The sequence below is a fragment of the Desulfoluna spongiiphila genome (genome assembly GCF_900101345.1).
GTDB lineage: Bacteria > Desulfobacterota > Desulfobacteria > Desulfobacterales > Desulfolunaceae > Desulfoluna > Desulfoluna spongiiphila.
Window position 1 is genome coordinate 57,672 of sequence record NZ_FMUX01000005.1, and the last position, 115,343, is coordinate 173,014.

92 protein-coding genes and 2 pseudogenes (1 of these 94 only partly in view) are annotated in these 115,343 nt (G+C 57.2%); 57 read left to right on the forward strand and 37 right to left on the reverse strand.

Going from position 1 to position 115,343, the window contains the following annotated elements; translation table 11 throughout:
* From phnE to phnL, 7 genes are all read left to right on the forward strand, one after another.
* On the forward strand, nt 1-218 hold the 3' end of the coding sequence (phnE, locus tag BLQ12_RS08545; protein WP_092210227.1) for a phosphonate ABC transporter, permease protein PhnE. It extends 895 nt beyond the left edge of the window; 218 of the gene's 1,113 nt are visible here — the last part of the coding sequence; its start codon lies beyond the left edge, outside the window; its stop codon occupies nt 216-218.
* Between the two features lies 1 nt (nt 219).
* Entirely contained in the window at nt 220-672 is a 453-nt protein-coding gene (phnG, locus tag BLQ12_RS08550) for a phosphonate C-P lyase system protein PhnG (protein ID WP_092210228.1), read from the forward strand.
* Nucleotides 673-1,284, forward strand: a complete 612-nt coding sequence (gene phnH / locus BLQ12_RS08555) for a phosphonate C-P lyase system protein PhnH (protein ID WP_092210229.1) — start codon at nt 673-675, stop codon at nt 1,282-1,284.
* Nucleotides 1,275-2,393, forward strand: coding sequence for a carbon-phosphorus lyase complex subunit (locus BLQ12_RS08560; RefSeq protein ID WP_092210230.1), 1,119 nt, complete (start codon nt 1,275-1,277; stop codon nt 2,391-2,393). Before phnH ends, BLQ12_RS08560 begins: the two co-directional genes overlap by 10 nt.
* The gene (locus BLQ12_RS08565) at nt 2,377-3,270 is read left to right on the forward strand and encodes an alpha-D-ribose 1-methylphosphonate 5-phosphate C-P-lyase PhnJ (protein WP_092210231.1); all 894 of its coding nucleotides are present in this window, start codon (nt 2,377-2,379) and stop codon (nt 3,268-3,270) included. The genes BLQ12_RS08560 and BLQ12_RS08565 overlap by 17 nt, the downstream gene beginning before the upstream one ends.
* Nucleotides 3,260-4,033: a phosphonate C-P lyase system protein PhnK gene (gene phnK / locus BLQ12_RS08570; protein ID WP_092210232.1), complete on the forward strand. Its 774-nt coding sequence runs from the start codon at nt 3,260-3,262 to the stop codon at nt 4,031-4,033. The genes BLQ12_RS08565 and phnK overlap by 11 nt, the downstream gene beginning before the upstream one ends.
* A gap of 353 nt (nt 4,034-4,386) precedes the next feature.
* Nucleotides 4,387-5,118 (forward strand): phosphonate C-P lyase system protein PhnL, encoded by a 732-nt coding sequence (gene phnL / locus BLQ12_RS08575; protein WP_092210233.1) that lies wholly within the window; start codon nt 4,387-4,389, stop codon nt 5,116-5,118.
* 161 nt (nt 5,119-5,279) lie between these two features.
* Here the strand turns inward: phnL and BLQ12_RS08580 are convergent, their stop codons facing one another.
* Nucleotides 5,280-6,383, reverse strand: coding sequence for an NADH:flavin oxidoreductase (locus BLQ12_RS08580; protein ID WP_092210234.1), 1,104 nt, complete (start codon nt 6,381-6,383; stop codon nt 5,280-5,282).
* A 226-nt stretch (nt 6,384-6,609) separates the two neighbouring features.
* On the opposite strand from BLQ12_RS08580, the gene BLQ12_RS08585 reads away from it, so the two are divergent.
* The 6 genes from BLQ12_RS08585 (at nt 6,610) to BLQ12_RS08610 (ending at nt 16,162) form a co-directional block, all read left to right on the forward strand.
* Nucleotides 6,610-7,848, forward strand: coding sequence for a methyltransferase domain-containing protein (locus BLQ12_RS08585; RefSeq protein ID WP_092210235.1), 1,239 nt, complete (start codon nt 6,610-6,612; stop codon nt 7,846-7,848).
* A gap of 611 nt (nt 7,849-8,459) precedes the next feature.
* Nucleotides 8,460-11,009, forward strand: coding sequence for a sigma-54-dependent Fis family transcriptional regulator (locus BLQ12_RS08590; protein ID WP_092210236.1), 2,550 nt, complete (start codon nt 8,460-8,462; stop codon nt 11,007-11,009).
* 536 nt (nt 11,010-11,545) lie between these two features.
* Nucleotides 11,546-13,483, forward strand: coding sequence for a M28 family peptidase (locus tag BLQ12_RS08595; RefSeq protein WP_092210237.1), 1,938 nt, complete (start codon nt 11,546-11,548; stop codon nt 13,481-13,483).
* Nucleotides 13,484-13,653: 170 nt separating this feature from the next.
* Nucleotides 13,654-14,385, forward strand: a complete 732-nt coding sequence (locus BLQ12_RS08600; RefSeq protein WP_092210238.1) for a transglutaminase-like domain-containing protein — start codon at nt 13,654-13,656, stop codon at nt 14,383-14,385.
* A 92-nt stretch (nt 14,386-14,477) separates the two neighbouring features.
* A complete protein-coding gene (locus tag BLQ12_RS08605) occupies nt 14,478-15,743 on the forward strand; it encodes an aconitase X (RefSeq protein ID WP_092210239.1) in 1,266 nt (421 codons plus the stop codon).
* Entirely contained in the window at nt 15,740-16,162 is a 423-nt protein-coding gene (locus tag BLQ12_RS08610) for an aconitase X swivel domain-containing protein (RefSeq protein ID WP_175469593.1), read from the forward strand. Before BLQ12_RS08605 ends, BLQ12_RS08610 begins: the two co-directional genes overlap by 4 nt.
* Before the next feature lie 430 nt (nt 16,163-16,592).
* Here BLQ12_RS08610 and BLQ12_RS08615 read toward each other — a convergent pair whose 3' ends face one another.
* Complete coding sequence (locus BLQ12_RS08615; protein WP_092210241.1) at nt 16,593-17,354, reverse strand: hypothetical protein; 762 nt, start codon at nt 17,352-17,354, stop codon at nt 16,593-16,595.
* 469 nt (nt 17,355-17,823) lie between these two features.
* Here BLQ12_RS08615 and BLQ12_RS08620 point away from each other — a divergent pair, with 469 nt between their 5' ends.
* From BLQ12_RS08620 to BLQ12_RS08630, 3 genes are all read left to right on the forward strand, one after another.
* A complete protein-coding gene (locus BLQ12_RS08620) occupies nt 17,824-18,669 on the forward strand; it encodes a 3-hydroxyacyl-CoA dehydrogenase family protein (protein WP_092210429.1) in 846 nt (281 codons plus the stop codon).
* A gap of 525 nt (nt 18,670-19,194) precedes the next feature.
* Complete coding sequence (locus BLQ12_RS08625) at nt 19,195-20,358, forward strand: MFS transporter (RefSeq protein ID WP_175469594.1); 1,164 nt, start codon at nt 19,195-19,197, stop codon at nt 20,356-20,358.
* A gap of 65 nt (nt 20,359-20,423) precedes the next feature.
* Nucleotides 20,424-20,819, forward strand: a complete 396-nt coding sequence (locus BLQ12_RS08630) for a VOC family protein (protein WP_092210243.1) — start codon at nt 20,424-20,426, stop codon at nt 20,817-20,819.
* Between the two features lie 498 nt (nt 20,820-21,317).
* Here BLQ12_RS08630 and BLQ12_RS08635 read toward each other — a convergent pair whose 3' ends face one another.
* Nucleotides 21,318-21,722 carry a rhodanese-like domain-containing protein gene (locus tag BLQ12_RS08635; protein WP_092210244.1) on the reverse strand — a complete coding sequence of 135 codons (405 nt, stop codon included), beginning with the start codon at nt 21,720-21,722 and terminating at the stop codon, nt 21,318-21,320.
* Between the two features lie 45 nt (nt 21,723-21,767).
* Nucleotides 21,768-22,475, reverse strand: coding sequence for an MgtC/SapB family protein (locus BLQ12_RS08640; RefSeq protein WP_175469595.1), 708 nt, complete (start codon nt 22,473-22,475; stop codon nt 21,768-21,770).
* 498 nt (nt 22,476-22,973) lie between these two features.
* Between BLQ12_RS08640 and BLQ12_RS08645 the strand changes: the two genes are divergently transcribed.
* The 4 genes from BLQ12_RS08645 to BLQ12_RS08660 all read left to right on the forward strand — a co-directional run bounded on the left by BLQ12_RS08645 (nt 22,974) and on the right by BLQ12_RS08660 (nt 26,753).
* Nucleotides 22,974-24,407 carry an alanine/glycine:cation symporter family protein gene (locus BLQ12_RS08645; protein WP_092210246.1) on the forward strand — a complete coding sequence of 478 codons (1,434 nt, stop codon included), beginning with the start codon at nt 22,974-22,976 and terminating at the stop codon, nt 24,405-24,407.
* A 255-nt stretch (nt 24,408-24,662) separates the two neighbouring features.
* On the forward strand, nt 24,663-24,821 hold the full coding sequence (locus BLQ12_RS28315) for a GntR family transcriptional regulator (RefSeq protein WP_139163925.1): 159 nt from the start codon (nt 24,663-24,665) through the stop codon (nt 24,819-24,821).
* Nucleotides 24,822-24,898: 77 nt separating this feature from the next.
* A complete protein-coding gene (locus BLQ12_RS08655) occupies nt 24,899-25,282 on the forward strand; it encodes an FCD domain-containing protein (protein WP_302846765.1) in 384 nt (127 codons plus the stop codon).
* 184 nt (nt 25,283-25,466) lie between these two features.
* Entirely contained in the window at nt 25,467-26,753 is a 1,287-nt protein-coding gene (locus tag BLQ12_RS08660) for a GMC family oxidoreductase N-terminal domain-containing protein (RefSeq protein ID WP_254782024.1), read from the forward strand.
* Nucleotides 26,754-26,885: 132 nt separating this feature from the next.
* On the opposite strand, the gene BLQ12_RS08665 is transcribed toward BLQ12_RS08660, so the two are convergent.
* Nucleotides 26,886-27,950: a branched-chain amino acid aminotransferase gene (locus BLQ12_RS08665; RefSeq protein ID WP_092210249.1), complete on the reverse strand. Its 1,065-nt coding sequence runs from the start codon at nt 27,948-27,950 to the stop codon at nt 26,886-26,888.
* Between the two features lie 764 nt (nt 27,951-28,714).
* Here BLQ12_RS08665 and BLQ12_RS08670 point away from each other — a divergent pair.
* Genes BLQ12_RS08670 through BLQ12_RS08685 form a run of 4 tightly spaced genes read left to right on the forward strand, consistent with a single transcriptional unit; the run spans nt 28,715 to nt 31,638 of the window.
* Nucleotides 28,715-29,224, forward strand: a complete 510-nt coding sequence (locus BLQ12_RS08670; protein ID WP_302846766.1) for a 2-oxoacid:acceptor oxidoreductase family protein — start codon at nt 28,715-28,717, stop codon at nt 29,222-29,224.
* The gene (locus tag BLQ12_RS08675) at nt 29,224-29,529 is read left to right on the forward strand and encodes a 4Fe-4S binding protein (protein WP_217640273.1); all 306 of its coding nucleotides are present in this window, start codon (nt 29,224-29,226) and stop codon (nt 29,527-29,529) included. Before BLQ12_RS08670 ends, BLQ12_RS08675 begins: the two co-directional genes overlap by 1 nt.
* Nucleotides 29,530-29,532: 3 nt before the next feature.
* Nucleotides 29,533-30,726, forward strand: coding sequence for a pyruvate ferredoxin oxidoreductase (locus BLQ12_RS08680; RefSeq protein ID WP_092210250.1), 1,194 nt, complete (start codon nt 29,533-29,535; stop codon nt 30,724-30,726).
* Between the two features lie 12 nt (nt 30,727-30,738).
* Entirely contained in the window at nt 30,739-31,638 is a 900-nt protein-coding gene (locus BLQ12_RS08685; RefSeq protein WP_217640274.1) for a thiamine pyrophosphate-dependent enzyme, read from the forward strand.
* Nucleotides 31,639-31,984: 346 nt separating this feature from the next.
* On the opposite strand, the gene BLQ12_RS08690 is transcribed toward BLQ12_RS08685, so the two are convergent.
* Together BLQ12_RS08690 and BLQ12_RS08695 are read right to left on the reverse strand one after the other, a co-directional pair.
* Entirely contained in the window at nt 31,985-33,358 is a 1,374-nt protein-coding gene (locus tag BLQ12_RS08690) for a PFL family protein (protein ID WP_092210251.1), read from the reverse strand.
* 57 nt (nt 33,359-33,415) lie between these two features.
* Nucleotides 33,416-33,967, reverse strand: coding sequence for a glycine cleavage system transcriptional repressor (locus BLQ12_RS08695; RefSeq protein WP_092210252.1), 552 nt, complete (start codon nt 33,965-33,967; stop codon nt 33,416-33,418).
* A gap of 778 nt (nt 33,968-34,745) precedes the next feature.
* Here BLQ12_RS08695 and BLQ12_RS08700 point away from each other — a divergent pair.
* Nucleotides 34,746-36,047, forward strand: coding sequence for a CBS domain-containing protein (locus BLQ12_RS08700; RefSeq protein ID WP_092210253.1), 1,302 nt, complete (start codon nt 34,746-34,748; stop codon nt 36,045-36,047).
* Nucleotides 36,048-36,937: 890 nt separating this feature from the next.
* Here the strand turns inward: BLQ12_RS08700 and BLQ12_RS08705 are convergent.
* The 8 genes from BLQ12_RS08705 to BLQ12_RS08745 all read right to left on the reverse strand — a co-directional run bounded on the left by BLQ12_RS08705 (nt 36,938) and on the right by BLQ12_RS08745 (nt 45,464).
* Nucleotides 36,938-37,495 carry a cob(I)yrinic acid a,c-diamide adenosyltransferase gene (locus tag BLQ12_RS08705; protein ID WP_092210254.1) on the reverse strand — a complete coding sequence of 186 codons (558 nt, stop codon included), beginning with the start codon at nt 37,493-37,495 and terminating at the stop codon, nt 36,938-36,940.
* 432 nt (nt 37,496-37,927) lie between these two features.
* Nucleotides 37,928-38,317 (reverse strand): response regulator transcription factor, encoded by a 390-nt coding sequence (locus BLQ12_RS08710; protein ID WP_092210255.1) that lies wholly within the window; start codon nt 38,315-38,317, stop codon nt 37,928-37,930.
* Nucleotides 38,318-38,541: 224 nt separating this feature from the next.
* Nucleotides 38,542-39,522, reverse strand: coding sequence for a methylenetetrahydrofolate reductase (locus tag BLQ12_RS08715; RefSeq protein WP_092210256.1), 981 nt, complete (start codon nt 39,520-39,522; stop codon nt 38,542-38,544).
* A complete protein-coding gene (locus BLQ12_RS08720; protein ID WP_092210257.1) occupies nt 39,519-40,187 on the reverse strand; it encodes a methylenetetrahydrofolate reductase C-terminal domain-containing protein in 669 nt (222 codons plus the stop codon). Before BLQ12_RS08720 ends, BLQ12_RS08715 begins: the two co-directional genes overlap by 4 nt.
* Nucleotides 40,184-40,708 carry a hydrogenase iron-sulfur subunit gene (locus BLQ12_RS27970; RefSeq protein WP_404825973.1) on the reverse strand — a complete coding sequence of 175 codons (525 nt, stop codon included), beginning with the start codon at nt 40,706-40,708 and terminating at the stop codon, nt 40,184-40,186. The genes BLQ12_RS08720 and BLQ12_RS27970 overlap by 4 nt, the downstream gene beginning before the upstream one ends.
* A gap of 17 nt (nt 40,709-40,725) precedes the next feature.
* Nucleotides 40,726-43,752 (reverse strand): FAD-dependent oxidoreductase, encoded by a 3,027-nt coding sequence (locus BLQ12_RS08735; protein ID WP_092210259.1) that lies wholly within the window; start codon nt 43,750-43,752, stop codon nt 40,726-40,728.
* Between the two features lie 136 nt (nt 43,753-43,888).
* The gene (locus BLQ12_RS08740) at nt 43,889-44,779 is read right to left on the reverse strand and encodes a CoB--CoM heterodisulfide reductase iron-sulfur subunit B family protein (protein ID WP_092210260.1); all 891 of its coding nucleotides are present in this window, start codon (nt 44,777-44,779) and stop codon (nt 43,889-43,891) included.
* A gap of 55 nt (nt 44,780-44,834) precedes the next feature.
* On the reverse strand, nt 44,835-45,464 hold the full coding sequence (locus BLQ12_RS08745) for a 4Fe-4S dicluster domain-containing protein (RefSeq protein WP_092210261.1): 630 nt from the start codon (nt 45,462-45,464) through the stop codon (nt 44,835-44,837).
* 414 nt (nt 45,465-45,878) lie between these two features.
* Here BLQ12_RS08745 and BLQ12_RS08750 point away from each other — a divergent pair, with 414 nt between their 5' ends.
* From BLQ12_RS08750 to BLQ12_RS08765, 4 genes are all read left to right on the forward strand, one after another.
* Nucleotides 45,879-46,082: a hypothetical protein gene (locus tag BLQ12_RS08750; RefSeq protein ID WP_092210262.1), complete on the forward strand. Its 204-nt coding sequence runs from the start codon at nt 45,879-45,881 to the stop codon at nt 46,080-46,082.
* A 95-nt stretch (nt 46,083-46,177) separates the two neighbouring features.
* A complete protein-coding gene (locus BLQ12_RS08755; RefSeq protein ID WP_092210263.1) occupies nt 46,178-46,372 on the forward strand; it encodes a CooT family nickel-binding protein in 195 nt (64 codons plus the stop codon).
* Entirely contained in the window at nt 46,362-46,985 is a 624-nt protein-coding gene (locus BLQ12_RS08760; protein WP_092210264.1) for a peptidoglycan DD-metalloendopeptidase family protein, read from the forward strand. Before BLQ12_RS08755 ends, BLQ12_RS08760 begins: the two co-directional genes overlap by 11 nt.
* Nucleotides 46,986-47,109: 124 nt before the next feature.
* Nucleotides 47,110-48,648 carry an ASKHA domain-containing protein gene (locus BLQ12_RS08765; protein ID WP_092210265.1) on the forward strand — a complete coding sequence of 513 codons (1,539 nt, stop codon included), beginning with the start codon at nt 47,110-47,112 and terminating at the stop codon, nt 48,646-48,648.
* A gap of 321 nt (nt 48,649-48,969) precedes the next feature.
* Here the strand turns inward: BLQ12_RS08765 and BLQ12_RS08770 are convergent, their stop codons facing one another.
* Nucleotides 48,970-49,770 (reverse strand): enoyl-CoA hydratase/isomerase family protein, encoded by an 801-nt coding sequence (locus BLQ12_RS08770; protein ID WP_175469596.1) that lies wholly within the window; start codon nt 49,768-49,770, stop codon nt 48,970-48,972.
* 62 nt (nt 49,771-49,832) lie between these two features.
* Entirely contained in the window at nt 49,833-50,273 is a 441-nt protein-coding gene (locus BLQ12_RS08775) for a hypothetical protein (RefSeq protein ID WP_139163914.1), read from the reverse strand.
* Nucleotides 50,274-50,639: 366 nt separating this feature from the next.
* Between BLQ12_RS08775 and BLQ12_RS08780 the strand changes: the two genes are divergently transcribed.
* The 24 genes from BLQ12_RS08780 to BLQ12_RS08895 all read left to right on the forward strand — a co-directional run bounded on the left by BLQ12_RS08780 (nt 50,640) and on the right by BLQ12_RS08895 (nt 82,580).
* Nucleotides 50,640-52,121 (forward strand): amidase, encoded by a 1,482-nt coding sequence (locus tag BLQ12_RS08780; protein WP_092210268.1) that lies wholly within the window; start codon nt 50,640-50,642, stop codon nt 52,119-52,121.
* 184 nt (nt 52,122-52,305) lie between these two features.
* On the forward strand, nt 52,306-52,596 hold the full coding sequence (locus tag BLQ12_RS08785; RefSeq protein WP_092210269.1) for a TIGR03905 family TSCPD domain-containing protein: 291 nt from the start codon (nt 52,306-52,308) through the stop codon (nt 52,594-52,596).
* A 1,544-nt stretch (nt 52,597-54,140) separates the two neighbouring features.
* Nucleotides 54,141-54,680, forward strand: coding sequence for a type VI secretion system lipoprotein TssJ (gene tssJ / locus BLQ12_RS08790; RefSeq protein WP_175469597.1), 540 nt, complete (start codon nt 54,141-54,143; stop codon nt 54,678-54,680).
* Between the two features lie 2 nt (nt 54,681-54,682).
* Nucleotides 54,683-56,068, forward strand: coding sequence for a type VI secretion system baseplate subunit TssK (gene tssK, locus BLQ12_RS08795; protein WP_092210271.1), 1,386 nt, complete (start codon nt 54,683-54,685; stop codon nt 56,066-56,068).
* A gap of 1 nt (nt 56,069) precedes the next feature.
* Nucleotides 56,070-56,741, forward strand: coding sequence for a DotU family type IV/VI secretion system protein (locus BLQ12_RS08800; RefSeq protein WP_092210272.1), 672 nt, complete (start codon nt 56,070-56,072; stop codon nt 56,739-56,741).
* Complete coding sequence (locus tag BLQ12_RS08805; RefSeq protein ID WP_092210273.1) at nt 56,742-60,206, forward strand: type VI secretion protein IcmF/TssM N-terminal domain-containing protein; 3,465 nt, start codon at nt 56,742-56,744, stop codon at nt 60,204-60,206.
* The gene (locus tag BLQ12_RS08810; protein WP_092210274.1) at nt 60,194-60,964 is read left to right on the forward strand and encodes a TagF domain-containing protein; all 771 of its coding nucleotides are present in this window, start codon (nt 60,194-60,196) and stop codon (nt 60,962-60,964) included. The genes BLQ12_RS08805 and BLQ12_RS08810 overlap by 13 nt, the downstream gene beginning before the upstream one ends.
* A complete protein-coding gene (locus tag BLQ12_RS08815) occupies nt 60,964-61,890 on the forward strand; it encodes a TssA family type VI secretion system protein (RefSeq protein WP_092210275.1) in 927 nt (308 codons plus the stop codon). Before BLQ12_RS08810 ends, BLQ12_RS08815 begins: the two co-directional genes overlap by 1 nt.
* On the forward strand, nt 61,793-62,521 hold the full coding sequence (locus tag BLQ12_RS08820; RefSeq protein ID WP_092210276.1) for a type VI secretion system domain-containing protein: 729 nt from the start codon (nt 61,793-61,795) through the stop codon (nt 62,519-62,521). The genes BLQ12_RS08815 and BLQ12_RS08820 overlap by 98 nt, the downstream gene beginning before the upstream one ends.
* Before the next feature lie 40 nt (nt 62,522-62,561).
* Nucleotides 62,562-63,050, forward strand: a complete 489-nt coding sequence (tssB, locus tag BLQ12_RS08825) for a type VI secretion system contractile sheath small subunit (RefSeq protein ID WP_092210277.1) — start codon at nt 62,562-62,564, stop codon at nt 63,048-63,050.
* 131 nt (nt 63,051-63,181) lie between these two features.
* Nucleotides 63,182-64,669, forward strand: coding sequence for a type VI secretion system contractile sheath large subunit (tssC, locus tag BLQ12_RS08830; protein ID WP_092210278.1), 1,488 nt, complete (start codon nt 63,182-63,184; stop codon nt 64,667-64,669).
* A 24-nt stretch (nt 64,670-64,693) separates the two neighbouring features.
* Nucleotides 64,694-65,179, forward strand: a complete 486-nt coding sequence (locus BLQ12_RS08835; protein WP_092210279.1) for an Hcp family type VI secretion system effector — start codon at nt 64,694-64,696, stop codon at nt 65,177-65,179.
* Between the two features lie 14 nt (nt 65,180-65,193).
* Nucleotides 65,194-65,607, forward strand: a complete 414-nt coding sequence (gene tssE, locus BLQ12_RS08840; RefSeq protein ID WP_092210280.1) for a type VI secretion system baseplate subunit TssE — start codon at nt 65,194-65,196, stop codon at nt 65,605-65,607.
* Nucleotides 65,608-65,940: 333 nt separating this feature from the next.
* The gene (gene tssF / locus BLQ12_RS08845; protein WP_254782025.1) at nt 65,941-67,614 is read left to right on the forward strand and encodes a type VI secretion system baseplate subunit TssF; all 1,674 of its coding nucleotides are present in this window, start codon (nt 65,941-65,943) and stop codon (nt 67,612-67,614) included.
* Nucleotides 67,578-68,582, forward strand: coding sequence for a type VI secretion system baseplate subunit TssG (tssG, locus tag BLQ12_RS08850; protein ID WP_092210282.1), 1,005 nt, complete (start codon nt 67,578-67,580; stop codon nt 68,580-68,582). The genes tssF and tssG overlap by 37 nt, the downstream gene beginning before the upstream one ends.
* Before the next feature lie 60 nt (nt 68,583-68,642).
* Nucleotides 68,643-71,378, forward strand: coding sequence for a type VI secretion system ATPase TssH (tssH, locus tag BLQ12_RS08855; protein WP_092210283.1), 2,736 nt, complete (start codon nt 68,643-68,645; stop codon nt 71,376-71,378).
* Between the two features lie 329 nt (nt 71,379-71,707).
* Entirely contained in the window at nt 71,708-73,807 is a 2,100-nt protein-coding gene (locus BLQ12_RS08860) for a type VI secretion system Vgr family protein (protein ID WP_175469598.1), read from the forward strand.
* A gap of 3 nt (nt 73,808-73,810) precedes the next feature.
* Complete coding sequence (locus tag BLQ12_RS08865) at nt 73,811-75,148, forward strand: hypothetical protein (RefSeq protein WP_092210285.1); 1,338 nt, start codon at nt 73,811-73,813, stop codon at nt 75,146-75,148.
* A 72-nt stretch (nt 75,149-75,220) separates the two neighbouring features.
* Nucleotides 75,221-75,724: a DUF6484 domain-containing protein gene (locus BLQ12_RS08870; RefSeq protein WP_092210286.1), complete on the forward strand. Its 504-nt coding sequence runs from the start codon at nt 75,221-75,223 to the stop codon at nt 75,722-75,724.
* Between the two features lie 22 nt (nt 75,725-75,746).
* Nucleotides 75,747-76,766, forward strand: coding sequence for a DUF2169 family type VI secretion system accessory protein (locus BLQ12_RS08875; protein WP_092210287.1), 1,020 nt, complete (start codon nt 75,747-75,749; stop codon nt 76,764-76,766).
* Complete coding sequence (locus tag BLQ12_RS08880; RefSeq protein WP_092210288.1) at nt 76,756-77,847, forward strand: beta-ketoacyl synthase N-terminal-like domain-containing protein; 1,092 nt, start codon at nt 76,756-76,758, stop codon at nt 77,845-77,847. Before BLQ12_RS08875 ends, BLQ12_RS08880 begins: the two co-directional genes overlap by 11 nt.
* Before the next feature lie 2 nt (nt 77,848-77,849).
* Nucleotides 77,850-78,482: a DUF4150 domain-containing protein gene (locus tag BLQ12_RS08885; protein ID WP_092210289.1), complete on the forward strand. Its 633-nt coding sequence runs from the start codon at nt 77,850-77,852 to the stop codon at nt 78,480-78,482.
* Between the two features lie 71 nt (nt 78,483-78,553).
* The gene (locus tag BLQ12_RS08890) at nt 78,554-81,538 is read left to right on the forward strand and encodes a metallophosphoesterase (RefSeq protein WP_092210290.1); all 2,985 of its coding nucleotides are present in this window, start codon (nt 78,554-78,556) and stop codon (nt 81,536-81,538) included.
* On the forward strand, nt 81,522-82,580 hold the full coding sequence (locus BLQ12_RS08895; RefSeq protein ID WP_175469599.1) for a pentapeptide repeat-containing protein: 1,059 nt from the start codon (nt 81,522-81,524) through the stop codon (nt 82,578-82,580). The genes BLQ12_RS08890 and BLQ12_RS08895 overlap by 17 nt, the downstream gene beginning before the upstream one ends.
* Nucleotides 82,581-82,940: 360 nt before the next feature.
* On the opposite strand, the gene BLQ12_RS08900 is transcribed toward BLQ12_RS08895, so the two are convergent.
* The 13 genes from BLQ12_RS08900 to BLQ12_RS08960 form a co-directional block, all read right to left on the reverse strand.
* Nucleotides 82,941-83,762: a 5'-methylthioadenosine/S-adenosylhomocysteine nucleosidase gene (locus BLQ12_RS08900; RefSeq protein ID WP_092210292.1), complete on the reverse strand. Its 822-nt coding sequence runs from the start codon at nt 83,760-83,762 to the stop codon at nt 82,941-82,943.
* Between the two features lie 296 nt (nt 83,763-84,058).
* Nucleotides 84,059-85,321 carry a hypothetical protein gene (locus tag BLQ12_RS08905; RefSeq protein WP_217640276.1) on the reverse strand — a complete coding sequence of 421 codons (1,263 nt, stop codon included), beginning with the start codon at nt 85,319-85,321 and terminating at the stop codon, nt 84,059-84,061.
* Nucleotides 85,322-85,896: 575 nt separating this feature from the next.
* A complete protein-coding gene (cobC, locus tag BLQ12_RS08910; RefSeq protein ID WP_139163916.1) occupies nt 85,897-86,484 on the reverse strand; it encodes an alpha-ribazole phosphatase in 588 nt (195 codons plus the stop codon).
* Entirely contained in the window at nt 86,453-87,580 is a 1,128-nt protein-coding gene (locus BLQ12_RS08915) for a DVU_1551 family NTP transferase (RefSeq protein WP_092210295.1), read from the reverse strand. Before BLQ12_RS08915 ends, cobC begins: the two co-directional genes overlap by 32 nt.
* Before the next feature lies 1 nt (nt 87,581).
* Nucleotides 87,582-88,631, reverse strand: coding sequence for an XdhC family aldehyde oxidoreductase maturation factor (locus BLQ12_RS08920; RefSeq protein ID WP_092210296.1), 1,050 nt, complete (start codon nt 88,629-88,631; stop codon nt 87,582-87,584).
* Complete coding sequence (locus BLQ12_RS08925; protein ID WP_092210297.1) at nt 88,619-89,992, reverse strand: DVU_1553 family AMP-dependent CoA ligase; 1,374 nt, start codon at nt 89,990-89,992, stop codon at nt 88,619-88,621. The genes BLQ12_RS08920 and BLQ12_RS08925 overlap by 13 nt, the downstream gene beginning before the upstream one ends.
* Before the next feature lie 216 nt (nt 89,993-90,208).
* The gene (trsS, locus tag BLQ12_RS08930) at nt 90,209-91,573 is read right to left on the reverse strand and encodes a radical SAM (seleno)protein TrsS (protein WP_092210298.1); all 1,365 of its coding nucleotides are present in this window, start codon (nt 91,571-91,573) and stop codon (nt 90,209-90,211) included.
* Entirely contained in the window at nt 91,566-92,012 is a 447-nt protein-coding gene (locus tag BLQ12_RS08935; RefSeq protein WP_092210299.1) for a DVU_1555 family C-GCAxxG-C-C protein, read from the reverse strand. Before BLQ12_RS08935 ends, trsS begins: the two co-directional genes overlap by 8 nt.
* Nucleotides 92,009-92,749: a DVU_1556 family methyltransferase gene (trsM, locus tag BLQ12_RS08940; protein WP_092210300.1), complete on the reverse strand. Its 741-nt coding sequence runs from the start codon at nt 92,747-92,749 to the stop codon at nt 92,009-92,011. The genes BLQ12_RS08935 and trsM overlap by 4 nt, the downstream gene beginning before the upstream one ends.
* Before the next feature lie 252 nt (nt 92,750-93,001).
* On the reverse strand, nt 93,002-93,214 hold the full coding sequence (locus tag BLQ12_RS08945) for a DVU_1557 family redox protein (protein ID WP_092210301.1): 213 nt from the start codon (nt 93,212-93,214) through the stop codon (nt 93,002-93,004).
* Nucleotides 93,211-95,496, reverse strand: a complete 2,286-nt coding sequence (locus tag BLQ12_RS08950; RefSeq protein WP_092210302.1) for a pyridine nucleotide-disulfide oxidoreductase/dicluster-binding protein — start codon at nt 95,494-95,496, stop codon at nt 93,211-93,213. Before BLQ12_RS08950 ends, BLQ12_RS08945 begins: the two co-directional genes overlap by 4 nt.
* A 250-nt stretch (nt 95,497-95,746) precedes the next feature.
* Complete coding sequence (locus BLQ12_RS08955; RefSeq protein WP_092210303.1) at nt 95,747-98,470, reverse strand: molybdopterin-dependent aldehyde oxidoreductase; 2,724 nt, start codon at nt 98,468-98,470, stop codon at nt 95,747-95,749.
* Between the two features lie 121 nt (nt 98,471-98,591).
* Nucleotides 98,592-99,617, reverse strand: coding sequence for a molybdopterin-binding protein (locus BLQ12_RS08960; RefSeq protein ID WP_092210304.1), 1,026 nt, complete (start codon nt 99,615-99,617; stop codon nt 98,592-98,594).
* A gap of 1,277 nt (nt 99,618-100,894) precedes the next feature.
* On the opposite strand from BLQ12_RS08960, the gene BLQ12_RS08965 reads away from it, so the two are divergent.
* From BLQ12_RS08965 to BLQ12_RS08980, 4 genes are all read left to right on the forward strand, one after another.
* A complete protein-coding gene (locus BLQ12_RS08965) occupies nt 100,895-101,773 on the forward strand; it encodes an alpha/beta fold hydrolase (protein ID WP_092210305.1) in 879 nt (292 codons plus the stop codon).
* A gap of 24 nt (nt 101,774-101,797) precedes the next feature.
* Nucleotides 101,798-102,583 carry a hypothetical protein gene (locus BLQ12_RS08970; protein WP_092210306.1) on the forward strand — a complete coding sequence of 262 codons (786 nt, stop codon included), beginning with the start codon at nt 101,798-101,800 and terminating at the stop codon, nt 102,581-102,583.
* A gap of 41 nt (nt 102,584-102,624) precedes the next feature.
* Nucleotides 102,625-103,779 (forward strand): MGDG synthase family glycosyltransferase, encoded by a 1,155-nt coding sequence (locus BLQ12_RS08975; protein WP_092210307.1) that lies wholly within the window; start codon nt 102,625-102,627, stop codon nt 103,777-103,779.
* A 72-nt stretch (nt 103,780-103,851) separates the two neighbouring features.
* The gene (locus tag BLQ12_RS08980; RefSeq protein ID WP_092210308.1) at nt 103,852-104,382 is read left to right on the forward strand and encodes a hypothetical protein; all 531 of its coding nucleotides are present in this window, start codon (nt 103,852-103,854) and stop codon (nt 104,380-104,382) included.
* 20 nt (nt 104,383-104,402) lie between these two features.
* Here the strand turns inward: BLQ12_RS08980 and BLQ12_RS08985 are convergent, their stop codons facing one another.
* From BLQ12_RS08985 to BLQ12_RS26955, 7 genes and pseudogenes are all read right to left on the reverse strand, one after another.
* Nucleotides 104,403-104,852, reverse strand: coding sequence for a hypothetical protein (locus BLQ12_RS08985; protein ID WP_092210309.1), 450 nt, complete (start codon nt 104,850-104,852; stop codon nt 104,403-104,405).
* A 136-nt stretch (nt 104,853-104,988) separates the two neighbouring features.
* Nucleotides 104,989-105,918 carry a DUF4340 domain-containing protein gene (locus BLQ12_RS08990; protein WP_092210310.1) on the reverse strand — a complete coding sequence of 310 codons (930 nt, stop codon included), beginning with the start codon at nt 105,916-105,918 and terminating at the stop codon, nt 104,989-104,991.
* Nucleotides 105,919-105,945: 27 nt separating this feature from the next.
* A complete protein-coding gene (locus tag BLQ12_RS08995) occupies nt 105,946-108,096 on the reverse strand; it encodes a Gldg family protein (RefSeq protein ID WP_175469600.1) in 2,151 nt (716 codons plus the stop codon).
* Between the two features lie 279 nt (nt 108,097-108,375).
* Nucleotides 108,376-109,077 carry an ABC transporter permease subunit gene (locus BLQ12_RS09000; RefSeq protein ID WP_092210312.1) on the reverse strand — a complete coding sequence of 234 codons (702 nt, stop codon included), beginning with the start codon at nt 109,075-109,077 and terminating at the stop codon, nt 108,376-108,378.
* Between the two features lie 4 nt (nt 109,078-109,081).
* A complete protein-coding gene (locus BLQ12_RS09005; protein WP_092210313.1) occupies nt 109,082-110,020 on the reverse strand; it encodes an ABC transporter ATP-binding protein in 939 nt (312 codons plus the stop codon).
* A 594-nt stretch (nt 110,021-110,614) separates the two neighbouring features.
* A pseudogene (gene fdhF, locus BLQ12_RS26950) lies at nt 110,615-113,035 on the reverse strand (formate dehydrogenase subunit alpha); the annotation flags it as partial.
* Between the two features lie 258 nt (nt 113,036-113,293).
* A pseudogene (locus BLQ12_RS26955) lies at nt 113,294-114,742 on the reverse strand (FAD-dependent oxidoreductase); the annotation flags it as partial.
* Between the last annotated feature and the right edge of the window lie 601 nt (nt 114,743-115,343).

Below are 115,343 nucleotides of genomic sequence, written 5' to 3' on the forward strand. Positions count from 1 at the left end.
TGCCCCTGGTGGTGAGCTACAGCCTGCTGCGGTTCGAGTCCAACGTGCGCAGCGCAACCATTTTGGGGTTCTGCGGGGCCGGGGGCATCGGGTTTCTCATGTTCGACAAGATCAACGGCTTTGAGTACCGGGAGGTGGCCACCATGATGATCATGATCATCGTCAGCGTCAGCCTTCTGGACTATGCCTGCGGCAAGCTGAGGAGCAAATTTATCTGATATGCAAAACGATAGTGAACAAAAAGAGCGGCAGCGGTGGATGGGGATCCTTGCCCGGGCCCCCCTGGAGGCACTGGAATCGGTCTGGCAGACGGTGGCCGGCAAGCCGGGGTACACCTTTTTAAGGCGCCCGGAGACGGCAACGGTTATGGTCCGGGCCCGCACCGGGGGACAGGGGCGCCCGTTCAACTTCGGGGAGGTGCCTGTGACCCGCTGTGCGGTGCAGACGGACACCGGCTTCAGCGGGTGTGCTTATGTAAAGGGCACCCGGCGGCGCCATGCCGAGCTCGCCGCGGTCTTTGATGCGCTGCTTCAGGACAGGGCGGCCAGGAGCGAGGTGATGGCGCAGGTCATCGAGCCCCTGGCCGGGCAGCTGGCAGAGGAGAGGCGGCGTTCCTCTGAGAAGACGGACGCCACCCGAGTCGATTTTTTCACCATGGTAAGGGGAGAATAAATGCAGACAGCCATGAATTTAAACGAGATCGCCGAAGGGTTTGGCAACCCGTCCCTCGGGACCCAGAAGGTCTTCCGGCAGGTTCTGGAGGCCATGGCCCATCCGGGCCGCATCATCGAACTGGACGAGTGGGTTCCCGTGGAGGGGCTGGACGAGGCCACCACGGCCGTGGCCCTGACCCTTTTGGACTATGAAACCTCGTTGTGGACGGATCTTCCCAAGGGGGCATCGGCCCTTCAGTGGTTGACCTTTCATTGCGGCTCACCCATGGGAACCTCGGCTTCCGAGGCAGATTTTGCCCTCATCACCCGCCCGGAGGCCATGCCCAGACTGGAGGGCTTTTGCCTGGGCAGCGAAGGGACCCCCCACGACTCCACCACCCTGATCCTGCAGGTGGAGCAGCTGGAGGCGTGCAGGGGAAGACGGCTTACCGGTCCCGGCATCAAGGGCTCCTGCGACCTGGATGTGCAGGGGGTGCCCGGCCATTTCTGGAGCAGCCGGAAAGACGCCCGGGCCCTGTTCCCCATGGGAGTGGATATCCTCTTTGCCTGTAACAACAGAATCGCGGCCATGCCGCGGACAACCGATTGGGAAGAACTGGTATGTATGTAGCGGTAAAAGGGGGCGAGAAGGCCATCGAGAATGCCCACGGCCTTCTCGCCGAAGAGCGCAGGGGCGATGTGTCGGTGCCGGAGCTGACCGTTGACCAGATTGAGCAGCAGATGGGGCTTGCCGTGGACCGGGTGATGAACGAAGGGGCGCTTTACGACAGGCGTCTTGCCGCCATCGCTGTCAAGCAGGCCCAGGGGGACCTCCCGGAGGCGGTGTTTCTCCTGAGGGCATACCGGACCACGCTTCCGCGTATCGGATTTTCCCTTCCCATGGAGACCTCCGCCATGCACCTGAGGCGGCGGATCTCCGCCACCTTCAAAGACCTGCCCGGCGGCCAGATGCTCGGGCCCACCTACGATTACACCCATCGCCTTCTGGATTTTTCCTTGGAGCGGCCCCGGGCACAGGAACCCGGTGGGGGGGACAAAGGCCCCAAGCCTCCAGGGGAGGAGACCCCGTGCCCTCGGGTGTCGGATCTCCTGGCAGCCGAAGGGATCATGGCCGCTGAAGAGACGGGCGTCGGAGATGAGGTCCCCGGGGACCTCACGCGCCAGCCCCTGAAGGTCCCGGCGGAGCGGCCCGTGCGGTTGCAGAACCTGGCGCGGGGGGACGAAGGATTTCTCCTCTCCATGGCCTATTCGGCCCAGCGGGGGTTCGGCACCTCGGATCACCCCTTTGCAGGGGAGATCCGCATGGGCGAGGTGAGTTTGGAGATGGTCCCCGAAGAACTCGGGTTCCCCGTGGTGATCGGCGAGATCACCGTCACCGAGTGCGTTATGATCACCCCGCCGGGTCCCTCGAAGCAGGGGGAGGCCCCCGTCCTGACCCAGGGATACGGCCTTGCCTTCGGGCGTTCGGAGCGCAAGGCCATGGCCATGGCCATCGTGGACCGCACCCTCTGCAGCCGGGAGCTGGGGGAGAAGGTTGCGTATCCCGCCCAGGACGAGGAGTTTGTCCTCTGCCACAGTGACAGCCTCGAAGCCTCGGGGTTTGTGCAGCACCTTAAACTACCCCATTACGTAGATTTTCAATCCGAGCTGGTGCTCTTGAGAGACCTCAGGAACGACCACAGAGAAGGACACAGGACCTGCGATGCAATCCCAAACTGAGACGACGTCAACGAAGCCGGGAGAGAATGCCCCTTTGGAGGGGTACAACTACGCGTTTCTCGATGAGCAGACCAAGCGGATGATCCGCCGCAGCCTGCTGAAAGCGGTGGCGATACCGGGATTCCAGGTGCCCTTCGGCAGCCGGGAGATCCCCCTGCCTTACGGGTGGGGCACCGGTGGCATTCAGATCACCGCGTCCATCATCGGCCCCGACGACACCCTGAAGGTTATCGATCAGGGGGCCGACGACACCACCAACGCAGTGAGCATCCGCCGGTTTTTTTCCAGGACCGCCGGGGTGACCACCACCACCCGCACGGACGAGGCCACGGTGATCCAGACCCGCCATCGCATCCCGGAGACACCCCTTGCCGAAGGGCAGGTCATGGTCTACCAGGTGCCCCTGCCCGAGCCCCTGGTGTTCATCGAGCCGAGTCTTTCAGAAACCGAAAAGATGCATGCCCTCATGGAGTACGGGGTGATGCAGGTGAAGCTCTACGAGGACATCGCCAAGCACGACCGCATCATGACAGGGTTTGATTACCCCGTGCAGGTGGCCGGCCGGTACGTCATGAGCCCGTCCCCCATCCCCAAGTTCGACAATCCCAAGATGGACGGCATGCCGGCCCTTCAGCTCTTCGGTGCCGGGCGGGAGAAGAGGATCTACGCCGTGCCCCCGTACACGGAGGTCAAGAGCCTGGATTTTGAGGATTACCCCTTTGAGGTGGAGTCCTGGGAGATGCGCTGCGCCCTGTGTGGGGCCGCTGAGAGCTACCTGGATGAGATCATCACAGACGATAAGGGGGGGAAGATGTATGTCTGTTCCGACACCGATTATTGCCGTCGGCGCAGGGAAGGGGGACACGATGGCAACTGATGCGCTCTTGACGGTTACAAACCTGTGTAAGACCTACGGACCCCAGCTGGGATGCGAGGGCATCAGCTTTACCATGCACCCCGGAGAGGTGCTGGGCATCGTGGGGGAGTCGGGCTCGGGCAAGTCAACCCTGCTGGGCTGCGTGTCGGGGCAGCTCCCGGCCACCTCAGGGGAGGTGGTCTACCGCGCCGCCTGCGGAGAGGTGGACATGAACCGGTCCCCGGAGCAGCTTGTGCGCCGGGTGATCCGCACGGAAATGGGCATCGTGCACCAGAATCCGAGGGACGGCCTGCGCATGCACGTCAGCGCCGGGGGAAACATCGGCGAACGCCTCATGGCCAACGGCGAGAGACACTACGGCGGAATCCGCCGCAAGGCCATGGACTGGCTGGAACGGGTGGAGATCGATGCAGACCGCGTGGACGACACCCCCGCCCACTTTTCTGGCGGCATGCAGCAGCGCCTCCAGATCGCCCGGAACCTCATCACCAACCCGCGCCTCATTTTCATGGACGAGCCCACCAGTGGCCTGGACGTCTCGGTGCAGGCCAGGGTCCTCGATATCATGCGAAACCTTGTCACACAGCTCTCCCTGTCCATGGTCATCGTTACCCACGACCTGGCCGTGGCACGGCTCCTGGCCCACCGCCTCCTGGTGATGCGGGCCGGACGCGTGGTGGAAGAGGGGCTCACGGACCAGATCCTCGACGACCCCCAGCACCCCTACACCCAGCTGCTGGTCTCCTCGATTTTGTCCCATTGATCTGCCACGTTGGTTGAACCACCGAGGGCTCAGAGAAAAAAAGCAAAAGCATGCCTCCGGCGGAAAGGTGTGCCACCTTGAAAGCAGGTCGCGAATGCGCTTTCCCCTTCGTTCCTCAGGGAAAATCACATTCGCCTTTGAGTCAGATTAAACCGAATCTGTTTTTAAAATCTGTTTATTAAATCCGTCGTTTTAAAATCAGGCGAAAGTTTAGCCCCCGGCAGCGCCGCCGGAGGCAGCTTTAATCGCACTGCCGCCGGAGACTTTTTTTTGAAAGGCATCTTTGGCCGGGCTGTGCCCGCCACCCAGGGTGCGCAGGCATACGCTGCGGGAAAAATACAGGGAGTTTATCTATGGAATGGGTTGTTAATATTGAAAAAATCAGGAAAAATTTTTGCCTTCATACCCAGGGAAACGTGACGATCCCCGTACTCGATGAGGTGAATCTGACCCTTGCGCCGGGGGAGGCCGTGGTCCTTGTGGGACCTTCCGGGGCGGGTAAAAGCACCCTGTTGAAACTCATCTACGGGAACTACCGGATGGAGACGGGGCGGGTGTGGGTTCGCCACGGGGAGCGATCCGTGGAGATGGGAGGGCTCTCGCCCATGGAGGTGATTGACGTGCGGAACAAGACCATAGGGTATGTCAGCCAGTTTTTGCGGGTGATCCCCAGGGTGTCGGCATTGGACGTGGTGATGGAGCCCATGCTGGGGCGGGGCGTCCCCGCAGACCTTGCCGGGCAGCGGGCGAAAACCCTCCTTGAGCGGTTGCGGATCCCCGAGCGTCTCTGGGATCTGTCCCCCACCACCTTTTCCGGGGGCGAGCAGCAGCGCATCAACATCGCCCGGGGCTTTGCCGTGCCCTACCCGGTGATGCTCCTGGACGAGCCCACCGCCTCCCTGGACCCGGACAACACGCAAACCGTCTGTGACCTCATGGAAGAGGCCAGGCAGAGCGGCACCGCTTTTCTGGGGATTTTTCACGACGAGGGCGTTCGGCAGCAGGTGGCCACGCGCAGCCTTCCCATGGCCCCAGGTTCGCAAATGCTCCGTCCCTTCGTGCCTCAGGAACGTCACATTTGCTGACGGGCTGCGCCCGTGATCAGTAGACGTTATGGTAAGGTCTTATGTGCTGGGCGAAGCCCGAGGCGAAGGCCCTTGCGCTTTTTCCTGAGGAACGAAGGGGAAAGCGCAAGGGCAATCAGCTTTCGAGGTGGCTCACCTCGCCGCCGGAGGCTTTTTGGGTTTTAAGCCGCTTTTTCCCGGTTCTGGATGCAGGAGTTGCCGTCCAGGGTGAAGCACTGGCCGCAGGAGGTGCAGCGGGGTTTGACGGTCTTGTCGGCCTGCCATTTGTTGATGAGGTCGGGCTCGCAGAGCAGGGGCCGGGAGAAAGAGAAGCAGGCGATGTCGGTGTCGGCCAGGAGCTGCTCCATGGTGTCCACCGAGCGGTTGCCGCCCACGAGGATGACCGGGGCGCTGACGGCCTCGGCAATGACCCTGGCGTATTCGCTGAAATAGGAGTCCTGTGCGGGAAGAGTCACCTCGTAGGTGGTCTCTTTTTCTGTTTTGGGGGCTCGGAATACGGGCCCGCCGCTGATTTCGATGCCGGCAATGCCCATGGCGTCGAGTTTTTTGCACAGGGCCAGGCACTCTTCAAAGGTGAATCCCTTGGTCCCCATGAAGTCCGAGCAGTTGAGCTTGATGAGGATGGGGAAATCCGGGGTGGTTTTTTTGCGGATGTTCTCGAAGATGTCGAAAAGGATGCGGGCCCTTTTTTCACTGGTCCCGCCGAAGACGTCCTCCCGCTGGTTGAAGAAGGGGGAGAGGAACTGGTTGAGAAGGTAGCCGTGACCGGCGTGCATCTCCACACCGTCGAAACCGCTCTCCATGGCACGCCTGGCGGCATCGCCGAAGGCTTCGATGAGGGTCTGGATGTCCAGGGGGGTCATCTCCTTGGGGGTGACCCCGGAGATTTTGTTGGTCACCGCAGACGGACCCCAGATTTCCCTGCTTTCGGTGTCGAACCAGGTGAAAGAGCCCCCGTAGACAAGCTGGAGGAAGATCTTGCTGCCGTTGTCGTGCACCATGTCGGTGAGGGGCTTGTAGGAGTCCACGAAGGAGTCGTCGTAGGCGCCGAACATCTTGGGATTGGGCTGTTCATCCTTCAGGACAAAGGCGTAACCGGTGATGATGGCAGAGGCACCTCCCCTGGCGAGGTCTCTGTACAGGGCCATGACCTCATCGTTGATGTGGCCGGACGCGTCTGCGATGCCTTCCCAGGTGGCGGCCCTTAGGCACCGGTTCTTCAGTTCAAGGTTGCCAAGGCGAATGGTGTCGAAAAGTTCCTTCATTGTACCTCCTGACATGTCGTGAGCACCTCGCCGGATTTCCCTGGTGTGCGAGGTGCGTGGGGTGACCTTGCTTTTTATTATGGTATCGATATGTTCCGGGTGTTTTCTCCCGGCGATTGGCTATATACTGAAACCCATGGTGGCTATAGCCCCTTGGCGTAATTATTTCAAGGTTTACTGAATTTTTCCTCATGTGAAAACGGTCTCGACCGTGGGGAGGACCGATATGCAAGAGCTGCCCCTTGCAGGGGATGCAGACGTCGAGGTTATCCTGAAGTGGGTCAGTGAGGATGCCTGCCACATTGAGCGGATGTTCATTCCCATGATGAATTTCTGGCGGGACATCATTCCGGATGCCCTCTGCCGGCAGATGGAAGGCTGGAAAGCAGGGGAGACCCTTCGTCACGCCTTTGAACCCGGTGAGTTGCTCCCGGTGAGATCCGAGGCGCTGGTGAAGACCCTTCCCCGGTACCAGGTGTCTCCACCCCCTGCAAGCCATCCCTTTGGTCTTGCCCCGGGGTTTTTCCTGCCCCGGGGGCTTGCCTCAAGGGCCCTTGGGGTCTTTCCCCAGGATATACGGCCCATGCAGGTCCTTGGGGTCACCGAGACCCAGGTGACCCTGGACCTGAACCACCCGTTGGCCGGACTGGCCCTGGACCTTGGCATGCGGCATTATGGCGTCGAGGAGTCGAACCGTTCCATGGCGGGGCGTTGCCGGGAGGTTGCGGAAGCCGTCACCGGGGACGGGCCCGGTATGCAGGCGCTTTTTCAAGCCCCCGACGCCTGTGTTGACGGGACCCCGCTTCAGCGGCCTGTCGGTGTGGATGATTCCTTGTTTTATGCCTCGCCCCGCCTGGTGCAGCATCTGGACGCCGAAGCAGAGCGACAGGTCCGGGCCCTTTACGGTCGGCTGCTGTGCGATAACTCGGATGTCCTGGATCTCATGGCGTCCTGGGATTCCCACCTGCCGGACTCCTTGAGTGCCTGTCGGGTTACGGGGTTGGGAATGAACGGAGAGGAGCTTGAGCGAAACCCCTTGCTTACGAGCCGAACCCTCCATGATCTCAACGCACAGCCGGTGCTCCCCTACGACGACAAGGCCTTTCACGCCGTGGTGTGCACCGCTTCGGTGGAGTATGCCATCCATCCCGTGGCACTTTTCAATGAGGTGGCCCGGATTCTCAAGCCCGGGGGCCTGTTTGTGCTGACCTTTGCCGATCGCTGGTTCCCGCCCAAGGTTACCCAGCCCTGGTCTGACATGCACCCCTTTGAGCGCATGGGGCTTGTCCTTGAGTACTTTCGGGCTTCGGGCGAATTCACCGAGTATCACACCGAAAGCCGGAGAGGGTGGCCAAGGCCTCCGGCAGATGCCTACTTTCCTCGGAAAAGGGAGGCGGATCCCCTGCAGGCCGTGTGGGCAAGGCGACGGCCCGCACCAGGGGACAGGACCGAACTCGGTCGGTGATGCCATGGGGGCATAACAGCACTCCTTTCGAGGGAGGCTGAATAAGGATTGAAAAAAGTAGTATTGTTGATGTCGTTTTCATGCAAGGGATTTGAATCACTATATCGTGTGTGACGTCATTGCTGTTTATGCTTTTCAGGGTTCCGGTGTGAGGAATTTTATCAATCCCCTTGCGGAAAGTAATTTTGCTGGTGTATAGTAGCAAATCAATAACTTCAGAGGCCCCTTGCCCGGATCGTTCACGACGCCCGCAGGGGTAGAAAAGCGGGCATAAAACCGTGTACTACATGTTGTATTTTAGACATCCCTACATGTTTCATGGCAACGGGCCGTAATAACAATTTTACTGCTCTGGCCCGGTCTTTTTCATGAAATATCCCGGTTAGGCAGGTCTTCGGGCCATCCCCCTGCACATCGATATACAAAAAAAATAGTACAGTCGTATAATTTTAATGATGCCGGCCTGCTGCTGGTCCCGGCCCGTCGGTGATGCCGCCGGGGACACCCCTTACCCACCATGACGCAGGCAGGCGTGGACAACTCGTCGAGGCGTATTCGCGATTTCCGGAATCGAGCTGAATCACTCTGAACACCTTGTGCGAAAGGAAGCCATGAAGGAGTCCACTTTATTTAAGTCTGTATTCAATGCCACCCCGATCATCATCGGAATTCTCTCCTGTGACGGTACCTTCATCCATTACAACGAGTCGTTTAAAAAAGTCTCCGGCTATGGGGATGACGAGCTGAAAAATATGTCCATCCGGGACATCATCGCACCGGATGATTATGAGGAAGTGACGAAGAACTTCACCTCCCTGGTTCGCGGCGAACTGGATTCCTTCCGCGTGACCCGCAAATTTATCTGCAAGCATGGCGCCGTGTTCTGGGCCGATGTCTCCTCATCGACCATCTGCGGGCACGACGGTCAGGTGGCGGCGGTGACGTGCACTGCCTTTGACATGACCAGCCAAAACAACATGGAGGTGGCTTTAAGGGACCGCAACGAGAACATGGAAAAGCTCTTTGAGAAAAAGGGCGATGCGGTGGTGGTGCTGGATGAGGAGATGAGGATCATCCGAGTCAACCGGATCTTTGAGGAGATCTCCGGGTATTCCGGCGCGGAGGTGGGGCGTACCCGTTGCCTGTCGGAGTTGATCCACAAGGAGGATGTGGGCAAACTGATGCGGTACCACCGGCAGCGCCGGGAACACCCGGGCGGGGTGCCCGAAGCATACGGCTGCAGGATGATTGACAGCACCGGAGCGGTGCATGAGCATCGCGTGAAGGTCTCCATGATACCGGGCACGGGCCGGAGCCTTGTGGCCATCAAGGACTGCATGCCCAAGGAGTCCGCAGGTCGGGGAGGGGGGAAAAAGGACGAGACCTTTCGCTTGATCGCTGAGAACTCGACGGATGTCGTCTTTATCACCGACCTTGACCTTGCCGTGACCTATGTGAGCCCTTCGGTGAGGCGGGTCACCGGGTACAGCCAGGAGGAGTTCAAGCTCCTGAAGCTGCAAGAGTTTTTTTCTGAGGATTCCTATGGCCGGGCCAAGCAGATGTTAAAGGAAGGGCTCCTCGGCGGGTACAACGCCCAGGTGCCCCTGACCACCGAGTACAAGTGCCTGCACAAGGACGGTACCAGTCGGTGGATCGAAACCATTACCAAGCTTATTCTCAGCGAGTACGGTCACCCTGTGGGAATTACCGGGGCTTCCCGGGATATCACGGAGAGAAAACGGGCCGAAGAGGCCCTCAGGCGGAGTGAAATCAAATACCGCATGCTCACCGAGGAGATCAAGGATGTGGTCTTCGGTCTGACGCCTGATCTGTGCATCGATTACATCAGCCCTGTGGTTGCAGAGTTCAGCGGCTATTTGCCGGAGGAGATGAACCATACCCACATTTCAACCTATCTGATGAACCCCCAGGAGCTGGACACGGCGACGGTGCTCCTGGAACAGGCCTTCTCCGGAAACGCCACCTCCACCACCTATGACTTCCGGTTTCGCGCCAAGGATCGCCCTGACTTTTACGTGGAGGTCTCCTGCAATCCCATTTACGAGGGAGGCAAGGTCATCCTTCTGCAGTGCGTTGCCCGGGATGTCACCCAGCGCAAGCAGGCCGAAGTCGCCCTCAAAGAGAGGGAGCAGCAGCTTAGTGTCGAGAACATTTACCTGAAACGCTCCATTCAGAAAAGCGAGCGTTTCGGCAATATTATCGGCAAAAGCGAGGCCATGCAGCGGGTCTACGAACTCATCATTCAGGCGGCGTCATCCCCTGCCAATGTGGTGATTTCAGGGGAGTCGGGCACGGGAAAAGAGCTTGCGGCGCGGGCCATTCACGACATGAGCCCCAGGGCCGACAAGCCCTTTGTCCCCGTAAACTGCGGGGCCATTCCGGACACCATCATCGAAAGCGAGTTCTTCGGGTACAAGAAGGGGGCCTTCACCGGGGCCGTGTGCGACAAGGCGGGATTTCTCGACCTTGCCGACGGGGGGACGCTTTTTCTTGATGAGGTGGGAGAGATCGGGCTCAACATGCAGGTCAAGCTCCTGCGGGCCCTTGAGGGGGGAGGGTACACCCCCATCGGCAGCAATCAGGTGAAGCATTCGGTGTTTTCCATCGTGGCAGCCACGAACCGGGACCTCACCGACCTGGTGCGAACCCGGAACATGCGCGAGGATTTTTTCTTTCGCATCCATGTCATTCCCATCCGGCTGCCCCCGTTGCGTCAACGGGCCGAAGACATCCCCCTTTTGATCGATCATTTTTTCATGAAGGCGGGAACCGACAAGCCCCTGCCCCGGATCTCCTCCAAAATCCGGCGGGCGTTCATGGGGTACAGCTGGCCGGGCAACGTGCGGGAGCTTCAGAATGTCCTCAATCGATTTCTTGCCCTGAACAAGGTGGACTTTACCGGGCTCCCCGGCGGAGAGGCTTCCATGCCCCCCGGCAGGGCCCTGGGGAATGTTTCGGCAGGCGGCGATTCCTGCACGTTGGCGTCCCAGGTGGAGCGGTTTGAAAAAGAGATCATTCAGAGTCATTTGAACAGGTACCAGTGGAACCGGAGCCGGGTGGCCCAGGTCTTGAAAATTGATCGAAAAACCCTGGCATCAAAGATCAAGAAGTTCAAGATAGCTCCCGTGGATGAGGAATAATTCCCCAATTTAAGGAATATCTCCTCGTGTAGTACAAAACGATATAAAAAGAGCTGGTTATACTGACTTTTGAAAAGGGTGGGGAACAATTCCCCGCCCTTTTTCTGTTTTGTCCCGGAGGTGCCGTTTCCGTTTACGCCTTGTCTCATGAGCGATGCCTCATAACTGGCGTGTACTGGCACGCTATGTGCAGTAATCTGAGCAATTATCCGGGCCCCCGAACCCGTCCACCGGCAGGTACCGATTCCATGCTTTTCTTAAATGTCTTGATACACCCTTCGTTTTGGCTTTGCGAGCCGCCGTTAAGAAACGTCTCTTTTTGATCCGGTCATACCCGGGGGCCACCCCGGCAACAGACGTTAGGTCGTACGGTTTCATTGTGAGTAAACCCGGTCATCCCACGGGATTAACATAACGTGTTGCGTCGATGGCACCCGGGCAGGATTGCCGTGGGGTGCCCGGGTGTTTCTGCCCTGCGTCGTCGACCAAGCCTTTAGAAAGACAACCCATACAACGTGAATCCGAAGGAGGAGTGCATGAAAAAGAATGTCCTGTGGCACCTGGTGCTGGCCCTGTTCGTTTTTTTTGTTTCGCCGGTTTTCGCAGATGGTGCCGGAACGGAGGCCGTGCCCGAGTGGCTGGAGTCGGCAAGCAAGGTGGCGTCTCCGGCCAATGTGGTGGCCAGCCCCGGACGCTTTGAAAACCTGGTGAGGATCCAGTGGGACCCCGTGGCGAAAGCCACCGGGTACAGTGTGTTCAGGGCCCGCAACGTGGCAGGACCCTATTATCCCATCAGCCCTGTCCTTAAAGAGCCGACCTTTGACGACACCAAGGCCGATGTGGGGAAATACTACTGGTACAAAATCATCGCCTGGAAATACATCTTTTTCAGCGCGGCCAGTGAGCCCGCCAACGGGTGGGCGGCCCTTTTCATGCCGAGCGGTGAAGAGACAACCGTGGAGCTTTTGACCCGGGTGATTATGGATATTCCCCATTTCATGCGGATCAAGGAGGCCGCCTCCAGGGTGGAGGAGACCCTGCCCGAGCCCATGGACACCGATGCGTACCTTCCCACGGGGGAGGAGATTTTCTCCTATGTGGAGCAGGTGTGCGCAACCGAGCATCGCAGGATCGGTTCGCCGGAAGCCAGGATCGCAGAAGAGTATATTATAGGAGAAATGTCGGCGATCCTGGGGGCGGCCAATGTGGGGGTCGAAGAGGTGGAGTGTGATGTCTACAAGGCCGACTCCTGGGCGCTTCAAGTGGAAGAGGACGGTGTGACGACGGAGTTCCCTGCCTTTTACACGGTGAACACCGGCATTGTTTACGGGGAGAAACCCAACGGAGGCTCCGTTACAGGTCCCATGGTCTGGGCCGGTGAGGGCACCCCGGAAGAGTTCGACAAGCTCGGGAACATCCAGGGCAAGATTGTCGTGGCCCAGTGCCCCTTCCCCTCATTTCCCGTGGGGCTTATTCAGATGCTTTACGACGACGGGTATTACACCTCGGACCCCACCGGATCCTTTAACCTGCTGACCACCCAGGCCCTGACCTTTGTGCGCAGCAACTTCCCGGCGGAATACACCGAGGAGAAACGACCCAACTCGGTGTACTGGCTCGCCAGCGATCGAGGAGCAGCAGGCCTTGTGCTGGTGCTCAAGGACCACCCCTTTGACATCAACACCCATTGGGGGCCCTACGCCGGAAAGATGAAGTCCATGCCCTGCATGTATGTCTCACATTACATGAACGATAGCATCCAGGCCGTGGCCCAGGCCGGGGGAGACGCCTCCCTGACCATCACCGGCACCCTGGAACCGGGCTACGGGCGCAATATTTTCGGGATTTTACCGGGTAAATCCGAGGAGACCATCATCATCAGCACCCATCACGACTCCGCTTTTAAAGGGGCCACAGAGGACGGCACCGGGGTGGGCATGGTCCTTGCCATGGCCGAGACCTGGGCCCAGGTTCCCCTGGAGGACCGTGAGAAGACCCTTCTGTTTATCACCACAACGGGGCATTTCTACGGCGGCAAGGGTTCTCGTTTTTTTGCCCATACCCATGCGGAAGACCTGTTGAAAAACGCCATTCTGGATATCAACCTCGAACACCTGGCAGCCAGAAATTACGTGGATGACGGGCAGGGCAACGGGGTGTTTGACGGTGAGCAGGCCCTCTCCATTGTCTTTGTCAACGAAGACTACCACGCCATTGCCACGGCCGCCCGGATGATGAAACGAACCCAGCCGGAGCGGACCCTGTTGATCCCCTCCACCCTTCTGGGCCCGGTACCCCCGGGAGAGGCGGGCCACTACCACATGTATACAGGGGTCGATTTTATTCACTGGATCGGCCAGCCCTACTACCTTCTGACCTCCGACGACACGCTGGACAAGGTCGATGTGTCCCAGCTTTACCCCCTTGCCAGGGGGATTTCAGGGATGATCGGCACGTATATGAAGATGGATTGATGGGGGCAGGGGCTGCCGGAGTGCCTTGACGGGCTTCGGCAGCCCCTTTGCCCGGTGATTTGCGCTGCGGGTGCACGCTGCGCATCGACACAAGACTCCCTGCGGCACCTTTGCGGCCGGACTCAAGGGGTGCTGCGACGCCTTCATTCAAACCACAGGAGAGCCATACCATGACAGAATCCGAAGAGTTCGCACTTTACTTGAAATCCACCTTTTTTATTGATTGCGATTGCATTGAAATCGCGGACTACGCCCGGGAGGCATGCCGGGGGGCCTACACCGACCGGGAGAAAGCCATCCGCCTCTTTTACGCTGTCCGTGACGATATCAAGTACGACCTGTTTGGCTATGAGATCAACCCCCTGTACATGAAGGCGAGCAATATTTTGAAGAAGGCAAGCGGCTACTGCGTGTCCAAGGGGCTGGTCCTGTGCGCCACGGCAAGGGCCGTCGGTATTCCTGCCCGCATGGGGTTTGCCGACCTCGTCAACCACCAGAATCCCGGAAAAATCGATGAGTTGCTCCAGACCAACGTGTTTGCCTTCCACGGCTTTACCGAGCTTTATCTGGAAGGGCTCTGGGTCAGGGCCACCCCCTCCTTTGACCGGGCGCTGTGTGAAAAATTGGGGTACTACATTCCTGAATTTGACGGCATCCGTGACACCACCTACCCGGCCTATACCCTGAATGGCGAAAAGCACATGGAGTATGTGCATTATTACGGAAGCTTTCCCGATCTTCCCGTGTACGCCCTCCTTGACTCCGTGAAGAAGCATTACCCCCATTTTTTCACCGACGGCATGGACGTGACGGTGGACAGCCTGGTGGAAGGCATCGGGCTTGATATCCAGGAGGTGGCTCCCGAAAAGAATTTACTCTGTATTCCTCCGAGGGCGGCGTAAAAAGTCCCGGAGGGCACACCGGTTTCCGCAGGTGCCAACGCGTTTCGGAGACCAACGACTGACAACCGCACCAACTTTTATCCGAGGCCCTTATGCTTTTAACGGAACAGGAAAGAAGAATGCTTGGGGGAGAGTTCGGCCCCGGAGTTCAGAAGGCCCTGTCGTTTCTCGTGGAATATGGGGAGGCCTTTGACGCCCAGCGGCTGGTCCGTGTGGACAGCGCCCATATCCTGCCGGATCCCGTGTACATGCTCCAGGAGTTGATCGAAGGGGTCGACGCCGTGGGGACCCTGTCCACCATCCATTCCCTTTCCCCCCTTGCCGCGCGGTGGGTAAAGGAGCTCGGGCTCCGGGAGGACTCCGCAGGGCCCGTGATCCAGGACACGGTGAAGGCCGTGGAACTCTACAAGGGGCTCGGTTGCTTCATGACCTTGAGCTGTGCGCCCTATGTGATGGGGAACTTGATGAAAAAGGACAACGTCTTTTCCTGGGCGGGGTCTTCCGGCATCATCATCAACAACTCGTTGTTCGGGGCCCGGGGAAACCGGGATTCGGGCATAGCCATGACCTGCTCTGCCATCACGGGGCGCACACCGGAGATCGGCCGTATCCGAAAGGAAGAGCGGTATGCCGAGGTGGTGGTGAGGTTCCAGAAGATGGATACGGCGGGGCTCTCCGAGGCCGAGCTGGGGGCCATCGGCTACCACATCGGGGAATTGGCCGAGACGCGGAATGTGGTTGTGGACGGACTCCCCCCTTCCATCCCCTTTGAGAAACTGAAGTACCTGCTCTCCCCCATGCCTGTGTCCGGGGCGGTGAGTCTCTGCCACTTGGCAGGGATCACGCCGGAAGCCCCGACCCTTGAGGCGACCCTGGGCAATCGGAAACCCGAGATGGAATTGACCCTTTCGCCCTTTGAGTTGAGGGATGCCGCATCCAAACTCTGTCATTACACCAGCCCGGAGGTGGAGGTGGTGGTTCTGGGGTGCCCCCATCTGACCATGCGGGAGGTCAGGGAGATCTCCATGCTTCTGGACGGCAAACGGGTGGCCGACGGGGTGCGGCTGGTCCTGGCGACCAACGAGGGGGTTCTCCAACTGTGCCGTCGCATGGGCTATGCTGACACCATCGAGAAGGCCGGTGGCCTTATCATCACCGATTCATGCATCGCTGTGTTTCCCTTTGCCCACATGAAGGAGCCTGTGTCCCGGGTGGCGACCAACTCGGCCCGCTGCGCCCATTACCTGCTTCGCGGGGGGGTAGGCGAGGTGGCGGGGGGCAAGGTGATGGATACGTATTACGGCAGCACCGGTCAGTGTATCGATGCGGCCTTGACCGGAACATGGGAGGAACGATGAACATCAAAGGCCATACCATCAAAGATGGATGTGTGGAAGGGGAGGCGCTGGTCCTGACCATGCCGTTCTCCTTTCTGGGGGATTTTGACCTTACCACCGGCAGGATCAATGATCTGCACGACCAGGCCGGAGCCAGTATTTCCGGTAAGATTCTTGTCTTTCCCTCGGGGCGGGGCTCCACCACCGGGGCTCTCATCGGGTTTTACGCCTGCCTTTTCAAGACAGGCCCTTTGGGGATGATCGTACGGGAGGCAGAGCCCGTCATCGCCATTACAGCCGTCATGAACAATATCCCCATGATGGATCGCCTGGATATCGACCCCCTGGCCGTGATCCGTACCGGAGACTGGGTCCGGCTGGATGCCAGCAACCGGGTGGTGGCGGTGGAGAAAAAGATGGCGTTGAGGGAGGCGGGGTAAGGGCAGGGAAAACAGGGGAATAGGAAATAGTGAATAGTGAATAGGGGAACGGGGTGCCTTAGTTATCGTTTCGGCCATCAGGGTGTTCTTGATGACACCGTCCCAAGGGCCGATAGCGCCGTAGGGTGCACTCCGTGCACCGTGTTCGGGTCACCCGGGGTTTTGGTTTTACCGAGGCGTTCGGACCATGACGGGCTTTGATTTTTCGTGCACGGAATGCTCCATGGGAATCGGCTCTTTGCAGGTCGCGGCCCAAACGATGATCAAGGCCGAATCGTGAATAGGGGGGATCGTCAGTTTGGGTTGGTGGAAATACAGAATGCTACAGTGGTTTGCCGGAATGCCGCTGTGATTTACCCCGAGAAACGAGGGGTAAAGCGCAGCGGCAAGCAGTTTTCAAGGTGGCTTACCTTGCTGTCGGGTCAGTTTTTCATGGCTTCAGCAGGCGCCAGGCGATGCCCTGGGCCAGCACGGCCACGGCCAGGGAGAGGAGAAAGGCCTCTGCCATGGGAAGCCCTGGGAGCATCCGGCTCAGGGCGATGCAGAAGGCGGCAAAGGAGTATAGCCCGAAGACCATGCCGCGCAGGAGCCTTACCACGTAGCCTGTTCCCTGTTTGCGGTGGGAGAAGACGGCGAGGATGGATCCCATCACCGGAAAGGTGGCGGCGATGCCGCTTGCCCGGGGGCCGATGGTGGATGAGGCCCAGGTAACGGCCAGCACCAGAACCACGGCTGCCACCATTCGGTACACAAGTTCATGGGGGTGAGAGACAACCGCCGACGCCTTTGGGGAGGTCGTTGGAAACATCCCCGGGGAGAACCAGAGCACGGCCAGGATGAGGGGAAGCCCGATGCCGAGGGGGGGGAACCAGGCCAGGAGGAGAAGGGCCGAAAGGGTATAGGCCAGAAGGGCCAGACCAAGGGATACCGGCCAGGCAAAGCGCGTGGCGCTCCAGGCATAGGCCAGGTAAAAGGTGACAAAGGCCAGGACCCCCGACAGGGTTCCCAGTGCGGCGTTGCCTGCAAAGGCGGGACCGTGCTCCAGGGCAAGGAACAGCAAGATGGGGCCGGAGATCACCGGGAAGGCGGAGAGCCAGCCGGCAACCAGGGCACCCCAGCGTTTTCCGGCATAGGTGACGGCTGCGATAATACCCGGGGTGAGGATGAGTTTGAGGCCGAGGGAGGATGGCATAGCGATACCTGCATGGTGGCCGGTTTAACGGCCGGAAAAGGGGGAATACCGGCCCGTGGGCCTTTGCCTAGGGGGTTGGGCCTTCGGCAGGTATGGCTTCAAGGGGGACGGGAGGCACGCTTCGCCTGGGTGAGGGAACCGTCAGCCGGAGATGGCCTCCTTATCTCATCCTTTACGGGCTTTCATGATGTGGACTTACGACACTTTGACCCGCGGATCAAGGGCAGAGTGACAGGATAAAAAAAGAACTGTTCGCTATCGGATGCGGGGGGGAACATGGGCGTTCCGGGGGGGTAGAGGGCTGCCGTGCTTTCGGGTCGATCTCTTTTGTCTGGTAACAATGTTTCGTGGTGAGTACATAATACCTTGACGTGGCCGCTGCTATGCATTTACGTTAACGTGAGGTTTAGCTTTGAGGCCAACAGATGCGTTTCATGTGAACATATGGATTTCCGAAAGGATGAACATCATGAACAAGGTCACGCGAGTCGGTATTGTGGGAGCGGGGATGATGGGGGCTGAAATCGCCCTGTGCTGTGCGCGGAGCGGGATGGACGTCATCTTGAAAGAGGTGAGCCAGGAGCTTGCGGACAAGGGCAAGGTGGCGGTGAACTCGATTCTGTCACGGGCGGTGGGAAAAGGCAGGATGGATGAGGCGGAAAAAGAGAATATCCTTGCCCGCATCGAAGCCACGGACATGTACGACGGGTTTGACGAGGTGGACCTCGTCATCGAGGCGATCCTTGAGGTCTCCGGTACCAAACAGAAGCTTTTTGAAGAGCTGGATGTCCTGTGCAAGCCCGAGTGTGTTTTTGCCTCCAACACCTCGTCCATTTCCATTACCAAGCTTGCCGCTGCGGCACGCCCCGATCGGTTCGTGGGGCTCCACTTTTTCTCCCCGGCCTCGGTGATGAAATTGGTGGAGGTGATCCCCGGGCTTCTCACCTCCCCGGGTACCGCAGCGTTTGCCATGGAATTCTGCAGGGCCATCGGCAAAGAACCGGTGAAGGTGAAAAACGTCGAGGGCTTTGTGGTGAACCGGATCCTCCTGGCCCTGATGAACGAAGCCTACCGGCTCCTGGACGAAGGGGTCGCCACCAAAGAGGACATCGACACGGCATGCCGCTTAGGGCTCGGCCACCCCGTGGGCCCCTTTCGCCTGAGCGACAACGTCAGCCTGGATCTTCTCGACAAGGTCCATACCATCCTCACCGACGCCTACGGCGACCGTTTCAAGACCCCCGGGATTTTCCGCGAACACATAGACGCGGGGCGCGTGGGCCGCAAGGCCGGTAAGGGGTGGTACGACTATTGATCAGGCAGGCCGCTTAAAGATGCCTCCGGCGGCCCTGCCGGGGGCCAAACTTTTGAAAAGTTGGACAAACAGCTATGTGACAGGATGCCCTCACAAGGCATTGAATGAAAGGCGAATGAGATTTGCCCTGAGGCACGAAGGGGAAAGCGCATTTGCAACCTGCTTTCAAGGTGGCACACCTTGCCGCCGGAGGCTTTTTTCCATGCACTTTAACCATAGCAGACGAACCGAATCCGTACTGCGGTATTGACACCCTCTCCACAATCAAGAAGAATACCTTCTGAAATCGAAACCCCTTGTAGGAGACACATGCATTTATACGCCATACGACTTCTTGCCCCGCCTCCTCCACAGACATCCTGAAGATTCATTATGTCTGTAGAGTGAGTGGCGATGGCTCCTGATCGGCCCGGTATCCGGGTGTGATTAAGAGAACGGGAGCCGTGCGTGGAATCGGTGCCCCGGCCATCTGTCCACTCTGAGTGTGGACTTTCCGCTGATATGTCGGCGGATAAGGAGGATGGTATGGCTCGATTTCAATCGGCTGTTTCGTTGAATGTCTCTGTGTTTTTTCTTATGGTGGGCGTTGGCCTCACCGTTTCATTGCTTCCCGCCAGAATGGCTGCCCTGTCCGGATCGTTTTCCGACGTGGGGTGCCTTGCCTCATGTTTTGCCCTGCCCTTTGTCTTGCTTCAGGTTCCCATGGGATCCCTTGCCGACCGCTACGGTTACAAGGCGTTTCTTGCGGCCGGGTATATCGTCTGCGGTCTTTCGGCGTTGGCTTACTGCCTGGCCGAAACCCCTGACATTCTTTATATGGGAAGGGTCCTTCAGGGGGTGGGCGAGGTGCCCATCTGGGCCCTGGCTCCGGCGCTGCTCTCCGTGGACTGGCCCGAAGGCAGAGGGAAGGTTCTGGGCATGTACAACGCGTCCATGCACCTGGGGCTCACGGCCGGTGGGCTTCTGGGGCTCATTTTCTGTGACTGCTGGGACGGCAGCGGGGCCTTTTGGGTTCTTGCTGCAACCGGTCTTGCGGGCGGGGTCCTTGTGATGACGTGTGCCGGGGAAAAGGCGGGGGGCAAGGAGTCCGGGGTCGAGGGCTGGGACCTGAAAACGGCAGGTGTCCTCATGGTCAGGCGGGAGACCCGGGCTGTGTTTTCCGGCATTGTTCTTTACGGGTGCGGTTACGGCGTCTTTCTGACGGTCATTCCCATGTCCCTTATTGCGGGCCGGGGGGCAGGGGAGCAGGCTGTTTCGCTTTTTTTTGTTTTGTTTTATGTTGCCGTCAGCCTGTCTCAGCTTATGGGCGGTGCCCTGTCCGACAAGGCCGGGCGAGTGGCGACCATGACCCTGGGGCTTACCATGGCCGGGATCTGTCTTCCCGTTGCCGTTTGGGCAAGGGGGCTTGCCCTTTTAAGTGGTCTGGCCATGGCGGGGTTCGGGCTTGGGATTTTCTGCGTATCGGCCATGGCCGCCTTGAGCGAATCCGTGCCGGTATCACGGCGGGGAACCATTTCCGGTGCGTTTTATCTGGCCTGGGGGGCGGGGTACTTTGTGGGCCCGATACTTCTGGGAACGGTCTCGGACCACGGCGGGTTCGGACCCGGGCTGCTCGTTTTTTCCGTGCTGCTCCTGGGCAATGCCGGTGTGCTGGCAGCCTTTTCCGGGCGCATCAGGGCCGTGGCCTGATCGCTTTTTTGTGTGCAACCGGCCCCCATGGGGCATCAATTTTCTATATCGTAAAGGAGTACCCAATGAATCCACAGGCATTATCTACCTGTTTCTGCACGCCGGACGTTGACGCATGCCGCATGTTCTACCGAAAACATTTTGCAGCTTCCATTGCCTTTGATTGCGGCTGGTACCTGAGTCTCCGGTTTGGAAAAGAGGGCCCCACCGTTCAGTTTATGGAGCCCCGGGAAGACATGCCGGTGTTCGGCGGTGCCGGGGTGGTCCTGAACTTCAAGGTGGAGGATGTGGATGCCGAGCATGCGCGATTGACGGGGGAAGGGCTTGCCACCGTGAGGCCCCTTGAAGATCATCCCTGGGGAGATCGCGGGTTTTCCGTGGTCGATCCCATCGGAAACGCCCTTTACATCTATTCGGACATCGAACCCACGGAGGAGTACAAGGCGTATTACAGGGAGTAGGCTTAGCCCGGATATTTCATGAGAAAACAACCATTCCAAAGGAAAATAATATGATTTTTGATAGCTACAATAAAAATGTCAGCTATTTTGAAAATGCAAAATGTAAATCAGCGTTTACTGTTTGATTTTCTCACCCTTCGGGCGAGCCGAGTGCACCCATCTTCTGCGTTATCAGAGCTTTGAGGTAAACCACTACATCTGCAGCTCTGATGCCTTGAATATGGGTGCACTCGACTCGTGAAATATCCGGGTTAGGGACGGGACAACAAAAAAACATACAAACGCGATGCCTCCGGCGGCAAGGTGAGCCACCTGGAAAGCTGTTTGCCGCTGGGCTTTAACCCTCGTCTCTCGGGTTAAAGCCCAGCGGCATTCATGAGTGGTTTGTATCTTTATTTCGTGTCTGAGCCCTTACCCCCTGTTGTGGTGTTTCCGATGCCCTGTCAGAGCTTTGAGATAAACCACTACACGTGAAGTATTCGGGTAAGCATTGGTTCCTTATGGCCCCAGGCGGTAGAACCGTCCTGGGGTCATGGCACCGGCCAGCTCGTCAAGGCGCCCTTTGAGGGCCTTGATTTCGTCGAAGTCCTGGGTGCGAAGGAAGGCGTAGGCCATGGCGGCCCGGAAGCCGGACACGCAGAAGGTGATGATGAACTTGTCCCGGGGGAGCTCATCCACCCGGTCGGGGAGTTCATGCAAGGGGATGTGACGGGCAAAGGAGAAGGCCAGGTGGTCTTTCTCCTCGCGGGTGCGTACATCCAGAAAGAGGAAGTGGTCGTTGCTGATGAAGTTCGCGGCGTCGTCCACGGTGATGCCGTACTCCCCTGCTACGAGAAATTCAATGTCCATTTCCCGAAGCACATCGGCAAGGCTGGGGGCGGCGAACAGATCGTCTGGGGTCATGGGCTCCTCATGTTATAAGCGTGGCTGTTTGGTGGGTACGTCGGTCTATATTTTGTACCATTTTATGGAGTTCAGGGAAATGGGGCTGGCCTCCAGGGCGTCGATGATCGCAAAGGATCGCTTGTCCACGTTTCCACGGGATGAGAGCTGAAGTCCCAGGGTGAGCCGGGTGACTCCGGTGTCGTAATCTTTCATGAGCTCTGTGGAGATGACCCTGAGCCCGTTTGCTTTCATCACCTCCACGGCCCGCTCGGGTTTTTCGCCTTCGGGCAGGGAGAGGGTCAGGTTGCGGTACACATCCTTTTTGTAGAATTTTTCAACGTAGTTGAGCACCGACAGGGAGAAGAGGGCAATGGCCGTTGTGGCCAGGGAGAGGATGTAAAGCCCGGCCCCTGCCGCCATGCCGATGGCGCAGGTGATCCACAGGCAGGCTGCCGTGGTGAGCCCCCTGACGGACAGGCCGTCCTTGATGATGGCCCCGGCCCCTAAAAAGCCGATGCCCGTGACGATCTGTGCGGCGATGCGCCCGGGGTCGGTGACCCCTTGAAAGGCCTCGGGTTTGAGGACGCCGAAGGTGGAGACCGCCGTGGAAAGCGTCATGAACACAGCGGACCCGGCACAGACCAGCAGGTGGGTCCGAAGCCCTGCCTCCCGCCCGTGGATGTCCCGTTCCAGCCCGAGCAGCCCGCCCAGGGCGGCGGCTGTCAGGATTCGTATGATATAAGGCAATGACTCGTTCCACATGTCCAGCATCGGTATTCCTTTTTTTGTCTGCATCGATTTTAAGCGGGAAAACTTTTATTATATTCCAATTTCGTAAACGAGGGTACTTCTTTTTCGCATATTTCAGTCAAAGCGGCTGCGGCCGCCTGGAGGGTGCGTGCGTGTGGGGAAGGGGCATCGCGTTGATTGCCCTTGTGTTCGGAACATGGCTGGAGGACTCTCGGATATCCCGGTGAATTAGGGGGTTGCCTGTTTCTGTGATGGCGGCAAGGCCCATGGCCCTTGCCAGGGGAGAACCGGTTGGCGGGGGCTTTTTCGTCTGTTTTTGCGCGATTGCAATTCAGGGTGATTCGTACTATATTCCGCACCGAAAATGGAACGTATGAATGAGCGGGAACGGCAACACCCAAGCACATACACGCACGAACGGGACGGCATGGTCGCCACGCCCCGGGGTCGTGCGTTTTTTTTGTTTTTTTGATACCACCGACGGGAAGCCGGTCCCTGAAAACTCACAAGGAGTGACGCGTGCTAAACACTATTATCAATCAGCTGAACGGCTTGATCTGGGGCTCTGTCCTCATTTATCTTTTGATCGGCGTGGGGATCTATTTTACCCTTCGCCTCGGATTTATCCAGTTTCGCCATTTCGGACACATGTTCTCCGTGCTTAAAAAGAGCCGTCAGGCGGACAGTGCCGGGATTTCATCTTTTCAGGCCCTGTGTACCAGCCTGGCCGCCCGGGTTGGAACCGGCAATCTTGCCGGCGTAGCCGTGGCCCTGACCCTGGGAGGACCCGGTGCCATCTTCTGGATGTGGCTGGTGGCCCTGGTGGGGATGTCCAGCGCCTTTGCCGAGAGTACCCTGGCCCAGCTTTACAAGACCCGTGACGACGCCGGCAATTACCGCGGCGGACCCGCCTATTATATGGAGAAAGGCCTTGGGATGCGCTGGATGGGGGTTCTCTTCTCCATCTTTCTCATCATCTCCTTCGGCCTGGTGTTCAACGCGGTGCAGGCAAACTCCATCGCCCAGGCCATGGATGTCGCCTTCGGTGTGTCGCCCGTGGTGATGGGTGGGATCCTCGTGGTCCTTTCGGGGATCGTGATTTTCGGAGGCCTGCGCACCATCGCACGGGTGGCAGAACTTATTGTTCCCTTCATGGCCGTTGCTTACCTGATTCTGGCCCTCTTTGTGGTGGGCTCCCAGATCGAAAAGCTCCCGGCGGTGATCTCATTGATCATCAACAGCGCCTTCGGATGGGACAAAGCGGTTTCCGGTGCCCTGGGATACACCGTGGCCCAGGCCATGATGAACGGCATCAAAAGGGGACTCTTCTCAAACGAGGCGGGCCTTGGCTCGGCCCCCAATGCCGCGGCCTCCGCCACTCCTTATCCTCCCCACCCCGCCTCCCAGGGGTATGTCCAGATGCTTGGCGTCTTTGCCGACACCCTGGTGATCTGTACGGCCACGGCTGCCGTGATCCTCGTCTCCGGCGCTCTGGAGTCAAACTCCGGCATGAGCGGCATTGAGTTGACCCAAAAGGCCCTGTCGTCAAGCGTGGGCAACTGGGGCAACGCCTTTGTGGCCGTGGCGATTTTCTTTTTCGCCTTTACCTCGGTCATCGCCAACTACTCCTACGCCGAGACCAACCTGATCTTCCTTGAGCGAAACCATCCCGGCGGGCTGACGGTGTTCCGTTTTCTCGTTTTGGGCATGGTGATGTTCGGCGCCGTGGCCGAGTTGCCCATCGTCTGGTCCATGGCGGATCTCTCCATGGGGTTCATGGCCCTGACAAACCTCGTTGCCATTGTGCTCCTGTCCGGGGTGGTGGTGAAGCTGGCAAAAGATTACAACGACCAGCTCAAAGACGGCAAGCTCCCCACCTTTGACGCCAACGCGTACCCTGAGCTTCGGGACCAGCTGGAACCGGGCATCTGGGACGGACGCAGCGACAAGTGATTGACCCGCCGGCCCTTTCCCCGTGTTGGTGGAACGGGCCGTTCCTGACGCACCCTGCGATGCTCTGGCTCCCTTTTGACAAGGGATCTGTGGCTTCGCGGGGTGTGAGATTTTCCTCATTTTCTCTCGCCTTCTTTTCTTCTTCTCTGTAAAATCCGTTTCAAGGAATTGGCTTTTTTTGCATAGCATGGGCCTTTCCGGAACCCGTGGGCTGCTTACTTTTTTTGGGGGGTATTGTTGTCGGGTCTTGCCTGGATGAATATTGCCCGGCTGAAGCTGGCGCCCGGTGAGCGGATTCGTGAACAGACGATCGCCGACGGGCTGGGGGTGAGTCGCTCTTCCATTCGCGAGGCCATCCGTATTCTCGAAAAAAAGGGCTGGTGGAGATCGTGCCTCGGTGCGGGGCGCGGGTGAGCCCGATTACCAAGGCAGTGATCGAGGGGTACGCCGATGTCCTCCAGGTCCTCTACGGCCTGGTGGTGCGCCGCTGAATCGAACGGTGCGGTGAGTCTCACCGCATGCAGCTGATCTATGTCTACGAGCGGATGGTGGGTGCGGCGGAACAGGGCGATGTAAAGGGCGTTTATGACGCGATCTTCGCTTTTGCCGCCATCGGGCTGGAGACCGCTGAAAATCCGGTTCTTGAAAAGGCCCTCCTGGACCTGCTTCCCACTATGCAGCGCTTGCAGTACATCTCCCTGGTTACGGGACGAAACACCCTCCTTGGAACGTTACCCTGCTATAAAACCATTATCGACTGCCTTGAGGCCCGTGATGTCGAGGGCGGCGCTCGGGCCATGAAGGCCTATGTGGCGGCAGAAAAGCCCTATGCTTTAGCGTCCCCTGGGTCGCCGGTTTCTTTGAGGCTTGCTTGAAGAGGAAAGGGGGGGGCGGTTCTTGGTTTATTTCAAAAATTTAGAAGGTTGGCGTCCTGGGCGGTCTTCTTTGTCGTTTCATTTCAGGATAATTGTGAACATAGTTGATGTATGTTGACATGCGTCATCTCTCTATGTATCAATGATGATTATGAATTGTCGACAATTCTAACAGGGAGACGTTATGGAAACCATGAAGACACAGGCCGATGTGATAGTCGTGGGCTCCGGTCCGGGTGGGGCCACCGTCGCCAGGGAACTGACGACACAGGGCAAGGATGTGTTGATTCTCGAGTGGGGAGACAATAAACCGGTGAGAGGCTCCCTGTCTCAACTGGTGAAAAATGCAGGTATCCCGGGCAGAAACCTTCTGTTCAGCAACAAGGCCCTCCTTGGAATGGTGCGGGGGATCTGCACCGGCGGCAGTTCCATTTTTTACTGCGCCACCGCCTTTGATCCGCCCTTTGAGATGCTTGACTCCTACGGCATCGATATTCGGGACGAGGTGGAGGCGTTGAAACGGGAGCTTCCCATTGCTCCCTTAAAAGACGAGCTCATGGGGCCGGGCTCCCTGCGTCTGCTGGAGAGTGCGCGGAACCTTGGCTATGAGTGGCATAAATTCAACAAATTCATCGATCAGGAGCTCTGTCGTCCCGACTGCCTGAAATGCACCTACGGCTGCCCCTACGGTGCCAAATGGACCGCCCGTGATTACGTGGAGGAGGCCGTTGAGAAGGGGGCCACCCTGGTCAACGGTGCCAAAGTGGAAAAGATCATCTTTGAAGGCAGCACGGCCATCGGTGTGGCCTATAAAAAGGGCTTTCAGTCCCATTCGGCCTATGCCGACACAGTGGTCCTTGCAGCCGGAGGTCTTGGCTCCCCGCATATCCTGCGCCACAGCGGGCTTTACAGCGCCGGGTATGATTTTTTCTTTGATCCCCTCCTGATGGTTTTCGGTTCGGTGGACGGCTTGGGGAGCAGGGGTGAGACCCAGATGGCAGCAGGTATTCATATGGAAGCCGAAGGGTATCTTATGGTGGACCTTCATTTTCCAACCCCGGTTTTTGCCGCCCAGATCGCCCCGAAACTCAAATTTCATCGCATGCTCTCACGCCCCGACACCCTCATGGTGATGATCAAGATCAAAGACGATCTGGGGGGGCGGATTACCTGGAAAGGCGGGCTTCGAAAAAATCTGGGGGATGGGGACCGATTGAAAATGAAGGCCGGGGTGTCCCGGGCAAAGGCCGTTTTGCGACATGCCGGGGCCAAGGGCGTCTACACCGGCTGGAAAGTGGCCGCCCACCCCGGAGGAACCGTCAAGATCAATCACATGGTAGACTCCGATTTGAAAACAGAAAGGGAGAACCTCTATGTGTGTGACTGCTCCGTGGTCCCGGAGGCCTGGGGGCTTCCTCCCACCCTCACCCTCCTTGGCCTGGGCAGGCGCCTTGCCGCCCATCTGGCCTGAGAGCATCCTTGGCTGAGGTGCTGCATGTGAACAAAAAAGGCGGTATCCGATGATCGGATACCGCCTTTTTAAATTTGAAACCCTTGCCGGTTTGAACATCGCAGTTTCAAGCCGACATGTCAGGGAGCCTGTCTATTTTACGGGAACGATCCAGTTCAGGGGATCTTCGGAGCGGCCGAACTGGATGTCCATGAGGTCGTTGAAGATGCCAGAGGAGATGGGGCCTGCGCCACCGTCTCCCACGGTGATCTCGCGGTCGCCGAATTTGATCTTGTTGACCGGGGAGATGACAGCTGCGGTACCGGAGCCGAAGCACTCCTGGAGGCGGCCCTCTTCGTGGGCCTTGAACACCTCGTCAATGGAGATGCGTTTTTCAGCGACTTTTTTACCCTGGTGCTTTGCCAGCTTGAGCACGGAGTCCCGGGTGATACCGGCCAGGATGCTGCCGTTGAGCTCAGGGGTGACGATTTCGTCGTCGATGACGAAGAAGATGTTCATGGAGCCCACCTCTTCAACATACTTGCGCTCCACCCCGTCGAGCCAGAGGACCTGGGTGTAGCCTTCGGCCTGGGCGATCTCGGTGGCGTAGAGGCTGGCTGCGTAGTTGGCGGCGGTCTTGGCGGCGCCAAGGCCTCCGCGGACGGCGCGGACGTGCTCCGGGGAGACCCAGATCTTCACCGGGTTGAACCCTTCGGGGTAGTAGGCACCCACCGGGGAGAGGATGATCATGAACCGGTGCGTGGGGGAAGACTTGAGACCGATGTAGGGGTCCATGGCGATGATGAAGGGCCGGACGTACAAGGTTGTCCCGGGGGCTGAAGGGATCCATCCCTTTTCCATCTCAAGAAGGGTATGAAGGGCTTCCATGCAATCGTCCACGTTGATCTCGGGGATGCAGAGGGCATGGGCGGAGCGGTTGAGTCGCTCGAAGTTGTCTTTGGGGCGGAAGAGCTGGGCGGAGCCGTCCTCTTTCTTATAGACCTTCAGGCCTTCGAAGATGGTCTGGCCGTAGTGGAGCACCATGGTGGCGGGGCTCACTTCAAAGGGGCCGTAAGGGGTGATGCGGGCGTCGTGCCAGCCGATGCCTTCGGTGTAGTCCATGACGAACATGTGGTCGGTGAAGATGGTTCCGAATCCCAGGTTGGCTTCATCGGGGTGTGCTTTGGGCGTGTCGATTTTGTTGATGGTGATATCCATGGAAGACCTCAAAAATCATGGCAATGGCTGTGACGTGCGCGGCCATTGGGGGTTGATATATTCAGATGGCGAAACGCCATTCAGAGTGAACCGTGTGTCGGGGGCCGTTTGCAAAACAGCGGGGACGATAAATGCGTCTTCGTTTCCTTGATATACAAGAGAACCCATCGCCGTGCCTTTGCAGGGTGCCTCGGTACGTTTTGGATGCGCAGAATGGAGAAGGCTCTGGCCATGGGCCGGGGTAGAGGACCAAACGGCTGGGTGTCGAATCGGTCTCGGCATGGTGACGCCTTGAGCGGCAAGTGCGCACAACTTTTAAAATTAGATAGCCGTATCCGAAGGGTAAATCAAGAAGAATGTGGCCAATGTCCTTGAAAAACGCATATTAACAAAGTTTTCTTTCCTTGATGTGCCAACTTGTGCAAAGGGGCTTGACAAGGGAAATTGGTTTGCGATATTGCTTCTTGATTGATCTTGACGTTAACGTCAAGTGAAAGGCAGCCCACACGAAGCGAAAGGGATGCGAGACCCTTCTTAGTTGGCGCGGTTTTCCGAGGGTAGACGGAGAGATGGCGCAGGTGGTATCGTATCCCCCTGGCCCGGAATGATTCCGGGTCGGATATCTTTGGATATTCTGCACCTTTCCGGGGTATTTCCCCGGGCAGGTGCCAGGCATGATCAAGGCACATCAGTGCTGAAAGTGGTGAAACATGAGACAGGACATCATTGAAATCCGTTGGCACGGCCGGGGAGGTTAGGGTGCCATCACAGCCGCCAAGGTTGTGGCCAACGCCGTATTCAAGGCGGGCTACAAAGGCGTGGTCATGGCCCCCACCTTCGGAACGGAGCGAAGGGGAGCCCCCGTCTTCACGTCCCTTAAAATCTCCCGGGAGAAGATCTACGACCTTTCTCCCATAGAAACCCCCGACATGGTGGTGGTCCTGGACCACACCCTTCTGGATGAGGTGGATGTTACCCACGGCCTGAAGGACGGGGGGAAGATTATTCTCAACACCCCGAAACCCGTCGACACCTATGACTTCGGCAACCACACGCTCTCCGTGGCCGACGTGACCGCCTATGCCCTTGAGGCTGGCCTTGCCCCCGGTATCGTGAACACCGGGATCATCGGCGCCTTTGCCAAGGCCACCGGCCTGGTGAGCAGGGAGCTGCTGAGGGAAGCCATCAGCAATGAGTTCCCCACCATGAAGCCCGAGGAGAACGCACGGGCGGCCGCCATTACTTATGATCGCACAGTCATCGGAGGTGCCTGATGTCCAAAGACGCATTTTGCAACATGATTTCAGTCAGCGAACCGGGCCCCGGAGACGGGGGCAACACCGGCTCCTGGCGGGTGGTTCGCCCCGTCATCGACACGGAAAAGTGCATCCCGGCCAAGACCGGGAAGCCCTCGTGCTTCAACTGCTGGCTCTACTGCCCCGATGCGGTGGTCACCAAGACCATTCCGCCCACCATCGATTACACGTACTGCAAGGGGTGCGGCATCTGCGCCGAGGAGTGTCCCGCCGGCGCCATCACCATGGTGGCTGAAGCGAGCTTTACCAAGGAGGAGAAATAGACCATGCATGTGATTGAATCAGGCAACGTGGCTGCCGCAACAGGGGTCAAACTGGCGAGAACCCAGGTGATCGCCGCCTACCCCATCACGCCGCAGACCCCTCTGACGGAAAAACTGTCCGAATTCGTCGAGTCCGGTGAGCTCCCTGCAGAATACATCCCCGTGGAGAGCGAGCACAGCGCCATGGCCGTGTGCATCGCCTCGTCCACCGCAGGCGCCCGATCCTTTACCGCCACCAGCGCCAACGGCCTGCTCTACATGAACGAGCAGCTCCACTGGGCAGCCGGTGCCCGTCTTCCCATCGTCATGTGCGTTGCCAACCGCGGCGTGGGCGCGCCCTGGACCGTCTGGAACGACCATCAGGACACGGTGAGCCAAAGGGACCTGGGCTGGATCCAGCTCTACTGCGCCGACCACCAGCAGATCCACGACACGGTGCTCAAGGCCTTTAAACTGGCTGAAACCGTGAGCATCCCCGTCATGGTCTGCTACGACGGCTACCTTCTGTCCCACACCTACATGCCCTTTGACGTGCCCGAGCAGGAGCAGGTGGACGGCTTTTTGCCACCCTTTGAGCCCACCCACTTCCTTAACCCGGACAAACCCCGGAACTTCAACACCGTGACCCTGCCGGACGTGCGACCCGACCTCCACGGCAACACGGCCCCCGGCTACATGGAGATCCGCAAGACCCTTCACACGGATCTGCGTGCCGCCTTGGGCGAGATCGAAAAGATCGACGGTGAATTCGGCGAGGCCTTCGGTCGCGGCGGCGAGCCCTTCCTGGAGCCGTACCGCTGTGAGGATGCTGATTATGTTGCCTTTTGCATGGGCTCTCTCTCCTACCAGCTTCGCGACGTGGTGGATGCCATGCGGGAAGAGGGGACCAAAATCGGCGTCATGGGCCTGAAGGTCTACCGCCCCTTCCCCGACGCCGCCGTGCGTGAGGCCCTGACCGGCCACAAGGGTGTGATCGTGCTTGAAAAGGCGCTCTCCTACGGCAACCAGGGGGCTCTCTATGCAGACGTCAAGTCCGCGCTCTACAGCGCCGAGACCCGGCCGTTCGTGCACAACTACATCGTGGGCTTAGGGGGCCGGGAGATCAAGACCCAACACCTGTATGACGCCCTGACCGAATCCATCAACAAAGAAGCCGCCATCGGGGATGAACCCCAGTGGATCGGCTTGAAGCTGTAGAGGGTGCCTGCCATGGATAAAGACAAGAAAACAACGATTTTGAGCCTGACGGATGAAGAGATCATGAATCCGGGCAACCGTGCCTGCTCGGGCTGCGGTCTGGGCATTGTGTACCGCACCGCCCTGAAAGCCCTGGGCAAGGAGACGGTCCTGGCCGTTCCCCCCAGCTGCCTCACCGTACTCCAGGGGCTCTACCCCGTGGCCTCCACCAAGCTCCCTTGCGTGAACGTCACCTTTGCCTCCACGGCCGCGGCAGCCACCGGCGTGCGGGCCGCCCTGCGCGCCACCGGGCGTGATCACCTGAACGTCGTGGCCTTTGCCGGCGACGGCGGCACCGGGGACATTGGCATCCAGGCCCTCTCCGGCGCCTGCGAACGCGGTGAAGACATCATCTATATCTGCTACGACAACGAAGCCTACATGAACACCGGGGTGCAGCGTTCCGGCACCACCCCCAAGGGCGTCATGACCACCACCACCCCCATCAAGGGTAAGCTCCAGCACAAAAAAGACGTGCCGAGCATCATCGCCGCCCATGGGATCGACTACGTGGCCACGGCCTCGGCAGCTTACCCCCTGGATCTTTACGACAAGGTGAAGAAGGCTGCCTCCATGAAGGGCGGAACCCGCTACATCCACGTCCATACCCCGTGTCCCTCGGGCTGGGGCTTTCCCACACGCAACACCGTAAAAATCGGCAAGCTGGGGGTCACCACCGGCCTCTTCGACCTCTACGAGATCGTCAAGGGCGAGTTCTCCCTCACCGGGGAGTCCGCCAAGCGCGTGGGCAAAGAGCGCACCCCCGTCACCGAGTACTTTGAGACCCAGCGACGCTTCGGCTCCCTCTCCCAGGAGGTGATCGAAGAGATGCAGGGCATGATCGACGCGAAGTGGGCCAACTATACGGCATAGAAACGCTCGAACGATTGTGAAACAAAAAAACGGGTACCCGTCGGGGTGCCCGTTTTTTTATTGGGGGAGAGGATGCCGGGGATTTACGCGGCGAAGGCGGTGCGGGAGCCCGGCTTGCTGTGGGGGCGCCGTGCGCATCGATTGAGGAAAAAGCAGCCTCCGGCGGCAAGGTGTGCCACCTTGAAAGCAGATTGCGAATGCGCTTTCCCCTCGTTCCTCAGGGAAAATCACATCCACCTTTGATTCAAGGTATGGTGAGGAAATTTTAATAGATAGCTGTTTGTTGAACTTTTCAAAAGTTTAGCCCCCGGCAGGGTCGCCGGAGGCCAAATTTTTATACCATCCCTTAGTTTTTCAGGCTGTGGATGGGCGCCGGGATGCGGCCGCCGTGGCGGACAAAGCCGTTTTGCCCCTGGCAGTTTTTCACGTCGATGATGGTGGCGTGGCCCAGGAGGCCACCGTAATGGGCATTCTCCCCGGCCACTTTTCCGGGGACCGGGATGAGGCGGCAGGCGGTGGTTTTGTTGTTGATCATGCCGATGGCCATTTCATCGGCGATGATGCCGGCCAGGGTCTCTTCCGAGGTGGCGCCCGGGATGGCCACCATATCCAGGCCCACGGAGCAGACGCAGGTCATGGCCTCAAGCTTTTCAATGTTGAGAAAGCCCTTCTGGCAGGCCTCTTCGATGTTCAGGTCCTCGCTCACCGGGATAAAAGCCCCGGAGAGTCCGCCCACATGGGAGCTGGCAAAGGCGCCGCCTTTTTTCACGGCGTCGTTGAGCATGGCAAGGGCGGCGGTGCTGCCCGGGGCGCCGATGCTGATGAGGCCAAGGCTCTGGAAGATCTCTCCCACGCTGTCGCCCACGGTGGGGGTGGGGGCCAGGGAGAGGTCCACCACGCCGAAGGGGATGTCGAGGGTCTGGGCCACTTCCCGCCCGATGAGTTCGCCCACCCGGGTGACCTTGCAGGCCGTGCGTTTGATGATTTCGGCGATGTCGCCAAGGCCCAGGTCAGGTTTGGCTTCGACGGCGCGGTCGATGGCACGCTTTACCACGCCGGGGCCGCTGACCCCCACGTTGATGACGGCATCGGCCTCTCCGGTGCCGAGGTAGGCACCGGCCATGAAGGGGACATCCTGGGGGATGTTGCAGAAGACGCAGAGCTTGGCCACGGCAAGGCCGTCTTTGTCGGCAGTGAGCTCGGCCCCGCGCTTGATGGCCTGGGCCATGAGGAGGACGGCGTCCATGTTGATGCCTGCCCGGGTGGAGCCCACGTTTACCGAGGCACAGATGCGCTCGGTCTGGGTGAGGGCTTCGGGGATGGCTTCGATGAGGGCCCGGTCTCCGTTGGCCATGCCTTTTTCCACCAGTGCGGAGAAGCCGCCGATGAAATCCACGCCCACTTCCACGGCGATGTCGTTCAAGGTTTTGGCGATTTCCACCATCTGGTCGGCGTTGAAGGGGGCTGCCACCACGGCGATGGGGCTGATGGAGATGCGCTTGTTCACCACCTCGATGCCGTATTTATCGCCGATGGCGTTGCAGGTGGCCACAAGGGGGCCTGCAAGGCGGGTGATTTTTTTGCGCAGGTTGGCCTTGAAGACCTCCAGGTCATGGCTGGCGCAGTCAAAGAGATTGATCCCCAAGGTGACGGTTCGTACATCGAGGTGCTCGTATTTGAGCATCTCAACGGTTGATATCAGTTCGTTATCGCTAAGCATGGTCTGTTCCTGACATGTTTTTTTGCTTCATGGTAAGGGACGCCGATGGCCGCAAACTCAAATGCGGTTCACCGTGTCAAAGATGTTTTTGTGCTGAAAGGTGAGGGCCAGATTGAGGCTTGTGGCCTTTTCCTTGAGGGTCGAGGAGAGGATATGCCGGTCCACGGTATCGGGGACCAGGATCTCGTAGACCATGATGTTTCTCTCCGGGTTGTCTCCTCCTTCAAAGACGGCCGTCAGGTTGATGATGTTGACGCCCGCCTCGGCGATGACGTTGGAGATGTCGTAGACCAGGCCCTTGCTGTCCGGGCCGATGGTGGTGATGATGAAATGTTCGCCGTTGGATTCGACGTGGGGCTCATTGGCATCGAGGGGGTTGATGTGAACCTGGAGTCCTTCCGCCTCGAAGGCGCCGTTGAACTTTTCGGTGAAGGTTTCGAGATCGGTGCCCGCCGGGATGGAGACGATGTAGAGGCCCGCAAATTCAGACTGGAGGATGGTCTGGCTGACGTTTTCGATGTTGCAGTCCAGCTGCAAAAGAACCCGCGCCACCGAAGAGATGATGCCGGGCCGGTCTTTCCCGATTGCCGTTATGATGATCTTGCTCATGTGCACAACCTGACTCTGAGATGTTGGTGTGGCCTCGCCTGTGTGGCCGGCCACCATGTGAGAAGGGACTGTCCGGATAGGCCCATCCAGTGCCTTTGGGCAGCAGGTGGACGTGTGATTGCGTAAATACGAAGTCCGATCCATGGTTTCAGCCCTAAAATATCAATCGTGTCGTTCCCTCAGGACAGGCACGATTTTTAATATGTACCATGAACTCATCGGCATGAACACCCTTATTGTAAACGGATAGCGCCTTTCAGGGGTGCGAAAGCAAGGGGGAAGGATACCCTCTTTTTTGAAGATTGAGGAAAAACGCAATGGGGTGTGATGAAACCGGGGGAACCGATTGTCGTATGGGGTGTGAATGGTGCTTTAAGCCATTCTGCAGCGTGTGAAAATAATGGTGTTGCGTATTTGATCAGTGTCCTGAAGGCCTGCGGCCAGCCATGGGAGGCGTTTGCCGTGGATCATAAAAAAAGTACCGGGTTCAACCGGGGGACATCAACGATCCTTTGGGGGGAGCGTTTTCAGGGGCCCCGCCTTTTTATACGCAAAATATGGGGACAGGGGTTGAAAAATTCATGATCCCTCCTACAATATGCTTGATACAGTTGGTCAATCTTTCGTGGATCCGTGGGGGAGGCCGGATGGTCCGCCAGGCCTTGTGGGAGATTCATAAAGGGTTCTGCTGTCGGTACGATATGGACAATCAGGATATGCCAGACAACCATTCAATCCGACCTCTTCAAGACGGGAGTGTTGTGCAACAGGAGACACCATGCAGATCGTGACGACCCACAAGGGAACCGACTTTGACGGGTTGGCCTCCCTTATTGCCGCCACCATGATTTACCCGGACGCCGTTCCGGTTCTTCCCAAAAGCGTCAACGCCAATGTCCGTGCTTTCATGGCCATTCACAAAGACCTGTTCGAGATTCTTCACCCAAGAGAGATCGACCTGGATGAGGTCACCCAGCTTATTGTGGTGGACACCAACAGCTGGAAACGGCTGGATGGGTTTGCCCCTTTAAAGGACCGGGATGACCTGACCATCCATGTGTGGGACCACCACCATGGCGGCGATATCAAGGCCGATATGGTCCGCAACGAAGGCTACGGCTCTGCCGTGACCCACCTGATCCTGGAGCTCGAAGCCCGGCGTATGGTCCTTACCCCCATCCTGGCCACTCTTTTTCTCATCGGGATTTATGAGGACACGGGCAGCCTGACCTACCCCTCCACCACACCTGAAGATGCCCGGGCCGTTGCCTGGCTTCTGGATCGCAAGGCCGACCTTACCGTGTTGAGCGGCTTTTTGAAGCAGGCCTACGGCGAGAAGCAGAAATCGGTTCTCTTTGAAATGATGAAGAAACCCGACAGGCGCAAGGTCAACGGGTACACCCTCTCCTTTGCCTCGGTGCCCATTGAAGGCCATGTGGCCAACCTTTCGGTGGTGGTCAACATGTTCCTGGACCTTGAAAACAGCGATGCCGCCTTTGGCGTCTTCTACGACGGGGAGGGCAGCAAGTGCATGATCATCGGCCGCAGCAAGGCCGAACACCTGGACATGGGCAAACTCATGCGCAATTTGGGCGGAGGAGGGCATCCCGGGGCCGGGGCCGCCCAGTTCAAATCCGATTTTCACAACCCCGATGCCGTGTTTACCATGCTCTGCAACCTCGTGGAGAACGATCAGGTCGCCTCGGTTCAGCTCGGGGATATCATGAGTTTTCCCGTGGTCTCCGTGGAGACCACCACCCCCATGGAAGCCCTGGGCGAGCTGTTGCGTGAAAGGGGCTGCACCGGGGTGCCGGTCACCGACAACGGCAAGGTCGTGGGGGTGATCTCCCGCCGTGACTTTAAAAAGCTCCGCAAGGAGAAGCAGCTGAAGTCCCCCGTAAAAGCCTACATGACCCCATCCGTGGTTGAGATCGAAGCCGAAAAAAGCCCCCTTGAGGCGGCAAGGCTCATGATCAAGCACGATATCGGCCGGGTGCCGGTGGTGGAAAACGGGGAGATGATCGGTATTGTCACACGTACCGACGTCATGAGGTACTACTACGACCTCATCCCCGACTAAAATTTTCATAAAAAAAGCAGGCCAAACATTAGGGGGAAAAACCCAAAAAGCTTTTGGCCTGCTTTTTTTACCCTCCGGGCGCCGGGAGCGTGCCGTGGCCTGCGTTATCCTCCCCTCGGAGCAGGGAACCTGCGCCTTCAGGTCGGAATGCCTTGACCACGACCCGCTCCCAGCGTGAAAATCCGTCGCGGGATTGGTGGGGAGTTTTTTTAGGGACTGTAATGATGTTGGGGAAACCCAAAAGCTTTTGGCCTGCTTTTTTTATCCTCCGGGCGCCGGGAGCGGGCCGTGGCCTGCGTTATCCTCCCCTCGGAGCAGGGAACCTGCGCCTTCAGGTCGGAATGCCTTGGCCACGACCCGCTCCCAGCGTGAAAATTCGTCGCGGGGTTGGGTGCTTTTTTAGGGCCTGTAAGATGTTGGGGAAATCCAGAAAAACCTTGGTGCCCGGTTTTTTTAAAAAAAATTGTCGGTTATTTCAATATATTCATTCTGATTCCTGTCCCATTGATTTGTCGCAATTGTGATTTTGCGGCATATCGTCCAATATCCTAAATTCTTCGGAAAAATCGAGGCCGTAGCTGTCCCGTCCATGGTGCATAAAATGCACCCTACGGGCTGACGCAGGCCGCAGGTTTTCATTCCCCCCACGGTGTTGCTGATCCTTGGGGGGGGCAGGGCAACCAACCTAATCCGTGGGGCCGAAGGCTTTCATGACCGCCATGATGTTGCTGGCCCTTGAGAGGCGCAGGGTATCCAAGCGAACCCGCCGGATTGCCGGGATGCGTCGGGTGCATTCCATGCGCCGGGACGAAGGTGTTCAATGTTTCGAAAGTATGGGGGAAATCGATGCCGACGTGGCTCCGGGCGTGGTGTTTAAGTCGAACTCTTTTTCAGAAGTCGATTCCCGGTTGGGGCTCGATGCCTTTTCTGTAGGCGTGTTTGAGCTCGCGGACTTCGCTTGCGGTGTCGGATCTGTCGATGATTTCCGGGTGGGCGTCCCTGCCGGTGAGGACAAGGTGGAGAAGGGGAGGGCGGGTGTTGAGGAGGCCATGGACCTGCTCGAGGTCCACGAGGTTGAGGTGAAGGGCGTTGTTGATTTCGTCTAAAATAAGGAGATCAAACTGGCCGGAGTCCATTTTGTGATGGGCGAGGTTAATGGCTTCCTGGGCGTTTTTTCGGTGTTCGGCGTGGGAGTAGGGGTTGCCTTCGATGCCGCAGAATCCCTTGCCCGTGGCGGTCAGTTCCACCATGCCGTGGAGCTTTTTGACCCCGTCCCATTCACCGGAGTACAGGTCCCCTTTCATAAACTGGATGATGCAGACCTTCAGGCCATGGCCCACGGCCCTTAGCGCCATGCCCATGGCGCTGGTGGTCTTTCCTTTGCCGTATCCGGTGATGACGACGACGAGGCCGCGCTTCTCTTTGGGAACGAATGTTTTGATTTCCATGGGTAGCGTCCTGATGGCATGACAAAAAAGGAAAGCAACTGTTCAGCTTATGCCTGCGGCGGCTAAGCGTTAAAAAAAAGTTTAATTAACGGGCCTTGATGGTTCTTCTTGAATGAGGTTTGAGACGCGACCTTCAAAAAAACGAGAAAGATCGGCCGAAACGGAGCGCCGCACTCCGGTGCGGCTTTTTAGTCTGTCGTTACCTGTGCCGCAGAGGAGTGCGGCGCTCCAGGGGACAAGGGTTTTAGGAGGGTGATGCAAATACGCCGATAGCCCAAACGATGATCAAAGCGCATCTGCAACCTGCTTTCAAGGTGGCACACCTTGCCGCCGGAGGCTGCTTTTCAGGCAATACATTCTTTGAACATTCCACGGGCAAAGCCCCTTTAAAAATGGGGCCTGCCCGAGGAACCCGTTTTGGTCAAAGACATGTTACAGCAGCAGCCGTTTGACACCTGCAACGATCTCTTCCGTGGAGTCGGGGCCTTTGGGGATATAGTCATCGGCCTCCATGGACCTGCCGTCGTAGTGGGAGTAGCGGGTGGAGCCCACGTGGTCGGCCACGGCGGTGAGCATGAGGATGGGGATGCCCTCATACTTTTCGCTGTTTTTCAGTTGGTCGCAGACAGCGTAGCCATCCATCTCCGGCATCATGACGTCAAGGACAATGGCGTCCGGGGGGTTGGCCTCCACCTTGGCAATGGCTTCGCTGCCGTTGTAGGCTACCTCGGTGAGGAACCCTTCTTTTTCGAGACGTTTTTTGATGACGAGGGTCATGTCGGGCTCATCATCCACCACAAGGACACGTTTCTTTTCAGTCATGGCAACCTCCTTCTTCGGCATGGGTTGATGGCTCAGGCACGGTCCGTGATCCGTCGGGGCGACCGAGTCCGGCAGTGCCTTCCCGGGCGGGTTTCCGCCCGGGGCAGGGTGTGGGGTATGGGGTGCAAGGGCTTTCCTTGCTGTCATTCCGGCGTTGTCGGGCATGGGCCGAGGTGGGCGTGTTCCTTCACTTCGGCTGTTGGGCGCATGGCTTGAGTTCAGGGTCAGCGTGCTGCCGCTGCAGCAGGCGTCGGGGCCGGTTCCTCAAGTTCTGGTCTGGGGTAGAGGCCCGCCCGCTCAACGATTTCCGGAACCTTCTCCTCCCACTCAATGGCCATGATGTGGAACCCGGAGACCCCTTCCACCTCTTTGAGGCGCTCAATGGTCTCCAGGCAGATGGCGATGCCTTCGTCGGCCTGCTTCTCTTTGGGGGTATCGCTCATGCGTTTTACCAGCTCTTCGGGAACGTCGATGCCAGGGACGCGGCTTCGCATGTATTTTGCCATGCCCGCGGTCTTGAAGGGTGTGACCCCTGCAAGGATGTAGGTTTGTTCGTGGAGGCCGCGATCCCGGACCCCTTTCATCCATGTCTCGAATTTATCCATGTTGTAGATGCACTGGGTCTGGATAAATTCGGCCCCGGCGGCAATTTTCTTGGCCAGGCGGGGGACCCGGATTTCAAAGGGGTCGGCAAAGGGGTTGGCCGCCGCCCCGATGAACATTGCCGGAGGCTGGCTGATGGCATCTCCTCCGATGAAGGTGCCTTCGTCACGCATTTGCCTGACCACCTGGAGAAGCTGCATGGAGTCCAGGTCGTGGACATTCTGGCCGGTTTTGCAATCTCCGAAGCTCTGGTGGTCCCCGGTGAGGCAGAGGATGTTGTTGATATCAAAGGAGGCGGCACCCAGAATATCGCTCTGCAGGGCGATGCGGTTCTTGTCCCGGGTGACCATCTGGAGCACCGGTTCCAGGCCCGCCTGTTTCAGGCGGATGGAGGCGGCCAGGCTGCAGAGCCGGGTCATGGAGGTCTGGTTGTCCGTGACGTTCACCACATCGACGTAGCCTTTGAGAAGGGCACCTTTTTTTTCCAGTACGTTGCCGTCGGTGCCGCGGGGAGGCCCGCATTCGGAGGTGACGGCCAGGTGCCCCTCGGCCAGGATCTGTTCAAGGCGGCTTGCGGTGCGCGGGGTTCGTTTTGGTCTCATTGTTTCAAATCCTCCTGTTCCAGGGTTCTCGGACCGCCGGCCCGGTCTTTGGACCAGTCCTGGATGGGGGAGAGCTCTTCATAGCGGTCCATCTGGTTCAGCTCCTTGAGGCGGTCAACGATGAGCTGCCAGGCGCATGGGGTGTCCTTGTTGATTTCGCAGCGCCCGTCCACCGAGCCGCCGCAGGGGCCGTTGAGCACCCGCTTGGCGCATCGGGACATGGGGCAGATGCCGCCGGTGCGGCCCAGCACGCAGCTTCCGCAGGCCTGGCACCTTTCCGAGAAGATCCCTTCAGTTTCCACTCCCCCGAGGAAGGTGGTGTTCAGGGCGGGAAAGACCGGCTTGTCCTTCCAGAAGGCGGCGATGAACTGCACGCCGATGCCGCAGGCCGTGGAGAGCACGGCGTCGGACTCGGCAATGGCTCCGTGCACCGGGGCAAAAAACTCCTCTTCGCACTGTCGCTCGATGCCCCCTTCGGTGATGTCCATGGTCATCCCTTCTTGTGTTGCCTTCATGCGGAGCAGTGAAGCGATGATCCCCGCCTCTTTGCTCCCGCCCTCATGACAGACCGCCACACAGGTGTTGCAGCCCAGAACGAGAAGGCGTTTTCGGTCCTTGACCATCTCCCAGATCTCTTCCAACGGTTTTTGCTGTCCGACGATCATCGTTTGTCTCCTTGATGGGGTTCTCCGAAGGGCGACGGCCCGAGCTCGCGAATGGTTTCCGTGAAGTCACGGCAGATCTCCGCCCACCGGGGTCCCATGGCGGCAGAGAGGTTGAACATTTCAACGCGTTCCGGCTCCAGCCCCACCTGGGCGATGAGGTGCTTGAGTCGGACGACGCGTTTGGCTGCATTTGTATTTCCCTCCAGGAAATGGCATTGGCCCTCGAGTCAACCCGCCACGAAGATACCGTCAAAGCCCCTTTCAAAGGCCCGGAGCACGTAGCCGTGGTCCAGCTTTCCCGTGCAGGGCAACCGGATGGTTTTCACGCTGGTGGGGTAGGAGAGACGCATCACCCCGGCCAGGTCGGCCGCTGCAAAGGCACAGTAATGGCAGGCAAAGGCAAGGATCTTCGGCTGCCATGCCGGGGCCGCGCCATGCTCTTCGGTCTCCATTTGTTTCACCAAATCTGCCATGGGTCCTCCATATGAGGGAAAAAAGAAAATCGCCTCCACCGGAGGCATGCTTTTGTCTGTTTTATTTACTGCTCACCATTCACCATTTTTCCCGGTGCAGCCGCATCAATCATGGCGGCAATCTGGTCATCTTTAAAGCTGTTGACCTGGAAGGCCTTGGCCGGGCAGACCCCGGCGCAGATGCCGCAGCCCACGCATTTGACCTCGTTGTGGCTCACCTTGCCGTCGGTGTCGATGAAGGGAGCGCCGTAGGGGCAGTTGCGGACACAGGCGAGGCAGCTCATGCAGAGCTCCCGGTTGTGTTTGGCCACGGCCCCGGAGACGGCCAGCTCTTTCTTGGAGAGGAGAACGCCCGCCCGGCCTGCGGCGGAGAGGGCCTGACTGATGGTCTCATCGAGGTTTTTCGGGGCGTGGGCCAGGCCCGCCACGTAGTAGCCCTCGCTGGGGAAGTCCACGGGCTTGAGCTTGACATGGGCCTCTAAGAGAAACCCGTCGCTGTTGGTGGTGAGTTTATACTTTTTGGCCATCTCCCCGGTGGCAGGGTGGGGGTTCAACCCGGCGGCGAGGATGAGGCGCTGAACGACAAAGCGAATGGGAAAGCCTGCCATCTCGTCGTTGAGGCGGACCTCGATGCCGGCCGGTAACGGGGTGAGCTCTGGCATGTTCTCAAGGCTGTAGTGCACAAAAAGGACCCCTAAGTCCCGGGCCTCGGCGTAAAGCATCTCCCGCATGCCGTAGGTGCGCATTTCCCGGTAGAGGATGGTGACATGGGCCTTTGGGTTGGCTTTTTTGATGGCCACGGCATGTTTGACGGACTCCTGGCAGCAGATGCGGGAGCAGTAGTTGCGGGGTTCACAACGGGACTCTGCGCACTGGATGAAGAGAAACTGTTCGTGATCTTCCGGGGGGTGCTCGGCAAGGGAGGTTTCGATGTCCCTTAAGATTATGGCCCGTGGGTCTTCTCCGTACAAAAAGGAGGTGGGCTCGTGCCAGGTGCCGCCGGTGGCCATGACCACGGCACCGTGCTCGACGGTGGAGCCGTCGGTGAGGGTGGTGGTGAAATTGCCCACGTAGCCTTCGCTGGTCTCCACTTCGGTGGCGGCGTGCACGGTGATCCGTTCGTGGATCGCCACCTGTTCCAGGCGTTCCCTTAGAAAATCGGCCACATCACCGCCGTCCCAGCTTGTCGATACCCCGGCCAGGAGCCCGCCGGGCTGCGTCTCTTTTTCCACCAGGTCCACCCCATATCCCTGGTCGGCAAGGGAGATGGCGCAGGTGAGGCCGGCTACGCCGCCACCCACCACAAGGGCCCGGGGGGTGACGGGAACGGAGGCGGTGGCAACGGGCATGAGGCGAAGGGATTTTTCGATGCTCATGGAGACGAGCTCTTTGGCCTTCCGGGTGGCCTCTTCTCCCTGGCCCATATGGCACCAGGAGCACTGCTCCCGGATGTCGGCCAGCTCAAAGAGGTAGGGGTTGAGCCCTGCGGCCCTTATGGTTTCCCGGAAGAGGGGCTCGTGGGTGCGGGGGGTGCAGGAGGCCACCACCACCCGGTTCAGGCCCTTTTCGGCGATGCGTTGCCGGATGATCTCCTGGCTGTCCTGGGCGCAGGCGTAGACCAGGTCCTCGGCGTGGGCCACCCCTTCGATGTCCGAGGCGATCTCCGCCACGGATTTTACATCCACGGTCTGGGCGATGTTGACGCCGCAGTGGCAGACAAAGACCCCGGCTCTGGGTTCGTCATCGGCAGAGACGGTCTCCGGGGGAAGGCTGCGGGTGGTGATCTCCGTGCCCCGGGCTTCGCTGAGAAGGGCCATGGCGGCGCCTGCCACGGCACTGCCCTGGGCCACGGTTTCCGGGATGTCCTTGGGGGACTGATAGCTTCCGGTGACGTACACTCCGGGGCGCGAGGAGGCAACAGGGCAAAAGCTGCTGGTTTTCGGAAAGAGCATGGTGTCTGTGTCGATGCCGAAGGTTTGGGCAAAGGCCGCGGCGTCTTTTCTGGGCTGAAGGCCTACGGAGAGGACCACCATGTCAAAGGATTCGGAGACCAGGGTGCCGTCGGGCCGTTCATAGCGCAGGGTGAGGTTGCCGTCTTCGGCGGTCTCCCGGACATCGGAGATCATGGCCCGGATGTAGCGTACCCCGTAGTCGGTTTTGGCCCGCTCAATGTACCGGTCGAAGTCTTTGCCGAAGGCCCGCATGTCCATGTAAAAGATGGTGGGTTCCACGCTGCTGTCGTGTTCTTTGGCGATGACCGCCTGTTTGGTGGTGTACATGCAGCAGACCGAAGAGCACCAGGGGTTGCCGTTGTGGGGATCGCGTGATCCCACGCAATGGAGCCATGCGATTTTTTTCGGGTGGCTGCCGTCTGCGGGGCGGGTGATCTGGCCCTGGAAGGGACCGGAGGCCGAGAGGATCCGTTCAAACTGAAGGGAGGAGACCACATTGGGCCACCTGCCGTAGCCCAGCTCCTGATGGGCGGTGGGGTCGTGGCGGTCCAGGCCCGGTGCCAGGATTACGGCGCCGGCGTTTAAGGTGAACTCCTTGTCCGTGTCGTCAAAGAGGATGGCCCCTGCGGTGCAGACCTTTTCACAGGCCCGGCACTTGCCCTTGGTGAGGTAGATGCACTGGGTGGGGTCGATGACCCGGGTGGAGGGGACGGCCTGGGAGAAGAGGGCATGGATGGCCTTGCGGTGGGTAAGGCCCTGCTCGAATTCCGACGGGACCTTTTTGGGACATTTCTCTTCGCAGCTGCCGCATCCCGTGCATTTGGCCGGGTCCACATACAGGGCCTTCTGGTGGATGACGGCAGTGAAGTTTCCGGGGCTGCCGTCGAGCCGGGTCACTTCGGAAAGGGGGTGGATTTCGATGTTGGGGTGACGGCCTACCTCCACCATTTTGGGGGAGATCATGCACATGGAGCAGTCCCCGGTGGGAAAGGTTTTGTCCAGCATGACCATGGTGCCGCCGATGGAGGATTCCCGCTGGATCATATGGACCTTAAAACCGCTGTCGGCGAGGTCAAGGGCCGCCTGCATGCCGCCGATGCCCCCTCCCACCACCAGTACGGAGCCGCTTGTGTTCGTCATGGATGCCTCCCTGTCATGGATGACCCGGTGCGTGTGAGGCCAGGGCCGGGTCGGTGCGATGTCTGAGGTGTTGTTGTCGAAGTCGGTTGAGTGACCGTGTCCCGCAGTGTCTATGGCTCGGGCGAAGTTTCGGGTGTCAGCTCGTTCGGGTCTCTTCCAGGATACCGGTATCGTTGATCAGGCCGGTGACGTCGATGAAGTGCTGTTTCATGTTGAGGGAGTCCATGGGCAGCCCCAGGGCCAGGCCCGCAAGCTCGGTGATGAAGTAAACGGGCAGGCGCTCGTAAATGCCGTGGGCGTTGCAGAAACGCTCCTGGTAGGCATCCAGGTTGAGCTGGCACATGGGGCAGGTGGTGACGATGCAGTTGGCCTTGCGGGCCAGGGCGTCCCGCATGATCTTGGCCATGAGGGCCAGGGCCGTGTCCGGGTCGTTGATGGCCGCCGAAGCGCCGCAGCATGCGGTTTTGTAGCTCCAGTCCATGGTGTCTCCCCCGAAGAACTCCACCAGGGTTTCCATTCCTCTGGGGTTCTCCACGTCATCGGGGACGGGCACGTCGTAGGCAAAGCGGGTCATGCAGCCGTAGTAACAGGCGGCCTTGATGCCGTGCAAGGGGTGCACCACCTTCTCTTTGACCCCGGGATCTGCCGTGGCCTTCAGCAGGACATCCAGGATGGTGAGCAGCTTAAGGGAGTTGTCGACTTTGCGGGTGAGGTCTCGGTTGATTTCAGACAGAAGGGCGGGGTCCTGCTTTAACCGGACCTGGCTCATGAGCAGGCTGGAGTAACAGCCCGAACAGGGAACCACCATCTCATCAAAGCCGGAGGTCTCGGCAATGCCCAGGTTCCGGGCGGGAAGGGCCACGGCGAGGAAATCGTCGAATTTTCCTGCGGAGGTAGCCCCGCAGCAGCTCCAGTCGGAGATTTCGGTGAGCTTGATGCCCAGGGTGGAGAAGACGAGACGGGTCTGGTGGTCGTAGAATTGCGATGACTGGTGCAGGGAACATCCGGGGTAGTATGCCAGCTCCATGGGTTCCTCCGGTTGAAGGTTGTGGGGTGTCCGTGTCGAGTCGGCGTGCAGATCCTTACCGGGGCAGCGTTGGGGGGCGGCCCTTTTTTTTCTTTTCCATGGCGAGCTTGTAAAAGGAGCGGACTTCGTTGCGTCCTTTTGCCGTCTGGAGCTTGAGGTGGAGACGGCGCTGTTTCAGCATGGCGCCCATGAGGAGGGTCTGCTGGCGGACCTCTTTCCAGACGGCCTTGAAGTTGAGGCTGACGAGGTTTTTGGCCATGTGCTTCATTTCGTAGGCACCCATGAACTGAATTTCGTTGACCCGGCCCCATCGGGTGCAGCCGGTGACAAAGGAGTCATGGAAATAGGCGATGGTGGGGCTCATGGGGACGAGGTTGTCTTCACGGCTCATTTTCTTAAGGGTCTCGGTGACCCGTCCTGCCTGGATATCGTTGGGGCAGCGGGTGCCGCAGGTGTAGCAGGAGACGCATTGCCAGACCAGGGCGTTTTCAAGGGCGGCCTTTCTGTTGCCGGTGATGACCATGCGGATAAGCCGGTCCGGGGTAAAGCCGATCTCTTCCCCTACGGTGCACCCGGATGCGCAGCGCCGGCATTGATAGCAGGCGAAAATATTCTGGTTGGAACGTTCCATCACCTCAACGGCAAACTGCCGTGCCTCTTTCGGATCGTAAGTCCAGACATCCATGAACGCCTCCTTGGATGGGCGGTCAGCGTGTTTTTATTTTCCTGAAATCAGGTGAGAAAGCCACCTGGGGTCATGAGCCATGTGCGTCAGCGTGGTGTGATGTATTTCGAATTACGTCAAGGCGTCGCGTGGCAGCTGAAGAGGAGGTGCGTCAAACTCTGCTCAGGAGGTGTGCGAGGTTGCATGTGTGTGATATATCAGAAAAGGGTGAATCATGTTCTTTGCTACAAACAGTAATGTAATAGCCGGAGGAAGTCAAATATTTTTTGAATGATTATTCCTTGAGAGGTAAAATCAAACCGGCGGGTGCCGTCCTGTCTGGCGGCGTCGATTCACGGGCCGCCGGGCAGCGGCAACGCGTGGCCATGGGTTCATTCCCTTGAATTCACACAACCCTTGGGTTAGAGTGGCGTTATGAGTGCAACCACAGATCATGACGAGAGACGATGTGCCCGCCATCCGGAGCGGGAGGGGCGCTATTACTGCAGCAAGTACGGTCGTTATCTTTGCGATGAATGTGTGTCCTGCGCGGATCCGAAGCTCTACTGCAAGTATCGAAGCCAGTGCATTATCTGGGAGCTGGAGCGTTACGGAGACTCGGGGACCCGTGCCCGGTGATTCGGGCCGGCGCCGTATCGCCGCCTTTGTCACGACGCGACACGGAGCGTTATCCCTGCCTTTTACCCCTGAACATACCTGAAAGGAGCAATACCATGTGCGAATCCAATGTGTACCTAAAGCACGGCGATAAGGAAGAACTGGTCATGGAGAATGTGGCCGCCATCACGCCGGCCGACAACGGGGTGTATGTGCTCCGCGGTCTTCTGGGAGAGGTAAAGGAGGTCAAAGGGATCCTTGCCGATATCAACCTCATGGCCCATCGCATCGTCTTTACGCATGCTTCCTGAAGCGGTTGCGTGCCTGCCTCCGTGTGACTTTCTCAAGGGTATTGCCGAGGCCAACGGGTTGGGGAACGTTCGGTTTGCCGCCCACGAGGCGATGCTCTTCGGTACGCGGAAGAGCTGGTGGGGAAGCGGCAGGCCTCGGCCGTTGCCCCATGAAGGAGTGGACCTTTGCCGCTACTATACCGATGGGGGAGAGCCCCGGACCTTAGAACCCGGGAGCCGTATCCCCGCAGCCTTTGACGGTCAGGTCTGGGAGGTCTCCGGGGACGATTTTATCGGGACCTCCCTTTTTGTTCGCCATGAGGGGCCCCGGGGCGCTTTTTTTACAGCCTATGCCCATGTGACCCCAAGAAAGGGCCTGGCCCGTGGGGATCGCCTTGGCAGGGGAGAGGTCCTGGCCGTCCTGGCGGACCCTGTACAGCGGGGCCTTCGCATTGCCTGTCACCTCCATTTGTCCCTTATGACTTTTTCCGACGGGTTTTCCCGGAAGGCCCTGCGCTGGGCCACCATGGGGGCGGAGGATGCGGTATGTTTCCATGACCCGGCCCCTCTCCTGGGCGAAGAACTCATCCTCTGTCGGGAGGCAGCCGATGCTTCCTGCTGGAAGCGTGGGTAAGACTTTCGCAACCTGGGTTCAGGGGGTCATCCCCGGGCCGTCGGAGGCGCGTTTGACCATCAGACGTCTTTTTCTTATGCACGTTCCCTTACGGACGCAAACCATATGAATTGAGGTTGACCAGATGACACGACACGACCATGGGCTGGGGTGGGTGAGGCCGGTTCGGCTGTCCATGCCCTCCCTTTCTGACAACAGCGCGGATATGGATCGGTTGCTGCGGGCGCTTTCCGGGACGGGATCCCGTCCCTCGGTGGATTTTTCTCAATTTAAACAGGTGAGCCGGCTGCTGAGGCAGTGGGATTTTTCTGCCCGGTGTGTCCTGTTTCAAAACGGCGGCCAGCTGGAGCTGCTGGATATCCTTGACCCCCAGGGAGAGACCAGGGCCCTTGGGGTGGCCGTGGACCTGGGCACCACCCGCATCGTCATGCGCCTTGTGGACCTTGAGAGCCGGGAGACTCTTTCCGAAACGGTGATGGACAACCCCCAGATCAACGTGGGCAGCGATATCCTGACCCGTATTCATCATGCCGCAACCGATGCGGGGGCTGAAGAACTCAAGGCGACGGTGGGGCTGGCCGTGGATGACGGCATGGAGACCCTGTGCCTTCAGGCCGGTGTCTCCGCCCGGGAGATCTACATCGTGGCTGTTTCCGGCAATACCGCCATGACCCACCTGTTCATGGGGCTTCCGGCAGGACACATTATCCGGGAACCCTATATTCCGGTGACCAACACCCCGGGAACCCACAGGGCATCGCTGTTTCTGGAAAACACCCATCCGGAGGGGCGTGTCTTCTTTTTCCCGAATATCGGCAGTTATTTCGGGGGAGACCTGATCTCCGGAATTCTCTTTTCCGGCATTCACCGGCAAGGGGAGACCTCTCTACTTGTTGACGTGGGCACCAACGCCGAGGTGGTACTGGGGAACCGGGACTGGCTCGTGGGTTGTGCCGGGGCCGCAGGCCCTGCCCTGGAAGGGGGCGTCTCCTCCATGGGCATGACCGCCGGAGACGGGGTCATTGATCGGGTGAGCATGGCAGGCGGGGATTTTACCGTGGGTACCATCGGTGACCTGCCGCCGCTGGGAGTATGTGGGTCGGGATTCATCGACCTGGCCGCGGTCCTTTTCTTAACGGGCATGATCGATGCCAAGGGCAAGCTCGTGGAATCCGCCTGCAAGGAGCGTTACACCGTTGAGCACGGACTGCCCGCATTGATCGTGGTGCCCGAGCAGGAGTCGGGAACCGGCAGCGCAATCACCGTCTCCCAGGCAAGCCTGGACAGCCTGATCCGCTCCAAGGCGGCCATGTACACCATCCTTGAAACCATTGTTATGAAAGTGGGGGTGGGGTTTGGGGACCTGGAAAAAATCTATGTGGCAGGGACCTTCGGGGCCTACATCGACCCCGAATCGGCCATCTCCATCGGCATGATTCCCGACCTTGACCGCAGCCGCTACGAAAAGATCGGCAACAGCTCCCTTGAAGGGGCGACCCTCATGCTCTACGGAGACCGGTACATGGATGAAGCCGATGCCATCAGGAACCGGATCACCTACGTGGAACTCAACGTCGACCAGGATTTCATGATCCGGTTCAGCGGGGCCAAGTTCATCCCCCACACCGACCCGGATCTTTTTCCCACGGTGACGAAGAAATAAGCAAAAAAGCCTCCGGAGGCGAGGTGTGCCACCTTGAAAGCAGCTTGCGAATGTGTTTTTCCCCCCGTTCCTCGGGGAAAATCACATTCGCCTTTTACTCAGGGTCTATTGAGAAAATCTTGTCAGATAGCTGTTTGTCAAACCCAGCCCATAAAAAATTGGAAACCGTTTGGCCCCTGGCAGGGCCGCCAGAGGCATCTTTTTCCTGGCTGCCGCAGCGCATCAAATCAGCACAGCATGTTTGTGACATGATGTATTTTATTTGAGCAGGGCCTGAAAACCTTGCAAAGATTTAATGTGCTGGTACGCACCTATAGTCCCTCAATATCTCACCCCGAAACGTTCCACGGCACCGGTGACCTCCTGCCTGAACTCCTCGGAGCGGACAATGCGCCTCAGTTCGATGCTCTCCACCTCAAGGACCCGGTGCAGGTCGTCCTGGGAGAGGTTGAGGAGTTTTTTGACACCGAAAAGCGTCTCGGCGGGGACCTCGGCAATGGATCGTGCCATTTTGACCGTTTCCTCCTCCAGGCGATCGGGGGGGACGATGCGGTCCACGATTTTGATGCCCAGGGCCTCCTTGGCGGTGATGTCGTCCTTCCGGAGGAGAAATTTCGAGGCGGCTGCAGAGCCGATCATACGGGGGAGGAAGTAGGCCAGGCCCCCTTTGGGGACCAGGCCGATGTTGTGATAGGGGTTCTGGTAGACGCTCCCGGTGGCAAGGACGCGGTAATCGCATGCCAGGGCCATGCTGAGAAAGATGGTGTCGATCTGGCCCCGGTCGGCATGGATGACATACTTGTTGACGGTGGCGAGCTTGAGGATGAATTGGTTGAGGGCGTGGTAGAGGCGCTCCAGCTTGTCGAAGCTCAGGCTGCCGCAGGCCACCTTGCGGTAGAAATCAATGTACTCATTTCTTCCTTTTTTCCCCTCGGCACCCATGAGAATAATGACCTTTACTGACGGGTCGGATGTGAACCGTTTGAAGTAGTCAAACATCAGCTCCTTGATATCGATGTCGCTGATGGCATTTACAAGGTTGTTTTTGAGCTTCAACAGGACAACGGATCCTGATCTGTAACATGAAAAAATTGGCGTGTCGCCGCTGCGATTTTCGAACATAGCCCCCTCCGATGGTTGACCAGGGTTATTAAGGACAGGAATCATGGTGGTGTCTCTCTCCGTCAATCATTGCAGAAGGTATCTATATATTCCCGGGCTTCTCGAATGGCCTCTTCTGTGGCCTCTCCCCTCATTTTTTCCATTTTTCCCGTCTCCGGGTTGTAGGTCATGACCCCCTGGCTCAGGTAATCATTGATCATTTTTTTGTATCGGGCGCATGTGGGGTTGTCATCGGACAGGTTCGATGTGGGACCGGATGCACCGGAAGACTCACCGCCGTTTTTTTTGAAGGCGTTTATCTTCTCCAGCAGGGTGACAGGGTCTGCCTGAAGGGCGCTTTGGGAGACACACACACCTTCAAGGAGTACATAGGCACCTTCACAGGCACCGTCCACAGGCATTTTCATGGTGGCTGAATCAGAGGCCATGGCCGGTCCGGAGACAGACGCAATGGCCATCAGAAGGAAGCATACGAGTCTGGATACGTTGAGAGATGATGTCATGGGGGGTCTCTTCTGTTTTGTCACCTGAATTAAAAAAACGGGGACATGGTTGGGGTGTACTGGGCGGTCAAGCATTTGATTGATAATATCAGCGTGTTACCAGGGGCTGGTGGGACGCTGAACTATCGTTTCTTACGGGGCCGATACCCACTTGGATAATGAGTATTGCTTGATAAGATCATAGTTTATGTAGTAAATCAAGCCTATTCGATGGCTTGTCTCGTTTTTGGCGGGGCCGACATCGGACCGGAGGTGTGTGGGTCCATGTCGGCAAATCATCCCGGACAGCATGGCCGAAGCTTTTTCGGTAAGATTCGGCGTGTCGGGATTACGAGTCCATCCTAACCCCGAGACTGGAGTTGCCCCATGCTTAACGAGTACACCCGATTCGATGCCCTGGGCCTTGCGGAACTTGTAAGAAAAGGTGACGTTCATCCCCGAGAGCTTCTGGAAAGCGCCATTTCAAGGACGGAACAGATGAATCCGGACCTGAATGCCATTATTTATACCTTTTTTGACCGCGCGCGATCCATGGCCTCGGGTCCCTTGCCCGAAGGTCCTTTTACCGGCGTGCCCTTTCTCCTCAAAGACCTCATGGACAGCTATGCCGGAGAACCCCTGTGCAAGGGAAGTCGGGGGATTCGAGCGGTTCCGGAGGAGAACAGCGAACTGGTCAATCGGTTCGTTTCCGCCGGCGTGGTGCCCTTCGGGAAGACCAACACACCGGAGTTCGGCCTCACCATCACCACGGAGCCCAAGTCTTCGGGACCTGCCCACAACCCATGGGGTCGGGGGATCAGTACCGGGGGATCTTCCGGCGGGTCGGCTGCCGCCGTTGCCGCCGGTATTGTGCCCATGGCCTCGGCAAACGACGGCGGGGGGTCCATTCGGTTTCCCTCTGCCTGCTGCGGTGTGTTCGGCCTGAAGCCATCCAGGGGATTGAACCCCATGGGGCCGGAGTCGGGTGAAGGCTGGGACGGTGCCGTGGCAGGCCATGTGATAACCCGAAGCGTTCGGGACAGTGCCGCCATGCTTGATATCACGGCAGGGCCGGAAGTGGGTGCCCCCTACCGCGTGTCTCGGGGGCACGGAACGTACCTGGATGCCTGCGGGACCGACCCGGCCCCCTTGCGCATCGCCTTTTCATCGCGACCCTTTACAGATGCCACCCTGAATCCCGAGGCGGTACGGGGCCTTGAGGCCACCGTGAAGAAGCTTCAGGAGCTCGGGCACCAGGTGGAAGAGGCGGACCCGGAGATCGATACCGACGCCTTGTGGCGTGATTTTTTTGTGGTGGTGTGTGCCCATGTGGCTGCTGAAGCCTCGCTGACCAAAAAAGACTTCGGAAAGGATGCCTTTGCCGCCCTGGAGCCCTCCACCTTGAACATGGCCATGATCGGGCGTTCTTTGACGGCCTGTGACCTGGTGATGGCGAAAAAGGGGTGGCATGCGGTGCAGCTATCCATGGGTCGGTTTCTTACGCGTTACGATCTGCTCCTTACCCCCACCCTCATTGCTCCCCCCGATCCCCATGGGGTGCTCCCCCCGACCCGGTTTGAAGATATCCTTCTTAAGATGGGCAGCCCAGTGGCAACCGGTCGCCTTCTCATGAAGATGGGGCTCGTGAAGCATTTTGCCGGTCCCACCCTGAGCCGTATGGCGTTTACCGTCCTGGGGAACATTTCGGGGCTTCCCAGTGTTTCCATGCCCCTGCATTGGACCGACGCAGGCCTGCCCCTGGGCATGCTCTTCACCGGTCGCATGTGTGATGAAAGGACCCTGTTCAAGCTTGCCGGCCAAATCGAGCGGGCATTTCCCTGGGCCGATCGGTATCGTAAGTTGGATTGAGGGGACAAGGGCGCCGCCGACTAAAAGTCCGGGGAAATGTTTAATGCACTTTCCCTGCAGTGCTTCCCGGTGTATATGGTTCCTGTTTGTTGGTCTGTGCCTTTTTAAGGAACGCAAAGGGCCCGGGCGCTGCCTGTGGCGGCTTCCGGGCCTTGCATGTAAAACATACGGAGATGGATACACCATGTACACGTACGAGCCCGAGGGCGTCTGCGCCAAAAAGATAGCGTTTGAGATTGAGAACAATGCCGTGAAACACCTTGTGTTTACCGGTGGCTGCCCGGGCAACCTTCTGGGCATAGGGCGCCTTGTGGAGGGGATGCCGGTGGATGAGGTGATTTCCCGGTTGAAGGGGGTCACCTGCGGAAGAAAAGCGACCTCGTGTCCGGATCAGCTCGTGGCGGCCCTTGAGGCCTTCAGGGTCGGAAAGCTCGAAGAGGAGATTCCCGTTGTTTTTCCTTCGATGGCCGGGTGACGCGCGCCACAGGGGCATGACCTCGTTTTTGGCCGTCGGCCTGGCTTCCTGTGACACAGAGCCCCGGGGCCTTCGACGAAGCCGAGTCGCCCATGGCCAAGGCACCAGAGCTGCAGATGGGTCCACTTGGCTCCCCCGAAGGGTGGGAAGAGCGAACAGAAAACCGAAAATAACATGTAACTATTCAGCTTGCCTCCGGCGGGGCGCTTTTTTGAAAAAAAAGCGCCGCAAAAACCGTTTCTAATGTGAAAAAGTGGAAATTATTTCGGCGGAGCCTGGAAAGGCTTGCTTAAGACCTGTTTGTCAAACTTTTTAAAAAGGTTGGCCGCCGGAGGCTTGTTTGAGCTGAATAGTTACAATAACATGTTGTTTTTTTCCTCTCGCACCCTCCTTATAATATAGTTATACCTTTATTTGTGTTGCGGGTTTTTACGAAATATCCGGGACAGCACCACGGACAGCCCGTATCCGGGTGATGGTCCACCACGCGTCCAGTTGCTTTCCTGGCCCGGGCTGTACCCTTCAACAGGCCATGATTCGGTAGAATCATGGCCTGTTTTTGTTTATGACGACTATTGTTTGATATTATCGAACCTCTTTCGGCTTTTACGATCAATGTTCTACATTTTCTCCTCGTGGACGTGTAGCGTACCGGGGGCGCCTGGCTTTGTTTTTCTATGGTGTGCACATGCATGGCAGGATTTGGAATACTTTTTATGTCCCGTATGTCGGAGGCGCGACAAAACGAAGAGGAAAACCGTATATGTTGATCCTGCGGCGGTAATTCTCTGGATTTACGTACTTAAAAAGCGTGGGTTGCCGGGCGCTGAGACCGGGATACCTCTCGGTGAGTTTTATATTATTCTTTCTGAGAGTAATTATGTGTTGAATAATCGGGCAAAGTGTCATATGAAAATTGATCAAATGCGATGTATAGTTATTTGCAATGCGATATTTTGTGAGAATATAGTTAAATGGCTTTTCTTTTTTACTAAAATTAATCCTGTAGTAAGTTGTTTGCGGGCGGATTGAAAAAGGCTTCAGCGTTAACGCCCCACTATCTCCCTTGAATGGGCTGATGCCTTTTATGTCGTTATCTTCCTCCCCGTTTCAGCCGACACCGGTCGCAAGAAAAGCGGGGCCCACGGCGATGGGTCGCGAGACGTGGCGATGGGTCGGTCGCGACGGTCCACAAGCATTTACACCCTCCAACGATGCGTTTTAAGGCGCCGCAACCCATGCGCCTTATCAATACCTTGTCGTGTCACGGTTAAACGGCTCGGAAAAAATAAATCACACAGTCGCACGTTTTGATCGTTCTGCCTGGTATCGGGTGGCACCGGTTTGGTGGTTTCGTGCGGGAAAAGGCCGCAGATTCGGTTTGCTGCCCAATGATTTAATTCCATGTCCCTGAGACGAAAATCAACATGGTGTCTACCTGAGATGAGTCACGATGGCCCGTTATGTTACGACGCCATGGGATCCCCCTGCCTGTGTTTTATGAGCGATGCGATGTGCGAACCCTCTGGTTAAGGAGTCTGGATGTGAAAAAGACCATTTTTGTCGTGCTGTTCCTCTGTGTTTCGTCTGTCTGCGGGTGTGGTTTCGCGCCTGTGTCTCCTCCGGAATGGAAGCTTGAAAAGGAAGGCATCGTCCTTCATTTCGAAGCAGACAACCAGCTCAATCAACGGCACGGGAAAGCCTACACCCTGTACGTTGTCCTCTATCAGCTGAACGACCCCAACTCCTTCAACCAGCTCTGCCTGGATGAAGACGGGCTCGCCAAGTTGTTGGAATGCAAGGTCTACGATGAGAGCGTTACCTCCGTAAAAAGTATCTATATCTACCCGGGGAGCGACGTGACCCATCGGATGGAACGGGCCGAAGGGACGAGGTACCTGGGGATAGTGGCGGGGTACGGCATGTTGACCCAGGAGCGCATGGTGCGCCTCCTTGAGATACCCGTGTACATTGAGCGGGAGAGTTCCTTCAGCTTTAATAAGAAGTTGGTTCCCGGCCTGTTAGAAGCCGACTTTAAGCTGGGCCCCGATCAGATAGTCGATGTCGACGCAGAGGAAAACTAGGCATGGAGAAACCACTTTTCTGGCATCAGGGGCTTTTCCTTCAGCCGCAGCACCTTCAATTGAACCACAGCTACCACGAATCCGCGTTGACGCCCTACAACCGGTACATCCAACCCCACCTTACAGGGGTGGGCAACGTTTCCATCCGAAGTTCGGCCGTGTCCGGTTCGTCCATCCACATCGACGCCGGATCGTTCTGGTTCCCGGACGGTACCTACGCCGTCATCGGGGAAAATGCCCTGATGGAGCCGCGACGGTTCCAGGAGTCCTGGGTGGACGGGGGCAAACCCCTGACGGTGTATGTCGGCGTCCGCAAGATGAACCGGTACCAGGGCAACGTCACAACCCTGGGGCCCGGCGTCATTCCGGGGGAGGTCACCACCCGGTATCTGGCCCGGGAAGAACCTGAAAATGTGAGGGATCTGCACCAGGACGGGCCACCGGCTCAGCTCAAAACCCTGACCCTGCTGCTCAAGGTTTTTTTTCACTCCGAGCTGGACCAGCTGGGGGGGTATGAGCTGATTCCCATTGCCCTGCTGGAGCGAAACGGCGACGACATTGCCTTGTCCACGCGGTTTATTCCCCCCGTCTTTTCCTTGAGCGGGTCCACTGTGCTCTGGGGCCTGGTCCAGGATGTCTACGATCAGTTGTCCTACAAAGGGCACGAACTGGAGAGCTACAAGAAGAAGCGGGGCGTTCACAATGCGGAGTTCGGCTCCCGGGACATGGTGTTCCTCCTGGCCCTGAGGACCCTCAATCGCTATATCCCCAAAATCGCCCACCTCATCGAACACAAAGAGGCCCACCCATGGGACCTCTACGTGGTGTTGCGACAGGCCATCGGAGAGCTCTCCTCCTTTTCGGAGCGTGTCAATGTCCTGGGGCAGAACGAAGAAGGGGGGGCCGGACTTCCCCCGTACGACCACGACAACCTGTGGCACTGCTACTCGCAGGCGGGGATGATCCTTGCCTCCCTGTTGGATGAGATCACCTCCGGGCCCGAGTACATCATCGAGTTCCAGCGGGAGGATCCCTACCTCAACGCCGTACTCCTGCCTCCCCATCTGGAGGCCAACAGCCAGTACTACCTCGTGGTGACGGGGCCTGAAGAGATGGACCACATCCTCGAAGCCGTCAAGATCGGGGTCAAGCTGGGTTCCAAGGCCTCGGTGCCCGCCTTTGTGGAGAGGTCCCTTCCGGGGATCGCTCTGGAACACCTGGCCGCCCCTCCACAGGAACTCCCGCGACGCGGGAATTCGTCTTACTTTCGCATCGACAGCCAGGACGATCGCTGGCATCGCGTGGAACGAGAAAAGCATATCTCCCTGTACTGGGAAGGGCTTGCTTCGGATATGAAGGTGGAGATCATGATTGTCAGGAGGAAATAACATGCATTTGAGCGACTGTTTTATCCCGTTAATGGCCTGTGTGGCCTACGCCCTGCCCGAGGCTGAGCGTAACCAGGCGTCCTACGAGGAGCTTCGGGCATCCATTATGGCCCATGTGGATGCGTGTGGGCGTCACCCGGCCCGCAGCGAGTTTTCCGAAGAGGATTTCGAAGGGGCCCGGTTCGCCGTGTTCTGCTGGGTCGATGACCGGGTCATGCAGTCGGGTTGGAACGGGAAGGCCCAGTGGCAGAAGGAGTCCCTGCAGCGGGTCCACTTCAAAACCGCCCAGGGTGGTGCCGAGTTTTTCACCCGGCTCAAGGAGACGGATCCGTCCCGGCGGGAGGTGTTTGAGGTGTTTTATCTCTGCCTCATGGCGGGGTTTCGCGGGAGGTACGGCATGGAGGGGGACGAGCAGATCCTGGAGGATTTAAAAGCGGGGCTCTGCAGGCGGCTGGTGAATGATGACGAGCGGTTGACCTCCGATGGACGGGAAAAATGGTTTCCGGCGCCGTACAAGGGGGAGATGCCCTCGGGGATGGAACCCCGGGCAAAGAGCGGCTCGTCGATGATGAGCTTCCTGCTTGTGCTGTCGCCTGCGGTGCTGTGCGGCATACTGTTTGTTATCTATGGGTTTATTTTAAACAGCGAAGTTCTGACAGGACTGGTGCGATAAATGCGAACATTTCTGAAAGCGGTTCTGATTCTCTGCCTGTTGACGACACTCATCCTTGTGCCCCCCGTGGTGGCCATATTGCTGGGGTACTCCGTCTGGACGGGAGCAGCGGTGTCTGCAGGGGCCCTGGGGCTGATCCTGGTCTTTTTTCTGGTGCGATTCATCTGGAGTCGGTACCGGGAGCGCAAATTTGTCAACGGGCTGGTGGCCGAGGATGCGTCCGCGGAAGACAAGGCCATTGCAAGCGAGCAGCGTAAGCAGTGGAAGATGTCCGTTGCCGAACTGAAAAAATCCCACCTCCGTGTGAAAGGGGACCCCTTGTATGTGCTCCCCTGGTACATGGTCATGGGGGAGACAGGCACGGGGAAATCCACGGCCATCGAAAATTCGGGCCTTATCACCAACCTTGCCCAGCCTCCCCGTGCTTCCGGGGTCTCCGGGACGCGCAACTGCGAATGGTGGTTTTTCAATGAGGCCATCGTGCTCGATACGGCAGGACGATACGCCACCCATCAGGATGAGCCCCAGGACAAACGGGAGTGGCACTCCTTTCTCAAGCAGCTGGCAAAATACCGGAAAAAAGAGCCCTTGAACGGGCTCGTGGTGACGGTCTCGGCCAAAACGCTCCTGACGGGAACCCGTGAAGAGGTCGACCTGGAAGGGCGCAAGATCCGGGATCGCATCGATGAGCTGATGAAGGTGATCGGGGCGCGGTTTCCCATTTACCTGCTGGTGACAAAGTGTGATCTGATCCAGGGGATGACCGAGTTTTGCGAGCAACTGCCCGATGCCGTGTACGAGCAGGTGTTCGGGTCCATCAACGGGGACATGCAGTGTGATGCTTCGTTTTACCTTTCCTCTTCTTTTTCCCAGGTAACGGAAAAGCTCCGAAACTACCGCCTTCAAGTGGCGCGCTCCCTCGGTCCCGACAGCACCCGGACCCGGATTCTTTTCTTTCCCGAGGAGTTCCAGGGCATCGAAAGCCGACTCAAGGTCTTTGCAGAGGCCGCTTTCAGCAGCAACGTCTACCAGGAAGCCCCGTTTTTACGGGGGCTCTTTTTCTCCAGCGCACGCCAGTCCGGCCGCCCGTTTTCCCAGTTTCCCGAGGCGGCCCCCATGTTGGAGAAGAGAGCCTCAGGCCAAGAGCAGGATGCAACGGACACCAGCTATTTTCTTCACGATCTCTTCTCGAAAATCCTTCCGGTCGATCGAAACATCCATGTGCCCACACGGCGCCTCATGGAGGGCAAAAGGCGCATGAAGGTCATGGCCTTTTCCTGCCTGGCCCTGGCCAGCCTGACCCTGGGGGTTCTTTTGAGCTACTCTTTTTCCCTGAACCTTTCCATGGTCCGGGATGCGCAGCGAGAGTACGCCATGGTTCCTTCCCTGCGGGGTGAGTTGTCCGAGGATGTCGATACCCTGGAGCGGCTCCGGCTGCTTATTCGCAGCGTGGAAGAGAAAAACGAGAGCCGCCTGCTCCCCGATTTCGGGCTGGACCATTGCTCCGCCCTGGAGCGGGACCTCAAGGTTCGGTATTGCGACCGGTTCCAGGGGGTGTTCCTTGCCTTTTACGATACCAAAATGGGCGACGCCGTGGTGAATTTTTCACCGGAGACCTCCAAGGAAGAGCTGGCAGGGGTGTTTCCCCATTATATCCGCCGTATCAACCTCATTGCCGCAAGGTCCGGCGGGGCGGAACCGGCCGCCTTGTCCGCCTTGCCCCAGCCTGATTTCAGGAGCCTCTTGATCCCGGAGGGGAGCTGGGACAACCCGTCCGTCTTAGATGCCGTTTCAGCCCAGTATCTGGACTACCTCACCTGGGCAAGCCCGAAGATGCTGGCGGGGGAAAAGGAAATGCTGGCCTCCTGGCTCTCCTACGGGGTGAAAAACGAGGATCTCTCCCTGGCGTGGGTCGTGACGTGGTGCAACGGCTTAGGGGGAATCCCCCCCTTGACCCTGGCGGAGTTCTGGGAGGGGAGCCGCCGTCTGGCGAATGAGCCCTTTGTGGGGCCGGCCTTTACCCTCAAGGGGCGGGAGCAGGTGTTCGGGATGCTCACGGAGCTGGAGCAGGCCCTGGATATCCCCCTGGAGATCGCCCAGAAAAAAACGACGTTTCTGGCATGGTATCACGAGGTCTATGCCCAGTCCTGGCACAGCTTTGCCACCTTTTTCCCTAAGGGGCAGGAGACGGTGACCGGAAAGGAGGAGAGCATCTCCACCCTGGTAAGGATGGGCACCCAGGACAACCCCTATTTTTCCCTGCTGAGTGAAATGGCCCTGGAGCTCTCGTTTTTTCAGTCCGAGGTCGAAGAGCCCCCCTTGTGGATGGAGCCTGTCTTTGAATTCGAGGCCATTCGGCAGCATGCCCTTGTGTCCACCCAGAATAAAAAGGGCGGGCCCAACGTGAGGGTCCCCGGCAAGGGGGCGAGGCTGCTCTACAGGATAAAAAAGGTCGCCGGTCCGGTGAACAAGGACGCACAGGTGCCCGAAGCCGTGGTCGCCGGCGCCGAAGCCTTCAATCGTTATGCCGAGGGACTCTCCGGCATGTCAACCGCCGCCTTGTCTCCGGCCGGTGCGTTTGCCCTGGCGGGGACAGCCTTTACCGAAGACCCGGTCACGGGTGGCTCACCGGTCCGCACGGCCATCCACGGTGAAGACTCCCTTAAGATCGTCATGGAGACCCACCGCACGCCCAGGGCCCTGTTCCGGACCCTGCTCAGCGGTCCCTTTGATTACCTCTGGGCCGACACCTGCAACACCGCCGGGCGATACCTTCAGGACGTGTGGGATGAGACGGTGCTCTCGGAGATCCAGGGGGTCTACAACAAGAAGAACATCAGCGGGTTGCTCTTCGGAAAAGGCGGGGCCGTCAAGCGCTTTGTCGCAGGTCCTGCCAAGCCGTTCATCGGGAAAAAGAGCAAAAAGGGGTACTACGCCAAGGAGGTGGCGGGCCAGAGCATTCCCTTCACCGATTCCCTGTTTACCTACGTGACCCGGGGCACCTACTCGGTGAAGTCGGATAAGGCCGTGTTCAAGGTCACCATTGAGGGGCTTCCCACGGACATCAACCCGGAAGCCACCATTCAACCCCACATCACCACCTTGGAGCTTGAGAGCGTTGAGAAAACCCAGGTGCTCACGAACCGAAACTATCGGGTCCAGGAGACGTTTGACTGGTCCTCCAAAGACGGTGGGGAGGTGACCCTGACCATCGGGGTCGGGGATTTGGTCCTTGAGAAAAAATACACCGGCAGCTGGGCCTTTGCAAAGTTCATCAAGGATTTTTCAAACGGCCGGCATGAGTTTCGGGTCCGGGATTTTCCCGAGGCCAGCGGCTCCCTGAAACGAAAGGGCGTCCGCTACATCCGGGTCAAGTACAAGATGACCGGCACGAAGCCCATTCTCCGGATGATGAACAATGTGGCGGGAAAGCCCCCTGAGGTGATTGTCGCGTGGTTGGACTGATCTGGAGACAGAAATGGAGCTGGTATCTTGCCGGCAAGCATCCCATTGCTGGGGATTATCTGTACCTGGGAAAACCGACGCCCCTTTTAAAGGGATTCTCCGGCTGGATGGAGAAGGGCTACGAAGGGGTGGGCCGCAAGGCCGACCCCCAGGCCCACATGGCATGGCGGTTCTGGGCCCGGGGCCCCAACGGGGAGCTCGTCTGCGGCATGATTAAAGAGAGCCGCGACAACCATGGCAGGCGCTATCCGCTGATGATCGTGGGGGCCGGGCCGGTGGCCGAGAGAAACCGGCACTGGGACCTGTTGCCCTATGCCTGTCGCGACACATGGGCTGCCCTTGAATCCCTGGGAGGACGCACCATCACCCGGATTCAGGAGCTCAAGCGCAGGGTGGTGGGGATCAGGTTTGCAGAGCCCCGCTGGAACAGGTTCTACCGGGAACGGGAAACGGAAAAAGATACGGTGATATTATCAGGCGGGAAGCACAGGGCATCGGGATTCATGGATAAGATGAACAACATCGAGGGGCTGGCGCGTCTGGAGCACTTTCTCGTGCCCCTGGATGTCTGCGAGGGAGAAGGAGACCTGGCGCCGGCAACCAAGTTGCTTCGGCTCCTGAAAAGCCGTTCGGCACTGGAACCGGCCATGGTGTTCATCGGGGGCTCGGAAACGGATCGGTACCTGATGTGTTTGAAACGTCCCCTGATGCTGGAAGATTTCGACACCCTGTGGGTGTCGCTTCGGGAGGCGTCGTGATGGAACAGGTCGCCCTGCTCGGAAAAGAGCCCATCAGCGAAGCCGCCCCCGCCGGGGAGGATGTCCGCTACGAGCCGAGTTTTGAATCGCTCCAGGAGGAGATCGACAAACTGAGTTCTCCCACCGCCCGGGACGCCTTCTCCTGGGAGACCGTGGATCGCCTTGCCACCGGAATCCTCAAGGAGAACGCCAAGGACCTTCTGGTGGCCAGCTATCTTTGCGTGGCCCTTGTCAACCTCAAGGGGTGGCCGGGCCTTGACGTCGCAACGGCTGTGTATTCGGATCTTCTGGAGACCTTTTGGGCGTCTCTGTTTCCCCCGATGCGGCGCATGGGGGGCAGGCTCTCGGCCGTTCAGTGGTGGATGGAAAAGACCGATGAGGCCCTGTCCGGTGAGATGAAGGGGACGGCAGATTCGACGGTCCTTGATCGGATTCGCGGGAACCTTGCGAAGATCGACCGCTTTTTGGGTGAGCATACGGAGTTCGACCTGGCCCTCGGCCCCCTGGTGGCAAAGGTGGATCGCGTGGCCCCGGCGGAGGAGGCCCCCAAAGCGGCGGAAGCGGCACCTGCCGAGAGAAAACCCGCCGTTGAGGCCGTTTTGTCCACAGAGGAGGTGGCCCTGGACGCCGGGAACCTCATGCGGAGCATGGCCCCTCTGTTCAAGACGCTGAAACAGGCTTCACGGATGGTCCGGGAAGAGAAGATGCAGAATCCGCAATCCTATCGCTGGCTGCGGTTTGCCCTCTGGGAGCCCATCAAGGACCTTCCCCCGGCCACAGGGGGCATGACAAAGATCCCGCCCCCCCCAGCGTCAGGTAACGGAACACCTGGAAACACTCAAGGGCGAGGAGGCGTGGGAGGAGCTGGTTTCTCGGTCGGAAAGCCAGCTGTACAACCCCCAGCACACTTTTTTGCTGACGCTTAACTACTATTCTGCAGAGGCTCTTTCGCGTTTAGGAAAACGGTATGGCCAGGCCCATGAGATGGTGTGCCGGGAGACCCAGCTGCTGCTCCAGCGCCTGCCCGGCATCGAGGCCCTCAGGTTTTCAGACGGCACCCCCTTTGCCTCGGATGACACCCTGGCCTGGGTCGGTGGGCTCCAAGGCTATCTGGAAGGCCAGGGGGAGGCAGGGGATGAGCCCGCTGCCGACGGGGCCCAAGACGGGACCTCGGTGGCCGATGTGATCCAGGGCGCCCGGGTGCTGGCTCGGGAGGATGGAAAACTCCACGAGGCCGTGGATGGCCTGCACCGGAACATCAGGGAGAGCGGCTCCGGAAAAGATGCCCTGGCATTTCGCCTGGGGCTGATACGCCTTTTGGCCGAGCACCGGCAGGAAAAAATGGCCGCCGCCCACCTGGAGAGGGCGTGTGCGGATATCACGCGCTTCGGGCTCAGGGACTGGGACCCTCCCCACGCCCTGGGCGGGCTGAAAGTGATTTACACCGTCATGAAAAAACTGCCCGGAAAAGAGTATGCGGCACGGGCCGCTGAGATTCTGTCCATGATCGCGGAGATCAGCACGGTGGACGCGATGGACCTGCAGAAAAAGCGATAATTAAATCAATCAATACCTAAAAAAGGAATGGGGGTAGGACATGGCAAAAGACGCATCCGTTGCACCCAAAGAGCGCGTGAACATCGTGTACAAAACCTCTGTGGGGGACACCGAGGAAGCTGTTGAGCTGCCCTTGAAGCAGCTGGTACTGGGGCATTTTTCCGATACGGGACAGGAAAAACGCATTGAGGATCGGGATTCCATTTCCATTGACAAGGATAACTTTAACGAGGTCCTGAACGCCCAGAACGTGTCCGTGGATTTGAACGTCCCCAACAAGCTTTCGGAGGACCCGGAGGCGGAGATGAACGTCTCCCTGGATTTTAAGACCATGAAAGACTTCGGCCCGGAAGCCGTGGCCCAGAAGGTACCGGAGCTGCAGAAGCTGATGAAGCTTCGCGAAGCGCTCCAGGCCCTTAAAGGCCCCTTGAGCAATATTCCGGAATTTCGCAACACCATCCAAGAGCTTGTCAGCGATGAAACCCAGCGCAAGCAGCTTTTGAAAGAACTCGGGCTTAATGAAGAGTAAGCGTGCCGACATAAATCCATGTCACGTCATTCCGCGAAGCATTGGCTTTGCATCTCTGTTTTATCGGCATATGCGGTCGCGAAGGTCTTTTTTGTCATATTTATGCACGCATGCTTAGAAGGAGAATCATCATGAGTGAGGTACGGGAATCTGTAGAAACCCCTGGGGCGGAGGCCGCCGTTGAAAGCGTTTCGCTTCTGGACGACATCATCGAGTCCACCCACATCAAACCCGAAGACGATGCCTATGCCCTGACCATGCAGGGCCTCCACGCGCTCATCGCAAAAATAGCCTCCCCCGACGCCGGCATCGAAAAGGTGACCAAGTCGGTGGTGGACGACATGATCGCCGAGCTGGACCGGCAGATCAGCCTGCAACTCGACGAGATCATCCACCACGAAGCATTCCAGAAGGTGGAGTCCCTCTGGCGGTCCCTCAAATTTCTCGTGGACCGGACGGATTTCAGGGAGAACAACAAGCTCGAAATCCTCAACGTGACCAAAGAGGAGCTGCTGGACGACTTCGAGGATGCACCGGAGGTGGTCAAGTCAGGGCTCTACAAACGGGTGTATACCGAAGAGTACGGACAGTTCGGTGGGGAACCCTATGCCACGATGATCGGCAACTACGAGTTCGGGTCCTCTCCCCAGGATATCAAACTGCTGGGGTACCTGGGCAGCGTGGCCGCCATGGCCCATGCTCCCTTTATCGGGGCCGTGGCCCCGTCCATGTTCGGCCTGGAATCCTTTGCCGGCCTGTCGCAGCTCAAGGATCTGCGCTCGTTGTTCGAAGGCCCCCAGTACGCCCGGTGGAAGTCCCTTCGGGAGTCGGAAGATGCCCGGTACTTAGGGCTTGTGATGCCCCGGTTCCTGCTGAGGCTTCCCTACGGCAAGGACACCGAACCGGTGAAGTCCTTCGATTATGAAGAGGATGTCTCCCGGGACAACGAGAATTATCTCTGGGGAAACGTCTCCTTTGCCTTTGCCTCAAAATTCTCCGAGAGTTTTGCCCGGTACCGCTGGTGCACCAACATCATCGGTCCGAAAGGCGGCGGCGCCGTAGAGGACCTGCCCCTTCATTTCTTCGAGGACATGGGCGCCATCCAGAACAAGATTCCCACGGAGGTGCTCCTCTCCGAACGTCGCGAATTCGAGCTGGCCGAAGAAGGTTTCATAGGGTTGTCCATGCGAAAGGGCAGCGACAACGCGGCGTTTTTTTCAGCAAACTCCATCCAGAAACCCAAAAAATTTCCCAACACGGCCGAAGGCAAAGCCGCTGAAACCAATTATCGCCTGGGGACCCAGCTGCCCTACATGCTGGTCATCAACCGGCTTGCCCACTACCTGAAAGTGATTCAGAGAGAAAACATCGGGGTCTGGAAGGAGCGGGTGGATCTTCAGCGGGAACTCAACGACTGGATTCGGCAGTATGTGGTGGACATGGAAAACCCCCTGCCCGGCGTCCGGAGCAGGCGCCCCTTGCGTAAAGCCGAGATCATCGTTGACGACGTTCCTGGGGAACCCGGGTGGTACAAAGTTGGCCTGAAGGTGTGCCCGCATTTCAAGTATATGGGCGCATCATTTACTTTGTCCCTGGTAGGCAAATTGGACAAAGAATAATCATTAACTACGGAGGAAAAGCTTATGCCAATGACATCGCACATGGAAGTGACCGGAAATACGCAAGGCAAGATCGACGGCTCTTGCGATATGGAAAGTCGCGAAAACACAATGCTGGTTTATGCCTTTGATCACAAAGTGCATATTCCCAGGGATCCGCAGTCCGGGCTCCCCAGTGGAAAGCGCATCCATGGTCCCCTGACCGTGGTCAAAGAGATCGACAAGTCCTCTCCCAAGCTCTACCAGGCCCTTTGCACCGGAGAGCAGCTGGGCAACGTGACCCTGAAGAAGTACCGCATCGATCCCACAGGGGCCGAAGAGCATTACTTCTCCATCGTCCTTGAAGACGCCATTATCGTGGAGATGAAGCCTTACATGCCCATGGCCTTCCTGGCGGAGAACGAGCCTTTCCGGCACATGGAAGAGCTCAAGTTCACCTACTCCAAGATCAAGTGGACCTGGGAAGTGGATGGGATCGAGTCCGAAGATTCATGGAAGATTCCGGTTTGATATGAGGGGGCGATGTGAGTGATTTGAGACTTCTTGAACGCCTTCGGCAGTGGCAGAACAACCCCGGAGAGCGGGCGAGAGACCATGCCGGGACACGGGTGAAATCCGTGGTGAAGCATCTCCAGCTTTTGCTGAACTCACGGGTGGGGACAACGCTGATGGACGGCCAGTTCGGGTTGCCGGACCTGTCGGATCTGAAGGTTACCTACCCCGACTCCGTTCAGGACATGGAAAAGACCATCTCACGGACCATCGAAACCTATGAACCGCGGCTTTCCCAGGTGGACGTCAACTTTGTGTTTCAGGATGACCGCACACTGCGCGTTTTTTTTCGGATTGATGCACGATTGAACACCGGAGAAGAGGGCCGGGAGATTGTCCTGGAAAGCTCGGTGGACACCTATGGAAAGATGACCGTCCGGACGTGAGGTCTGACCCTCAGGCCTGCTGACGCCGCGGTTGCTCCAAGGGAGCAAGGTGACCACAATCACCCGGCTTCCGGTAAAGCACCCGCATACAACGGCTGATAACAGACCCGAGGACAGACTGAACCGAGCCTGCTGCCGATCTCGGCAGCAGGCTCTCCACCAAAAGTAATTACCTCAAAATGACAGAAAAAAGCAAGGGGGATTCACTTGCAAGAGTACTTGGGCAGGTATGGATTATTAAAGCATGACCAGTGATGCATTGTCTTAAGATAAGGGGTTTCATTGTTTAATTATTATTTTCAGAAAGAGTTGGGTCACCTTAAAGAGATTGGGGTGGCATTTGCCCGTGAGAATCCGGCCATTGCCCCCATGCTGGGGGAACCGTCCGCGGATCCGGATGTGGACCGGCTCTTGGAGGGGGTTGCCTTCCTCACCGGGTCCATCCGGCAGAAAATCGATGATGAGTTTCCGGAAATTATCCACAACTTCATCCGTCAGGTGTGGCCCCATTACCTTCGGCCGCTTCCGGCCACCACCCTGATGGCGTTCGCTCACCAGGAGGGGACGGATTCGGTGGCCTATGTGCCGTCCGGTGTGGAAGTGGACTCCGTGGCGGTGGACGGTACCGCCTGCCGTTTTCGTACCTGCACCGATGTGGTCCTGCCCCCGGTGTCCGTGGTTCGGGCAGGCTATGAGGAGACACCGGACGGCACCGCCGGCATTCGGGTGACCCTTGGGTTGACGGCACAGGACGACTGGGATGCGGACAACCTTCGGTTTTATCTCGGGGGAGGGTATGCCGAGGCCTCGGATCTTTACCACCTGCTGCTCACCGGGGTGCGCCGGGTGGTGGTGGGCACCGGCTCCTCGCCCCACGGTGCGGTCCTTGGCCCTGACTGCTTGAAGCCAAAGGGTTTCTCTGAAGAGGAGGCCCTTATCCCCTGGCCTTCCACCTCTTTTGACGGATACCGCCTTCTTCAGGAGTATTTTGTGCTTCCGGACAAATTTCTCTTTGTGGAACTGACCGGGCTGTCGGCGTGGGGCGAGCGAAAAAGCGGGGAGGAGGTCGATCTCTGGTTTGAGCTGACAACCGCTCCGGAGGTTCCTCTGCGTGTGGATGCCTCAAGGTTCATGCTTTCGGTGGCCCCGGCGGTGAATGTGTTTTCCCACAGCGCGGATCCGGTGCTGATCAGCCCTGAAAAGAACGAATACCGGGTAAGGCCCACGGCTCCCGATGTGTCTCATTATCAGGTGTTTTCTCTTTCCGGTGTGTCCGCGTACATGGCTGGCAGTGGCGAGGTGAGGCCCATGAAGCCCTTCCACAGCCTGGCCATCGACGAGTCCGACGTGGTCTACAGCGAGATCCTGACGAAGTCTCCGGTGCGAGACGCCATGGACGTCAGCATCTCCATCGCCACCCCCGGGGGCAGGGCGATGCCCGATTTCAAATCCCTCTCCTTTGATGTGCTCTGCACCAACGGGTTTCTTCCGGAGCAACTCCATTCCGGGGATATCCGCGTGGCCACCACCCGGTCCCCGGAAGGGATCTCTTTCAGGAACATCCGTAAGCCCACCTCGGCGGTGCTGCCCCCCCTGGGGACCAATGCCCTGTGGCCGTTGATTTCCATGATGAACCTTAACCAGTTTTGCCTGACCCGTCTTGAGAACCTCAAGGCCATGCTGGCCCTGTTTTTACTCGACGGCCAGGGAGGCCGGCGTGTTTTTGCCTCGAGCGAAAAGCGGATTGAGGGCATTGTGGGGCTGGAGGCCGATCAGGCCAGCCGTCTGTTTCGGGGGGTGATGGTGAGCGGGGTCATTTTCCGTATCGCCATGCGCAAAGATCACTTTGCCGGCATGGGGGATTTGTATTTATTTGCCGCCGTGCTGGATCGATTCCTGGGGCTCTCCGCGGCCTTGAATACATTTACGCAGCTCGTGGTCACCGAAATCGGGACCGGGGAGATCTTTACATGGCAGGAACGAATGGGAGAGCGGTTGCTGGGATAAGGGAGGCGCTCCTGGAGCGGGGGCGGTCGTTTTCGTTTTTCCAGGCCATGCGGCACCTGAGGAACCTCACCGCAGAAGAGGGGGGCGCTCAGGGCAACGGGGGCAGGCCCGTGGACGGCGTTCGGGTGAGGCCCAGCCTGTCTCTCTCCTTTGCCGGGCCGGGTATCGAGGGCATTGAAGAGAGAGCTCCCGGCCAGTGGCTCCTCACGGCAAATATTCTGGGACTGTACGGCACCGGGTCGCCCCTGCCGGTCTTTTACACCGAGGATCTCTTCGGTGTGCTGGAGGGCGAACAGGACGCGGCACGGGATTTTCTGGACATCATCAACCAGCGCCTTTACGAGCTGCTCTACGACGGGTGGGCCAAATCCCAGGCCATGATGAAGGTTGTGGAAGAGGGCGATACGCCATATGGGGACCGTTTTTTCAGCCTCACCGGACTGGGGCGCACCTCCCTGCGCACCGGGTTGCGAAATCCCTGGGGGCTGATTCGCTACAGCGGGCTCCTTTCCCAGGGGAACCGGTCTGCCTCGGGTTTGAGAACCCTGCTCTCCGATGCCCTGGGAGGCCTGTCGGTGCAGGTGACCCAGGCCTTGAAACGGCAGGTCCCCATCAGCACCGACCAGCAATGTGTACTGGGGGTGTCCGGTAACGCCCTGGGGGTTACATGCTATCTTGGGACCGAATTTGAAGACGCCACCGGGGCGATTCTGATTCGTATCGGCCCCCTTTCCGAAGAGGCATACCGCTCGTTTTTACCGGGTACCGACGGCTACCGACAGGTCGTGGCGCTCACCCGTTTTTATCTCTCTTCACCGATCTCCTTTGCCCTGGAGGTGGTGATGGAAGAAAACGCAAAAAAAGAGACCACCCAGCCCGGACAGACCACATGGGCCCGGTTGGGCCTTGATACCTGGGTGTTCTCCGGGGAGAGCCCGGGGGAGCTGTCCACCCGATTTTATCCGTGACTATGAATGTCCCGGCCGACCTGCCGGAGGCACTGCTTTTCGTAACCCATGGGAAGAGAAATGATCACAGTAGACATGAAATCCTTGTTGAACCGGCTGAATCCATGCTGCAGGAAGGCCCTTGAGGCCGCCGCCGGCGTGTGCGTGTCCCGAACCCATTATGAGGTGACGGTGGAGCATTTTCTGTGGCAGCTCCTGGACGAGCCCTTGTGCGATGTCTCCCGGATTTTAAAGCAGTGCGGGGGAGGGGGGGACGAGTTGCGACGGACCCTGGACCGGACCCTGGAAGAGTTTGCCACGGGAAACGGAGCCAAGCCGGTCTTTTCTCCGCGGTTGATGGACTGGTTCCAGGAGGCGCAGCTCATCGGATCGGTGGAGATGGGAGAACCCCAGATCCGGTCGGGGGTGCTTCTGCTTGCCTTTTTAAACCGGCCCACCCAGTTCTCCACCGTTGAGATCGGGGACCTGCTGCTCCGGGTCAACCGCGAAGAGCTTGTCAAAGGGTTTGCCTCCTTTACCAAAGGTTCGGTGGAGGAGGTAAAAGGCGCCCCTTCAGGAGCCGATCCCAGGCCTGCCGGGGCCCTCTCCAAGTATTGCGAGGATTTTACCGCCAAGGCGCGGGCCGGAAAGATCGATCCGGTCTTCGGAAGGGACACGGAGATCCGTCAGGTGGTGGACATCTTTGCCCGCAGGCGGAAAAACAACCCCATTGTGGTGGGGGAGGCCGGTGTGGGCAAGACCGCCATCGTCGAAGGACTGGCCCTGCGCATAGTGGAAGGGGACGTGCCTGATTTTTTAAAAAACGTCACCTTGATGAGTCTGGACATGGGGCTTCTCCAGGCTGGAGCCGGGGTGAAAGGCGAGTTTGAGAATCGCCTGAAGCAGGTGATCGAGGAGGTGAAGGCCTCGGAGACGCCCATCATCCTTTTTATCGACGAGGCCCATACCATGATCGGGGCGGGGGGCTCAGCCGGTGGGAGCGATGCCGCCAACCTGTTGAAACCGGCCCTGGCGCGTGGCGAGCTGCGAACCGTTGCTGCCACCACCTGGTCTGAGTACAAGAAATACTTTGAAAAAGACGCGGCCCTGGCGAGGCGATTTCAGCTGGTGTACCTGGACGAGCCCTCGGAAGATACGGCCACCCTGATCTTACGGGGGCTCAAGGCCAACTACGAAAAAAGCCACGGGGTGGTGATCCGCGATGACGCCGTAAAGGCCGCGGCCGAGCTCTCCGCCCGTTACATCTCCGGGCGCTACCTTCCGGATAAAGCCATTGACCTTCTTGATACCAGTGCCGCCCGGGTCAAGGTGCTGCTCACGGCAAAGCCGGGGCCCGTGGAGGATATTGAGCGGCAGCTTCAGGCCAGGGCGCGCGAAAAAAGTGCCCTGAGCCGTGACGGGGTGTACGGATCACCCGTGGACACAGAACAGCTTGAGGCCGTGGAGGCTGAGATCAATGCCCTTGAAACGGAACTCACCGAGGTGACGGCCCGCTGGGCCATGGAGCAGGGCCTGGCAGCCGAGCTTATTGATTTACGGCAACAGTACTGGGAGCGGTCGGTTGCCCCGGAAGCAGAGGTTGCCACCGAGGTTCCGGCAACCGAGGTGGAAGAGACCGAGGCGGCCCATGACTCTGCTTCATTGTCCGCAGAGCCCCCCCATGGGGACGACGTGGAGGATGATCCCGTTGTCCCCCTGGCCGACGAGGAACTTCGCGCGCTCATCGACGACCGGTCATCGGAGCTTGCCGCCATCCAGGGTACGGATCCCCTGGTGCGCACCGAGGTGGATCCCGGCATTGTCTCCGAGGTGGTCTCGGACTGGACCGGTATTCCCGCAGGCAAGGTAATGCACGACGAGGCCCGGACCATCATCGGTATGGAAGAGGACTTGAAGGCCCGTATCAAGGGGCAGGATGAAGCCATCAAGGGGATTTCCCAGGTGATCAAGGCCTCGAAGGCTGGCCTCGGGGATCCGGAACAGCCCCTGGGGGTGTTTCTCCTCACCGGGCCCAGCGGGGTGGGGAAAACCGAGACGGGCCTGGCCGTGGCCGACCTGCTGTTCGGGGGGGAGCGCTCCACCATCTCTGTCAACATGAGCGAGTTTCAGGAAAAACACACGGTGAGTCGACTCATCGGCTCGCCTCCGGGGTACGTGGGTTACGGAGAGGGGGGGATCCTCACCGAGGCCGTCCGTCAGAGGCCCTACTCCGTGGTGCTCCTGGACGAAGCGGAAAAAGCCAACGACGAGGTGATGAACCTTTTTTACCAGGTCTTTGACAAGGGGGCTCTTTCAGATGGCGAAGGGCGGAGGATTAACTTCAGCAACACCGTGATCTTCCTGACCAGCAACCTCGCCTCAGAGCTCATCTCCAGTGCTGCGGAAGCCGGAGAGATTCCCGATACCGAGGAGCTGATTGCCGCCATTCGCCCGGCCCTGAGCCAGCACTTCAAGCCGGCTCTTTTGGCCCGCATGAGTATTGTCCCGTTTTTGCCCCTGCCAGCGGACATCATGCAGGAGGTGGTGGAGATCAAGCTCCGGAAGGTCGCGAACCGCCTCCAGGAGACCCACAACATCACCTTGACCGTTGCTCCAGCCGTCATCGGGCAGATCGCGGACAGGTGCGTGGAGGTGGAGACCGGGGCCCGCAACATCGACCACATCATGAACGGCACGGTGCTCCCGCTTATTTCCCGTGAACTTCTCCAGCGCATGAGCGAAGGAGAACTTCCGGCAGAGATGACACTGGACACCGACGAGGCGGGCGCTTTTGTGTGCGTGCCGTCTATGGGTTAAGAGCGGGGAAGAGCGCGCCTCCGGCGGCAAGGTGTGTCACCTTGAAAGCAAGTTGCGAATGTGCTTTTCCCCCTCGTTCCTCGGGGAAAAATCACATTCGCCTTTGAGCCGAGGACGATTTGAGGTTGGGTTGATTGCATGAAAATCCCCGTGAAGGATCTCAGCCCGAGGAACGAGGGATGAAATCCTTCACAACCTGGGGTTCAGGGGCTCATCCCCTGGTCGCCGGAGGCGTTTTTTTCAATCACTTTGACCTTAAGGCTTTTGCGAACAACCACCCTTCATCATTGGATTTGAATCAGCTGATCAGCATGCACTGGAGGAAAGCGATGATCTCACCGGTAGAGATATTTGAAAATATGCGGCAGTTCGATTGCACATTGAACGGGACCAAGCTGGATGTGTACACGCTCTCTGCGGCCGAGTCCGTCTCCGATCATTTCTCGGTGCAGGCCACGGTGGTCTCGGAAAAACGTCGAATGAGCACTGACTTTACGGGGCAGGAGGGCCTTTTTACCCTCATCGGCCGTAAGCAGGAGCGGTATGTCCACGGGGTGGTGAGCCGCTTTGAAGAGCAGGAGAAGAGGGGGCGCTTCTATCTTTACGGGGTGACCCTTGTGCCCCGCGCCTGGGAGCAGACCCTCATCTCGGATGTCCGGATCTTTCAGGAGAAAACCGTGCCCGAGATTGTTGCCGAGGTGCTCCAGGACGGCGGCATGCAGAGCAACACCTTTGAGTTCCGGACCCACCGCACCTATTCCCCCAGGGAGTACTGCGTCCAGTACCGGGAGACCAACTGGGCCTTTGTCGCCCGGCTCCTGGCCGAAGAGGGAATTTTTTACTACTACGAGTTCACCGAGGCCGATCATGTGCTGGTGTTCGGGGACACCCCGGCATGCCACAAGCCAATTTCCGGTAAGGTGGAAGTGCTCTTCACCCCGCCGGGGCAATTGGTGGATCAGATGGAGTACGTCAACGAGTTCCGTGTGGCCGAAAACGTGGTCTCGGGAAAGCACGTGCTCAAGGATTATGCGTTTAAGACCCCCTCTTACAGGCCGTCTGCAGAGAAACCGGCAGAGAGCTATGAAAATTTAGAACTCTACGATTACCCCGGCCTTCTCACCGACGAAGCCACGGGGACCCGCCTGGCCGCCGTGGGGTTGGAGAGGGCGCGTCTGCAGAAAGACGAGTATGCGGGCAAGAGCCTTTGCAGAAGCTTTGTCGTGGGCCATCTTTTCACCCTGGCCCACTACCCTTACGATGAGAGCAACCGGGAGTACCTCCTCACCCGCATCACCCACCGGGGAACCCAGCCCCAGTCCCTTCAGGAGCTGGCCCCCAACGGCAAGGGAAACACCTATGCCAATGAGTTCTCCTGCATCCCCTCAGAGGTCCCCTTTCGTCCTGATTGTATCGACAAACCCGCTGTAAGCGGGGTCCAGACCGCCGTGGTCACCGGCCCGGAAGGCAAAGAAATCTACACCGATACCTACGGCCGCATCAAGGTGCAGTACCACTGGGATCGCCTGGGCAACCGGGACGCCAAAAGCAGCTGCTGGATGCGCGTGGCCCAGTCTGTCAGCGGCCCGGGTTGGGGGGCCGTGTTCATTCCCCGCATCGGCCAGGAGGTCATCGTCAGTTTCATCGACGGCGACCCGGATCGCCCCATCGTCACCGGCGCCGTCTACAACGGGGCCAACATGCCCCCGTACCCCCTCCCGGCCGAGAAAACCAAAAGCACCATCAAGACCCGCTCCACCCCCAACGGCAACGGGTTCAACGAGCTGCGGTTCGAAGACCTCAAAGGTGAGGAAGAGATCTACATCCACGGCGAAAAGGACTGGAACATCGAGATCAAAAACGACAAGGGCCAGCACGTCGGTCACGATGAGACCCTTGCCGTGGACAACGACCGCCGCAAAACCGTGGGCAACGACCAGCAGGAATCCATCGGCAACAACAAGGACATCACCGTTGCCAAAAACCACACGGAATCCGTGGGCGAGAACATGGCGGTGACGGTGGGGAAGAACCTGGACGAGAGCACGGGGGAGAACAAGGCCGTCACGGTGGGAAAAAACAGCAATGAAAGCGTTGGAGAGAATGAAACGGTTAACATTGGTGTGGATAGAACCCTGAGCATCGGAAGCAACGGCGTCATAGATGTCGGAAAAAATTTGACGGAAACCATCGGGCAGAAAATGACCCTTGATGTCGGAGACAAAGCCGATGTGGGGGTTCGCGCGGACCTGTCCGTGATGGTGGGTAAAAAGACCGTGTTGACCACAGAAGATCAGATTACCTTTGTGTGCGGAAGTTCAAGCATTACCATGAAAAAAGACGGCACCATTCTGATCAGCGGTGCGGATATCAAGATCAATGCGAGCGGAAAGCTTGTGACAAAAGGCCAGAATATTACAGGGAATTAAGGCATGGCGATGGATTTGCAGGAGAGCCTTTATGCGGAGCATCTTGAAGAGTCGTCTATGCTGTACGAGCAGTGGCATGGCCTGGTGTCCCGCCAGTGGGGTGCATGGAGACGCATCATTGATTTCGAGAGGCGTCTTGAAGCGCATCTGGATGCTCTGGTGATCGGAGGGGATCAGGCCTTGGAGCTGTGCCGCGAGAAGGCCCGGCAAGGTGATAGCGGCGAACTCTACGCCGCTGCAAGGGTTTTGTTGAGGCATGGACTGCATGGGGATGTCTGTCATCTGGTCGACGGTGTAGATTCATCGGATTCTTTCCGTATTCAGGCCCTTTCCGACGCCCTTTGTGTTGACCTTGAAGCAAAGGACGAAGAGGAATGCTTTCAACTGCTGTTGAAAAATGGCCCTGTTGACGCGTCTCGAGCGCGGGTCGCATCGCGCCTTGCGGGTTATCGCAGGTGTGGGGGGTGGGCAGACGAGCTTTTCAGGTTGCTGGGTAGCAGAAGCCTTGATGCCGATTCCGAGGCAAGCGTTCTCAATGCACTGGTGCCTCTGAAGTCCTCACGGCATCTTCTTAATACGGATTGGTATGGCCAGAGTGGGGAGGGGCTATGCCGAACCTCTGCGGTTCTTATCCGTGCCCGTGCCGGGCAGGCCATTGACGACGAGGTGCTGTTGCAAGTGCCTGTGTGCTGCGGGCTTTGCGGGGACAAGCAGGCCTTTGGCCTGCTTCGGACGATGCCGGTTAACGATGATGTCCTTTTTGCCATGGGGCTTTTGGGCGATGTCGAGGCGGTTCCGTTTCTTATCAGGGCCCTTGATTATGGGGAACAAGCCGAGGCTGCGGCCCTGTCTCTTTACGTGATGACCGGTGCTCCGTTGTACGAGACGGTTTTTATCCCGGAAGCGGTTGATGAGGACCTGCTGTTTGACGCTGAGAAAGAGAAGCTTGCGCGCGGGGAGTCGCTTTGGCCTCCGGGCAAGGAGCCGGGGGAGACGGTCACGAGGTTGGCAAGGGAGGGCGGGCGTTGGAGCTCTTGGTGGCAAGATCACGCAGACCGTTTTGATTCCGCCAGGCGCTACCGGAACGGAAGGTTGTGTACACCGAATTGCCTGATCGAAAATCTTGGCTCAGAGTCGGTTCCAGCAACGGTTCGCGAAGCTGCTTATGACGAGCTTGCGATTCGTTACAACGTGGATTTTTCCTTTGATCGTCGTATGCCGGTAGAAAAACAGGTGGAGCGAATTAAAAAATATGAAGTGTGGGATGAATCAGCCTCCGGTCAGTTTGAGCCGGGCGCATGGTATTTTGGGGGACATGTCATGGAGTCATGCAATGCATAAAAATAGGGTAACTATTCAGCTTATGCCTCCGGCGGCTTTTTGGGGGCTGAATAGTTGCAAAAGAGGGACACCATGAATGAGCCATCCTTTCAGAAAAAGAGCGTACCTGTGCAGAGGCCCTTTGACCTTCTTCATCCCAGAACAGGACGGATTGCAGCCTCAGAAAATGCAGGCGAGATTCTGGTGACGTATGACGGGGCAGGGCCCTATGGAGCCAGGCTGCTATCAGGGATTAACCGCTTGGAACTTTCTTCGGAAAAATACGTGGGCCGCGAAGTCCTTCTGGCATTTGACGGAGGCAGGCCGGACAGGCCCATCGTGGTCGGCGTGCTCGAAAATGTTCTGGAAAATCTCGTCAGCCTGGACGCTGAGACCGAATCGGACTCCTCTCCGGTGGAGGCCTTTTGTGACGGAGAACGTACGGTCATCGAAGCTGAGAAGGAGATGGTTTTGAAATGCGGGGAAGGCAGTATCACCATCAAAAAAGAGGGCCGCATCGTGATTCGCGGCAAAGAAATTGTTTCAAGGGCTTCGGGAACCAATAAAATCAAAGGCGGCAGTGTTGAATTGAATTAAAGGGCCGCAAGAGCGAGTTTTCATGCATGTCTTACACAATAAAACGCCGTATGCCGCAGACACATTTGTCCTTCTTGATCAGCATGGAACAAATCAGGCGGTAGCTATCATCAAGGGAACGTTTATCTATGACGGAGAGGGGCTCGTCAAGGCGGCCCCCGATCAGATCCCCCTGTGCTATGCCGATGACTACTACGGAAAACCTGGAGGAAGCAGCGTTCGGTATGCCTCGGACCTTGTTTTTGAAAAGAGAGGCACGGATATTGTGTTGAACGGGCATGCGTATGCCCCCCATGGGAGGGCGGTTCGCAAGCTCGATACCGCATTGATGGTGGGCGCGCATATGAAACATGTGCGGGTGTATGGAGACCGGGTTTGGCATTATCGCCTGGGGGTTGTCACAAAAACGCCCCCTGTTCCCTTTGTTAAGATGCCCCTTGTCTACGAAAGAGCCTTTGGTGGTGCGGATACCTCCCCTAAAAAAAAGAAAAAACAGGGTCATTGCCTGGAGAATCCCGTGGGGACCGGGTTTCGAACGGCAAGGACGAGAAAGTCCCTTCACGGGCACCCTCTGCCGAATCTTGAGTGGGGGACCCACCCCATACAGCGATGGAAAGACAAACCCGCGCCAGCAGGGTATGGGTTTATAGCCCCTTACTGGGAACCCAGGGCCTCCCGGTCTGGAACCTATGATGATGAATGGGAACGACGTCGCATGCCTTTGCTTCCGGAAGATTTTGACCCGGGTTTTTATAATGCGGGTTCATCGGGTTTTGCCTTGGCTGAATGGCTGAAAGGAGACGAACCCGTGGCTCTATACAACCTTCACCCGGATCATGAAAAGCTTCACTTTACATTACCGGGGATCACCATGTCATCGGCATTTATTCTCGATGACCAGACATACAAACCCGATGTGCGGCTTGATACGCTTCTGATCGAACCGGATGAAAGCAGGCTCTCCATGGTATGGAGAGCGACATTTCCCAAACCCGATCGCCTTGACGAGTTGAGGCAGGTAACGGTCACCCATGAAGGATAACAGTTCCTATTCCATCGCCATTACAGGGCTTGGCATGGTCTCATCAGTGGGGCACGACGTCAAGACGGCCTGTGCGTCCATTCGTGCCGGTGTGAAACGCCCAGAAAAATTGCAGAATTTTTATGCCGACTCGCCCAAGGGGTACGACGAATGGGAAGATGGCCTTGTGACGGGTCATTCCGTCCTGGAGGGTGATGTCGACGATACTGAAGGACGAATGTGCAGGCTTTTGAGTGCAGCCATTGACGATATCGCAGATGATGCAGGGTTGGTTGAGTCGGACGATCTCCCTTTGTTTCTTGCACTTCCCGGAAAAGAGAGGGATCTGTTTTCCGATCAAACCATGGACGATTACATCATCGGGAACAAGGCGCTTTTTCCCCACGTCAGTGAGGTGCTCTCTTTCCCTTCGGGACACGCCGCCGGAATAATGGCCCTTGAACGTGCGACGGAAGCCATTGGGGCAGGAAAATGCGATCGGGCACTTGTCGCAGGGGTCGACTCCCTCATCGGGTTTTCCAACCTCTCCCGTTTGAACCGGATGAACCGCCTGAAAACCGAAATGAACTCGAACGGGTTGATCCCAGGAGAGGCCGCTGCGGTGGTGCTTGTGGAGGATTGCTCCAAAGCCGAGCAGCGGAAAGCGGCAATCCAGGGGTTTGTAGAAGCTTCCGCCACGGGTTTCGAATCTCATCACTGCCTTGCCGGAGGCCATGCGGGATCAGGATTGTCCGATACCGTAGATGCTCTTTTCCCTCCGGAAGAGAAGAACTCTGTGGCGGTCAGGGCAATGATCACAGATTTGAACGGCGAATCTTACCGTTCTGACGAAATGTCCATGATGCACGCTCGAATATTCAGCCGAATGGGGGGAGAAAAAGAGCTCCTTTGTCCTGCCCGAAGCACGGGCGACACAGGTGCAGCTTCCTCCTGCGTTGCCATGTGTCTTGCCGCTCGGACCATGATCAGGGGCGGGTTTGGCCACACCGATTGCCGGTGCCTGATTCTCTCTTCCTCGGAGTCCGGTGAAAGGGGGGCTCTTCTTATGACATTCAATACAGTACCAGACAAGGGGGATTGAACATGGGCGTTACAGTTGGTGCAAACGGACGAACGGTGGTTCATAAGAGCAGCGGCGGCACATCTGTGGCGTCTCCGGACGTTTGCCGAACACAGATAGGCCCGGTGGTTGTGCCCATTCCATACGCCAACACAGCCATGTCATCTGATCTTGACGGCGGGGCCCAAACGGTTAAAGCCGATGGCAACCCCCTGGGGCACGCCAAGTCAAATTTCAAAAAAAGCATCGGCGATGAAGCCGGTGACAAAAAAGGCACGGCATCCGGGACCATTCAGAAACAAGCGGAGTTCACAAGTTCGTCATTTGATGTCCAGGTGGAGGGAAACGGCGTTGTCCGAGCCTTTGACACCATGATTCACAACAACAAAAACACCCCGCCTGCCCCATTGATGCAGGCTCCTCTTGTGCAGGAGATTATGGATGAGACACCGGTGATACCGGAGCAGGGGAAGGTGGAAATGCGTTTTGTCGATCCCTTTGGGGACCCCATGGAGGGGTTCGAGTTGGAGGTCGAAGTGGATGGTAAAAAAGAGATAAAAACAGCTATGGCACAGGGGCAGATTGTTCATGTTTCGGAAAAAGAGAAGGTTACATTATCTGTAATGAATAATCATATAGATTTTAAAATAGTGTAATAGTTGGCATCTTTTTTAAAAAAAATGTTCTGGGTTAGGTTTTTTATAACTTTGCAAAGCAGGTAGAAAATATGACTTTCGAAAAGAATAAAGAAATAAATAAAGATCAAAGTGATATCACGCAGTTTGCTAAGTGTGATGCGGTTATTTTGTATCCATCTCTTGGGTGCCCTGCTCTTGTGAAAATTGAACAGGAAAATGCTTGGGTTGAAATGATCATCGCAAGTAAAACGGACGATCTTCGTAAGACGGAAGTAGCATTTCATCTCAGGTTTGCAGAATGGAAAGATTGTCATGGTGGCAAGGGGCAGTATGAACAACTTGATATGTATAAAGTCTATTTTCAGCAAAATGATGAAGCTGATATTGATAAGGATTTGATCAGAATATCAGAATTATATGAAAATATAGATGACAGAATTTCGGTAGAAGAAGTTGCTAAAGATGGGTTTAAACTTCAGCTATCACATATGAATGCTTTTCCCTGGGTATTGGAACGTTACAGGAAGAAAAAATATAAGTACCTGTATAAAATCGGCATTAATCTGAAAAATGAACCCAAATTTTATATTCCTGGCAAACTCGTTAATTTTTTTTGGCTTGAACGTGAAATGAATGAACTTTCGAAAGAAAAACCACGTCTGATGGAAATTAAATCAGGCTGGACAAAAGGCATCTTCAATAAACAAAAAGAAACATTTAAAACCAGAGTTTCAGAGTTTGGAAAAGGAGTTGATGGAGATGCAGAAATTTTAGCTAATACATATCATCCTGTTTATGTATCGGATAAAAAACGTTTGGATATCGGGCATATCACCGATATCCATCTGGATACACGAATGGAACTGTATAGCAAGTCCGTAGCCAGCGTTATCGAAGTTAGTGAGAACTGTCAAGTGAGAATAGAAGGTGGTAAACGTGCTGTCAGTAACCAAGAATTTTACAAACCACTGAAAGATGCTGTGGCAAATTTCAATGAACTATTTTTAAATATCAGTGGGAAACTGCTTGATAAAGCCGATGTCCTTGTTATAACAGGTGATTTGATTGACTACAACAAAGGGATACATACCGATCAGACATTCAAAGAAAAAGATAAAAAACCTTCAGAAGTCTGGGCGGAGCTGAAGGCGAATTTGTTTAAATCAGATAATAAAAATCATTTTGATGATAGAAATTGGTTTTTGTTTTATAAACTCCTTTTGGAATTGTATAAATATTATGAAAAACCGGTGTTTACGACCCTTGGTAATCATGATTATGTGAAACATGCCATGGCTCCGTGGCCTTTGTTTGGAAAGGCATGGAACGGGGTGTATGATATGAATCTAACCCGGTATGAAAATGCTTTGTGTTTTGGCAAAGGCTATAGTGACGATAAAGAGTTTGTTTATAATGTTAAAACGTCAGTGAATTGCGTAAAATGGTACACTTTTTTTATCAATCCTTTTCCGGATTATGTTGTGGTTTATGGCGACCAGAGCATGTTTATGGTGGATTGGGGTGAAGCTGCAAGTTTTCCTCCAAAAGGAATTGCTGCTGCCATGTATGTACCGGTAAGAAGTCAAGGCACTCTTCATCACGCATCAAATTTGTTTAAGGAAAAAAATGATTTTGAGCCGGTGGTTACGATTACAGATGAAAATGGTAAGAAAAAAAAACAGACATATATAGACGAAGATGGAAATGAGAAGGATCTGATAAATCCCTATACGAAGAAAAAAATGCCTTTTCTCATAAAAAACTACACCATATATAAATCATGGATCAATCAGCCTGCAGCCGTGAAGATGCTGTTCACCCATGCAACAGCTATATGTCCCCGAGATGACGTTTCTGTTGGTGAAATCAACAATGAATATTTGTGGAAATCACCCGAGCTTTGCTTCGGAAGCTTTGATAGCAGGCGTGATGAGATTTTAAAAGATGTTGAAGATGGAAAACTTAATGTTGTCGTAGGAGGTCATAGTCACAGAAATTTAGTGATGAAAGTCGGGGAAAAGGAAAAGGACCATGTAACTGTACTTGCTGCAGGTGAACGAATCAGAACAGAGTTTATCGAACCGGAACAAATAGTTATGGTGACCTCCAGTGGTGGCCCGTTTCCAAAATACCTTCCGGGTGCACCTATGATATGTGCTTGTTATAAGGAGAATAAATACAGCACAGGGTTTTACTGTGAACGAGATCTTTCGCTAAAAAAATTACATATAAAGCAGCTTTATTCCGGCCAGGATGATTCAAAAAAAGAACCAATTAACTCAAATAAGTGCCCCCATTGTCATATGCCTGCCGGAGATATGGTTCGAAAACCTGCCAGGAGGCACAGGCCCGGGGGAAACCTACTAACTTTTGATGATACTGGAAAATTGAAAATCCAATCTGTTGTGGCTGATGATAAAAAAAATAAGCCCAGAAAAGCAGTGATGTGTGAGGAACAGAAAGTTTTTGTCGATGATATGCAATTGGAACATATTAATAGTTATAAAGAATATAATAAATGGGATGAAAGAACGAAATCAATTCGGATTATCAGTGCAGAGCCCTTTACTTATTACGGGTATATGGAATTTCCATCACGGGTAAAATATATTACTTACAAAGCAGGATCTCTTTCGGGTGATAGTGCGGTTGAACTTATTTCGACCGAACATTCAAATAAGTTTATTAAATTCGTGCAGGAAAGTGTTTTTAATAATATTTATGAAAAAAGGGTTGTTCAGAGCATTATTAAAGATAGTTTTGATACATTATTTATATCGGCACAAAATGAGAAAGATTTTGCTTTTTTTCGATATTCATTCGGCGAATTAGATCTGTGGGATCGTGAGCTCAATATTGGAAAGAAAATACGTGAAGATATCAAAGAGTATGCAAAAGTTAAAACGAATAATGCTTTTGAAGCATCGAAAGGATGGTTGGCAGAAACGTTTGATAAAACCTATGACCCAGAATATCAGGAGTATATTGAAGATGATTTCAGGGGAATGCTCCTGGAGTTTAGAACCATTCCTGATTTTGACAAAAGGAAGAAAACTGATGTTTGTGGATATTAGAAAAATAATACCCCTGCTGATGTTAGTGGTGGGGCTTTCGATGTCTTGCACCCAAGGAGATAATATGGAACGCGATGCTTTAAAATTATTAAGGAAAAGTGAAAAAAAATTCAATGAGACCTATGAGGGCAAAGAGATTGATCTTTCTTATTCAGATTTAAGTGGGATGAAAATAAAGGAAGCAACTTTGAAATGTGCAAATCTTAAGGGGGCGATTTTAACTAAAACGGTTTTTAAAAAATGCAATCTGGAGAAAGCGGATCTTTCCGGCGCGACATTGGATCATACGTATTTTAATACATGCGATATGAACGATGTTAAAATAATAAAATCAAAATTTAATACTGTTTTTTTTGAAGATTCCAATGTCGAAAATGCTGATTTTCATGAGTCACGATTTGCAAAAATTCAGTTTGAAAAAACTGAGTTGTCGGACTCAAACTTGACCGGAATCATTATCAACGATGGTGTTTTTTTAAAATCGGAAGTTCAGCATTGCGATATTAGAAACAGTAAATTGATGAAAGTTGTCATCAACGATACCAATTTTATCGGGTCGGATTTGACAGATTCTATAATTCAGGGTTCTATTGTTGAAAGTTCCCTTTTTGCTGACTGTATTCTTATCAGAACAAACTTTTCAGGCTCAAAGTTCAAGGGCAGATTGTTTAGTAGCCCGAATTTTAGAGGTGCTAAAGCAAAAAATGTAAATTTCAGTAACTGCAAAATGTATGGTATTTCTATGCTGGGGGGAACAGACCTTGAAAATGCAGATTTTTCAAATTCAAATATTGAAATAATGGATGTGCAAAGTGCGAATTTGAAGAACGCTAAGTTTTATAATACAAGTCTTAACGCCATTAATTTCGGACATGCAGACCTGACAAATGCAGATTTTAGAAATGCTGCATTTGTAGATTACGTGAGGTTAACAGACACAAAGCTTGAAGGCACTTTATTCAATAATGTCACCTTAATCAAAAATCCTGAAATTGATCTCAAAGATACAATATACGAAGGTAAATCTCTTCCGATTGACTGAGAAAGGGAGGGGTGTTGATACTTGACACAACCCCTTTTCTATCGTTTTTCGGTTTGGAGATTTCTTGTGTCAGGAGAGTCGGATGAGGTTTTTTCTACGTGAATACAAGAGAAAATAGATTCATGGAATATAACGGCCCCTCAGAAAAACGGAAATTTCATCCATAAACTGACGCAGGCGGTTGGTGGATCAATAATATGAATCGTCCAGCCTGATAGAATACACCTCAGGGATAGGGCTTGCGCAGAAATTAACTGTGTACTTTTAGAAAATTCCGCAACGCCTTACCCGTAAGGAAGGGTAAAGCGCTGCGGCAATCAGCATTCAAGGTACCCCGCCAAGCATCCGGGGCTTCGTGCCTTATCGGATAAGCTTCTTTACCACATTCAGCACATATTCCTGGCAGTAGACGCCCGCCTTGGGGTCAAACCCCTCGTCGTGGATTTCGGAGTTGGAGAGGATTCGGATTCCCAGGAAGGGGACGCCGTAGGCTTCGGCAACCTGGGCTGCGGAGGCGGTTTCCATCTCTTCTGCGGATGTCTTGTAGGTGGCATGGATCCAGTCGATGCGATCAAGCTCGCGGTTCCACTGGTCTGCCGAGCCGATGACGCCCTTGACCACTTTGCCGTTTTTGTAGGTACCCGCCGTGTTTTCAGCCACCTTGAGCAGGTGAGAATCCCCTTTGAAATCCTGAAATTCTTTGGGTTCTCCCTTTACATTGATGGTGAGGGTCATGGGGATCCATTTTTCGGGCTTCACGCCTTTGCCGGCGTCACCGTGCTCTGTTCTGAAGTTTCCGAAGTTCACGGACGTTGTTCCTAAGACAATGTCGTACCGGTGAAGCTTGGGGTCATGGCCCCCGGAGGTGCCCTGGTTGATGATGGCGGACGGGTTGAATGTTTCGATGGCAAGCACAGTGGATGCCGCGGCATTGGTCATGCCGACCTCGGTCTTTGCAATCACTACGGGGTACCCTTCGAGGGTCCCTTTGAAAAAACGCCAGCCGCCCATGGTGAGCTCTTCAACATCAGCCAGCTTTGAGATCATAAACTGTGTCTCGACATCCATGGCACCCTGGATAACGATGGGGCGATTTTCAGGGGCAGCAAAGGCGTGGCTGCTACCCATGATGGCGACTGCGAACAGAATGGCGGCCAGCAGGACGGATACTCTTTTGGTCATGACGTGCTTCTTTCTTTCTGGATTCATGTAAATAAGGACGGAGGGGGCCTGTCTTGAGCGTGGTGGCTCGACTGAAGGCACATTCCTTCCGGTCCCTGACGAAAACCTGCCCGGAACGGGGCGAGAATTCCCCTATCGCACAGGGCGTAGTGATAAGTCCAGTTTAAAGCGTTTCTGTCGAGTCATGTATACGAGGTCGGCAGGGAGACAAGGCGGCATCCGGCAGGGCCGCCGGAGGCCTCTTTAACCGGGCTGCCTCCGGCGGCATGTATAGACTTTATGGTGTGTCTGAGCCCTTACTGTTCGCTGATATCCTGATTGTATGTGCCCATGCACCGATTGCACCAGGGGTCATTTTTTTCAACGGGACTTTTGAGGAGGGAGAATTCGCCGCCGCCCTGGCCGGAAAATTCGGCCACGACCTCTTCTGTCCCCGTGCGGGTAATGGTCCCTGAAAACATGGGGAACATGGTGGTTATCTGGTAGGCACCGGTAACCCAGGTCACATCGGAGAGGAGGCCGGCAAAATTATCGCCGATATCCACATATGCCGCTACGGTGTATTCGTCGTTGATCCCGATAATCGAGGAATCAAGGGGCCTGCATTGAAAGACCTCCGGGCTCCACGCCCAGGACGCATGGTGCCAGCCCAGCTCCCCTTGGTCTGCCCGGAACCTGACTGTTTTTGGTGTTCCGTTGTCAAGGAAATCAACATCCAGGTAATCGAGGTCTTCCGTACCGTGGTGATAGGTCTGAAAACCGAATTGCACCTTGTTTTCCAGGTCGGACATGAAAAAGAAGTCCCAGCCTCCCAGGGCAAAGGCCCACCGGCCGAATGAGTTTTCCCGGTAGCCGTGGCCGTCGATCTGCATGCGTTCACCTGTTGTCAGGTCCCTGATCCAGCCATCGACCTTGGTGGAGGGCCAGTTCATGTTAACGGTCCAATGCTCCAGGCGTTCGAGTTCAAGATGGAGATCATGGCCCACTTCCCAGGTTTTTTCCTTAAGAGCGTGATAATCAGGATAGGAAAATCCTTCCGGTGAGTTTTCTCCGGCCCAGAGTTGACTGACTTCAAGCTCCCACTCAAAGTGCACGGTTTTGCCTGACAGAATCAATCGGTCCGGCTTGCCGTCCCCTTTTCGCATGGGAACCACTTTGCCGTAGGTGCCCTCTGCCGGTTTGGTCGCAAAAAAGGAACGCTCCGAGCTGCTCGCTTCGAAGTCGAGGCCGAAATTGACGTAGTCGGCGTATCGGGAGCCTGTTTTTCCCACTTTTCCGAAACAGGCCATGTTGGCCCCTGACGGCATGAGGTTGGGCTCCAGGACATACTCCGGGTCGCCCAGGTGCCCTTCGGGATCGGCCACCAGGTATGCCACGACCCCGGTAAATTTTCCGTTTTTGTCGTGGATGCTGAAGTAGTCCCATTCAAGGGACAACCCATCCAGAATGTGGGGTTTACGGTAATCCTCGGACAAAACGTTCCAGCCCCCCAGCCCGTCTTTCAATGTTGCTTCGTTTTTTTCAGCGTACCGGTCCTGCCACGTGGTGAGCGTACCCATGGAAAAGGCGCTCTGAGTCATAAACAAATACACAAAACACACTACGATTACGCGACGCATACACTACTCTCCTTTGGTTGATGGTGTCATACCTGTCTTTGGTTCGAATGCTTCTATGGTTTACGGGCGTAATTGCCCGGATTGTGCTGCCTGGGCGATGACACAAAGGGAGAAAACCCAGCCTCTCCTGTTTGGCGGCAAAGGCCGGCATTGCAAGCTGATTACAAAACGTCTTGGGGGGGGGCCTATCAAAGGGGGGGGTAGATACACGGCCGAGGCCCTGATGCCCGATAGTTCAATGGCATGATTCGTTACATGACCTGAGGCACGATACAAAAGCAGTGCTTTTGTCAACTTTTACTCGGTTGGGGCGCAGAGAGGGTGTCTGTGATTACTTACCGTTTGTTTTGTGGCGCAGCAATCATTTGTATATCTGCTTTTGCAGGCTAATGAAGGTTGGATGTCAAGATTACTTTATCTTGCTGTCTTGAGGAGATGTTATAGTTACAGTGCAAGTAATTTGTCAAGGCAGGATATCCGGAACAGGGATGGGGGCGGGATGCCCCCCAGGGTCCTTATGGCATGGTCAGGTTCATGGCCTTTACCGTCCAGGTGTTTTTATACCGGAGAAGGTTGAGGCAGGCGTAATCCTGGGCAATCGAAAAGAGGTTGCCCAGGGGCATGCCGAGGATTCCGCATAGCATGGCCCGGTTCACCCCGGCGTGGGCAACGACCAGCACGTTGCCTCGGGCCGATGAGGCAACCCTGTTTAAGAGGGGGAGGGCTCTTTCCTGGAGGTCTGCAAAGCTCTCCCCGCCGGGTGGGCGGAAACCTGCCAGGTTCTCTCCCCGTTGGTGCCATGCCTCGGGCTCACGTTTTTTTATGGTGGCCATCAGCTCGCCGTCCCACGTGCCCAAGTTGATTTCCCGGAATCCTGCAAGGGACTCCACGGGGAGGGGGCGACTGCCAGCGATGATGCGGGCCGTCTCCTGTGTTCGGGAGAGGCCGCTGCAGAGGATCCGGTCAAAGGGGATGTCTTTGAGGCGCGCGCTCCACGCCTTTGCCTGTGAGATTCCCCGTCGACTCAAAGGGAGATCTTTTTGGCCCACGTACCGCTTTTCGCCGGATGTTTCAATCTCGCCATGCCTCATCAGATAAATCACGGTGGATGCATGCTCCTATTTTTCGTTCAATGTCCATGGCGGCCCGGTGCCGTCTTTCAATGGCCTGGGCGGCTTCGGGGTCGTGACCGTATTTTTTCATGCCCGCACCGAATCGTTCCCCCAAGGTGACGCGCCTGGTTCCTGAAACGTGTTTGTCGGCAAGGAAGAGGACTTCGGCCTCGGATATCTTGTTGCTTCGAGCATCTTCCGGGGGCATCTCCATATGAACGGCAACGATTTCCGCCACGGCGGAAAACCCCATGCCGCGAAGCAGAAGGGCCCCGGCCCGGGCATGGCTTTTCTGGTGCCTTGCCAGGTCGTGGAGGAGGGCGGCCGCCTTGAGAAGCGGAAGGTCAAGGGAGCCACCGCACCGGTTGATCTCTTCGCCTAAGCCGGCAGTGACGTCAGCCACCGCCCTGCAGTGATCGATGATGGATTCTTTTACGCCGAGGACGTCCGTCATCAGGGCGCGGCACTCGTCGGCGGAGGGGATCTCGTAGCGTTTGTATGTTTCGTTTATGAGGCGATAGTCGTCCATGGTGTCCATGTCCATGAGCATGCATTCATCGGCAACGGGAATGTCCAGGGCTTTGGCTTCATGGCTCGCCAGAACCGCTCGAAGCCCTCCGTCTCCCTGAAAGGCCAGGATTTCCCCGGCATGGGCTGCAGGTATCAGGGGAGGGTGCCCGCGCTTATCCCGGAACACGGGGTAAAGAATGGTCTTTTTCCCCTTGTGCCAGGCTTCACAGAGCCTTTCGACCGTGCTGCGTCGAACGAGGGGGATGTCCACGGGCAGGACGAAAAAAGCAGCGCAGGAAGGGTCCAGTTGGGAGACCCCTGCCTGGATGGATGAGAACATTCCCTCTTCATGGTCCGGGTTGAGATGCTCTTTTACGCCGAGTGCTGCCAAACGCTCGGAGAGGACCCGGTGGTTGTGGCCGGTGACGCACAGGATTTCGTTTACCCCGGCCTGCCTGAACATGCCGACGCATCGCTCCAGTGCCGGGGTGTCTCCCACGGGCAGCAGGGGCTTGAAGGGGCCGTTCATGCGGCTGGATTTTCCTCCGGCCAGGATAATGGCTGTTATTTTTTTCATATTAAGCCTTGCTTGAACGCTCTTTTATCAGTTCAGCCACAATGCTCACGGCGATCTCCTCCGGCGTCTCTCCACCGATGGCAATGCCGATGGGGGAGTGGACCGTTTCAAGGGCCTCCTGGGAATAACCCTTTTCAATCATGGATTCGTAAATGGCGGTGCGTTTTTTTCTGCTGCCGATCATGCCGATGTATCCGGCCTCGGTACGGATGGCCTGTTCCAGCACGGTCTGGTCGTGGCTGTGGCCCCGGGTGAGGATGACGATATAGCTCTCTTCGTCCATGGAAAAGGAGGCGAGGCAATCGTCAAAGGTCTCCGTGACGATGACAGCTTCAGCCGTTTCAAAACGATCTGTGTTCGCAAACTCCGCCCTGTCGTCCATAACGATGGTCCGGAAGCCAACCATGTGCGTCAGCCGGGCTACCTGCCTGGAGACGTGGCCCGCACCGAAGAGATACACCGTCCCCGAGGAGAAGGCAGGCTCTGCCAGAAACAACCCGGTTTCCATCCGGATGATGGAAGGGGATCGCTCGTTTCCTGTTTGTTGGAGAAGGGACTTGAGGGTGGAAAGGGGCATGGTCGTGTCGCCGTGGAGGCTTCCGGCAGCCGTGTACAGGCAGCGCCTGACCGTGCCGCCCTGGTTGTCCACGCCGCTGATATCGGCCACGAGCACGGCTTTTGCGCCTTGGGCCACGGATGTCAGAAATGTGGAGAACATGGCCAGGGTGGGTTCAGACGGCGTGACAACCTCCATGAGGACCTCCATCTCCCCGCCGCAGATCATGTCCATGCCCTCTTTGATTCCTTCGGTGTTCAGGTCGAAGGAGGCGATGAGGGCCCCACCTTTTTTAAACAGGCCGGGGGCGGCGGCCATGGCCTGGGCCTCCACAAGTCCCCCTCCGATGGTTCCGATGATGTCACCGGTTTTACGGATAAGCATGCGGGTCCCAGGAAGCCTCGGGGTGGAGCCTGTCTGGCTTAAGATGGTGGCCATGACAAAGGACTCGTTCCGTTCAATCAGTGTGCATATCTCTTTTTCTATCTTTTCCATATCTGTTGCCTTGGTGATCTGTTGTCTGTGAATGTGCGTTTGACCATGCCGGTGGTGCCCCGGGGGCGGCAGTCGGTGCTGAGTTCCGCCAGGGAGAGGGCCCCGTCGTCCATGGCCCTTATGATGGTATCGATGTGCGCCACCTGCTGCCGGGCCGTGTACCGGGCGGTTGCCGTTGCAGTCGGTACGGTGAGCAGGGAGATGCGAAGGATATCCGTTTCGCCTTTATTTTCAGAGTCACCGCTCAGCTCCGCCGTGAAGTTGAGCAGGCCCGGTACTGAGAACAGGGCTTCATCCAACTCCGGCAGGGTGAGCACGCTGCCGTTTTTCAGAGACATGCCTCCGGTTGTCCGGCCCAGCACCGGGTCGAGGCGTCTCAACACGGTGCCGCAGGGGCACGGGTGGGGGCTGAATCGCGCTTTGTCTCCTGTTCTGTACCGGATCAAGGGCATGCCCTTGCGGGTCAGGGTGGTGAAAACCACCTCCCCCGGCTCCCCGTCATTGACGGGGCGGCCCGATGCCGGGTCTATGATTTCAAGGTAAAGATCCGCTTCCCGGAAGTGGTACCCGCATTCGCCGCGGCATGCGACTCCGCCTGCGTATCCCATCTCCGTCATGCCGTAGTGATCGAAGACCCGGCACCCCCAGGCAGACTCAATGGCTTGGGCCATGGACCGGGGCACGTAATCGGCACTGAGGATGACGCTTCGGATGTTTTGCCCGGGCGCTGCGCTTTTCCTATGGGTTCGTGCCAGGTGAAGCATCTGGGTGGGGATGCCGATGAGGCAGGCCGCCCCCGTGTTTGCTATAAGCCCGCAGGCCTTGTGGGGATCGGACACGGGCCCGGCCACAATGCCCTCAACCCCGATTCGGTTGAGCCCGTCTCGAATAAGCTGTCCGATGCTGTGGGGTTTGTCCCCCGGCATGAAGATGGTTACGGTCTCCCCGGCAGAGACAAAATCGGCCATGGCGTGGGCGAAGTAGTCCACGGTCAATTCCAGGTCCTCCTCCGTAAAGAAGATCCGCTTGGGGGCTGCCGTGGTTCCCGATGTGTTCAAGGTCACCACACGGGCGATCTCATCCTGGGAGACGGTGAGAAACCCCAGGGGAGCGTTTTGGATATCTTCGGGCTTTGTGAAGGGCAGGTCGTGAAGGTCCGAAGGGGCTTTGATCTTTTTTCCTGCAAATGTGCGCCATGCCTTTTTGTAAAAAGGGCTCCTTTCAAGGGCATGGTCCAGGGTCTCCTGTACCCTGGCCATCTGGTACCGGGTGAGGGCTTCCCGGGTCAACCGCGCACCCGGGGCGCTTATCTTTTTATGAACCCAGGACTCAATGGGTGAGATCGGTATGGAGTGGGTCATTCGATCGGTTGCCTTCTATGGGTAAAGTGCATGGAAGAAAGCCTCTGGCGGCAAGGTGTGCCACCTTGAAAGCGGGCTACGAATGCGTTTTGTCCTTGATTCCTTGGGCCAAATTACATTCGTATTTGTGCCAGCGTTATTTTAAATATGCCCTTAAAACCTGTTTGTTAAACTTTTCAAAAGTTTAGCCCCCGGCAGGGCCGCCGGAGGTTTTTTTTATGCCTGGCCCCTGTACAGCGCCTCTCCCCGGCTGTTGGTTACATTGTACGCGCAGAAGGGAATGAGCCGCCCGTCGGGGGAGACCGTGTGGATGCAGCACCCCTTCAGCCGTTCGATATCGATGTTCCATGCGTCTTGAAACGCCATGCCGGAGATGGCAAAAATATGGGTTTTGGCACGGTTGAGAAACCGGTCCAAATCATCCATGGGCTGTGCCGTGCATGCGCAGGCATTGGGGGCCGCCCACTGCCTCGCCACCGTGGAGATGGCCTGCCTGGCTCCTTCCTTGGCAATTACGGGGGCCGTGCAGCAGCTATCCTTGCCCTCCCGGGTGAGGGGTTTTAGCGCGTTGTCCGGCATGATCATAAAGTTGCCGTGGAACGAGCAGAGGGCGTGTTCACAGCCCGGGGGTCGGAAATGGTCGGCGTCAATGGCCCCGTTGGATTGGTGCGCGATGCGGCTGATCACCTCCGGGATGGTGATGCGGTTGCGGTCCGCCGGCGGGGTGGGGTAGCGCCCGAAGTAGCTCACGGGCTGGAAGTGCACGCCACGGACCCCCGGGGCATGGCTCAACCCGAATCGGATGATCTCCCCCAGCATGTGGTCGTTGACACCCGGTACCACCGTGGGGACAAGGACCACCCCGATGCCCGCCTCCACGCAGTGGCGGATCGCCGCCTGTTTTAGGTTGAATAACGCGCGCCCCCGGGTGACCCGGTACACCGCATCATCGGTGCCGTCAAACTGGAGAAAGACCGAGGAGAGCCCCGCTTTTTTCAGGCGAAGGGCAAACCCCTTCTCCCGGGCAAGGCGCAGGCCGTTGGTGTTCAGCTGGATAAACTCAAACCCGGCCTCTTTGCCCATGGCAATGATCTCGGGCAGGTCATCCCTTACGGTGGGCTCTCCCCCGGAGAGTTGAATGTTGCAGGGACCGCTGGCCTCCTTCACCCGCTGGTACCAGAATTTAAGGGTCGCCATATCGGGGTCGGGCTCCGGGGTTCCCGCCGTTCCATCTTCACGGGCGGCGGCAAAGCAGACCGGGCAGCTCATGTTGCACCGCTGGGTGATCTCTAAAAGGGCGGTGCAGGTGTGCTGGCCGTGCTCCGGGCAGAGCCCGCAGTCAAAGGGGCAGCCCTTGGCCACCGGGGTGAGGCTTTGTTTCGGCGGCGACGGGATTTTCGGGCGTGACCATGCGGAGAATTCGGGCGATCCCCGCCATATGACGGTTTTAAATGACCCATGCATGGGGCAGCGCTTCTCAAGGAAGAGGTCCTCGCCGTACCGAACGCGGCGTGCCGGTATCTTATGGAAACACACCGGGCAGAGGCTCTCCGTCTCGGAGAGGATTTTTCCCTTACGCATGGTCCTCTCCTGCCGGATCAATGCCGTGGATGTCCATAATCTCCATCACTTTTGCGTAGGCAGCCATGATGATGTCCCTGCATTTGCCCATGTCCGGCCCTGCAGAGGTATCTCCCGCGATCTGCTCGCATTGCATGCCGCCGTGGTGCTCCGCCGTGTACTCGGCAAACCAGTCATCGAGCTCTTCAAGCATAAAGGGCATCCCTTCATGCGCGGTTTCATGGTCCTGACCCTTGGCGCAATACAGGGAGAGCAGACAAGCCGCACCGGGGAGCACGCCGCAGACCCCGCCGCAACGGCCCATGCAGGGCCCCGCCATGGCGCGCACAAGATCCGGGTTCTCCCGGTCCAGGTTCTCAAGCCCCAGAAGCAGGAGGATCTGACTGCAGCAATACCCCCTGGATGAGAGCTCAATGAGCTTGAATAAAAGATCGTTCATGATGATGTGTCCTGTGTTTTTTGTGCAATGAGCAGTGAATAGCCGGGTTTCCCTTGTCTTATGAGGTCCCCTGTTTTGCCGGAGCAGTCACAGGGGAGGATATGCTCCCAGAATTTTTTGAGGGAGCCGAGCTCGAAGACAAAGCGGGCGGCCAGCTCTTTTAGCAGCTTGGTGTGGTCCTCCCAGAGGAGGATGGAAAAACCCGCGGCCTCGATCTGACGTGTCCGCTCATCCCGGGTCACCGCCCCGGAGAAGCAGGCGTTGATGGGCAGGCTGCCACAGAGCCGTGGAGACTCAGCCCGGAGGTAGATGTCGGTCAGGATCAGGTATCCCTTGGGTTTCAGCACCCGGTGGTACTCCTGCAAGACGGCTTTCGGGTCGGGCATGATGGAGAGGGCGCACTCGCAGGTGAGGCCGTCCATGGTGTCGGTGCCGATGGGGAGCCTGCCCGCATCGCCCCGGATCAGCTCCAGGGGGCCGTCTTGCAGCCTGTCCGCAAGGAGCCGCTGGGAGAGATCCACGCCGGTGGCTGTCAGGCCCCATCTGCGCTGAAGGTGCCGGACCGTGGCCCCGCACCCGCATCCGGCATCGAGAACCCGGCTTCTCTCCGGAAACCCGCAGAACGCCATGGCCCGATCGGTGAGGGCAAAGCCCCCCGGTCTGATGGTGGGGCCGGTCACAGAACGGACGTGATCCTCTTCGTAAACAGATATGATGTCGGTCTTTTTTTCTTTCATTTTTTATTGGTGTCCCGGGTTGTTAAAAGCAAGTCTCCGGCGGCAAGGTGGGGGCACCTTGAAACCCTATGGCGAATGCATGGAGGCAGCCATTATGCGATCGTTCTCGGGGCATTCGCGTGATGTGTGGCATGTGGCAACTGTTTTTGCAGGAGAGGTCCATTGCAACCCGCTTTCGAGGTGGCACACCTTGCCGCCGGAGGCTTTTTTCCATGCACTTTAACCATAGAAGGCTGTTTTTTGCTTTGGCCCTTATTTATCCTCCAGGATCAGCTCCACTTCGGCCATTTTTCCCATGGCGAGGTCTTCGGGGATGTAGACGAACCCGCAGTCCGGGCAAGTCATGAGTTCCACGGTAAATCGGCTGCCCATGTAGTCGAGGTTTACCTTGCCGGGGGATAGTTTTTTTTTGCATTGGCCGCACTCCCAGTCCACGGGGCCGTCGGTCATTTTCATCTGGCTCATTGGCGGTCTCCTTTTGCCACGGTCATGCGGTGGCAATAGGCGTTGTAGATTTCCCAGGCATCGTCGAGCTTCTGGTACTCCACCCAGAATGTCACCTTCCGGGGTTTGTACGAGGCGAGCCTGTGGCCGTTTGTCGGGTTGGTCAACCACTCACCGCCGTTTTTCACGTGGTAAAGCACCTGTTGGATGTCCTCTTTAAGAATTCTCCGGCTCTCCAGGATGTCCTGGACATCGGGGGCGATCTGCAGGGGGATCTTTCTGTGGGGCGCTTCCGGTTCGCTCTCTTCGTGCCACAGGGTTTTAAGGATGTTCGACTTCAGGCGGGTTCGGTTCTCCTGCCGAAGGGAGTAGCCCGGGTTTGTCGATCTGTTTTCCGGCCAGATGAGGTCAAAGAGGTGGCTCGTTTTTTTTCCTGTGGAGGCGAGGTGGTCCCGGCAGACCACACAGTACGTCAGGTAGTCCAGGGGGCTCTGCTGGACGCGGCGTTCCAGCAGGTCCCGGGCCACGTCGGGGTCGGCGTTGGACATGAGCCCGCCGAAGCCGCAGCACTCGGTTCGCTCCCCGCTGAAGGGGAGCTCTTCCACTGTTGCGCCAAGGTCATTCAGCAAAAGGCGGACGCTCTTTTGGACGTTGGTTTCGTGGCGTGCGGTGCAGGGGTCGATGACGGCCAGGGGAAGGGTCTCCGTTTGGGAGTCGCCGACTGTAGCGGGCAGCCCGTGGTCTGCCATGAGGCTCCAGAGGGAGACGGTGTCCGCTTCGGGGAGAAACTGGGAGAAGACGCTCTGGCAGCTGCTGCAGGCGGTGATGATCTGCGGATTTCCTAAGTTTTTCCACCCTGCTTTGATCTGGGCCAGCACGGATTCAAAGAGGGGCACATCACCGCCCCAGTGGGCTGGTGCGCCGCAGCAGCCGAGCATGAGGCCGGTTTTTGTGTCGTGGGTCTCCCTAAGGTAGCCGTAGGCCTGGGCGACGTGGGCCGGGGAGGCTCCGCCGAGCTGGCACCCGGGAAAAAAGAGCCACGCGCTTGAGGATTCACCCGGCGCATGGCGGACAAGGAAGAAGTCGTCGCTGTTGCTGAAGGCCATGTCCAGCAGGGCAAACTCGTGGGCCGAGGGCGGCATCTTGCCGGTCTCCACCATGTGCTGTCGGGAGGTGTGGCACACCTCGGCCATGGAGAAACCCGTGGGGCAGACGGTCTCGCAGAGACCGCAGAGATTGCAGGAGTTGATCATCTTGTTGGTGGTGCGGGTCCCCTTGACGATGGAGAGGTTGTTGTAGATCCGGCGCACGTATTCCCGGGGCGATCCCTTGTACTTTTCCAGGTAGGGGCACACCTTGACGCACTCCAGGCATTCGCACTGGATGCAGCGCGTGGCCTCGGTGGAGGCCTCTTCGGGGGTGTAGCCCTGGTTTGGGTTTGCAGCGATGGTGCGCGGGGCGTGTGCCACACCGTCCATGTTGGTGTAGAGCCTCGATGTGACGGCGCCTTCGGTTTCCCGGCCTGCGGTCATGGAGACGTTCTGGAGGAATCGGTCCATGGAGGTGGCGGCCCAGCGACCCTGGGCGGCGAGGAGCACCGGCGAGTTGGCGGGGGTGCTCCGGCCCCCAGCAAAAAGGTTCTCTCTGTCGGTGGAACCGGATGGGTCCCCTGTGAAGGTGACAACGGGGTTCTTCTCACTGGCACTGTCCAGTCCCACATAGACCGCATCAAAGGTGGTGCAGAGGGTGTCTATTCTTTCTGAATCCATGGGCCCCGTGGTCTCCAGCTGCACGCCCATCTCCCGGAGCTCAGCCAAGGCGTCGGCAATGATGCCACGGGGGAGGGTGGCTTCGGGGATTCCCTGAAGGGTTCCGCCGGGGGATGGGGCGGGGTCAATCAGGTGTACGGGGTAGCCTTTTCTTACGAGGTCCCAGGCGGCGGTGAGGGAGCTCATGCCGCTGCCCACCAGGGCAACCCTTTTCTCTTTTTGGGGGACGAGAACGCGGGTTTTGCCGGTGGGGGTGCTGGAGACACAGGCGCGTTCCAGGGCCCCTATGGCAATGGGGTCACCCGCTTCACCGAGCCTGCACCGGGCTTCACAGGGGTGGTCGCAGATGCGCCCCAAGATGGCGGGGAAGGGGAGGGTCTTGTCCAGGATCTTCCGTGCCGCCTGGGTCTTGCCGTGGGCCATGTGCTGCAGGAAAAGGCGGGCGTCCATATGAAGGGGACAGGCCGCCGTGCAGAAAGGGGGTTCATCCTGGATGCACCGCTGTTCCAGTTCTCTAAGCTCTTTTTGTTCCATTGCGCCTCACGGGTGGAATTCAGTTTGCCTTCTATGGTTAAAGTGGACAGGAAAAGCATGCCTCCGGCGGCCAGGGGATCCCAGGTTGCGAATGCGCTTTTCCCCTCATTCCTCGGGGAAAATCACATACGCCCTAAAAAATCAAACGTGACTCAATACTCTTTTTCTAAGGCCTGTTTATTAAACTTTTTAAAAGTTTAGCCCCCGGCAGGGCCGCCGGAGGCTTTTTTCAATAAGCTATCTTGCTGTTCTATTTTTTTGCGTTCAACGCGGCCAACACTTTTTCCGGTTTTGCGGGCAGCTTGGTGATGCGCACGCCGCAGGCGTTGTAGATCGCATTGATGATGGCTGCATGGGGAGATGCCAGGGGAATCTCGCCGCATCCTGAGGCACCGAAGGGGCCGTTGGGACGGGGCGTCTCCACGTAGATCAGGTTGATGTTGTCGGGAATGTCCTTGATGTAGGGGATACCGGCACCCTTCATGTTGGAGTGCTTTTTGATGTCCTCGTACTCTTCGCTGAGGGCCAGGCCGATGCCCTGGGCGAGGCCGCCGTAGAGCTGGCCGTCCACCACCAGTTTGTTGTTGACCACGCCCACGTCGGCGACCATGGTCATTTTGGTGACCGTGGTCTTGCCGGTTTTGATCTCCACATCGGTCTCGGCCATGAAGAAGCCGTACATGAAGCAGGGGAAGGGGTTGCCCTGTCCGTTTTCATCGCAGTCCGTGCAGGGTGCGGTCCATGTGCCGGAGTATTTGAAGGGAATGTTCTCCGCTTTCATCTCCTCGTAGGTGCGGAAGGTCCCGTCGGATTTTCGCATGGCGTCCAGAAGGGCTTCACAGGCGGCTTTCACCGACTGACCCACCACAACCTGGGAGCGACTTCCGCCGGCAGGGCCGGCGTTGGGTGTGGTGCGCATGTCGTTCATCACCAGCTTGATGTCGTTCGGTGCCAGGTTCAGGGGGCGCAGGGCCTCGTGGGCGGTGCCCAGGGTGCCCATGTCGGCGCCCTGGCCGTGCTCGCCCCAGCTGGAGAACATGGTGACGGTGTTGTCTTCGTTGAGCTCCACGCAGGACTCTGCGGAGTCCGGGCCATCAAGGCCTGCTGCGTAAACGGCCAGGGCCAGGCCGACGCCGCATTTCACCTCGTCTGTGGAGCGCGCCGCGGCCGATTTTTTGGCCTCGGCGTACTCGGGGCGCATGGTGTCGATGAGCTCGGGGATGCAGAAGACGTCAGGCTCCTGACCGGTGGGGGTGGTGCACCCTTTTCTGTAGGCGTTTTTGTAGCGGATCTCTAAGGGATCGATGTTGAGCTTTTCTGCCAGCTCGTCCATCAGCACCTCGGAGGCGAAGACGCTCTGGGGCGCTCCGTAGCCCCTGAAGGCAGAACCCCAGGCGTGGTTTGTGCACACCGTGCGGCCTTCGCCGCGGATGTTAGCGATGTCGTAACCGGCACCGATGAACTGGGCGCCGCGGAGGGTAAGGAGGTCGCCGAACTCGGAGTAGGGACCGTGGTCAACGGTCCAGTCGGACTCCATGCCGAGGAGCTTGCCCTCTTTGTCTGCGGCAAACTTGACGTTCATGAAGAAGGGGGAGCGCTTGCCGGTGTATGTCTGCTGCTGGTACCAGGTGTAGTTGAGGAACACGGGGCGCTTGGTGGCCATGCATGCCACGCCCAGCAGGGCCTCCATGGTGGGGCTGAATTTGTACCCGAAGGTGCCGCCGGCGGGGTTGGCAGTGAGCTTGAGCTTGTCGGGGTCAATGCCGATGCCCGGGGCGATCATGGCCTGGTGCAGGTGGATGCCGATGGACTTGGAGCTGATGATCATGTCCTCGTTTTCATCGTAATAGGCAAAACCGACATCGGGCTCGATGGGCATGTGGGGCTGGCGGCCGACATAGAAGTCATCCTCGATGACCACATCGGCTTTGTCGAAGACCGGCGCGGTCTCTTCACCCTTGACGATCTTCTGGGTGAAATAGACGTTGGGGGTGCCGGGGTGAATCTCCAGGGCGTCTTCGGCCATGGCCGCATAGGCGTTCATGTATTCGGGGAGCTGCTCGATCTCCACCTTCACTTTTTTGGCGGCCTCTTTGGCGTGTTCTTCGGTGTCGGCACAGACAACGGCGATGGCATCGCCGTACTGGAAAATTTTGTCATCACAGAGGATGGGTCGTTCCCAGCCGTCGCCTAAGTTCGAGGGGAAGGTGATGAGGCCGGTGATGCGGTTTTTACCGACCACATCCTTGTGGGTGACGACTTTAAAGACCCCGTCCATTTTTTCGGCTTCGGAGGTGTCGATGGAGAGGATGTTCGCATGGGACACTTCGGCCTGGACCAGGGCCAGGCGGAGGGTGTCCGAGGGCATCTTGATGCCCAGGTCCGCACCGAAATCGCAGGTGCCGGTGACCTTTGCGATGGCGGATGGGCGGGGGTATTTGGTGCCCCAGATGCGGCCGTCTTCAGGGATCTTAAAGCGCAGGTCGTCTTCTGTGATTTCGCCGCGCATCAGCTTTGCCGCGTCCATGACGGAGTCCACAAGGGGCTTGTAGCCCGTGCAGCGGCAGACGTTTTTGTGTTTCTGGAACCAGTCGCGCACCTCTTCCCGCGTGGGGCTCAGGTTGGATTCCAAAAGGGCCATGGTGGAGACGATGAAGCCGGGGGTGCAGAATCCGCACTGGGCTCCGCCGTTGGCAATCCATGCGAGCTGGATGGGGTGGAGGTTGTTGGGGGTTCCGATGCCCTCCAGGGTGATGATGGAGGTGCCGTCCTTGACCCGCTTCATCTTGGTGATGCAGGAGCGGATGACTTTGCCGTCCATGATGACGCTGCAACCGCCGCACTGCCCTGTGCCGCATCCCACCTTGACGGAGGTGATGCGGAGCTGCTCCCGGAGCACATCGGCAAGCGACGTATCGGGCTTGGTGATGACTGATTTTTCAACGCCATTGATTGTCAGGGTTCTTTTGATCATGTGTTTCTCCTTAGAAATAGACAGGTCGTTCCTTGCCGACCACCGCGATACGTTGAGAAGGTGGTGTGGTTTGTTTTGTGTGTTGCCCGGAGACGCTCCGGGGGCCCTGCATGTGACGGGTTCAGCACGCCTTTCCGAAACTGCAGAGGGGGTAGCGGCACTCCGGGCAGTTGGAGCAGAAACCTCCATGCCCTAAGGCGATGATGTCTGCCTTGGTGAGTTTTTCTCCCGTTAGAATTCGTGGCACCACGAGGTCGAAGATGCTCGCCTTGTGGTACATGACGCACCCGGGGAGTCCTACGACCGGCACGCCTTTGATATAGGCAAGCATAAACATGGCGCCGGGGAGGATGGGGGATCCGTAGATGATCACTTCACCCCCGGCCGCACGGATACTTGCCGGTGTCTGGTCGTCGGGGTCCACGGACATGCCGCCTGTTACGGCGATGAGTTCGGCGCCGGCTTCCAGCATGTTGTGGATGGCGTTAACCGTCATCTCCACGTTGTCGGAGACAAACACCTGGTCCATGACCCGGCTGTTGAGGTTGGAAAATTTATCCACAAGGACGGGACCGAATTTATCTTCAATGCGCCCGGAGTAGATTTCACTGCCGGTGGTGACGATGCCCACCTTTGTCTCAGGGAATGGTTTGATTTCAATGATGGGGCCGTGCTGGCGACAGATGTCTTCGACATCCATGATGTTCTTCTCCTGGGTCACCAGGGGGATGATGCGCGTCCCCGCAAGGGACTGCCCTTTTTTTACCTGCTGGTTGGTGTGAAGGGTGGAGAAGACGGTGTCGTCGATTTCGTTTATTCTGTGCAATGCATCCACATTGATCTTGAGCAGGCCGGGCTGTGAGGCCTTGAAGGTGACCTTTCCTTCGCAAGGGGTGCTCAGTTTTATTCCCTGTCCCTTGGCGGCATTGGCGATTCGTTCCGCCGCGTCGTCTTCGTGGACTAGACCGTTGTGGATGTCATAGACATAAATGTTTGCCTTGCCGATGTTCAGCAACTCGGGGATGTCATTTTTCTGGATGATATGTCCCCGTTTAAATGCAGGGCCCTTGTACTCTCCGGGAATGATCCGCGTCATGTCGTGACAGATCACCATGCCTTCTGCCTCTTCTACTGCTACACATTTCATTTCATATCCTTTGCTTATCGTGCGCGGTGGCATTGTTGTCTGGTTGCGGCGCCGGTTTTTTGACCAACACAGCGTCGTGCTGCAGCAGATACCCCTGGCTGAGCGAAACCTGTTCCGTTTGGCGTGTATGGGGTCATCTCGTTTGGAGGGCTCGGAGGTTCCGGAGCGGGGGATGGCTCCCTGCGATGCAGAGTGATTTCGTCGGGTAGGGTATCGGGTGGGGGTGGCTAATGGGGACACCAGAGATGGTTTCGGTCACCGGTATCCCGGGATGCTGATGTGCTCTCTAAAACGTGTTCTTTTTTATGGAGTTTTTTACATGGACATGCAGAGGGATTCATCACGCGGCCTTCTTGTTCCAGAGTGTACCTTATAGAGTCGTAACCGGATTTTCGTGGACCTGAACCCATTGCCGGATAACATTGATAGATTGCGATGTATCGTGGCGCTGGTCAGGCTCCCTTTGCAGGGAATAATCGATGCTGATAAAAATACACCATGTTTGTTTTTTGAGGTCAATACATTTCAAAAAATGAGTCAAATTGACACAACGGGATGAGGAAATTCCTCCCATTGCTTGACTGGGATAACTGAAACTGACCCAAAGCAACACACACGTCGAATACCGCCATAGCTTGGGGTCGTTTTTTAAAGGAACAGGCAGGCTGAATCGTAATGAAAATCAGGTGTTTCCTGATAAGTAACGGATGAGGTTTTGAACTATGATACGGGGGATTTATGGTGTGCGGCATGGGGGCTGCTTTATGAACGTTTTCATCGCTTGGAAACGACGGGGACGGCACTTTAACAATGATTCGCCGGGTGAGGTAAAGTGTTCCTGTGAAAATGGCCCGTGCCGCCCCTCTTGTGCTGTTTTGATCAGTATCGTCGGATCCCTTCGCATTGGATGTTGTCGTATGATGACAAACGAATGATATGTCGGGGCTATGACCGAAATAAAATATTCACGTATTGGCGTGTGCGATAGCATTCCATGAGCGTTATCGGTTGGTGACTTTCCGTCATCGTCCATACGTCCAACATTTGGGGCGTCGCTGTTTTCCGGCTGAGCCCTTATGCTCAACAGGTCTTTTTTCGCTTTCTTGTCGCCAGTGCCATTGATGGATACCTTACATGCTGTCCGTGATGAACGTCCTGAGAGGGGGGCGGGGACAAAGAAGGTCTTGACGTCGGAGCAGAAAGAGAATACCTCATCTTGATAAGTATTTGGATGCGAACCTGCTGGTTTTTAGAGGCATACGACTGGAGGTGAATCGGTGAATTACGGCGAAACAACGTGCGAGCTCTATCAAGCGGATGAGACCACAACGCTTCTCTCTCGGGCATGGCTTCCCGACTCAGAGGTAACGGCGATTTATATCGGGATCCACGGCGGCATGGCCCACGGGGGAGACTGGGGCACGCCGGCTGAGTACTTCAAGGGCAAAGGGATTGCCACCTATGCCCTGGACCTGAGGTTTCACGGGACGTACCCTGAGTACAACCCGGGGGGCAGAAATTTCTTCCACATTGATTCGTACGATACGTATGCGCGGGATATCCATGGCTACATCGGTTGGGTGAAAGAGCACCATCCCGGTGTCCCTGTGTTTATCCTCTCCCACTCCAACGGGGCCCTCATCGCCCTCTACTATGGGCTGACCCTGGGAAAAGAAGCAGACATCAAGGGATTTATCCTCTCCTCACCGTGGTTGAAGAACAAGGTGGCCGTGCCGAAGGTTCTGTACCATGCCTCCAGGGTGGTCGCTAAGGTGCATCCGACGTTTTCGGTGGCGCCCCCTGCGTTGACACACCTCCTGACCCATGATGCACAGATCACCGAGCGCCATGTTGACGACGAGAAGCGTGGCTTAAGGAGCGCAAAGGTTTCCGCCAGGCTGGGGGTGGAGTCTGAGAAGACCCAGCAGTGGGTGGTGTCCCGCATGAAAACCTGGGACAGGTTCCCCATTTTTTGCGTGATCGCAGGGGACGACAGGCTGGCGGACCCGGCGGTGAGTCAACAGGCCATGGCCGATGTTCCGGCGGGCCTTGCCGACGTCATAACATACGAGGCGAATTATCATGAGAATTTCAATGAGGTGAATCGAGAGGAAATATTCGATCGTATCCTGGCTTGGGCGGGCAGGTACGTCTGATAACGGGTAAGATTGGGGGGGGACATGACAGCGTATGAATACCTCGGCTATGCATTGCTTCTGTTTTTTATCAACTATGGATCATCCCGCATTGTGTTTATGCTCTACAGGGTGTGTTTGAGCAAACGGGTCGGCTTCTGGTTACCCGTGTGGTGCAAGAGGCTTCTTTTCGTTGTGCTTGGAGCGTTTGTTCTGCAGAAAATTGCCCTGAAATCCGGCGCTCCTTACCTTGAACCGGTGCTTGTTGTTTCAGGGATAAGCTATGGGTTGACATGGGCGAGAATCTTTATAAAGACTGTTGTTCACAGGTTCCGGGGGGGGATGGATACATACCCAGGCATAAAAAGGTGGATGCTGAAGGGTTTGTTCGAGCATGTCTGTGCCGTCTGTCTGGGGGTGGTATCCGCCTTGTGGGTGATGGGGTCGAATCCGTTGGCGGGGGTGACTTTTTTTCCGGGGAATAATCCGTTTGCAACGTTTTTTCTGCTCAACGCCTATGGTGTAAGCGGCATTTATATGCTTTGCGGTATCATTTATATCGTGGTCTCAAGCAGGTCGACTCTTCTTTTACGCGGCTTCGGGGTCCTTATGGGGATGCTGGCCTTAGGCTACGGGATTGCCCTGGGTGCGGTTCTGATTTTATGCTCGAAGGCCATCGCCGGGCTCCTTGTGGCGTTCAGCGGTCTTTTTCTTTTTATGTTTTTGGAAAACAGCAAAGGCACAAGCTCTCCGCTGCCGATGATCATTCCGGTGTTTGTCATACTCTCCGTGTTTTCCGGTGTCGGGTTGATGGTTTCCGGAATGGAGTAAGGATCTCTATCGTCATTTTTTAATCAAGGTATTAAGCAATCATGGGTAAAAAAAGAAAACTGTTGGTGATCAGTGTCTCCATCGGCTCCGGCCATGTCCGTGCCGCCGAAGCGATCCGGAAGACCGCTTTGCGCCACTGCCCGGAGCTGGACGTGGTTCATCTGGATGCCATGGATTATGTGTCGGGAGCGTTCAGGAAAGCTTACAAAGAGAGCTATTTAAAGATAATCGAACGCCACCCCTCCCTGTGGGGGTACATGTTTTCCAAAAGCGACCGGGCCGAAGATGACGACTCAAAGATGAAAAAGGTACGGCTTGCCTTCGAGCGCCTCAGCTCCCGGGCATTGATGGATGAAATTGAACGGGTCAATCCCGATGGGGTCCTCTGCACCCATTTTCTTCCCGCCGGCCTTATCTCGCGTAAGATCAGAAAAGGCCGCATGAAGATTCCATGCTGGGTTCAAGTCACGGATTTCGATGTTCACGGGCTTTGGTTCCAGCACCGAATGGACGGTTATTTCGTGGCCTGCGAGGAAGCGTCGTGGAAGCTCGAAGCATTTGGTATTGACCCCTCGAACATACATATTACGGGCATTCCCATTGTCCCGCCGTTTACCATGGCCCAAGACAAGGAGGCGTGCGCCGCTGAGCTGGGAATAGCCCTTGAAAAACCCACCGTTCTCATGATGTCCGGTGGTGAGGGGTTGGGGGATATGCTCACGTTGACGGAGCGCATGTTAAAGGCCGATCCCTTGTGTCAGATCATCGCCCTTGCAGGTAAAAATGAGGCGCTTTTCCTGGCCCTTACCCGCCTTTCGGAATCCTCCGGGGGACGGTTGATCCCCATGGGATTTACCAACACGATAGAGCGGATGATGGCCGTGAGCGATATCGCCGTGACCAAACCCGGAGGGTTGACCAGTTCCGAATGCCTGGCCATGGCCCTGCCCATGATTATCATCTCTCCGATTCCGGGCCAGGAAGAACGAAACGCCGATTATCTCCTTGAGCATGGGGCGGCTCACAAAGCGTTGGATGTGACGTCTTTGGAACATAAACTCAAGCGGCTTATGGATCGTCCTGATATAATGCGTGGGATGAAAGAAAAAGCCGGGCAGATTGCACGGCCGGATGCGGCGGCCCATGTTCTGGATATCGTGTGCGAGGCCTTGGAGCGGGACGCAGACCCTTCCTGAATCCGGGCCGCGTTGATCACGATACGGGGCGTCTGAGAAAACCGACATTTATTTTCAGTGTGGGGGAACCTGATGGATGTTTTTCAGTATACTCTGAAGTGGTGTCGGGGTGAGATCTTCATGGGGAAGCTGTTTGCCCTGTTTGGGGTTCTCATCCTTCTTGTTGCGATTTTCTATTGGGTTTTCGGGAGCACCTCCTTTGCCAAAGCCCTGATCATTCCTTTTTTGATTCTCGGGTTTTTCTGCACGTCGGGGGGCCTGGGGATGGTGTATACGAACCGGGAAAGAATCCTGGCCTTTGAAGAGCAGCACCTCACCGACCCGGCAGGGTTTGTGGCAACGGAAAAAGAACGGCTCGGGGAGCTCCTGAAGGGCTATCCCCGTATCCTGTGGGGGATGGCAGGGGTTGTGTTCATCGGGCTCTGCTGCTTTTTGCTCTGGACAGGGCCCTACGGCAGGGCCGTGGGATTGACCCTTATGCTCTTCGGGATTTCCGTTTTGTTTTTGACTCACTTTTCAGAGGAGAGGGCCCGTTTGTATCATCAGCTTATCGTGAACCATCCCACGGCCGATTCATCGGGCCGCCAACCTGGGGATGGGTAAGGACAAACCGGGCCCCTTTATCAGTCCTGGCAAAAGTTGATCAGGTATTCCCTGGCCTCTTCAATGGAGGTTTCCGCGGCCTGGCCCCGAGCCTTCTCCACTTCAACCGAGTCCGGGTTGTACGTGGCGGCTTTGGAGTTCAGGTGTTCTTCAATTAATTTTTTGTACCGGGCGCATAAGGGATCTTCATGGACAGACGCTGATGCCGTTGGTGGTTCGGGCTCCTGGGGCAGGTTTTCATGGTCTTTTTTAAACGCCTTGATCTGCTCCAGGATGGTGCCCGGTTGGCCCTGCATAAAGGCGGGGATGGCGCAGACCCCTTCAAAGAGGATGTAGGGCTCCTCACAGGCGCCGTCCACGGGCATTTTCATCATGGGTTGCTCTTCGGCGGCCATGGCGAGGCCGGAACCGGAAACAAGGAGTGCCAGAACAAAGGCGACAATCCGTGGCATGGACAGGTGTGAGGTCATGTTGTTTTCTTTCATGGCTGTGGGATCGAATAAAAAATAACGGGTGCATGGGGGCGGGTAAACCCTTATGCACCCGTTGCTTTTAGCTGTCTTTGTGATTTGTCGATAACATCATGATTTCTGACGTAAATCAAGTTTAATCATCGGTCTGGGTCAGTTCCGGCGTGGGGGCCTCGGTCAGGGCCTTTACGGCGTTCATGATATCTGTACCCTTTGTTTCGGACAGGGCAAACCCAAGGTCTCGGTCCGTGGCGGTCCCGTGCATGGGGGCGTCCCCGAACAGCTCCAGGGTGTACGGACGATCGGTGGTGAGGGTAAGGGTCAGGGCCGGGGACGCGTCCTGTTTTTTCTCCAGCATCCATGTGTCGCATGAGAGGCGGCTCAGGGAGGCGATGAGCGTATCGACCTTTTCGGCCTCCAGGGTCACGCCGTCCTGATCTTTCCAGACAGCCTTCGGTGCGGCGTCTCCTTCGGCCGGTTCCGTGGCCCTTGACAGGGTGGTTGAGGTGTCGCCCATGTTGACGGCAAGGGTGGTTACCTCAGCCGGGACCAGATTAAAAACAGTCTTGTCGATGAATCGCTCCGGGTCCGCGGTGAACTGGGAGGTAAAGTTGCCCTTTGCGTGGTAGACTTTTTTGTCACCTTCGATGGTGACAAAGGTGTGCCCCATGGAAGGGGCTGCCTTGCCCACGGTGACGTCCCGCAGGAGGTTCTCTCCATTGTAAAGAAGGATTGTTTTGGCGGTGTCCGGGCCTAGGTCATAGCGGCTGTAGCTCTCGGCTTCCGAGACCATGGCCGTCAGGGTCAGGTCCCCGGCCGTCTCCACCAGCTTTGTGACCTGATCCTGTTTGGCCGGAAACCCTTCGAGGTCCACGGTCCACGTCTCTCCCTGCTTTTCAAAGAGCAGGGTCTTTGTTTTCGTTTTGATCTCCATCCTGTCCACATCCCCTGCAGACACGGTATCCAGAACCGGCAGCTCGTAGCTGGTGCCGTCGGTGTCCCGCATGAAAAGATAGGCGCTTAAGGCCACAATCAGGGCAAGGAGAATGATGATTTCTTTTTTCACGTCAGGTGTCCTCCTGTGGTGGTGTGGTTATTGAAACATGGCCCGGATCGTTTTTCGTCGGGACTGGCGTTTTAAGTAGACGGCCATACCGAAAAGAGCCACAAGCATGGGCAGGCCGACAATGTTAAAGGCTTTCACCGGCGTTTTGATGCTGTCCGGCACTTTGTCGATGGGGTTGAACCGCTGCTTTTTGCTTCGCATGACGGCAATGCCTTCGCGTCCGTTGAGTCCGTCCATGAGGTTCATGACAAAGGTGGCATTGGCGCTTTCTCCCTGCTCGTCAAAGAGGCTGTTTGTGAGCATGTCCAGGGAGCCCACCACGATGAGCCGGGCGGGTTTGCCTTTGGTGAGGACGGCCCCTTTTTGGGAGATGGCAGCTGCCTTGTTCTCCGGCTTTTCGGCATCTTCTGCCTGTTCAGGGGCCGGTTTTTCCGGAATGGGCTTGCCCGTGAAGTAGCTGGTAAAGGAGCCTTCCACCATGGCGGCCACCGGGTGGCTGGCAAAGGAGGCGTCATCGGCAGGGGGCTTGAGGAACATGGGGTTCAGGGCAATGTTCCTCTCCTTGAGCCAGGAGCGCTTGGAGGTGGAAAAGAGGGTGGCGGCCGTAAGGTTCTGCCCGGTTACGATTTTTTCGTCCACGGTGACCGGTGCGGCTTTTAAGGTGACGAGCCCCTTGATGTTGTTCATGAAGGGGACATCATGGTTGATGGTGTCGTTTTCGATGATGGGAGCAAAGTAGACGTTCTGCTGGCCGCCCCCCATGCGCCTGGGCAGGTTCTGTTTGTAGCAGTTCTCATCCATGATGTAAGCGCTTTGAACGCGAACCCCGTAATGGGCCAGGAGCTTGTCGAGGCCCGTCCGGACCGGCGTGTAGATGGACGGCTGCATAAATGCCATCTGGGGGTTGGGGTTCTTCATCTCCTTGAAAGCGTCCACAAAGACGGCGACATGCTTGCCAGCCATGAGGGCCTGGTCGATCTGGAAGAGGTCGTAGTCGGTGAAGGACTCCTTGGCCCCGGCGATAATCAGGCTGTTGATGTCTTCCGGGATGCTGCTGCCCCTCAAGTCCACATCGGAGACCGCGTAGCTGCGGGAGAGGGTGGCGCTGAAGTTGTTGAGGGCGTTTGTCCCCGGTGCCATGGGGTTGGCGGGGTTGCGGTCGAAACGCGGTGCGGTGCCGTTGCTGGTGAGGTACCCCACCTTTTCGTTGATGTCGATGAGGGATTCCACGGCCCCGCCGATGGCGTCTTCCAGCTCCTGGTCGGTCATGAGCTTGTACTGGGTCCCGAACAGGGGAATGCGGTTGACCTCAAGGATGGGGATGTTGACGGATTTTTCATCGTATCGCATGACCATGCCGATGATGCCGGAGCCCGCTTTGACCTTGCCGCCGGACAGGTCCGGCCACCCCAGCTGGAGCACCCCGTAACGGTCCGACAGGACTTTTTTTTCTTCGGCCGTTTGCGGGTCGAAGCGGTTGAAGGAGAGGCGGTCGTAACTGCGGCGGCTGACTTTGCTCACCGCTGTCTCCACGCGGCCCGGAAGATCCTGAATGTCTTTGAGCCCCATGAGGGGGGCCACGGCCGTCATGGATCGGGAAAGGTAGAGATCGGCCTCGATCTTTCCGTCCAGGGAGAGCAGGGTGCTGATTTTGTTCCCCAGCTTCATCATGGCCATGGTGAGTTTGTATTCGAGGCCTTCGGTGGTGGTGATAGCCGGCAGGCGCTCGATGAGGTCTCCGTGGATGACCACCAGACCCATGTACGCGGTCTTAACCTTGACTTCATCGCTCTCCACCATCTGGATGCTCACGGGCCGGATGCCGTAGCTGTTTGCCAGCTCCGCGTTGCGCTTGCTGGCGGTGTTGGTGTCGATGTCCCCGCCGATGGGGTAGAATCGGAAGTTGAAGTAGCGGTTTGCGTTGATGGCATACTCTTCCAGCAGGTCGGCAAGGTACTTTTCGGTGGTGTTGTGGGGAGCCGGCAGGTCCTCGGAGAAGAAGACATTGATGGTGAGCGGCTCCGAAAGGTTCATCACCGCCTCGATGCTGGCATCGGAGAGGGAGTAGACCTTGTTTTTCGTGAGGTCCGCCCGAAAGAAGAGGGTGGCGCCCGCCACATTCAAAAGCACCACCACCACGATGTAGATCAGTCCTTTGAGATATTTTTCTTTTTTCATGGTTATCCTATATTTTTTATGCCTCCGGCGGCCCTGCCGGGGACCAAACTTTTGAAAAGTTTGATAAACAGGTCTTGAGTACGGTTTCTGCATATTCGCAAGTCGTTGCCAATATCAAAGTTCTTGATGTAACGACTACGGAAAATTTTTGCTGAGCTTTCTTAAATCGTGTGCCCCACTGGCAAAGCCCGTAAGCGAATGTGGAAACCCGAGGAACGAGGGTTGGAGCATTCGCAACCAGCTTTCGAGGTGGCACACCTCGCCGCCGGAGGCTTTTTTTTATTCCTTTTCCGTCACGGAGATGGATGCCCCGTAGAGGAACAGAAAGATCACCCCGCCGAAATAGAGGAGGTCCCGGGAGTCGATGACGCCCCGTGCGATGTTCCGGAAGTGGTAGTCGGCCCCGATCTGGCTGAAAAAGCCCAGGATGGCCGTGGGGAAAAAGACCAGGAGCTTGTCCACCAGGGTGAGGGCAAAGCAGATGAGTGTCCCCAGGATAAAGGCGATGATCTGGTTGCGGGTCAGGGACGAGGCGAAGAGGCCGATGGCGGCAAAGGCCCCGCCCAAGAGAACGGCTCCGGCGTACCCACCGATGACAGGCCCCCAGTCCAGGTCACCGAAGAGGGCCACGGTGACGGCATAGGCAAAGGTGGGAATCAGCATGGCGCAGATAAAGACCAGGGCGGACAGGAATTTTCCCACCACGATGTCCCGGGATGTAACGGGCAGGGTCATGACCACCTCAAAGGAGCCCATGGCCAGCTCTTCGGCAAAGAGGCGCATGGTGACCGCCGGGATCACAAAGGAGAAGATCAGGGGCAGGAGCGCAAAAAAGTCGCGAAGGCTTGCCTGGCCGTTTAAGAAAAAGGTGAGGAAGAAGAACCAGCCCGTCACCAGGAGGAAGATGGCGATGACAATGTAGGCGATGGGCGAGGTGAAGAAGTCTTTCAGCTCTTTTTTCATGATGTGAAGGGTCTGCATGGGCTCAGTTCTCCTTCGTCAGGGTTCGGAAGATGGTTTCAAGGGTGTTGGCCTCCATGGCGAAGTTCATGAGCACCCAGTCGGTCTCTTTGACGGCGTTGTACACCGCCTCCCGACCGTCCTGTCCCTTTTTGAAGGTCACGGACAGCTCGCAGCGGTTCTCTTTGCTCTGGGATGCCTCCACCCGGGCCACGCTGCCGATTCCTTGAAACAGGTTTTTTGCCTCGGCGGCTGAGGCACCTTTGACGTCCATCTTCAGGCAGGGGCCGCTGCCGTTGCCGCCTGCACGGATTTCGTCGGTGGTGCCGTCGGCCACGATTTTGCCTTTATGGACAATGGCGATGCGATCGCAGGTGGCCTCGGCTTCGCTTAAGATATGGGTGGAGAAGATGATGGTCCGGGTTTCGCCGATGTCGCGGATGATTTTGCGGATCTCAACGATCTGGTTGGGGTCGAGCCCCGAGGTGGGCTCGTCCAGGACCAGGATCTCCGGATCGCTGATCATGGCATAGGCCAGCCCCACACGCTGCTTGAGGCCCTTGGAGAGTTCCCCGATGGGTTTGTCCATGATCTCCGTCAGGCTGCACAGGGCGGACATCTCCTTGATGCGGGCAAGGCGTTTGGCTTTGGGGATGCCACGGACATCCGCCGTGTAGCAAAGAAAGTCATACACCAGCATGTTGGGATAGAGGGGGGCCGATTCCGGCAGGTAGCCGATGCGCTTTTTGATCTCCAACGGTTGGTGGGATACGGGTGCGTCGTTGTAGTAAATCTCTCCGCTGGTGGGGGGGAAGTACCCGGTGAGCATTTTAAGGGTGGTGGTTTTTCCGGCGCCGTTGGGGCCCAGAAGACCGAGGATCTCCCCTTTGCGAATTTCCAGGCTGATGCCGTCCACCGCGCGAAACGCGCCGTAGTCTTTGGTGACATCGTCAACCCTGATCATGCGTTCCTCCTTGGGCAAAGATGGTTTGTATGTAATAGAGATCTTTGTTTCACATTTTCATGGATTGCCCTGAAAATGGGTTATCTCACAGGGTCTGTGAGACGATTCATGTCTGCCGTCCGGTTGGTTTGAAGGGGTAATCGGGAGCATGGCCGGGATGGTCGGTGTGATACGGTTACCGATGCATCCGGCAGGGTGTGCTGCGTCCCATGGAGCCGGTTGGCGGGTGATGCGAATCGATTCAACCACAGGATTTCTTGCACAGGAGTAAGGAAAATGCAAGGGGGAAAGTGCGTGCAAGGGGGAGTATTACAGGGTTTTAATGTAAGGAAGGAGATAGGGCGAAGGGTGAAGGGCAAAGGGTGAAGGAAAGAGAAAACCCAGTAGCCATGTGAATGGGTACTGGGTTTTCTCGTGCCAGGCGATTTTACGGGCGCAGCCCGTCAGGCCGTTGGAAAAAAAATAATCAAACAATACGTTGCCAGAATTCCGCTGTGATTTGACCCGGGGAACGAGGGTTAAATCACAGCGGAAACCGGCTTTCAAGGTGGCACACCTTGCCGCCGGAGGCATCGTTTTTTTTTGTAGCGTCCCTTAGGCTTTTTCCACGGTTACCGCGCATACCTTGAACTCGGGGATCTTGGAGACCGGGTCGAGTTTGGCGTTGGTCAGCCGGTTGGCGGCGGCTTCGGCAAAGTGGAAGGGGAGAAAGACCGTCCCTTGTTCCATGCGTCCGGAGATGTTCACCCGGGCTTTGATCTTGCCGCGTCGGGAGAAGAGGGTGGCCATGTCGCCGTGGGCGAGGTTTTTCTCCCGGGCGTCCTCCCGGTTCATTTCCACGAAGCACTCGCCTACCTGCTGGTTCAGGCCGTCCGATTTTCGGGTCATGGTCCCGGTGTGGTAGTGGTAGAGCACCCGTCCGGTGGTGAGGACAAGGGGGTAGTCGGCATCCGGGGTTTCCGCTGCCGGGGTAAAGGCAACGGGAAAAAAGGTCCCCTTGCCTTTGGCAAAGCTCTCCACGTGGAGGCGCGGGGTGCCGGGGTGGTCTGCGGTGGGGCAGGGCCAGGGGATGCCTTCGCCGTCAAGGCGTTCGTAGCTTAAGCCCCCGAAGGCGGGGGTGACAGAGGCGAGCTCGTCAAAGATGGCTTCGGCCGAGGGGTAGCTCATGTCAACCCCCATGCGGCGTGCCACTTCGCAGGTGACCTCCCAGTCCGTGGGCACCCCTTCAGGGCCCTCCACGGCGTTTCGGACGCGCTGGACCCGGCGCTCGGTGTTGGTGAAGGTGCCGTCCTTTTCTGCAAAGCAGAGGGCGGGAAGCACCACATCGGCGGCCTGGGCGGTCTCGGTGAGGAAAATATCCTGGACCACGAGAAAATCGAGATTGTGGAAGGCTTTTTCTGCGTGGTTCAGATCCGCCTCAGACACAAGGGGGTTCTCGCCAATAACATAGAGGGCTTTTAAGCCCCCTTTGATGGCCGCATCCACCATCTCCGTTGCGGTAAGGCCCGGGGTTCGGGAGAGGCCGGAGACGCCCCAGGCTTTTTCCATGGAAAGGGCATGGGGCTCTTCATGGACCTTTCGGTAGCCGGGATAGACATCGGGGAGGCCTCCCATGTCGCAGGCGCCCTGGACGTTGTTCTGTCCGCGCAGGGGATTGACCCCGCCGCCTTCGATTCCGACGTTGCCGCATACCATGGACAGGTTGGCCAGGGCTTTTACGTTGTCTGTGCCCGTGGTGTGCTGGGTGATCCCCATGCAGTAGAGGATGCTTCCCTTTTCCACACCGGCATAGACCAGAGCCGCCTGGATGAGCTGTTCTGCGGGGATGCCGGTGAGCTCTTCAACGTGTTCCGGGGTATAGGGGGCCACGGCCTCCCTTAAGGCGTCTATGCCCTCGGTACGCTCTTTTATGTAGGCTGCGTCTTCAAGCCCCTCTTCAAGGATCACGCGGATCATGCCGTTGATCCAGGCAATATCGCTGCCCGGGTTGGGGGACAGGGACAGGTGGGCGTGCTTTTTAAGCTCGATCCTCCTGGGGTCTGCCACGATAAGTTTTGTGCCCCCGAATTTCACCGCCCGCTTGATGGCAGATGAGATGACGGGGTGGGTCTCCGTGGTGTTGGAGCCCGCAACGAGGATGACATCCGCCTTCTCGATATCCGAGATGGGGTTTGTCATGGCACCACTTCCGAATGCGGCGGCCAGACCGGCCACCGTGGAGGAATGTCACAACCGCGCGCAGTGATCGACATTGTTTGTTTTCAGCACGGTGCGGGCAAATTTCTGGGCCACGTAGTTCTCTTCGTTGGTGATGCGGGCGGAGGTGAGGACCCCTGCGGCATCCCCGTGGGCCTCTGAGATCTCTTTTAAGCGCCGGGCCGTCAGGTCCAGGGCTTCGGTCCAGGTGGCCTCCCGGAATGTTTCGCCTTCTTTGATCAACGGGGTGGTGAGGCGTTCGTCAGAGCCGATGAAGTCAAATCCGTAACGTCCCTTGACGCAGAGGCTTCCAAAGTTGGGCGCGCTCTCTTCGGCACCGGTGATGCGGGTGACTTTTCCGGCCTTGGCGTGGATGTCGATCTGGCAGCCCACCCCGCAATAGCCGCAGGTTGATCTGGTTTTTGTCTCGTCCCAGGGTTTGCCTCTGTAGACCACGTTTTTTTCTGTGAGGGCGCCCACGGGGCAGGCCTGGACACAGGAGCCGCAAAAGACGCAAGACGAGTCCTTCAGGGGCTGATCGATGCCCGCGATGATTTTGGCCCCAATACCCCGGAACCCTAAGTCTATGGCTTCGTTGACCTGGACGTCGTTGCAGACCTGGACGCAGGAGCCGCAGAGGATGCACTTGTTGAAGTCCCGGATGATAAAGGGGTTGACCTCTTCGATGCCGTGGCCTGATTTGTGGGCCTTGAACTGCTCCTTTTCTGGGCTTTTCGGCATGAATCGGGTCTTGTCTGCCTCCATGAGGGTGGCGTACCGCCGTAAATCGCAGCCGGATACATCCTGGCAGCCGCATTCGAGGCAGCGCCCTGTTTCCGCAAGCAGGTTCTCTTCGGTGAAGCCCAGCTCCACCTCGGTGAAGCTGTCTGCACGGGTTTCCGGGTCCGCCTTTTCGATGTGGCGGCGGGGCAGGACGGGTTTGCCTTTGAGGTCCTCGGCGGAGAGGACGCCGAAGTCTTCTTTTTTTACGTGAAAGCCAAGGCGGTCTTCGGCCCTGGTCCCTCGTCCGGTGAGCAGGCGGTCCATGGCAAAGGCGGCTTTTCGGCCGTGGGCCACGGCCCCTATGATAACGCTGGGGCCGGTGACGGCATCGCCCCCTGCGTAGACCCCCTCCATGTTCGTGGAGAAGAGGGATCCGTCTGCGTCAATGGAGTTCCAGCGGGTGAGGCCCACGCCGTCGAGAAAGTCCGTGACCACTTTCTGGCCGATGGCTTCGATGACGAAGTCCGCGCTTTCGGTGTATTCGCTGTTTTCCATGACCACGGGGCGTCTTCTGCCGCTGGCGTCGGGCTCGCCGAGTTCCATCTTGACGAAGGTGACGCCGTTTAAACGGCCGTTTGCCCCTTCGTAGGAGACGGGGTTGGTGAGAATGCGGATTTCGATCTTCTCTTCCTTGGCGTCCTCGATCTCTTCGATGGCTGCGGGCATTTCTTTTTCGGTGCGGCGGTAGATGATGGTCACCTTGTCCGCGCCGTAGCGCAGGGCCGTCCTGGCCGCATCGATGGCGGTGTTGCCCCCGCCCACCACAAAGACGTTGCCGCTGAGCTTTTTGGCTGTTCCCAGGTTGACCTCCCGGAGAAAGTCCACCCCCTGCATGACGCCGGAGAGATCGCCGCCGGTGGTGCGCATGGACGAGCCCACCTGGGCCCCGTGGCCGATGAAGACGGCGTCGAAATCTTCCCGGAGTTCGGACAGGGTGAAGTCGCGGCCCAGGGCCACGTTGTAACGCACCTCCACGCCCATGGCGAAGATGGCGTCGATTTCGGCCCGGAGATCCTTTTTGGGGAGGCGGTATTCGGGGATGCCGTAGCGCATCATGCCGCCGGGTTCGGGCATGGCTTCGAACATGACCACCCGGTGACCGGCAAGGCGGAGGAAGTAGGCGGCGGAGAGTCCCGCAGGGCCGGTGCCGATAATGGCCACGGTGCGTCCCGTGGGTTTTCCGGGCTCCGGAATATAGATATCCCCCAGGGCCAGCTCCCGGTCGGCCACAAATCGCTTGATGTTTTTTATGTCCACGGGCTCATCGATGAGGTTCCGCCGACAGGCTGCTTCGCACGGCTTGGCGCACACCCTGCCGCAGACGATGGGCAGGGGGTTGGTCTCCTTCATGAGCTTGACCGCCTCCTTGTAGAGGCCGCGCTTGGCAAGGGCCACATACCCCTGGATGTCCACGTTGGCCGGGCAGGCCAGGCGGCAGGGGGCGTAGCAGTCGGCGGTGTGGCGGCCGAGGAGAAGCTCCAGGTTTGTTTTTCGGGACCTTTTGACCGTATCGGTTTCGGTGTGGACCACCATGCCGTCGGTAACGGGGGTGGCGCAGGTGCGGCGAAGGGCGGGGGCGCCTTCCACTTCGGCCACGCAGAGGGAACAGGACCCGAAGGGGGCGGTCTTCTCTACATGGCAAAGGGTTGGAATGTCGGCAATGCGGTGCTCTCGGATAACATCGAGCAGGGTTTGGGACTCATCGGCTTCAACGTTGATACCGTTGATTGTTAACTTGGCCATACATCACTCCGTGCCGGAAGGTCTCGGACCGGCGGAATCATTCAGATAACGAATGGGCATATAAAGAATGGGCGTCACCCGCAAGGGGTGACGCCCCGGTCTATCACATGGTGCGGCTGGGCCTGACAGGGACACCGGCCGGGGAAGCGGGTTCATCTGTTGAACCCATGAACCCGAGTTTTCAGGCCGAACAGTGACCACCTGTGGTTACCAGCTCGCTTATATTTTGGATTACAGACCAACCAGCCTACATGAAACAGGCCCCGGCGGCAAGGTGCAGGGGGCAGTAAAACAGGGTTAACGCATTTAAAAAATCAGTTGCCTCCGGCGGGTCGCTTTTTGAAAAAAGCTCCGCAAAAACTTTCCGGTAATCAAGGCGCTTATCTCCAGCCCCGCAGGGTCTGAAGATAAGCGCCTTGATAAACTAAATAAAGAAGAGGGACTATGCTCTGTAGTGTCGCATTTTCAAAGAACAAAACCTGTTTGTCAAACTTTTCAAAAGTTTGGCCCCCGGCAGGGCCGCCGGAGGCAAAAATCTAAATGCGTTAACCCTGGGCAGTAAAAGGTCACAGGCTGGAGGTCAGGCTTTTTTTCGCCATGG

Excerpts from the sequence above, each read along its gene's own strand:
- phnG (WP_092210228.1), top strand. The coding sequence starts at position 220 with ATGCAAAACGATAGTGAACAAAAAGAGCGGCAGCGGTGGATGGGGATC.
- phnH (WP_092210229.1), top strand. The coding sequence starts at position 673 with ATGCAGACAGCCATGAATTTAAACGAGATCGCCGAAGGGTTTGGCAAC.
- BLQ12_RS08560 (WP_092210230.1), top strand. The coding sequence starts at position 1,275 with ATGTATGTAGCGGTAAAAGGGGGCGAGAAGGCCATCGAGAATGCCCAC.
- BLQ12_RS08565 (WP_092210231.1), top strand. The coding sequence starts at position 2,377 with ATGCAATCCCAAACTGAGACGACGTCAACGAAGCCGGGAGAGAATGCC.
- phnK (WP_092210232.1), top strand. The coding sequence starts at position 3,260 with ATGGCAACTGATGCGCTCTTGACGGTTACAAACCTGTGTAAGACCTAC.
- phnL (WP_092210233.1), top strand. The coding sequence starts at position 4,387 with ATGGAATGGGTTGTTAATATTGAAAAAATCAGGAAAAATTTTTGCCTT.
- BLQ12_RS08580 (WP_092210234.1), bottom strand. The coding sequence starts at position 6,383 with ATGAAGGAACTTTTCGACACCATTCGCCTTGGCAACCTTGAACTGAAG.
- BLQ12_RS08585 (WP_092210235.1), top strand. The coding sequence starts at position 6,610 with ATGCAAGAGCTGCCCCTTGCAGGGGATGCAGACGTCGAGGTTATCCTG.
- BLQ12_RS08590 (WP_092210236.1), top strand. The coding sequence starts at position 8,460 with ATGAAGGAGTCCACTTTATTTAAGTCTGTATTCAATGCCACCCCGATC.
- BLQ12_RS08595 (WP_092210237.1), top strand. The coding sequence starts at position 11,546 with ATGAAAAAGAATGTCCTGTGGCACCTGGTGCTGGCCCTGTTCGTTTTT.
- BLQ12_RS08600 (WP_092210238.1), top strand. The coding sequence starts at position 13,654 with ATGACAGAATCCGAAGAGTTCGCACTTTACTTGAAATCCACCTTTTTT.
- BLQ12_RS08605 (WP_092210239.1), top strand. The coding sequence starts at position 14,478 with ATGCTTTTAACGGAACAGGAAAGAAGAATGCTTGGGGGAGAGTTCGGC.
- BLQ12_RS08610 (WP_175469593.1), top strand. The coding sequence starts at position 15,740 with ATGAACATCAAAGGCCATACCATCAAAGATGGATGTGTGGAAGGGGAG.
- BLQ12_RS08615 (WP_092210241.1), bottom strand. The coding sequence starts at position 17,354 with ATGCCATCCTCCCTCGGCCTCAAACTCATCCTCACCCCGGGTATTATC.
- BLQ12_RS08620 (WP_092210429.1), top strand. The coding sequence starts at position 17,824 with ATGAACAAGGTCACGCGAGTCGGTATTGTGGGAGCGGGGATGATGGGG.
- BLQ12_RS08625 (WP_175469594.1), top strand. The coding sequence starts at position 19,195 with ATGGCTCGATTTCAATCGGCTGTTTCGTTGAATGTCTCTGTGTTTTTT.
- BLQ12_RS08630 (WP_092210243.1), top strand. The coding sequence starts at position 20,424 with ATGAATCCACAGGCATTATCTACCTGTTTCTGCACGCCGGACGTTGAC.
- BLQ12_RS08635 (WP_092210244.1), bottom strand. The coding sequence starts at position 21,722 with ATGACCCCAGACGATCTGTTCGCCGCCCCCAGCCTTGCCGATGTGCTT.
- BLQ12_RS08640 (WP_175469595.1), bottom strand. The coding sequence starts at position 22,475 with ATGCTGGACATGTGGAACGAGTCATTGCCTTATATCATACGAATCCTG.
- BLQ12_RS28315 (WP_139163925.1), top strand. The coding sequence starts at position 24,663 with ATGAATATTGCCCGGCTGAAGCTGGCGCCCGGTGAGCGGATTCGTGAA.
- BLQ12_RS08660 (WP_254782024.1), top strand. The coding sequence starts at position 25,467 with ATGGAAACCATGAAGACACAGGCCGATGTGATAGTCGTGGGCTCCGGT.
- BLQ12_RS08665 (WP_092210249.1), bottom strand. The coding sequence starts at position 27,950 with ATGGATATCACCATCAACAAAATCGACACGCCCAAAGCACACCCCGAT.
- BLQ12_RS08675 (WP_217640273.1), top strand. The coding sequence starts at position 29,224 with ATGTCCAAAGACGCATTTTGCAACATGATTTCAGTCAGCGAACCGGGC.
- BLQ12_RS08680 (WP_092210250.1), top strand. The coding sequence starts at position 29,533 with ATGCATGTGATTGAATCAGGCAACGTGGCTGCCGCAACAGGGGTCAAA.
- BLQ12_RS08685 (WP_217640274.1), top strand. The coding sequence starts at position 30,739 with ATGGATAAAGACAAGAAAACAACGATTTTGAGCCTGACGGATGAAGAG.
- BLQ12_RS08690 (WP_092210251.1), bottom strand. The coding sequence starts at position 33,358 with ATGCTTAGCGATAACGAACTGATATCAACCGTTGAGATGCTCAAATAC.
- BLQ12_RS08695 (WP_092210252.1), bottom strand. The coding sequence starts at position 33,967 with ATGAGCAAGATCATCATAACGGCAATCGGGAAAGACCGGCCCGGCATC.
- BLQ12_RS08700 (WP_092210253.1), top strand. The coding sequence starts at position 34,746 with ATGCAGATCGTGACGACCCACAAGGGAACCGACTTTGACGGGTTGGCC.
- BLQ12_RS08705 (WP_092210254.1), bottom strand. The coding sequence starts at position 37,495 with ATGGAAATCAAAACATTCGTTCCCAAAGAGAAGCGCGGCCTCGTCGTC.
- BLQ12_RS08710 (WP_092210255.1), bottom strand. The coding sequence starts at position 38,317 with ATGACTGAAAAGAAACGTGTCCTTGTGGTGGATGATGAGCCCGACATG.
- BLQ12_RS08715 (WP_092210256.1), bottom strand. The coding sequence starts at position 39,522 with ATGAGACCAAAACGAACCCCGCGCACCGCAAGCCGCCTTGAACAGATC.
- BLQ12_RS08720 (WP_092210257.1), bottom strand. The coding sequence starts at position 40,187 with ATGATCGTCGGACAGCAAAAACCGTTGGAAGAGATCTGGGAGATGGTC.
- BLQ12_RS08735 (WP_092210259.1), bottom strand. The coding sequence starts at position 43,752 with ATGACGAACACAAGCGGCTCCGTACTGGTGGTGGGAGGGGGCATCGGC.
- BLQ12_RS08740 (WP_092210260.1), bottom strand. The coding sequence starts at position 44,779 with ATGGAGCTGGCATACTACCCCGGATGTTCCCTGCACCAGTCATCGCAA.
- BLQ12_RS08745 (WP_092210261.1), bottom strand. The coding sequence starts at position 45,464 with ATGGATGTCTGGACTTACGATCCGAAAGAGGCACGGCAGTTTGCCGTT.
- BLQ12_RS08750 (WP_092210262.1), top strand. The coding sequence starts at position 45,879 with ATGAGTGCAACCACAGATCATGACGAGAGACGATGTGCCCGCCATCCG.
- BLQ12_RS08755 (WP_092210263.1), top strand. The coding sequence starts at position 46,178 with ATGTGCGAATCCAATGTGTACCTAAAGCACGGCGATAAGGAAGAACTG.
- BLQ12_RS08760 (WP_092210264.1), top strand. The coding sequence starts at position 46,362 with ATGCTTCCTGAAGCGGTTGCGTGCCTGCCTCCGTGTGACTTTCTCAAG.
- BLQ12_RS08765 (WP_092210265.1), top strand. The coding sequence starts at position 47,110 with ATGACACGACACGACCATGGGCTGGGGTGGGTGAGGCCGGTTCGGCTG.
- BLQ12_RS08770 (WP_175469596.1), bottom strand. The coding sequence starts at position 49,770 with ATGTTCGAAAATCGCAGCGGCGACACGCCAATTTTTTCATGTTACAGA.
- BLQ12_RS08775 (WP_139163914.1), bottom strand. The coding sequence starts at position 50,273 with ATGACATCATCTCTCAACGTATCCAGACTCGTATGCTTCCTTCTGATG.
- BLQ12_RS08780 (WP_092210268.1), top strand. The coding sequence starts at position 50,640 with ATGCTTAACGAGTACACCCGATTCGATGCCCTGGGCCTTGCGGAACTT.
- BLQ12_RS08785 (WP_092210269.1), top strand. The coding sequence starts at position 52,306 with ATGTACACGTACGAGCCCGAGGGCGTCTGCGCCAAAAAGATAGCGTTT.
- tssK (WP_092210271.1), top strand. The coding sequence starts at position 54,683 with ATGGAGAAACCACTTTTCTGGCATCAGGGGCTTTTCCTTCAGCCGCAG.
- BLQ12_RS08800 (WP_092210272.1), top strand. The coding sequence starts at position 56,070 with ATGCATTTGAGCGACTGTTTTATCCCGTTAATGGCCTGTGTGGCCTAC.
- BLQ12_RS08805 (WP_092210273.1), top strand. The coding sequence starts at position 56,742 with ATGCGAACATTTCTGAAAGCGGTTCTGATTCTCTGCCTGTTGACGACA.
- BLQ12_RS08815 (WP_092210275.1), top strand. The coding sequence starts at position 60,964 with ATGGAACAGGTCGCCCTGCTCGGAAAAGAGCCCATCAGCGAAGCCGCC.
- tssB (WP_092210277.1), top strand. The coding sequence starts at position 62,562 with ATGGCAAAAGACGCATCCGTTGCACCCAAAGAGCGCGTGAACATCGTG.
- tssC (WP_092210278.1), top strand. The coding sequence starts at position 63,182 with ATGAGTGAGGTACGGGAATCTGTAGAAACCCCTGGGGCGGAGGCCGCC.
- BLQ12_RS08835 (WP_092210279.1), top strand. The coding sequence starts at position 64,694 with ATGCCAATGACATCGCACATGGAAGTGACCGGAAATACGCAAGGCAAG.
- tssG (WP_092210282.1), top strand. The coding sequence starts at position 67,578 with ATGGCAGGAACGAATGGGAGAGCGGTTGCTGGGATAAGGGAGGCGCTC.
- tssH (WP_092210283.1), top strand. The coding sequence starts at position 68,643 with ATGATCACAGTAGACATGAAATCCTTGTTGAACCGGCTGAATCCATGC.
- BLQ12_RS08860 (WP_175469598.1), top strand. The coding sequence starts at position 71,708 with ATGATCTCACCGGTAGAGATATTTGAAAATATGCGGCAGTTCGATTGC.
- BLQ12_RS08865 (WP_092210285.1), top strand. The coding sequence starts at position 73,811 with ATGGCGATGGATTTGCAGGAGAGCCTTTATGCGGAGCATCTTGAAGAG.
- BLQ12_RS08870 (WP_092210286.1), top strand. The coding sequence starts at position 75,221 with ATGAATGAGCCATCCTTTCAGAAAAAGAGCGTACCTGTGCAGAGGCCC.
- BLQ12_RS08875 (WP_092210287.1), top strand. The coding sequence starts at position 75,747 with ATGCATGTCTTACACAATAAAACGCCGTATGCCGCAGACACATTTGTC.
- BLQ12_RS08880 (WP_092210288.1), top strand. The coding sequence starts at position 76,756 with ATGAAGGATAACAGTTCCTATTCCATCGCCATTACAGGGCTTGGCATG.
- BLQ12_RS08885 (WP_092210289.1), top strand. The coding sequence starts at position 77,850 with ATGGGCGTTACAGTTGGTGCAAACGGACGAACGGTGGTTCATAAGAGC.
- BLQ12_RS08890 (WP_092210290.1), top strand. The coding sequence starts at position 78,554 with ATGACTTTCGAAAAGAATAAAGAAATAAATAAAGATCAAAGTGATATC.
- BLQ12_RS08895 (WP_175469599.1), top strand. The coding sequence starts at position 81,522 with ATGTTTGTGGATATTAGAAAAATAATACCCCTGCTGATGTTAGTGGTG.
- BLQ12_RS08900 (WP_092210292.1), bottom strand. The coding sequence starts at position 83,762 with ATGACCAAAAGAGTATCCGTCCTGCTGGCCGCCATTCTGTTCGCAGTC.
- BLQ12_RS08905 (WP_217640276.1), bottom strand. The coding sequence starts at position 85,321 with ATGGGTACGCTCACCACGTGGCAGGACCGGTACGCTGAAAAAAACGAA.
- BLQ12_RS08915 (WP_092210295.1), bottom strand. The coding sequence starts at position 87,580 with ATGAAAAAAATAACAGCCATTATCCTGGCCGGAGGAAAATCCAGCCGC.
- BLQ12_RS08920 (WP_092210296.1), bottom strand. The coding sequence starts at position 88,631 with ATGGAAAAGATAGAAAAAGAGATATGCACACTGATTGAACGGAACGAG.
- BLQ12_RS08925 (WP_092210297.1), bottom strand. The coding sequence starts at position 89,992 with ATGACCCACTCCATACCGATCTCACCCATTGAGTCCTGGGTTCATAAA.
- trsS (WP_092210298.1), bottom strand. The coding sequence starts at position 91,573 with ATGCGTAAGGGAAAAATCCTCTCCGAGACGGAGAGCCTCTGCCCGGTG.
- BLQ12_RS08935 (WP_092210299.1), bottom strand. The coding sequence starts at position 92,012 with ATGAACGATCTTTTATTCAAGCTCATTGAGCTCTCATCCAGGGGGTAT.
- trsM (WP_092210300.1), bottom strand. The coding sequence starts at position 92,749 with ATGAAAGAAAAAAAGACCGACATCATATCTGTTTACGAAGAGGATCAC.
- BLQ12_RS08945 (WP_092210301.1), bottom strand. The coding sequence starts at position 93,214 with ATGAGCCAGATGAAAATGACCGACGGCCCCGTGGACTGGGAGTGCGGC.
- BLQ12_RS08950 (WP_092210302.1), bottom strand. The coding sequence starts at position 95,496 with ATGGAACAAAAAGAGCTTAGAGAACTGGAACAGCGGTGCATCCAGGAT.
- BLQ12_RS08955 (WP_092210303.1), bottom strand. The coding sequence starts at position 98,470 with ATGATCAAAAGAACCCTGACAATCAATGGCGTTGAAAAATCAGTCATC.
- BLQ12_RS08960 (WP_092210304.1), bottom strand. The coding sequence starts at position 99,617 with ATGAAATGTGTAGCAGTAGAAGAGGCAGAAGGCATGGTGATCTGTCAC.
- BLQ12_RS08970 (WP_092210306.1), top strand. The coding sequence starts at position 101,798 with ATGACAGCGTATGAATACCTCGGCTATGCATTGCTTCTGTTTTTTATC.
- BLQ12_RS08975 (WP_092210307.1), top strand. The coding sequence starts at position 102,625 with ATGGGTAAAAAAAGAAAACTGTTGGTGATCAGTGTCTCCATCGGCTCC.
- BLQ12_RS08980 (WP_092210308.1), top strand. The coding sequence starts at position 103,852 with ATGGATGTTTTTCAGTATACTCTGAAGTGGTGTCGGGGTGAGATCTTC.
- BLQ12_RS08985 (WP_092210309.1), bottom strand. The coding sequence starts at position 104,852 with ATGACCTCACACCTGTCCATGCCACGGATTGTCGCCTTTGTTCTGGCA.
- BLQ12_RS08995 (WP_175469600.1), bottom strand. The coding sequence starts at position 108,096 with ATGAAAAAAGAAAAATATCTCAAAGGACTGATCTACATCGTGGTGGTG.
- BLQ12_RS09000 (WP_092210312.1), bottom strand. The coding sequence starts at position 109,077 with ATGCAGACCCTTCACATCATGAAAAAAGAGCTGAAAGACTTCTTCACC.
- BLQ12_RS09005 (WP_092210313.1), bottom strand. The coding sequence starts at position 110,020 with ATGATCAGGGTTGACGATGTCACCAAAGACTACGGCGCGTTTCGCGCG.